Source organism: Paenibacillus pinisoli, from assembly GCF_003605435.1.
GTDB lineage: Bacteria > Bacillota > Bacilli > Paenibacillales > Paenibacillaceae > Pristimantibacillus > Pristimantibacillus pinisoli.
The window spans coordinates 1-115343 of record NZ_QXQB01000004.1; the positions used below are offsets into that span (position 1 = coordinate 1).

Annotated in this window: 92 protein-coding genes, 9 tRNA genes, 1 rRNA gene, 1 pseudogene and 1 riboswitch (1 of these 104 running past the window's edge); of the genes and pseudogenes, 81 read left to right on the forward strand and 22 right to left on the reverse strand. The window is 52.3% G+C overall.

Annotated features, from left to right (window positions below; translation table 11 throughout):
* The 8 genes from D3P09_RS17175 to D3P09_RS17210 all read left to right on the forward strand — a co-directional run.
* Nucleotides 1-127: ribosomal RNA gene (locus D3P09_RS17175) — 23S ribosomal RNA — on the forward strand; the annotation flags it as partial.
* A 136-nt stretch (nucleotides 128-263) separates the two neighbouring features.
* Nucleotides 264-339: transfer RNA gene (locus tag D3P09_RS17180), tRNA-Asn, on the forward strand.
* 6 nt (nucleotides 340-345) lie between these two features.
* Nucleotides 346-433, forward strand: a tRNA-Ser gene (locus tag D3P09_RS17185).
* A 23-nt stretch (nucleotides 434-456) separates the two neighbouring features.
* Nucleotides 457-531, forward strand: a tRNA-Glu gene (locus tag D3P09_RS17190).
* Between the two features lie 13 nt (nucleotides 532-544).
* A tRNA-Met gene (locus tag D3P09_RS17195) sits at nucleotides 545-621 on the forward strand.
* Between the two features lie 21 nt (nucleotides 622-642).
* Nucleotides 643-718, forward strand: a tRNA-Thr gene (locus D3P09_RS17200).
* A gap of 6 nt (nucleotides 719-724) precedes the next feature.
* Nucleotides 725-799, forward strand: a tRNA-Gly gene (locus tag D3P09_RS17205).
* Nucleotides 800-805: 6 nt separating this feature from the next.
* Nucleotides 806-882: transfer RNA gene (locus D3P09_RS17210), tRNA-Pro, on the forward strand.
* Nucleotides 883-1182: 300 nt separating this feature from the next.
* Here the strand turns inward: D3P09_RS17210 and D3P09_RS17215 are convergent.
* Entirely contained in the window at nucleotides 1183-1644 is a 462-nt protein-coding gene (locus tag D3P09_RS17215; protein ID WP_120112548.1) for a GreA/GreB family elongation factor, read from the reverse strand.
* 292 nt (nucleotides 1645-1936) lie between these two features.
* Here D3P09_RS17215 and pdaA point away from each other — a divergent pair, with 292 nt between their 5' ends.
* Nucleotides 1937-2701: a delta-lactam-biosynthetic de-N-acetylase gene (gene pdaA, locus D3P09_RS17220; protein ID WP_243644331.1), complete on the forward strand. Its 765-nt coding sequence runs from the start codon at nucleotides 1937-1939 to the stop codon at nucleotides 2699-2701.
* Between the two features lie 72 nt (nucleotides 2702-2773).
* Here pdaA and yhbH read toward each other — a convergent pair whose 3' ends face one another.
* Complete coding sequence (yhbH, locus tag D3P09_RS17225) at nucleotides 2774-3937, reverse strand: sporulation protein YhbH (RefSeq protein WP_120112550.1); 1164 nt, start codon at nucleotides 3935-3937, stop codon at nucleotides 2774-2776.
* 208 nt (nucleotides 3938-4145) lie between these two features.
* On the opposite strand from yhbH, the gene D3P09_RS17230 reads away from it, so the two are divergent.
* Both D3P09_RS17230 and D3P09_RS17235 read left to right on the forward strand, forming a co-directional pair.
* Nucleotides 4146-5321 (forward strand): exonuclease SbcCD subunit D, encoded by a 1176-nt coding sequence (locus tag D3P09_RS17230; protein ID WP_120112552.1) that lies wholly within the window; start codon nucleotides 4146-4148, stop codon nucleotides 5319-5321.
* Nucleotides 5318-8446 carry an AAA family ATPase gene (locus D3P09_RS17235; RefSeq protein ID WP_120112553.1) on the forward strand — a complete coding sequence of 1043 codons (3129 nt, stop codon included), beginning with the start codon at nucleotides 5318-5320 and terminating at the stop codon, nucleotides 8444-8446. The genes D3P09_RS17230 and D3P09_RS17235 overlap by 4 nt, the downstream gene beginning before the upstream one ends.
* Before the next feature lie 68 nt (nucleotides 8447-8514).
* Here D3P09_RS17235 and D3P09_RS17240 read toward each other — a convergent pair whose 3' ends face one another.
* Nucleotides 8515-9006 (reverse strand): hypothetical protein, encoded by a 492-nt coding sequence (locus tag D3P09_RS17240; protein WP_120112555.1) that lies wholly within the window; start codon nucleotides 9004-9006, stop codon nucleotides 8515-8517.
* A gap of 65 nt (nucleotides 9007-9071) precedes the next feature.
* Between D3P09_RS17240 and D3P09_RS17245 the strand changes: the two genes are divergently transcribed.
* Together D3P09_RS17245 and D3P09_RS17250 are read left to right on the forward strand one after the other, a co-directional pair.
* A complete protein-coding gene (locus D3P09_RS17245; RefSeq protein ID WP_120112556.1) occupies nucleotides 9072-9452 on the forward strand; it encodes a DUF423 domain-containing protein in 381 nt (126 codons plus the stop codon).
* Nucleotides 9453-9611: 159 nt separating this feature from the next.
* Complete coding sequence (locus D3P09_RS17250; RefSeq protein ID WP_243644278.1) at nucleotides 9612-11510, forward strand: putative bifunctional diguanylate cyclase/phosphodiesterase; 1899 nt, start codon at nucleotides 9612-9614, stop codon at nucleotides 11508-11510.
* A 69-nt stretch (nucleotides 11511-11579) separates the two neighbouring features.
* Here the strand turns inward: D3P09_RS17250 and D3P09_RS17255 are convergent, their stop codons facing one another.
* Nucleotides 11580-12059 carry a hypothetical protein gene (locus D3P09_RS17255; RefSeq protein WP_120112558.1) on the reverse strand — a complete coding sequence of 160 codons (480 nt, stop codon included), beginning with the start codon at nucleotides 12057-12059 and terminating at the stop codon, nucleotides 11580-11582.
* Between the two features lie 166 nt (nucleotides 12060-12225).
* Between D3P09_RS17255 and D3P09_RS17260 the strand changes: the two genes are divergently transcribed.
* Nucleotides 12226-12531 (forward strand): YunC family protein, encoded by a 306-nt coding sequence (locus D3P09_RS17260; protein WP_120112559.1) that lies wholly within the window; start codon nucleotides 12226-12228, stop codon nucleotides 12529-12531.
* A 50-nt stretch (nucleotides 12532-12581) separates the two neighbouring features.
* Here D3P09_RS17260 and mtnA read toward each other — a convergent pair whose 3' ends face one another.
* Both mtnA and mtnK read right to left on the reverse strand, forming a co-directional pair.
* Nucleotides 12582-13637 carry an S-methyl-5-thioribose-1-phosphate isomerase gene (gene mtnA, locus D3P09_RS17265; protein ID WP_120112561.1) on the reverse strand — a complete coding sequence of 352 codons (1056 nt, stop codon included), beginning with the start codon at nucleotides 13635-13637 and terminating at the stop codon, nucleotides 12582-12584.
* Between the two features lie 39 nt (nucleotides 13638-13676).
* Complete coding sequence (gene mtnK, locus D3P09_RS17270) at nucleotides 13677-14888, reverse strand: S-methyl-5-thioribose kinase (RefSeq protein WP_165867520.1); 1212 nt, start codon at nucleotides 14886-14888, stop codon at nucleotides 13677-13679.
* Between the two features lie 179 nt (nucleotides 14889-15067).
* Here mtnK and D3P09_RS17275 point away from each other — a divergent pair, with 179 nt between their 5' ends.
* The 6 genes from D3P09_RS17275 to sufB all read left to right on the forward strand — a co-directional run bounded on the left by D3P09_RS17275 (nucleotide 15068) and on the right by sufB (nucleotide 20945).
* Nucleotides 15068-15652: a DUF1802 family protein gene (locus tag D3P09_RS17275; RefSeq protein ID WP_120112562.1), complete on the forward strand. Its 585-nt coding sequence runs from the start codon at nucleotides 15068-15070 to the stop codon at nucleotides 15650-15652.
* Nucleotides 15653-15793: 141 nt separating this feature from the next.
* Nucleotides 15794-16573, forward strand: coding sequence for a Fe-S cluster assembly ATPase SufC (gene sufC / locus D3P09_RS17280; protein ID WP_120112564.1), 780 nt, complete (start codon nucleotides 15794-15796; stop codon nucleotides 16571-16573).
* Between the two features lie 23 nt (nucleotides 16574-16596).
* Nucleotides 16597-17904 carry a Fe-S cluster assembly protein SufD gene (gene sufD / locus D3P09_RS17285; protein WP_120112566.1) on the forward strand — a complete coding sequence of 436 codons (1308 nt, stop codon included), beginning with the start codon at nucleotides 16597-16599 and terminating at the stop codon, nucleotides 17902-17904.
* Nucleotides 17901-19127 carry a cysteine desulfurase gene (locus D3P09_RS17290; protein ID WP_120112567.1) on the forward strand — a complete coding sequence of 409 codons (1227 nt, stop codon included), beginning with the start codon at nucleotides 17901-17903 and terminating at the stop codon, nucleotides 19125-19127. The genes sufD and D3P09_RS17290 overlap by 4 nt, the downstream gene beginning before the upstream one ends.
* Nucleotides 19114-19542, forward strand: a complete 429-nt coding sequence (sufU, locus tag D3P09_RS17295; protein WP_120112569.1) for a Fe-S cluster assembly sulfur transfer protein SufU — start codon at nucleotides 19114-19116, stop codon at nucleotides 19540-19542. The genes D3P09_RS17290 and sufU overlap by 14 nt, the downstream gene beginning before the upstream one ends.
* A 5-nt stretch (nucleotides 19543-19547) precedes the next feature.
* Complete coding sequence (gene sufB, locus D3P09_RS17300; protein WP_120112570.1) at nucleotides 19548-20945, forward strand: Fe-S cluster assembly protein SufB; 1398 nt, start codon at nucleotides 19548-19550, stop codon at nucleotides 20943-20945.
* A 174-nt stretch (nucleotides 20946-21119) separates the two neighbouring features.
* Here sufB and D3P09_RS17305 read toward each other — a convergent pair whose 3' ends face one another.
* From D3P09_RS17305 to D3P09_RS17315, 3 genes are all read right to left on the reverse strand, one after another.
* On the reverse strand, nucleotides 21120-22202 hold the full coding sequence (locus D3P09_RS17305) for an HD-GYP domain-containing protein (protein WP_120112572.1): 1083 nt from the start codon (nucleotides 22200-22202) through the stop codon (nucleotides 21120-21122).
* Between the two features lie 121 nt (nucleotides 22203-22323).
* On the reverse strand, nucleotides 22324-23415 hold the full coding sequence (locus D3P09_RS17310) for a ThiF family adenylyltransferase (RefSeq protein WP_341538296.1): 1092 nt from the start codon (nucleotides 23413-23415) through the stop codon (nucleotides 22324-22326).
* Between the two features lie 14 nt (nucleotides 23416-23429).
* Nucleotides 23430-24170 carry a molybdenum cofactor biosynthesis protein gene (locus D3P09_RS17315; protein WP_120112573.1) on the reverse strand — a complete coding sequence of 247 codons (741 nt, stop codon included), beginning with the start codon at nucleotides 24168-24170 and terminating at the stop codon, nucleotides 23430-23432.
* Between the two features lie 102 nt (nucleotides 24171-24272).
* On the opposite strand from D3P09_RS17315, the gene moaA reads away from it, so the two are divergent.
* The 10 genes from moaA (at nucleotide 24273) to thiO (ending at nucleotide 36405) form a co-directional block, all read left to right on the forward strand.
* Entirely contained in the window at nucleotides 24273-25271 is a 999-nt protein-coding gene (gene moaA, locus D3P09_RS17320; protein ID WP_120112575.1) for a GTP 3',8-cyclase MoaA, read from the forward strand.
* A 47-nt stretch (nucleotides 25272-25318) separates the two neighbouring features.
* Nucleotides 25319-26758 (forward strand): bifunctional metallophosphatase/5'-nucleotidase, encoded by a 1440-nt coding sequence (locus D3P09_RS17325; RefSeq protein WP_120112576.1) that lies wholly within the window; start codon nucleotides 25319-25321, stop codon nucleotides 26756-26758.
* A gap of 152 nt (nucleotides 26759-26910) precedes the next feature.
* Nucleotides 26911-28029, forward strand: coding sequence for an HD-GYP domain-containing protein (locus D3P09_RS17330; RefSeq protein ID WP_120112578.1), 1119 nt, complete (start codon nucleotides 26911-26913; stop codon nucleotides 28027-28029).
* A gap of 137 nt (nucleotides 28030-28166) precedes the next feature.
* On the forward strand, nucleotides 28167-29324 hold the full coding sequence (gene yfkAB / locus D3P09_RS17335; protein ID WP_120112580.1) for a radical SAM/CxCxxxxC motif protein YfkAB: 1158 nt from the start codon (nucleotides 28167-28169) through the stop codon (nucleotides 29322-29324).
* 24 nt (nucleotides 29325-29348) lie between these two features.
* Entirely contained in the window at nucleotides 29349-30380 is a 1032-nt protein-coding gene (gene ytvI, locus D3P09_RS17340) for a sporulation integral membrane protein YtvI (RefSeq protein ID WP_120112582.1), read from the forward strand.
* Nucleotides 30381-30426: 46 nt separating this feature from the next.
* Nucleotides 30427-30529: riboswitch (TPP riboswitch) on the forward strand.
* A gap of 193 nt (nucleotides 30530-30722) precedes the next feature.
* Complete coding sequence (thiC, locus tag D3P09_RS17345; protein WP_207892511.1) at nucleotides 30723-32480, forward strand: phosphomethylpyrimidine synthase ThiC; 1758 nt, start codon at nucleotides 30723-30725, stop codon at nucleotides 32478-32480.
* The gene (locus D3P09_RS17350) at nucleotides 32473-33576 is read left to right on the forward strand and encodes a ThiF family adenylyltransferase (protein ID WP_120112583.1); all 1104 of its coding nucleotides are present in this window, start codon (nucleotides 32473-32475) and stop codon (nucleotides 33574-33576) included. The genes thiC and D3P09_RS17350 overlap by 8 nt, the downstream gene beginning before the upstream one ends.
* A gap of 27 nt (nucleotides 33577-33603) precedes the next feature.
* On the forward strand, nucleotides 33604-34458 hold the full coding sequence (thiE, locus tag D3P09_RS17355) for a thiamine phosphate synthase (RefSeq protein ID WP_243644280.1): 855 nt from the start codon (nucleotides 33604-33606) through the stop codon (nucleotides 34456-34458).
* A gap of 4 nt (nucleotides 34459-34462) precedes the next feature.
* Entirely contained in the window at nucleotides 34463-35287 is an 825-nt protein-coding gene (locus D3P09_RS17360; protein WP_120112585.1) for a thiazole synthase, read from the forward strand.
* Nucleotides 35287-36405, forward strand: coding sequence for a glycine oxidase ThiO (gene thiO / locus D3P09_RS17365; protein ID WP_120112586.1), 1119 nt, complete (start codon nucleotides 35287-35289; stop codon nucleotides 36403-36405). Before D3P09_RS17360 ends, thiO begins: the two co-directional genes overlap by 1 nt.
* A 182-nt stretch (nucleotides 36406-36587) precedes the next feature.
* On the opposite strand, the gene D3P09_RS17370 is transcribed toward thiO, so the two are convergent.
* Nucleotides 36588-37607 carry a ketoacyl-ACP synthase III gene (locus D3P09_RS17370; protein ID WP_120112588.1) on the reverse strand — a complete coding sequence of 340 codons (1020 nt, stop codon included), beginning with the start codon at nucleotides 37605-37607 and terminating at the stop codon, nucleotides 36588-36590.
* A gap of 168 nt (nucleotides 37608-37775) precedes the next feature.
* Here D3P09_RS17370 and D3P09_RS17375 point away from each other — a divergent pair, with 168 nt between their 5' ends.
* From D3P09_RS17375 to D3P09_RS17405, 7 genes are all read left to right on the forward strand, one after another.
* On the forward strand, nucleotides 37776-38540 hold the full coding sequence (locus tag D3P09_RS17375) for a YhcN/YlaJ family sporulation lipoprotein (RefSeq protein ID WP_120112589.1): 765 nt from the start codon (nucleotides 37776-37778) through the stop codon (nucleotides 38538-38540).
* Between the two features lie 560 nt (nucleotides 38541-39100).
* A complete protein-coding gene (locus D3P09_RS17380) occupies nucleotides 39101-39970 on the forward strand; it encodes a dTDP-4-dehydrorhamnose reductase family protein (RefSeq protein ID WP_243644282.1) in 870 nt (289 codons plus the stop codon).
* Nucleotides 39971-40285: 315 nt separating this feature from the next.
* A complete protein-coding gene (locus D3P09_RS17385) occupies nucleotides 40286-44089 on the forward strand; it encodes a glycosyltransferase family 39 protein (RefSeq protein WP_243644335.1) in 3804 nt (1267 codons plus the stop codon).
* A 27-nt stretch (nucleotides 44090-44116) separates the two neighbouring features.
* A complete protein-coding gene (locus tag D3P09_RS17390; RefSeq protein WP_120112591.1) occupies nucleotides 44117-45115 on the forward strand; it encodes a glycosyltransferase family 2 protein in 999 nt (332 codons plus the stop codon).
* Nucleotides 45108-45548 carry a GtrA family protein gene (locus D3P09_RS17395; RefSeq protein ID WP_165867482.1) on the forward strand — a complete coding sequence of 147 codons (441 nt, stop codon included), beginning with the start codon at nucleotides 45108-45110 and terminating at the stop codon, nucleotides 45546-45548. The genes D3P09_RS17390 and D3P09_RS17395 overlap by 8 nt, the downstream gene beginning before the upstream one ends.
* Complete coding sequence (locus tag D3P09_RS17400) at nucleotides 45545-46219, forward strand: class D sortase (RefSeq protein ID WP_120112594.1); 675 nt, start codon at nucleotides 45545-45547, stop codon at nucleotides 46217-46219. The genes D3P09_RS17395 and D3P09_RS17400 overlap by 4 nt, the downstream gene beginning before the upstream one ends.
* 129 nt (nucleotides 46220-46348) lie before the next feature.
* Nucleotides 46349-46573 (forward strand): helix-turn-helix domain-containing protein, encoded by a 225-nt coding sequence (locus tag D3P09_RS17405; RefSeq protein ID WP_006040330.1) that lies wholly within the window; start codon nucleotides 46349-46351, stop codon nucleotides 46571-46573.
* 155 nt (nucleotides 46574-46728) lie between these two features.
* On the opposite strand, the gene D3P09_RS17410 is transcribed toward D3P09_RS17405, so the two are convergent.
* On the reverse strand, nucleotides 46729-47124 hold the full coding sequence (locus tag D3P09_RS17410; protein WP_120112595.1) for an aspartyl protease family protein: 396 nt from the start codon (nucleotides 47122-47124) through the stop codon (nucleotides 46729-46731).
* A complete protein-coding gene (locus tag D3P09_RS17415) occupies nucleotides 47121-47381 on the reverse strand; it encodes a hypothetical protein (RefSeq protein ID WP_120112597.1) in 261 nt (86 codons plus the stop codon). The genes D3P09_RS17410 and D3P09_RS17415 overlap by 4 nt, the downstream gene beginning before the upstream one ends.
* Nucleotides 47382-47769: 388 nt before the next feature.
* Here D3P09_RS17415 and D3P09_RS17420 point away from each other — a divergent pair, with 388 nt between their 5' ends.
* The 6 genes from D3P09_RS17420 to D3P09_RS17445 all read left to right on the forward strand — a co-directional run bounded on the left by D3P09_RS17420 (nucleotide 47770) and on the right by D3P09_RS17445 (nucleotide 56753).
* Nucleotides 47770-48750, forward strand: a complete 981-nt coding sequence (locus D3P09_RS17420) for an ABC transporter permease (RefSeq protein ID WP_120112598.1) — start codon at nucleotides 47770-47772, stop codon at nucleotides 48748-48750.
* 46 nt (nucleotides 48751-48796) lie between these two features.
* Nucleotides 48797-49687, forward strand: a complete 891-nt coding sequence (locus D3P09_RS17425) for a carbohydrate ABC transporter permease (protein ID WP_120112600.1) — start codon at nucleotides 48797-48799, stop codon at nucleotides 49685-49687.
* A 71-nt stretch (nucleotides 49688-49758) separates the two neighbouring features.
* Nucleotides 49759-51447, forward strand: a complete 1689-nt coding sequence (locus D3P09_RS17430; RefSeq protein ID WP_120112601.1) for an extracellular solute-binding protein — start codon at nucleotides 49759-49761, stop codon at nucleotides 51445-51447.
* 164 nt (nucleotides 51448-51611) lie between these two features.
* Nucleotides 51612-53282: an extracellular solute-binding protein gene (locus D3P09_RS17435; RefSeq protein WP_120112603.1), complete on the forward strand. Its 1671-nt coding sequence runs from the start codon at nucleotides 51612-51614 to the stop codon at nucleotides 53280-53282.
* Nucleotides 53283-53324: 42 nt separating this feature from the next.
* The gene (locus D3P09_RS17440; RefSeq protein WP_120112604.1) at nucleotides 53325-54899 is read left to right on the forward strand and encodes a response regulator; all 1575 of its coding nucleotides are present in this window, start codon (nucleotides 53325-53327) and stop codon (nucleotides 54897-54899) included.
* Nucleotides 54900-54914: 15 nt separating this feature from the next.
* On the forward strand, nucleotides 54915-56753 hold the full coding sequence (locus D3P09_RS17445; RefSeq protein ID WP_120113319.1) for a sensor histidine kinase: 1839 nt from the start codon (nucleotides 54915-54917) through the stop codon (nucleotides 56751-56753).
* Between the two features lie 412 nt (nucleotides 56754-57165).
* Here D3P09_RS17445 and D3P09_RS17450 read toward each other — a convergent pair.
* A pseudogene (locus D3P09_RS17450) lies at nucleotides 57166-58683 on the reverse strand (catalase); the annotation flags it as partial.
* A 182-nt stretch (nucleotides 58684-58865) separates the two neighbouring features.
* Between D3P09_RS17450 and D3P09_RS17455 the strand changes: the two are divergent.
* From D3P09_RS17455 to nagZ, 9 genes are all read left to right on the forward strand, one after another.
* The gene (locus D3P09_RS17455) at nucleotides 58866-59534 is read left to right on the forward strand and encodes a tetratricopeptide repeat protein (RefSeq protein ID WP_120112607.1); all 669 of its coding nucleotides are present in this window, start codon (nucleotides 58866-58868) and stop codon (nucleotides 59532-59534) included.
* 26 nt (nucleotides 59535-59560) lie between these two features.
* Nucleotides 59561-61309 carry a sensor histidine kinase gene (locus D3P09_RS17460; RefSeq protein ID WP_120112609.1) on the forward strand — a complete coding sequence of 583 codons (1749 nt, stop codon included), beginning with the start codon at nucleotides 59561-59563 and terminating at the stop codon, nucleotides 61307-61309.
* Between the two features lie 123 nt (nucleotides 61310-61432).
* Nucleotides 61433-63022 (forward strand): SWIM zinc finger family protein, encoded by a 1590-nt coding sequence (locus D3P09_RS17465; RefSeq protein WP_120112611.1) that lies wholly within the window; start codon nucleotides 61433-61435, stop codon nucleotides 63020-63022.
* Nucleotides 63019-65898 carry a DEAD/DEAH box helicase gene (locus tag D3P09_RS17470; RefSeq protein ID WP_120112613.1) on the forward strand — a complete coding sequence of 960 codons (2880 nt, stop codon included), beginning with the start codon at nucleotides 63019-63021 and terminating at the stop codon, nucleotides 65896-65898. Before D3P09_RS17465 ends, D3P09_RS17470 begins: the two co-directional genes overlap by 4 nt.
* Nucleotides 65899-65907: 9 nt before the next feature.
* On the forward strand, nucleotides 65908-66099 hold the full coding sequence (locus tag D3P09_RS17475; protein WP_120112614.1) for a hypothetical protein: 192 nt from the start codon (nucleotides 65908-65910) through the stop codon (nucleotides 66097-66099).
* Between the two features lie 116 nt (nucleotides 66100-66215).
* A complete protein-coding gene (locus D3P09_RS17480) occupies nucleotides 66216-67580 on the forward strand; it encodes an extracellular solute-binding protein (protein ID WP_120112616.1) in 1365 nt (454 codons plus the stop codon).
* Nucleotides 67581-67594: 14 nt separating this feature from the next.
* Nucleotides 67595-69406 (forward strand): cache domain-containing sensor histidine kinase, encoded by a 1812-nt coding sequence (locus D3P09_RS17485; RefSeq protein WP_120112618.1) that lies wholly within the window; start codon nucleotides 67595-67597, stop codon nucleotides 69404-69406.
* Nucleotides 69403-71049, forward strand: a complete 1647-nt coding sequence (locus tag D3P09_RS17490; protein ID WP_120112619.1) for a response regulator transcription factor — start codon at nucleotides 69403-69405, stop codon at nucleotides 71047-71049. The genes D3P09_RS17485 and D3P09_RS17490 overlap by 4 nt, the downstream gene beginning before the upstream one ends.
* 47 nt (nucleotides 71050-71096) lie before the next feature.
* Entirely contained in the window at nucleotides 71097-72707 is a 1611-nt protein-coding gene (nagZ, locus tag D3P09_RS17495) for a beta-N-acetylhexosaminidase (protein WP_120112621.1), read from the forward strand.
* A 76-nt stretch (nucleotides 72708-72783) separates the two neighbouring features.
* Here nagZ and D3P09_RS17500 read toward each other — a convergent pair whose 3' ends face one another.
* Nucleotides 72784-73923, reverse strand: coding sequence for a YfbR-like 5'-deoxynucleotidase (locus D3P09_RS17500; RefSeq protein WP_165867483.1), 1140 nt, complete (start codon nucleotides 73921-73923; stop codon nucleotides 72784-72786).
* A gap of 102 nt (nucleotides 73924-74025) precedes the next feature.
* Between D3P09_RS17500 and D3P09_RS17505 the strand changes: the two genes are divergently transcribed.
* From D3P09_RS17505 to D3P09_RS17515, 3 genes are all read left to right on the forward strand, one after another.
* Nucleotides 74026-75009, forward strand: coding sequence for a bile acid:sodium symporter family protein (locus D3P09_RS17505; protein WP_243644285.1), 984 nt, complete (start codon nucleotides 74026-74028; stop codon nucleotides 75007-75009).
* Between the two features lie 34 nt (nucleotides 75010-75043).
* On the forward strand, nucleotides 75044-76825 hold the full coding sequence (gene pnpS, locus D3P09_RS17510; RefSeq protein WP_120112624.1) for a two-component system histidine kinase PnpS: 1782 nt from the start codon (nucleotides 75044-75046) through the stop codon (nucleotides 76823-76825).
* Nucleotides 76826-76929: 104 nt separating this feature from the next.
* On the forward strand, nucleotides 76930-77649 hold the full coding sequence (locus tag D3P09_RS17515; protein WP_120112625.1) for a response regulator transcription factor: 720 nt from the start codon (nucleotides 76930-76932) through the stop codon (nucleotides 77647-77649).
* A 35-nt stretch (nucleotides 77650-77684) separates the two neighbouring features.
* Here D3P09_RS17515 and D3P09_RS17520 read toward each other — a convergent pair whose 3' ends face one another.
* The 4 genes from D3P09_RS17520 to D3P09_RS17535 are packed head-to-tail and all read right to left on the reverse strand — an operon-like array spanning nucleotide 77685 to nucleotide 81051.
* Nucleotides 77685-78551, reverse strand: coding sequence for a helix-turn-helix domain-containing protein (locus tag D3P09_RS17520; RefSeq protein ID WP_120112627.1), 867 nt, complete (start codon nucleotides 78549-78551; stop codon nucleotides 77685-77687).
* Nucleotides 78552-78567: 16 nt separating this feature from the next.
* Nucleotides 78568-78999: a threonine/serine exporter family protein gene (locus D3P09_RS17525; protein ID WP_120112628.1), complete on the reverse strand. Its 432-nt coding sequence runs from the start codon at nucleotides 78997-78999 to the stop codon at nucleotides 78568-78570.
* A gap of 32 nt (nucleotides 79000-79031) precedes the next feature.
* On the reverse strand, nucleotides 79032-79838 hold the full coding sequence (locus tag D3P09_RS17530) for a threonine/serine exporter family protein (protein WP_243644287.1): 807 nt from the start codon (nucleotides 79836-79838) through the stop codon (nucleotides 79032-79034).
* A gap of 34 nt (nucleotides 79839-79872) precedes the next feature.
* A complete protein-coding gene (locus D3P09_RS17535) occupies nucleotides 79873-81051 on the reverse strand; it encodes a M20 family metallopeptidase (RefSeq protein ID WP_120112630.1) in 1179 nt (392 codons plus the stop codon).
* 203 nt (nucleotides 81052-81254) lie between these two features.
* On the opposite strand from D3P09_RS17535, the gene D3P09_RS17540 reads away from it, so the two are divergent.
* From D3P09_RS17540 to phoU, 3 genes are all read left to right on the forward strand, one after another.
* Entirely contained in the window at nucleotides 81255-82493 is a 1239-nt protein-coding gene (locus D3P09_RS17540; protein ID WP_120112631.1) for a methyl-accepting chemotaxis protein, read from the forward strand.
* Nucleotides 82494-82615: 122 nt separating this feature from the next.
* Nucleotides 82616-83413: a phosphate ABC transporter ATP-binding protein PstB gene (gene pstB / locus D3P09_RS17545; RefSeq protein ID WP_120112633.1), complete on the forward strand. Its 798-nt coding sequence runs from the start codon at nucleotides 82616-82618 to the stop codon at nucleotides 83411-83413.
* Between the two features lie 45 nt (nucleotides 83414-83458).
* The gene (gene phoU / locus D3P09_RS17550) at nucleotides 83459-84118 is read left to right on the forward strand and encodes a phosphate signaling complex protein PhoU (RefSeq protein ID WP_120113322.1); all 660 of its coding nucleotides are present in this window, start codon (nucleotides 83459-83461) and stop codon (nucleotides 84116-84118) included.
* Between the two features lie 456 nt (nucleotides 84119-84574).
* On the opposite strand, the gene D3P09_RS17555 is transcribed toward phoU, so the two are convergent.
* Both D3P09_RS17555 and D3P09_RS17560 read right to left on the reverse strand, forming a co-directional pair.
* On the reverse strand, nucleotides 84575-84955 hold the full coding sequence (locus D3P09_RS17555) for a hypothetical protein (protein ID WP_120112635.1): 381 nt from the start codon (nucleotides 84953-84955) through the stop codon (nucleotides 84575-84577).
* A gap of 210 nt (nucleotides 84956-85165) precedes the next feature.
* The gene (locus D3P09_RS17560; RefSeq protein WP_120112637.1) at nucleotides 85166-86065 is read right to left on the reverse strand and encodes a LysR family transcriptional regulator; all 900 of its coding nucleotides are present in this window, start codon (nucleotides 86063-86065) and stop codon (nucleotides 85166-85168) included.
* 170 nt (nucleotides 86066-86235) lie between these two features.
* On the opposite strand from D3P09_RS17560, the gene D3P09_RS17565 reads away from it, so the two are divergent.
* The 11 genes from D3P09_RS17565 to D3P09_RS17615 all read left to right on the forward strand — a co-directional run bounded on the left by D3P09_RS17565 (nucleotide 86236) and on the right by D3P09_RS17615 (nucleotide 98503).
* Entirely contained in the window at nucleotides 86236-87192 is a 957-nt protein-coding gene (locus D3P09_RS17565) for a phosphate ABC transporter substrate-binding protein (protein WP_120112639.1), read from the forward strand.
* 77 nt (nucleotides 87193-87269) lie between these two features.
* Nucleotides 87270-88175, forward strand: a complete 906-nt coding sequence (gene pstC / locus D3P09_RS17570) for a phosphate ABC transporter permease subunit PstC (RefSeq protein ID WP_120112641.1) — start codon at nucleotides 87270-87272, stop codon at nucleotides 88173-88175.
* Complete coding sequence (gene pstA, locus D3P09_RS17575; protein ID WP_120113323.1) at nucleotides 88175-89062, forward strand: phosphate ABC transporter permease PstA; 888 nt, start codon at nucleotides 88175-88177, stop codon at nucleotides 89060-89062. Before pstC ends, pstA begins: the two co-directional genes overlap by 1 nt.
* A 14-nt stretch (nucleotides 89063-89076) precedes the next feature.
* Complete coding sequence (pstB, locus tag D3P09_RS17580) at nucleotides 89077-89835, forward strand: phosphate ABC transporter ATP-binding protein PstB (protein WP_120112643.1); 759 nt, start codon at nucleotides 89077-89079, stop codon at nucleotides 89833-89835.
* Between the two features lie 244 nt (nucleotides 89836-90079).
* Entirely contained in the window at nucleotides 90080-91549 is a 1470-nt protein-coding gene (locus D3P09_RS17585) for a GGDEF domain-containing protein (RefSeq protein WP_165867484.1), read from the forward strand.
* A 26-nt stretch (nucleotides 91550-91575) separates the two neighbouring features.
* A complete protein-coding gene (locus D3P09_RS17590) occupies nucleotides 91576-92781 on the forward strand; it encodes an EAL domain-containing protein (RefSeq protein ID WP_120112647.1) in 1206 nt (401 codons plus the stop codon).
* Between the two features lie 114 nt (nucleotides 92782-92895).
* The gene (gene polA, locus D3P09_RS17595) at nucleotides 92896-95571 is read left to right on the forward strand and encodes a DNA polymerase I (protein WP_120113324.1); all 2676 of its coding nucleotides are present in this window, start codon (nucleotides 92896-92898) and stop codon (nucleotides 95569-95571) included.
* Between the two features lie 59 nt (nucleotides 95572-95630).
* Entirely contained in the window at nucleotides 95631-96482 is an 852-nt protein-coding gene (gene mutM / locus D3P09_RS17600; RefSeq protein WP_120112649.1) for a DNA-formamidopyrimidine glycosylase, read from the forward strand.
* Nucleotides 96483-96623: 141 nt separating this feature from the next.
* Entirely contained in the window at nucleotides 96624-97319 is a 696-nt protein-coding gene (gene ytaF, locus D3P09_RS17605; RefSeq protein ID WP_207892512.1) for a sporulation membrane protein YtaF, read from the forward strand.
* 15 nt (nucleotides 97320-97334) lie between these two features.
* Nucleotides 97335-97937 carry a dephospho-CoA kinase gene (coaE, locus tag D3P09_RS17610; RefSeq protein ID WP_120112661.1) on the forward strand — a complete coding sequence of 201 codons (603 nt, stop codon included), beginning with the start codon at nucleotides 97335-97337 and terminating at the stop codon, nucleotides 97935-97937.
* A gap of 11 nt (nucleotides 97938-97948) precedes the next feature.
* A complete protein-coding gene (locus D3P09_RS17615) occupies nucleotides 97949-98503 on the forward strand; it encodes a lytic transglycosylase domain-containing protein (RefSeq protein ID WP_424452454.1) in 555 nt (184 codons plus the stop codon).
* Nucleotides 98504-98599: 96 nt separating this feature from the next.
* Here D3P09_RS17615 and D3P09_RS17620 read toward each other — a convergent pair whose 3' ends face one another.
* Nucleotides 98600-98815, reverse strand: a complete 216-nt coding sequence (locus tag D3P09_RS17620) for an alpha/beta-type small acid-soluble spore protein (protein WP_120112665.1) — start codon at nucleotides 98813-98815, stop codon at nucleotides 98600-98602.
* A 144-nt stretch (nucleotides 98816-98959) separates the two neighbouring features.
* On the opposite strand from D3P09_RS17620, the gene nrdR reads away from it, so the two are divergent.
* Nucleotides 98960-99439 (forward strand): transcriptional regulator NrdR, encoded by a 480-nt coding sequence (gene nrdR / locus D3P09_RS17625; protein ID WP_119802497.1) that lies wholly within the window; start codon nucleotides 98960-98962, stop codon nucleotides 99437-99439.
* A gap of 317 nt (nucleotides 99440-99756) precedes the next feature.
* Nucleotides 99757-99832, forward strand: a tRNA-Ala gene (locus D3P09_RS17630).
* A 1322-nt stretch (nucleotides 99833-101154) separates the two neighbouring features.
* On the opposite strand, the gene D3P09_RS17640 is transcribed toward D3P09_RS17630, so the two are convergent.
* Nucleotides 101155-101790: a transcriptional regulator gene (locus D3P09_RS17640; protein WP_120112669.1), complete on the reverse strand. Its 636-nt coding sequence runs from the start codon at nucleotides 101788-101790 to the stop codon at nucleotides 101155-101157.
* Between the two features lie 620 nt (nucleotides 101791-102410).
* Here D3P09_RS17640 and D3P09_RS17645 point away from each other — a divergent pair.
* From D3P09_RS17645 to D3P09_RS17690, 10 genes are all read left to right on the forward strand, one after another.
* Nucleotides 102411-104648 (forward strand): hypothetical protein, encoded by a 2238-nt coding sequence (locus D3P09_RS17645; protein ID WP_120112671.1) that lies wholly within the window; start codon nucleotides 102411-102413, stop codon nucleotides 104646-104648.
* 20 nt (nucleotides 104649-104668) lie between these two features.
* Complete coding sequence (locus tag D3P09_RS17650) at nucleotides 104669-105838, forward strand: hypothetical protein (protein WP_120112673.1); 1170 nt, start codon at nucleotides 104669-104671, stop codon at nucleotides 105836-105838.
* A gap of 68 nt (nucleotides 105839-105906) precedes the next feature.
* Nucleotides 105907-107307, forward strand: a complete 1401-nt coding sequence (locus D3P09_RS17655; protein ID WP_120113326.1) for a glycosyltransferase family 2 protein — start codon at nucleotides 105907-105909, stop codon at nucleotides 107305-107307.
* A 32-nt stretch (nucleotides 107308-107339) separates the two neighbouring features.
* Nucleotides 107340-108143, forward strand: coding sequence for a response regulator (locus D3P09_RS17660; protein WP_120112675.1), 804 nt, complete (start codon nucleotides 107340-107342; stop codon nucleotides 108141-108143).
* Between the two features lie 30 nt (nucleotides 108144-108173).
* A complete protein-coding gene (locus tag D3P09_RS17665) occupies nucleotides 108174-109526 on the forward strand; it encodes a nucleotide sugar dehydrogenase (protein WP_120112677.1) in 1353 nt (450 codons plus the stop codon).
* A gap of 82 nt (nucleotides 109527-109608) precedes the next feature.
* Entirely contained in the window at nucleotides 109609-110433 is an 825-nt protein-coding gene (locus tag D3P09_RS17670; protein WP_120112679.1) for a hypothetical protein, read from the forward strand.
* Nucleotides 110434-110450: 17 nt separating this feature from the next.
* Nucleotides 110451-111809, forward strand: coding sequence for a phosphoglucosamine mutase (glmM, locus tag D3P09_RS17675; protein WP_120112681.1), 1359 nt, complete (start codon nucleotides 110451-110453; stop codon nucleotides 111807-111809).
* Nucleotides 111810-111880: 71 nt separating this feature from the next.
* Nucleotides 111881-111952: transfer RNA gene (locus tag D3P09_RS27745), tRNA-Ser, on the forward strand.
* A 1737-nt stretch (nucleotides 111953-113689) separates the two neighbouring features.
* Entirely contained in the window at nucleotides 113690-114814 is a 1125-nt protein-coding gene (locus D3P09_RS17685; protein ID WP_120112682.1) for an NAD(P)/FAD-dependent oxidoreductase, read from the forward strand.
* A gap of 187 nt (nucleotides 114815-115001) precedes the next feature.
* Nucleotides 115002-115343, forward strand: the 5' end (the start) of a protein-coding gene (locus tag D3P09_RS17690; RefSeq protein WP_120112684.1) for a sensor histidine kinase. 1680 nt of this gene lie beyond the right edge of the window; 342 of the gene's 2022 nt are visible here — the first part of the coding sequence; its start codon is at nucleotides 115002-115004; the stop codon falls past the right edge of the window.

Consider the following 115343-nt stretch of genomic DNA (forward strand, 5'->3'; position numbering starts at 1 on the left):
AGCCCCCCTCAAGATGAGATTTCCCAATTAGTAAGACCCCTTGAAGACGACGAGGTTGATAGGTTCGGGGTGGAAGCACAGCAATGTGTGGAGCTGACGAATACTAATCGGTCGAGGGCTTATCCTAAAGGAACCCCACAAAGTGACGATATGCTTTGAAGCGTATGCCGATTACTTTGCGTGGACCCCAAAATGCTAAAGAACATGTAAGCACTACTTTCGTATCCAGTTTTCAAGGTACAAGCCTTGTTACATATCCATATTCCCTGATAGCTCAGTTGGTAGAGCACTCGACTGTTAATCGAGTTGTCACAGGTTCGAGTCCTGTTCGGGGAGCCATTTCCTGGAGAAGTACCCAAGTGGCTCAAGGGGACCCTCTGCTAAGGGGTTAGACTGCGTAAGTGGTGCGAGGGTTCGAATCCCTCCTTCTCCGTACGACTTTTATCTACATAGTAAGGCCCGTTGGTCAAGGGGTTAAGACACCTCCCTTTCACGGAGGTAACAGGGGTTCGAATCCCCTACGGGTCACCATTTTCTTCAATGACGCGGGGTGGAGCAGCCCGGTAGCTCGTCGGGCTCATAACCCGAAGGCCGCAGGTTCAAATCCTGCCCCCGCAACCAAAATATTTTTTAAACCTACTTGCCGTTGTAGCTCAATTGGTAGAGCAACTGACTTGTAATCAGTAGGTTGGGGGTTCAAGTCCTCTCGACGGCACCATTTTTTGCGGAAGTGGCTCAGCGGTAGAGCATCGCCTTGCCAAGGCGAGGGTCGCGGGTTCGATTCCCGTCTTCCGCTCCATAATGTCGGGATGTAGCTCAGCTTGGTAGAGCACCTGGTTTGGGACCAGGGGGTCGCATGTTCAAATCGTGTCATCCCGACCACTTATTTTAATAATGAAAGTCCACTAAAGCCAGGGTATCGGGCTTTTTTTGTTTGTATAACGAAAATAACCAAATGATCAACGATTTGCAAAAGGAAGCCTCCAAGGCTTCCTTTTTTTGTAATTTTCTAAATCAGATAGCTTTCACAATCTTACAGCGAACCGTTATCGCTCGTTCAGATGAGGCCACTTCCGTGCTGGGTATGGAGACTGATCGCAAAATTTTGAGGAATCAAGAATGAAAAATGAGGGGCGGTGTGCCCCTCATTAATATTTGGTTAGTTGCTGTTTGAACTCTCCGTCAAGGAGCAGCTCTCCGTGCTTCTTCCGTTCCGTCTTCGCCGTACCATATCCGGTCGATCCGCACCTGGTAGGTATCCATGCTCGTATTCATCGAGACGAGATCACCGCATGAACGCATGAGCAGCTGCTCTGCAATGGGCGAATAGAATGAAATACGGTTAATATCGGGTTGAGCTTCTTCAGGGAATACGATGGTAAAGGATTCGCTCATGCCGTCATCCATATAGGTGACTGTGACGCCGCATCCGATCAGCACAATATCGCCCCATTCATGAGACGGCCGCTCAATAAGCCCTTCAAGCATGCGGGTATACGAAATAAGCAGCTTCTCCACTTGGGTTCGTCTGCTTCCATAATCGGGGAAATAAGCGGCGAGAAATTGATCTTTCTCATCGCGCAAGGCAATAAGCTGCTTGGTATACGTATCCTTCAGAGGCTGAAATCCAGACCTATGGTTCATAGTAGATATCACCTCCTATATGCTTGGCACGTGTATGGAAGGTTAAGCGGTTATTGATTCTCATGTCCAAATCCTCCTTGGATAGTAATAGAGGCCATCTGCGAGGGCAGAGGCCTATGTAATCAGTGTAGCAAATTAGCACAGGATTACAACCCTTTTAGGTGGAAACAGGGGAATAGTACAGGGGAATTCAGGAAATAGTAATCGCAAACACCGATGAGAGGAGAGCAAAACTTTGTTCAGGAAGAAAATCATGAATCTGTCCGCAGCGCTGGCGCTGATTGTGGCGGTAATGGCAGCCCCTGCCGACTTGGAAGCGCAGCCGGGAGTTTTTCATTTTGGATTCAAGAAAAGCGTTGACGGCAAGCTGCCTTCGATTGACGAGGAGGGCTTTAAGCCGATTATTACGAAGCATGGCGCGCTGTTTCTAGGCGATACGTCGCGCAAAGAGCTTTTTCTTACCTTCGATAACGGCTATGAGAACGGACTGACCGCCAAGATCCTGGACGTGCTGAAGGAGAAGGGGGTGCCCGCCACTTTTTTCGTCACCGGTCACTACATTAAAGACCAGCCGGAGCTGCTGAAACGGATGGCGGCGGAGGGGCATATCATCGGCAACCATTCCTGGAGCCATCCTGATATGACCACGCTATCGGAAGATGCGATCCGTATCGAGCTGGAGAAGGTGAAGGAACAGGTTCGCGAAGTGACGGGTCAGCAGGAAATGACGTATTTGAGACCGCCGAGAGGCATCTTTAGTGAAAAGGTGCTGGCTGCGAGCAAAGGCTCGGGCTACACGAGCGTCTTCTGGTCGATCGCGTACAAGGACTGGGATGTCCGGGCGCAGAAGGGCTCGGCATATGCCTTCCAGCAAGTGACGAAGCAGCTGCATCCGGGGGCAATTCTGCTGCTGCACTCCGTATCGCAAGATAACGCGGATGCGCTTGGCAGCATTATTGACGAGGCAAGGGGACAGGGCTATGAGTTCAAGAGCCTCCCTGAACTGACGCAGGCCGCTGAGCCTGCCCCATCCTCAGCGCCTGAAGTTACGCCTTAATGGATATAATCGTGCAAGCCCCCGGCGTTCAAACGCCGGGGGCTTTATGCAGTTTGGAGCGTTCATCCCCATTTATCCGGTTGCGCCTTCGCGCTTGCGGAAGAACGACTTCAGCGCGTTGTATACCTCGCCTTTTTCTTTGATCACGTAATACATGAAATGCTGAAGGTTGATATGTTTGTAAGCGGACATAAGCGTGCTGGAGCGGTTGTATTGGTTAACCTCGCCATAGCCGAACAGATTGGACCGCTTGAGCAACTCGCCGATCAGCTTCACGCAGCGCTCGTTGTCGCTGGTCAGATTGTCTCCGTCGGAGAAGTGGAACGGGTAGATATTGTATAGGCTCGGACTGAATCGGCTGTCGATGATCTCCAGCGCTTTCATGTAAGCCGAGGAGCAGATCGTTCCCCCGCTCTCGCCGCGCGTAAAAAACTCTTCCTCGCTAACTTCCTTCGCCTCCGTATGATGCGCAATGAACACGATGTCCACCTTCTCATACTGATGGCGGAGAAACCGGGTCATCCAGAAGAAGAAGCTGCGGGCTACATACTTCTCGAACGAGCCCATCGACCCCGAGGTGTCCATCATAGCCAGTATGACGGCGTTGGACTGCGGCTTCACGATCTCCTCCCAAGTCTTGTAGCGGAGATCATCCGGGCTGATGCCGTGGATGCCGGGCTGCCCGGATGTGGCATTGCGGCGCAGGTTCTCGATAATGGTCCGCTTCTTGTCGATGTTGGACATAATGCCTTTCTTCCGGATATCGTTGAAGCGAATTTCCTTCGTTTCAAGCTGATCCTTGTCCTTCTGTTTCAGAAATGGAAGCTCCAGTTCCTCGAAGAGCATCGTCTCCAGCTCCGCCAAAGAAACTTCTGCCTCAATGACATCTTCGCCCGGCTGGTCGCCGGCGCCTTCCCCTTTGCCGCCTTTTTTGGACGCTTGCGGATCTACCCCGAGTACATCGCCTACCTGGCTGTCCCCGTCGCCTTGGCCGACATGCTTGTTTTTATTGTAATTATACACAAATCGGTATTCATCCAGGCTCCGAATCGGCACTTTAATGACTTGCTTGCCGTCAGACATGACAATGCTTTCTTCGGATACGAGATCGGGCAAATTTTGCTTGATGGCCTCGCGTACTTTTTGCTGGTGGCGGGCTTGATCCTGATACCCCTTGCGGTGCAGCGACCAATCCTCGCGCGAAACAATGAAATTGCCGTTGTCAGCTGGACTCATTTTCGGAGCACCTCCCTCGTTTATTTGTTTGTTGTTAATCAATATATTCAAGTGGCGAGCGGTTATGTGAACGAATTGAGTCCAATTCTATTAATCTGTCAGACAAGCCGCGGCTGCATCCCCCCAAAAACCTAGCTAGGCAGCGCGCCATGGTGATAGAATAATAGGAAGGACCGCGGAGGAATGCCGCGGGAGAGGAAGTGATGGAATGAAACTGTTACATACGGCGGATTGGCATTTGGGCAAGCTGATTCACGGTGTTTATATGACGGAAGACCAGAGCCATGTGCTGGAGCAATTGTTGGATGCCATTCGGAATGAGAAGCCGGATGCGGTTATTATTGCGGGCGATCTGTATGATCGTGCGGTGCCGCCGACAGAGGCGGTCGAGCTGCTGGATGAGGTGCTTCGGAGAATTGTCATTGATCTGGATACGCCGGTGCTCGCGATTTCTGGCAATCACGACAGCCCTGACCGGATCAGCTTTGGCACGAGCATGATGGAGAGCAGGGGCTTGTATTTGGCCGGACAGCTGCGTGAAGACGGCGATCCCGTCGTGCTTCGCGATGAATACGGCGAGGTTCACTTTCATCTGGTCCCATATGCGGATCCTGCCCAGATCAGGCATCGCCTTGGCGATGAATCGATTCGGTCGCATGACGATGCCATGCGGGCTATTGTAGGCCAGCTGGAGCAGACAATGGACCGTTCAGCGAGACATGTGCTGATTGGACATGCTTTTGTGACGCCGTACGGCGAAACCGCCGATAATACAAGCGAATCGGAGCGGCCGCTCGCCATTGGCGGCGCGGAGCATGTGAGCGCGGCTCATTTTCGCCAGTTCCACTATGTGGCATTAGGCCATCTGCATCAGGCGCATTACGTGCTGCATGAACATATCCGTTACGCGGGTTCCCCGCTGAAATATTCGATATCGGAAGAGAAGCATCACAAGGGTTATCTGATGGTAGAGCTGGATAAGGACGGCCAAGCGGCTGTGGAGAAAAGAGAACTGACCCCCCTGCGCGACATGAGACGGGTGGAAGCAACCCTGGAGGAGCTGGAGCAGCATAAGGTGTGCGACGATTACGTCTTCGTGACGCTGTTAAGCGATCATCCCGTCCTGTACCCGATGGAGAAGGTGAGAGCCGTCTATCGCAATGCGATGCATGTAGAGAGAAGAAACAGGACGGCGGTCGCGGAGTTGGCCGTAACCGGCGAGGCTGCTCATGCTGCTGCTCCAAGGCGCAGCGAGAGCGATCCGTCAGAGCTCTTCGCCGCCTTCTATGAAGAGGTGAAGGGCATCCCGTTGACGCAGGAGAAGCGCGCGCTGTTCGAGCGGGAGTTTGGAGCGCTCCAGCAAGCGCTCGGAGGTGAAGCATGAGGCCGCTGCGGTTAATGATGAAAGCATTCGGCCCTTACCGGGACGAAGAGACCATTGATTTCACAAAGCTTGGCGATCGCAGGCTGTTCGTTATTTCCGGCAATACAGGAGCGGGGAAAACTTCGATATTTGACGCGATATGCTTTGCGCTCTACGGGACGGCGAGCGGGGAGGACCGATCCGATCCCCGAATGCTGCGCAGCCACTTCGCCGACGATGAGACGCATACAGCCGTTGAACTGGATTTCTCCGTAGGGGGAAAGCAATACCGCATATTCCGCCAAATGAAGCATCGCAAGGGCAGCAACCGTAGCGAGACTGGCGAGAAGACGGAGCTGTATGAGCTGAAGGGCGGCGAGGCCATTCCGGCTGTTGACCGGTTCATCACCACGGAAGTGAATGCGAGACTGCTCGCCGTTGTCGGCTTGACGAAGGACCAATTCAGCCAGATCGTCATGCTTCCGCAAGGAGAATTCCGCAAGCTTCTAACGTCCGATACGGACAATAAGGAGGAGATCTTGCGCCGGATATTCCGTACAGAGCTGTACGAGAAGCTGGAGGCGCGATTCCAGCAGCGCAATCGGGAGCTGCAAGACCGTCTCAAGGATGCGCGCTCATCGGCATCCGCTCTTATGCGGCAAGCGCAGGAGACGTTCCCTGCCCGCGAGGAGAGCAAGCTTGCGGATACATTCGCACAAGAGGTCTACAGCACTGCGCAAGTATGGGAGGGCTTGACCGGCGAGGCCGGTTATTATCGGGAGCAGGCCGAGCAAGCCCGTGAAGGCAAGCAGAGGCTGTCGGCGGAGATGGATGCGAAGCAAGAGCAGCTGAGAAAAGCGCAGGACATCAATGCCAAGCATGATGAGCTGGAAGCGAAGCGTGTAGAGCTGGCAGCTCTTGCAGAGCAAGAGCCTGCGATGAAGCAGCAGGAGCAGAGGCTGGAGCTTGCGAAGAAGGCGGCATTGCTGCTTCCTTATCAGGAGCAAGCCGACCAGGCCATACTGGCCAAGCGGAGCAAGCAGGAAGCGCTGGAGAATCGCAAATCGGCGCTCAACACCGCCGAAGGCGAGTGGGAGGCTGCTGGGGCGGCTCATCGCGAGGAGGCGGACCGTGAGCCTCTGCGCCGAAGCGCCGAGCGCGAGCTTCTCCGGCTTCAGGAGCTTAAGCCTGTCGTGGCCTCTTTGAGCGAGCAGCAGAAGCGGGTCGATGAATTAACCCGGCTAGAGTCACAAGCAAGAGAAACTTTGACTTTGAACGAACGAGCCATTGTGAAGCTGCGTGAGCAAAGAACACAGATTCAGACGGAGCTGAAAGCTGCGGATGCGGCTGCCGCCAAGCTCCCAGGCGAGCTGGAGAAGCTGAGAGTGGTGGAGCTGCAAGGGAAAACGATCAAGCGGCTGCTGGATGTGACGGAGGAGCATGCACGCTGGGGGCAGCTTGAGCAAGAAGGCACTCGTCAATTGGAGAGAGCATTAGCCGAGCATGAGCGGGCGGAGAGATTGTGGCTGGAGGGGCAGGCAAGCCTGCTTGCCATCCATTTGACGGCAGGCGCGCCATGTCCGGTCTGCGGAAGCACGGAGCATCCGTCCAAGGCTCATGCAGAAGGCGGCGAGCTTCCCTCGAAGGAGAAGCTGCAGCAATCGAAAGATGCGTTAACCGCGATCCAAAATGAGCTGATTGCGGCGAAAGCCCAGGCTGCCTCGACTGCCGCTTCCCACTCTGCGCTTGTAGAGGAGCTTGGAGAGCTGGGTATTGTGCTGGAGCCAAGCGGGTCTCCAGAGCAATTGCGCAGCGCTTTGCGCGACCGCCAGGGCGAGCTTCGTGTCCTATGGCGGCAGCATAAGGAAGCGGCAGATCAATGGCAAGCGGAGGCGAAGCGCGCCGAGGAAGGGAGAGAGTCGCTGGGAAAAGCGGAGGAGGAGCTTGCCCGGCTGGAGCCGGAGCGAGAGAAGCTTCAGAATTCGCTGCAGGGGCTCGCCGTGGAGCGATCCGCCGGTCAGGCTTCGCTGGATAAGGAATTGGAGCGGATTCCGGAAGAGCTGAGAAGCCCGAAAGCGCTGGAATCACGGACATTGGAGCAGGATATCGGGTTCAGACGCATGGAGCAAGCCTGGACGAATGTTCAGGAACGGCTTCAGCGGGCTTCATCTACCTTGTCGGAATGCAAGGCGCATGCCGAACAGGCCGCGAACGCGCTGGCGGAAGCGGAAGAGCAGGAGGCCCGTACAGCCAAGAGACTGGAGCGGGAATCGCAGGATGCAGGCTTCTCTTCGCTGGATGCCTACCGTTCGGCTCTTATGTCTGAGGCCGAGAGCAGTAGCATTAGCGAATCTATTGAGGCATATCGATCTGCCATTGCTGCGGTAAGAGAGAGGCTCACGGCTCTGGAGCAACTATTGGCAGAGGAGCCAAGACGCGATACTGATGAGCTGCTTGCAGCCATTGCGGCGACGAAGGAAAGCTATGAAGCTGCGGTTGGCCAGGAGAGCCGCTCCCTTCGATATGAAGAAGAGGCGGCCCGGCTTGCCGAGTCGATTAGACGTGCAGGAGAGCAGATGGCAGGGCTGGAGCAGGAGATGGAGGGCGTGCTTGATCTCTACTCCATGCTTAAGGGGGACAATGCGCTGAAAATGTCCTTCGAGCGCTATATTCTGATCGAATATCTGGACCAGATTCTGAGTATGGCGAACGCGCGGCTAAAGGAACTGTCTAATGGACAATATGAGCTTCAGCGCAGCGACAGACTGGAGACTCGGGGCAAGCAGAGCGGACTTGGGCTGGATGTCTACGACGCATATACTGGCCAGCTTCGCGATGTAAAGTCGTTGTCGGGCGGCGAGAAATTTAACGCGTCTCTGTGTCTCGCGCTTGGCATGACGGATGTCATTCAGTCGCATCAGGGCGGCATCTCGATCGAGATGATGCTGATTGATGAAGGCTTCGGCTCTCTTGACGAGGAGTCGCTGCACAAGGCGGTAGCGGCGCTTGTCGACCTGCAGAGAGCAGGCCGCATGATTGGCGTTATCTCGCACGTGGCCGAACTGAAAGAAGCGTTCCCCGCTTGCCTGGAGGTTAGCAAGTCCAGGGAAGGCTTCAGCCGGACATCCATTCTGTTGAAGCATTAAGCAGAAATAGAAGAAACCCGCTTGCCGGCCATCAGGGCAGGCGAAGCGGGTTTATAGGTGAACGGGCTTTAGACGGATGCTGCGAGCCCAAGCAAAAACATCAAGAACGAGCCGGCAGTAATAAGCGCGTTCAGCACGATGCCGATAATGCTGAATACTTTCTTGCGGTTCTTGAAGCATGCGCCGATAATGCCGAGCACAAGTCCGATAAAGGCAATGCCGATGGACAAAAATATAATAAGGCTTCCGATGACCAAGCCTTCGAATCCTGCTCCGTTGCTGTCAATGATGGTTTGCTGCAGCTCTTCCTGCGTGGCGAAGTCCGGTATAGTCGAGAAGCTGGATAAGATTAGGATAAAGGATAAGATAAAGGTGAGAAGAGCAACCAGCGCCAGGATAAATGATGCGATGCCGAGTCCGGAATGCTTCTTCACGATCGGCCCCTGGCCGTATGGAGGCGCGCCTACCGGTGCGAATCCGGTAAAGGGCTGTCCCTGTCCAGGCTGTTGTCCAGGCTGCTGCCCTTGCTGCTGTTCATGCTGATTTTGATTGTCGTTCATTCTTATGTAGTCCCCTTCCAAGAGTTTGGTAAAATTATACACAATAAAGAGAGGATTGAAAACCGATGTTTCCAAAATATTTTGTAATCGGCGCTGTGAATGCGGCGCTGGCCATTGCGCTTGGCGCCTTTGGCGCTCATGGATTGGAAGGCAAAGTAACCGATCATTATCTGGATGTATTCGAGACAGGCGTGAGGTATCATATGTACAGCGCGCTGGGGCTGATGCTGATTTCATTGCTGGACAAGGTGCTGGGCGGCAGCCGCAAGGTGATGATCGGGGGCAGGCTGATATTCGCAGGCACGATTATTTTTAGCGGAAGCCTCTATATTTTGACGTTGACAGGCTTCTCCAAGCTGGGCATGATTACGCCTATTGGAGGAGTCGCGATGATTGCGGGATGGGTCTTTGTAATCCTGGGTGCGGCAAAACAAGCGTCAAAGTGAGGAATCTTGTCACATAATCGAGCGATTTTCGACAGAAACCGATCATTTTTAGCCGCTTTTTTATAGATCGTTAGCAAATATTTCTATGCCAATTCGTCCAATTCGTTTATAATGTACCTAGCTATCACTTGACCGACTTAAGAGGAAGGAAGTTTGTGTGTGGCGAAACGAATCGAAGATTGGGCTGGGATGAAGAAGCAGCCGCGCACGCTGCTGATGCTGAACGATTCATGGGCGATCAGCGCCGTCATAGGGGCTATTGCCGCAATATGGATCATCGTATCTTTTACGGTTATATCCAGTGCGATGTACAGATGGGCCTCGCTAGCCGTAGCGGCCTCGCTGCTGGCTACAGCAGCTATCGTATTCATCAAGCGCAATTCGATGGGCAACTTCCATAAATACCATACCGCCATTGTAGAGACGCTGCTTCGTTCCGAAGCGGTCCCTCTTGCTGTGCTGAACCGCTCAGGGGAGCTGGTGGAGATGAATGAAGCATCCAGCCGCATCCTGGGCTATCAGCGTTCGGAGATGATCGGGGAGCTTATTATCCGAATGGTTGATCCTGCCAGCCGAATACAGCTGCAAGAATCGATTGAATTGGCGCTGAACGGGGAGACGACTCAGAACAATATTCAAATTACGCATCGTTCGGGTTTTCCGCTCGAGCTTCAGGTGGTCTATGCGCCAATGATTCAGGAGGGCGAAGTGATCGGAACGGTGCTGATCAGCCAGGATTTGAGCGACCGGAAGCGCAATGTGGAGCGAATTCGATACATGGCCTATTATGACGATATGACGGGCCTTCCCAATCGTACGCTCTTCCAGATGAAGCTGACGGAAAGCTTGACCCGGGCCAAGGAAGATGAGAAGATCGTCGGAATCTGCTATCTAGACCTGGATCGATTCAAACTCGTGAACGCATCCTTCGGACGGGAGTTCGGAGACATGCTCCTGATGCAGGTTGCGGAGAGGCTGAACCGAGGCCTGTCGGAGCAAGACTTCGTTGCGAGGATGGAAGGCGATGAGTTCGCGCTGCTGATTACGTCTATCCAGACCGAAGTAGAGCTGCTGGAGTATTCGAAGCGTGTATTGAAATCAATTGAAGAGCCTTATGAGCTTAAAGGCTTCCCCTTACATATTACAGCCAGCATCGGACTGGTAACGAGCCTCAATAATCAAGATGACGGGTACACGCTGTTCAAGAAGGCGGATATGGCGCTCGTCAAAGCGAAGGAGAGCGGCAAAAACGACTGTTTGCTGTATTCCGACAGCTGGAGCAATTCCTCCTTCGAACGCCTCAAGCTGCAGCATGAGATGTACCGGGCTATCCAGCGAAGCGAGTTCATTCTCCATTATCAGCCGCAATATGATCTGGACAGCGGACGCATGGTTGGCGTCGAGGCGCTGGTTCGCTGGAAGCATCCGGTTCGCGGCTTGCTTTCGCCGGGAACCTTCATTCCGTTGGCGGAAGAGAGCGGCATGATCGTTCAGATTGGCGACTGGGTGCTGGAGGAAGCATGCCGCCAGAACAAAGCATGGCAGGATGCGGGATTGCAGCCGATGCCGGTATCGGTCAATCTGTCCATCCGTCAATTTCTGCAGCATGATCTGGCAAGCCGCATTGCAGAGGTGCTGGAGAAGACAGGGCTTGAGCCCAAATATTTGGACCTGGAAATTACGGAGTCGATGACAATTGATGTCGGATTGGTATCACGCTGCCTGCTCGCGATTACGGACCTGGGCGTCGGCATTAGCGTAGACGACTTCGGGACAGGCTACAGCTCGTTCCACTATCTGAAGAATTTCCCGATTGACCGTCTGAAGATTGACCGGTCCTTCGTAAGGGATATTCAGCAGGACCCTAGCGATGCGGAGATTGTGGCTGCTATCATTGCAATGGCGCATAACTTGAATATTCAAGTGATTGCTGAGGGCGTGGAGACAGAGGAACAAATGGAGTTTCTGAAGCGGCATCAATGCGATGAGATGCAGGGATTCTATTGGAGCCCGCCAGTCTCCAGCGACAACATTGAAGAAATGCTCAAAGCAGGTTGATCATAATGAAATAAGCCCGCTGTCAAGAGAGGATGCAACGGCCTCTCTCGGCAGCGGGCTTATGTGTTGTTATCCAGCTATAAAATCTTCAATCTCATTCATTCTGAACGTATAAACCTGCTTCTCGTCGACATGATAGACCGTGATAAGGTTTTCCTGTTCATCCATATTAATGACGCGGCAAGGAATGTTCAGCTTGATTCCGAGTCCTCTATTCACAATGAGCCGGATTAAGGTATTCGATTTCATAAATGCCCGTATCGGTCCGAAGCCGTCTGATTGAGGTGGCGGAGCAACGGTTGTTTTTGCTGTTTCTTTCGTCTGTTCAGCAGCAATGGGAACAGGGGCGGATGATGAAGCTTCCGCAATTTTTTGTTCGATCAGATCTCCGAGTTGAATGCCGGAGTTGATGCGGTAATCAGCCCATCCGGCTTGGTTCAATCCTTGTAACAGCTTCTCCAGTGCGTTGGCGTGGTGGCCGTCCTCCACCATAATGTCTACATTGAAGATGAAGGTGTGTTGTTGCTTGTCCAATTGCTTTTTTGTCATATGCTTGCCTCCGCACTTGTGATGATAGTCTAACTATACCACTATTTTGGGTGGTGACAAAAGACCTATATCTGGCGTTTGACCACACTGGGTAAGATTCCCTGCATATACTGGTTGTGCGGCATCAGCGCCGCTTCAATCGGCGGGCAAAGGAGGTGGGTGCCAGTTGATCAGAATGGTTCCATTCGTGCTCGAAAACGGGGAGACCGTTCTTGGAGTGGAGGTGAAGCTGCCGAAAACTACTCTCCTCTCCCTATCGACAGACCGTGGATATATTATGTGCGGAGCACTGGACGTGTCGCTGCTGAACGACAAGCTTCGTGACCGCGAGATTATAGCAGGCCGCGCCGTAGGCGTGCGCACGCTGGAGGAGCTGATCGAAGCGCCGCTGGAATCGGTTACGCATAAAGCGGAATCGCTCGGTATCATGGCGGGCATGAAGGGGGCGGACGCTCTTCGACTCATGCTATAGGCTGGAGAATGAATAAAGCCCCAAGCTGCGGCAGCTTGGGGCTCATGTCATTAATCTTGGAACAGCTTGCGCAAATTCTCTTCGAAAGGCGCGGTAACGATGCCCTTCTCCGTAATAATTGCCGTTACATATTCATGCGGCGTAACATCGAACGCAGGATTGAATACCTTCACGCCTTGCGGAGCGGTTCGCTTGCCGAAACCTTCCGTAATCTCTTCCGCATTGCGCTCCTCAATTGGAATCTCAGCGCCTGTAGGCGTGGAGAGATCAAACGTGGAGAGCGGGCAAGCGACGTAGAACGGAATACCGTGCGCCTTGGCAAGAACAGCTACGCTGTAAGTGCCGATCTTGTTCGCAACGTCGCCGTTAGCCGCGACGCGGTCGGTGCCGACGATAACAGCGTCGACCCAACCCTTGGACATGACCATGCCAGCCATGTTGTCGCAGATGAGTGTAACATCTACGCCTGCTTGCTGCAGCTCGAATGCGGTCAGGCGAGCGCCTTGCAGCACCGGACGAGTCTCATCGGCGAATACGCGAATATTCATGCCTTGCTCCTTGGCCAGATAGAAAGGAGCAAGAGCTGTGCCGTACTTCGCAGTAGCCAAGCCGCCTGCGTTGCAATGCGTCAAGACGCCCATGTCATCCTTGAACAATCCAAGCGCATGCTCGCCGATCAGGCGGTTCGTTGCTTCGTCTTCGCTCTGAATGGCGATCGCTTCGTTCGTCAATGCTTCCTTGAGTCCGTCAACGGACAGGCCTTCGCCAGCAAAACGGTCAGCCGCAGCCTTCATCCGGTCCAGCGCCCAGAACAAGTTGACAGCTGTCGGTCTCGAAGTAGCCAAGTATTCTGCATGTTTCTTAACGTCAGCCAGCCATTCGCCCGCCGCTAACGCATCGCGGCTGCCGAGGACGACGCCGTAAGCTGCAGCGATGCCGATAGCAGGAGCGCCGCGAACCTTCAGATGTCTGATCGCTTCCCAGACATCCTCGGATGTCGTAAGCGGCAAATATACGATTTCCTCCGGCAGCAGCCGTTGGTCGAGCAAGTCAAGCTTGTCGCCTCTCCAGATGACGGATTGCAAGCCTGCGTAATTTTGAGTCATGATGTTGTATCCTCCCTGCGTAAATTGCAAAGCCCGCGGTTATCTTTGCAGTGCTGTTTCTGTAATATCAATCAGTTCTTGTATCGATTGCGCGCTGCGATTGCGGCGGATCAGCTCGGTGCCGATCGCCAGCGCTGCCCTTTGAGCCTGCTCGCGAATTTCATCGTTTGGAATCTTGTCAATGTCCGCGACATGCGCCAGCCCGACAATGCGCCGCACGATCTTGCAGCCTGCAAAGCCGATGGAATCCTGCAGCAATCTCTGCATGTAGTAATCCTGATATCCCGGAGTGGAATTAGCCAGGCGGTCTATGCCATTCTCATTCCAGAGCGCGCGGAACTTCCGGTCGAATTGAGTCCAAATATCCTCGATCGATTCAAGAAGGTATCCGCGGAAGTCCTTGCGGGCTTCGTCATCGCTCATCCAGAATTGCTGGCCTGCGTAATTGAGAATCAGATTCGCAAACAGGGCGCCTACATCAAAGCCCATCGGTCCGAAATATGCGAATTCAGGATCGATGACCTTGGTGGAAGCCGGTGTGGCAAAGATGCTTCCCGTATGCAGATCGCCGTGAAGCAGCGCCTGCGCGTTCGTCAGGAACTTGTCGCGAAGAATCGCAACTTCCAGGTGAAGCGCGCTGTCATTGCGGAGAGCTTCTGCGGCATCTTCAATTGCAGGCGGGATGTTGTTGTTGGCCGAAACCGTATAAGGATCGTCGAAAATCAGATCCTCTGTAATTTTGCAAAGCTCGGGATTGATGAAGTCCTTCACTCTAAGCTTCTTGTCCTGCTGGTTCATGCCGAGATCGGATGTATAGAATAAGGTGTTGGCCATGAACGTCGAGATATGATCTGCGAACAGCGGGTATTTGGTGCCGTTGATCAGCCCTTGTCTCATAATTATATGATCGCTTAGATCCTCCATGACGGTAAGAGACAACACCGGATCGTACTTATACACGACCGGAACCAGTCCAGGAGCCAGCTGTCCTTCCAGCATGAGCTTCTCGCTCTCGATCCGTGCGCGGTCAAGCGTCAGAGGCCAGGACTCGCCTACAACCTTGGCGTATGGCAGCGCCTGCTTCATAATCAGGCTCTTGCCGCTCGCGCTATCCGTTATATGAAAGACGAGGTTCAGGTTGCCGTCTCCAATTTCCCGGCAAGCCAAATGAGCGCCGGCAGGGAAAAAATCTTCGATGCCGCGCGCGATTTCGATTGCTTCTTGTTCATTTAAGGCATGATACGTGGTCAGCTCGTCCACCTCCGATTTCTCTATTCGTTCCATTACCATGCCTAATAGTATAATGGATATTATTTCGCCATGGAATACCTTTGGACGCCAATGATTGACTTCACGGGCTGTTTTTTTCAAAATAGAGATAGGGAAGGCGGACATCAGGAAAGAACCGCCACATGGATGGGGGAGCTGGGATGACAGAAGTTATGACACGAGAAGCCGTTGCGCTGAAGGAATGGGCTGTTTCCGTGAAGGCGCTTCATGACGGGGAGCAAATCATTGTCATGCGCAAGGGAGGCATTATTGAAGAAACGCGGGATTTTCAATTGCTGAGCCAAAGCTTCTACTTAATGCCTGCATACGAGCATCAACGCAAGGAGCTGCTCAAGGAAGCGTATCGGGACGGAATGGACGAGACGCTGAAGGAATGGTCTCCTGAGGCTGAGACGATCAAGCTGTCCGCATATGCTGTTGTGGAGCGGGACATCGAGATTACCGATCAGGAGACGCTGGACAAGCTGCGGGATATGCATATCTGGACGGATACATTCGCAGAGGAACGCCTCAAGTGGAAGAAGAAAAATCCGCTGCATGTGCTGCTGCTTCGCGTGTACAAGCTGGAAGAGCCGGTCCATGCGCCGATGAAGCCTGCTTATTCCGGATGTAAATCTTGGGTAAGAATAGAGGATGAAATCGCCGAGCCTTCGATGAAGCCTGTTCTAACGCAAGCGCAGTTCGACAAGGAAGCCGGTCGAATCCTGTCCGCGCTCGGAATATAAGAACGAATTTCCAGGGCAGAGGCGGGCGGCATGTCAACTCGTACGTTGCTTTATAACAAAAACTATATTAAAATGATTATTGAGAATCATTGAGAATCACCTAATCTACGATTAAACCAACCTTGGAGGGATCAGTATAATATGGCAACACAATTTGTCATCGACGGCCTTAAAGCCGAGATCGAAGGGAAAGAGATTCTGAAAGGCATTAACCTTGAGATTAAAGGCGGAGAAATCCATGCCATCATGGGTCCGAACGGTACGGGTAAGAGTACGCTGGCTTCGGCGCTGATGGGCCATCCGAAGTATGAAGTGACAGCTGGCAGCGCATCGCTAGACGGCGAAGACCTGCTTGAGATGGAAGTAGACGAGAGAGCGCGCGCAGGCCTGTTCCTGGCTATGCAATATCCGAGCGAGATTCCTGGCGTTACGAACTCCGACTTCCTGCGCAGCGCAATCAATGCCCGCCGCGAGGAAGGCAATGAAATCTCCCTGATCAAATTCATCCGCCAAATGGAAGGCAAGATGAAAGAATTGGAGATGAATCCGGAGTTTGCACACCGTTACTTGAACGAAGGGTTCTCCGGCGGCGAGAAGAAACGTAACGAAATTCTTCAAATGATGCTGCTTGATCCGAAAATCGTCGTGCTTGACGAGATCGACTCCGGTCTTGACATCGATGCTCTTCGCATCGTAGCGAACGGCGTGAACGCTATGCGTTCTGAAGACCGCGGCTTCCTGATCATCACTCACTATCAGCGTCTGCTTAACTATATTACTCCTGACTTCGTTCACGTTATGATGCAAGGCCGCATCGTGAAATCCGGCGGACCTGAGCTTGCTCAGCGCCTGGAGAACGAGGGCTATGACTGGGTGAAGGAAGAACTGGGCATTACTGACGAAACTGTAGGCCAGGCTTAATCGGAGAAGGGGGATTTGACGATATGAGTACACAACTAACCACTCCGACTGACCGCGTTTCCGCTGAGACGCTAGCTCGCGGGAAGGGCGAGCCGGATTGGCTGGTAGCGCTTCGCGGAGAAGCGGCCGAGCTTGCCGCTGCGCTCCCGTGGCCGAAGCCTGAGAAGGTCCGCATCGAGCGCTGGAACCTGACGGCTGTCGGCAGCTACGAGGGAGCTGGCGCTGCGGCGTCGCTGGCTGATCTGCCTGCTAATGTGCAAGAGCTGGTCGCGGAAGGTACGGAGAACCTGCTTGTACAGCACAATTCCGCTGCTGTATGGAAGCAATTGTCGGCCGAATTGGCTGCGAAAGGCGTAATTTTCACCGATCTGGAGACGGCATGCAAAGAGCATGGCGATCTCGTTCAACAATATTTGTTCCAGGCTGTGAAGAAGGATGAGGACAAGCTTACTGCCCTTCACGCTGCGCTATGGAACGGCGGCGTATTCGTGTACGTGCCGAAGAATGTGGAAGTAGAGCTGCCGCTTCAAGCAATCTTGTTCAATGACAAGGCTGAAGCAACGTTCGCACCTCATATTCTGATCGTAGCCGATGCGAACAGCCGCGTATCCTATGTCGATACAGTTGTATCCGACAAAGGCGCTGTCAAAGGCGAATTCGTGCACCCATCTATTGTTGAGGTGTTCGTGAAGCCGGGCGCGCTTGTGCGTTTCGGTTCGGTGCATTCTCTTGGCGATAGCGGCGTGGATATGACATTGCGCCGTGCCGTTGTAGAGAACGACGGACGCATCGAGTGGGTAGTCGGCGACCTCAACGACGGTCATACGATGTCCGACACGAAGTCGATCATGAAGGGCCAAGGCTCCACGTCCGACGTGAAGGTCATCAGCGTAGGCAAGAACGCCCAGCAAATGAGCTTGACGACGCAAGCAGTGCACTTCGGCAAAAGCTCCGACAGCAACATGATTACACGCGCGGTAATGAAGGATTCCGCGTCGGCAATCATCAACGGCATCACGAAGATCGAGCATGGCGCGACCAAAGCGAACGGCGTTCAGACGGAAAAGGTTCTGATGCTTAGCCCTAAGGCGCGCGGCGACGCGAACCCGATTCTGTTGATCGACGAGGATGATGTAACGGCGGGCCACGCGGCAAGCGTAGGCCAAGTCAACCCTGAGCAAGTCTACTACCTGATGTCCAGAGGAATAAGCAGGCAAGACGCTGAGCGGTTAATTATTTACGGATTCCTGGCTCCGGTCGTATCCGAAATTTCGGTCGAAGCGGTACGGACTCAGCTCCAGCGCTTGCTCGAAAGGAAGCTAGAGGGATGAATATAAATGCGATACGGGAACAATTCCCGATATTGCATCAAGAGATAAACGGGCATCCGCTCGTTTACCTGGATAGCGCGGCGTCTTCTCAGAAGCCGCGTTCCGTCATTGATGCGGTCAAACGTTACTACGAGCTGGATAATGCCAACGTCCATCGCGGCGTTCATACGCTTGGCTCCAGGGCGACGGACGCTTATGAAGGCGCCCGTGCGAAGGTTGCCGCATTTTTGAACGCGGAGACGCCGGAGCAGATTATTTTTACCAGAGGCACCACTACAGCGTTAAATCTTGTAGCATCCGGTTATGCTAGAGCCGTCTGCGGGGAAGGCGATGAAATCGTCATTACGCCGATGGAGCATCACAGCAACCTGATTCCATGGCAGCAGGTTGCCAAAGCTACAGGCGCAACGCTGAAATATATACCGCTTCAGCCTGACGGCACAATCTCGCTTGCGGATGTGGAGAAGACGATCACGCCGAATACGAAGGTTGTATCGGTCACCTACGTATCGAATGTGCTGGGTGTCGTGAATCCGATCAAGGAAATCGCGGCTATTGCCCACCGCAACGGCGCGATCATGGTCGTAGACGGGGCGCAGAGCACGCCTCATATGAGGGTTGACGTTCAGGAGCTTGGCGTAGACTTCTATGCTTTCTCAGGCCACAAGATGTGCGGTCCGACCGGCATTGGCGCCCTGTACGGCAAGAAAGATCTTCTGAACGGGATGGAGCCTATCGAGTATGGCGGCGAGATGATCGATTTCGTGGAGCTGTACGAGTCTACATGGAAGGAAATTCCGTACCGCTTCGAAGGCGGTACGCCTATGATTGCCGGAGCGGTAGGGCTCGGCGCGGCAATCGACTTCCTGGAGAGCATCGGCATGGATGAGATTGACCGTCATGAGAAGCAGCTTGCGGCATATGCTTACGATAAGCTGTCGACGATTGAAGGCATTACGATCTATGGGCCGAAGGAGAACCGTGTCGGGCTCGTTACGTTCAATCTGGACGACGTGCATCCGCATGATGTCGCCACGGTGCTGGATTCGAAGGGCATTGCTGTCAGGGCGGGCCATCATTGCTGCCAGCCGCTCATGAGATGGCTGAATGTATCGGCTACAGCCAGAGCAAGCTTTTATCTATACAATACCGAAGAGGACATCGATCGGTTAACCGACGGCCTAATTCAAACAAAGGAGTTCTTCGGTCATGCAATTGGATGATTTGTATCGCAGAGTCATAATGGACCATTATAAAAATCCTCGCAATCGCGGAACGCTTGAGGATGACGCGGTTACAATCAATCTGAACAACCCGACCTGCGGAGATCGCATCTCCTTGCAGCTGCAGGTTGTAGACGGCAAGGTTGTAGACGCGAAGTTCACAGGCGAAGGCTGCTCCATCAGCATGAGCTCCGCATCGATGATGACGGAAGCCGTGAAGGGGCAGACGTTCGAATCGGCGATTCAAATGGCGGAGAAGTTCTCTGCGCTGATGAAGGGCGATTCGGTCGAGTTTGAAGAAAACGAGGATATTGAGGCGCTGTCTGGCGTGAATAAATTTCCTGCGCGGATCAAATGCGCGACGCTTGCGTGGAACGCATTGCGCAAAGGAATCGAAAATCAAAACAAGGAGTGAGATGAATGGCTAAATCGATGCCGGAAATGGAAGAGTATAAATACGGTTTTCGCGACGAGCACAAGGCGATTTTCCAATCGGGTAAAGGTCTGACTCCGGAAATCGTCCGTACGATCTCCGAGATGAAGAACGAGCCGGAATGGATGCTTGAATTCCGCTTGAAGTCGCTTGAGCAATTCAACAAAATGCCTATGCCGCGCTGGGGCGGAGATCTGGACGATCTGGACTTCGACGATATCCAGTACTATGTTAAGCCGTCCGAGAAGCAAGGCAAGACTTGGGAAGAGGTTCCGCAAGAAATTAAGGAAACGTTCGACAAGCTGGGCATTCCTGAAGCGGAGCAGAAGTTCCTGGCGGGCGTATCGGCTCAATACGAGTCCGAGGTTGTCTACCACAGCATGCAAGAAGATCTGGAGAAGCAAGGCGTTATCTTCACAGATACTGATACTGCGCTTCGTGAGTATCCTGAGCTGATGAAAGAATATTTCGGCACAATTATCCCTCCGACGGACAACAAGTTTGCTGCGCTGAACAGCGCGGTATGGTCGGGCGGCAGCTTCATCTATGTACCGAAAGGCGTACAATGCGAGATCCCGCTGCAAGCGTACTTCCGCATCAACTCCGAGAACATGGGCCAATTCGAGCGCACGCTGATCATCGCGGACGAAGGCAGCTCCGTTCACTACGTTGAGGGCTGTACAGCTCCGATCTACAGCACGAACTCGCTGCATAGCGCGGTCGTAGAGATTCTTTGCAAAAAGGATTCCCGCGTTCGCTATACGACGATTCAGAACTGGGCGCCAAACATCTACAACCTCGTTACAAAACGTGCCGTTGCGGATGAGAATGCGCAGATGGAATGGATCGACGGCAACATCGGTTCCAAGCTGACGATGAAATACCCGGCTGTTGTACTTCGCGGCCGTGGCGCAAAAGGCATGGTTCTGTCCATTGCGGTTGCAGGCAAAGGCCAGCATCAGGACGCAGGCGCGAAAATGACGCATCTGGCCCCTGACACAAGCTCTACGATCGTATCCAAGTCGATCAGCAAGCATGGCGGCAAAGTAACGTACCGCGGCCTTGCATCGTTCGGACGCAACTCGGATGGCGCGAAAGCGAACATCAAGTGCGACACGCTTATCCTGGATAACGAGTCCACGTCGGATACCATTCCGTACAATGAAATCTTGAACGACAACATTACGCTGGAGCATGAAGCTACCGTATCCAAGGTATCTGAGGACCAGCTGTTCTACCTGATGAGCCGCGGCTTGTCGGAGGACGAAGCGACTCAAATGATCGTAATGGGCTTCATTGAGCCATTCACCAAAGAATTGCCAATGGAATACGCCGTAGAGATGAATCGTCTCATCAAGTTCGAGATGGAAGGCTCCATCGGCTAATCGATATATTGAAAAACGTGCCTGGCTGCCCAGGCACGTTTTTATTATGTCGGCACAGCTTATTGATCTGCGCTGTCTGGATCTTGCTATACCATACATAGCCGATTTGGGTATAAAATTGGAGATAGCCCTGCTCCCTAGAATGGGCGGCAGGGCTATCGTGTATGTAATGAATTAGATATAAACATGCTTGATTTCGTAGTTGCGCTCGATCGTGAGGTCGAGGAACTGGTCGCCGATCTGAACGAGAGGGCGGAAAAACTCCGTCGGATGGGTCATGACGATAATGCCCAATTCTTCCTCATCTGTCTCCTCGTTGCTGAGCTGCACATGCTTGCCGATGAAATTGGGAATCATATGCTTGATGAAGGTGTGGGTTGTGACGGGATCGAGCTGAGAGAAGCTTAGTCGATGAAGCTCTCTTAATACGAAGAGCAAATCGCGTTCCTTCTGATAGACACGTGCGGAAATCATAGCGCTATAAATATCGACAACTGCGATTATCTTCGAGACGGGATGGATTTCCTCGCCTTTCAGGCCGTGCGGGTAACCGCTTCCGTCCATTCGTTCATGATGCTGCAGAGCTCCTACGGCCAGTACGGAATCGTTAAAGGATTGCAAAATGATATCGTGACCGTATACGGTATGACGCTTCACTTCGTCGAACTCTTCCGGGGAAAGCTTGCCCGGCTTATTCAGAATAGCCTCGTCTATTTTGCATTTGCCAATGTCATGCAGGAACCCGGCTTTTCCGATCATTGCCGCTTCGGTCGCCGAATGGCCGAGCCATGAAGCCAAATAATACGAAAGCATGCCGACTTGCGCAGAGTGCTGATACGTATAGTTGTCAGACGTATTAAGCAGCAGCAACATCGACACGACGTCACGCTCAAGCTGCAGATTGTTCAGAAGGGGCTGCAGCACAGCCGTTACTTCTTTGTCGTCAACCTTGCCGGATTCTACGGCAGAGGAGAAAAACTTCTCGAAGCTTTTGACTGCGTTTTCATAGATGGGCTGCACTTTAGGGAGCCACTTCGGATTGACCGTGGACTCAATCGTTCGCCCGGAACGCGTATTCCTTTGCGTAGGTGCTGTGCGCTCTTCAATATCGACAAAGTCGATTTGATGCTGCAACAGGCGAGAAATTTCTGCATTCGTCACGATGGTTCCCTTGGAGAGCACATGCAGCCCGTAATTATTAAAGATATCGCGGCTAAGTAGGTCTCCGTCTAGCAAATCTGTTACATGAATCCTCATAGAGACACCTCTAATAATTATTGTCTATTGAATAATAGTATGTTAGCCCTATGCAGCATAATTAACTTTAATAGTAGCAATCTATTCTCGCAATGGCAATATGAGGGACTGACAAATGCAACTAAATACCTAATAATTCGGCATAAATCGACCTTGCTCTTGTCGTATCTTCGGTCCCCTGGACGATAGCGCGTCCATCCGGGAATAAAACAAAGGTCATGCCCCCTGACAGATCTAACCTGAGCAGATAGGGATTTTGATAGACGTTGCCGGCCGCAGACAGCTTGCGGGCCATCGAGCTGAGGTCAAGCCTGGCGGACTGGCCGGGCGTAAGCTGCACGGACTGGCGGCCGCATAGCGCGGTTGCAACCGTCTCGCGGTCTTGCTGGTCAAGAAACTCGTATTGCCCCATCCCGCAAGCCGGACAAGCTTCCTTCCGGGCATGGCTGATGCCGACTGGCAGCCAGGCATGATTCCATAGGTCGACTTGAAAAAGTGTGCTGTGAAGCGCTTCCCGATTGCCGGAGAGCAGCTTGATTGCCTCGGCGGCTTGTATCGAAGCGATAATATCGATTATCGGCGAGATAACGCCGGCAGAATCGCATGTATCCGTCGTGCCCGGTGCGGGCGGCTCGGGAAATAAGCATCGATAACAGGCGGTCTCATGGGGAATGACTGTCATGGTCATGCCGGTCGCGCCAACAGCTCCCCCGTAGATCCAGGGGATGCCGGACTTCAGGCTGTAATCATTGATCAGATAGCGGACGGAGAAGTTATCCGAGCCGTCCAGGATCAGATCGACGCCTTCCAGCCACTGGGATGCATTAGACGAGTTGAGGTCACCCGTAATCGGCTCCACAGTGACAGAGCTGTTGATGGCTCTCAAGTGCTCTGCGGCTGCGGCCGCCTTAGGGAGCAACCGCAGAGCATCCTGTTCGGTATAGAGCATCTGGCGCTGCAAATTGCTCCATTCTACGATGTCGCGGTCAATCAAGCGGGTATACCCAATTCCTGATCTCACCAAATGCTGGGCGAGCACGGTGCCGAGCGCGCCCATCCCGACGATTGCGATGCGGGAGTCTTGAAGCCGCTTCTGTCCTTCCAGGCCGATGCGGCTATAGCGGATTTGGCGGGAATAGCGCTCTTCCATAGTGGAGCGGCCGGTTGCCGGATGCTTGGCAGTGGTATCGGATGGTTGTATGAGGTCAGTCATGATTGCGCCTCCTGCTATTCTGGCAAAGGAACGGTCGGGTTCCAGGGCCCTTGCTGATGGCCTTTCCATTCGGAGCCATCCGCCCAGATTTCTTTCTTCCATATCGGGACGATCTGCTTCAGTCGTTCAATGGCATAGCGGCTTGCTTCATAGCAGCTCTCCCGGTGCGGGGCAGAAACGGCGATGACGACGCTGATCTCCGCGAGGCCTACTACGCCGGTACGATGGCTGATGGCGCATAGCGCCCCCGGCCAACGCTGGCCGATCTCATCGCCGATCTGGCGCATTGTAGCGACAGCCATAGGCTCATATGCCTCGTATTCCAGCCGTACGGTCTGCTGGCCTTGTGTCCACTCTCTTGTAGTGCCCACGAATACGATGGAGGCGCCATGCTCCTTCGAGATGACCTTGCGCAGCACGTCTTCAGATTGAATCGGTTCTGCTGTCACGATATAGGGCTCCATATCTTCTGCGGCTGCGCCAGCATCCTGCAGCGTATCTTGGCCGCCAGAGACAGGAGGCAGAAGCGCAAGCTCGTCCTCGGCGCGGACGATTGCTTCATCCGCCGCATAAGTGTGATTGCGGGCTACGAACGATACGGCAAGAATGGCGGCATGCTCCGGATGAGCGCTTGCCAGACGTTCCTTCAGATCTTTGGCGGTCATCTGTTCTTCCGCCAGCACAAGCGTGAGCTGGGGGGCGGCCAGACGCTCCTGCAAGCCGGCAAAAAGCTTGATTTTCCAATGAAATTCCATGTATGTAAACCTCTCGAAAGTATGATGTTCAGACCTCTCTAGAATACCATATAACGAAAAAAAATGTTATGCTTATAGGTACGATAGAAGGGAGCGAGCAGCATGGAAGCACTTAAGGACCGCTTTGGTCGAACGCACAATTATTTGCGCATCTCGGTAACGGATCGCTGCAATTTGCGCTGCGTCTACTGCATGCCGGAGGAAGGTGTGGCATTCACGGAAGCTTCCCATCTGCTTACGTACGATCAGATTGCTGAAGTCGTGGAGGCCGGAGCATCGCTGGGTATTACGAAGCTTCGGATTACGGGAGGCGAGCCGCTTGTCCGTCCGGACTTGCCTAAGCTTATAGCCAGATTGTCGGCCATTCCCGGCATTGAAGATATTGCGCTGACAACCAACGGGGTATTCCTCGCGAAGCAGGCGCAGGCGCTGAAGGAGGCGGGGCTTACCCGCGTCAATATAAGTCTAGATACGCTTGACCCCGGCAGATTCGCCTTTATCGCGAGGCGCGGCGAGCTGCGCAGAGTACTAGAGGGCATAGAAGCGGCGGCGGAGGCGGGATTCCATCCCATCAAGCTGAACTGTGTGCTGCTGAAAAATGTGAATGAAGACGAAATCGCGGAGTTTTTGCGAATGGCATACGAGAAGCCGCTTCATGTCCGGTTCATTGAATATATGCCGATCGGACATGCGGATGATAACTGGAGGAATCATTATTTGCCGCTTTCGCGCGTGCTGGACATTGCGGGCGAACGGTATACGATTGCAAGGCGTGAAGGTGTGATCGGGAACGGACCTTCGGAGGATTGGGAGATCGAAGGCGGCGCAGGCTCCTTCGGGCTTATTCATCCCATATCCGATCATTTCTGCAAGAGCTGCAACCGGCTGCGCTTGACAGCTGACGGCAATTTGAAGCCATGCCTGTATTGGATGGATGAGCTGAATGTGAAAGGCGCACTAGGCAATCATGCCGCGATGCAAGAGATGTTCGCCAAGGCAATGGATATTAAGCCGGAAAATCACGAGATGGCGGCGAAGCTTGCCGATACGGCGCTGTCGCATGTTCCGACGGAGCGGCGCATGTCACAGATCGGCGGCTAAGGTTTAGAATACGGATCAGATGGCTGCGATAGGGAGGCTGGTTAAAGTTGACGGAAGCCAATGATGCACAAGTAGTGCTTCTGCACAGCAATGATATTCATAGCCGGTTGGAGAATGCCGCCCGCATCGCCGCAATTATTGCCGACGAGCGCAGAGTAATAGGGGCAGACCGCGTCCTTGCCGTCGATATCGGCGATCACATGGATCGCATGCGCATGGAGACGGAAGGCAGCGAAGGCAGAGTGAATCTGGCGCTGCTTCAGGAGGCAGGCTATGAAGCGATTACGCTCGGCAATAACGAAGGGCTGACGTATACGGGCGCAGCCTTGCACGAATTGTACAGTTCTCCATCGCGATTTGCAGTCGTGTGCGCCAATATGGCGCTAGACAGTACGGGAGAGCGGCCGGAGTGGATGCAGCCGGCTATGATTGTGGAGAAGAATGGCCTAAGCATCGGACTGGTGGGCGCAACAGCGAACTATGCTCCGTTCTACAAGCTGCTGGGGTGGACGACGACCCCGCCGCTTGATGCGATCAGGGAACAAGTCCGTGAGCTTCGGAGCCGTTGCGACGTTATGGTCGTCATGTCTCACTTGGGCTTGCCGCTGGACCGGCAGATGGCGGAGGAAATTCCGGGCATCGATTTGATATTAGGGGGACATACCCATCACTTGCTTGAAGAGCCGATTGTAATAGGCCAGACTACGCTATGCGCTGCCGGCAAGTTCGGCGATTATGTCGGACGGGTCGAGATTCGGATTGACTCCGAGACGGGCAAGCCGGTATTCAGCGCTTGCTGTCTGCCGACTGGTGCGTATCCGGAAAGGCCGGAAGCGGAAGCAATCATTCGCACATATGGCGAGGACGCGAAGCAGCGGCTCGGCAAGGTGCTTGCGACGCTGGTTCACCCGCTGCCTGCGCGTGTGGACCGGGAATCTGCGCTTCCTAATCTGCTTGCAGCTGGTTTGCGGCGGCATGCCGATGCGGAGATTGGCATCGTGAACGCGGGGCAATTGCTTGGAGGCCTGGCGATAGGCGATGTATCGGCGGGTGAGCTGCATGCATTGTGCCCATCCCCCATTAATCCTTGCCGTATGATGATTGCCGGAGCCCATCTGCGGGAAGCGCTGGAGCAGTCGCTGCTGGACGAATATGTATTTAAGCCGATCAGAGGCTTCGGCTTCAGGGGAGAAGTGCTGGGCATGCTCGCCGTAGACGGGCTGTCCGTTACCTATGATGCCAGCCGTCCCCCTATGCAGCGGATTATTGCGATTACTGTAAATGGAGAGCCGTTCTCGGAGGAGAGGATCTATTCGGTCGGCTCCATCGACATGTTCAGCTTCCGGGCGGGTTATGAATCGCTGGCCAACGGCGAGAGCTATACGTTCTATTTGCCCGAATTTATACGGGATATTATTGCCGGCGAGCTCCTGTCCGAAAGCGCCTTGTCGAGCTGTCATCAGCTCAAATGGAGAGCGCTGGAGTAAAAATGTCGCAATAAAACGATAAATTGGCGTTTTCTGTCGAAAAAATAGGATAAAATGGTTGAAATCTTGCGCATTTTCACGTAAATTAACAATAAAAGCGGTTTACTCCGATAAATATTGTATGACGACATAAATGGGGAAGGACCGAGAAAATGCGTTTGCTACCGATTTCGCAATGTGCGCCTGGGATGAAGCTGGCCAAGAAGATTTTTTCCGAAGACGGTATTGTCCTTCTTAGCAATCATATGGAGTTGACGACACGTCTCATTGCGCGGCTTGAGCAATGCGGCGTTCAATATGTATATATTGAAGATCCTAGGACGGCGGACGTTGAACTGCCGACCCTTATTACCGAGGACACATTCCGGATGGCGATCAAGGAAATCCGCACGAACTTCCGCGAGATGATGGATCGGCCGAAGCGGCGGAAGGGCGTGACGTACCCATATATCGCCCAGCCGTTCAAGAACCTGATGAATTCCATTATGGATGACTTGTCCAACCATAAAGATGCGATGATCATGCTGATGAACATGGGGACGGTGGACCACTATTTGTTCCAGCATTCGCTGAACGTATGCGTCTATACGACGCTGCTGGGCTTGTCGAGCGGCTATTCGCGGGACGAAGTGATGATGCTCGGCATGGGAGCGCTGCTGCATGATATCGGCAAGACACAAATCTCGACGAATGTGCTGAAGAAGCCGGGCTCGCTTAACGTTGACGAGTTTGAAATGATGAAGCGGCATGCTCAGCTGGGCTATGAGCTGCTCAAGGATGAGCCGAATTTGCCGCTGCTGGTGGCGCATTGCGCATTCCAGCATCACGAGCGTCTGGACGGAAGCGGGTATCCAAGAGGCATCAAGGGCGACGAAATTCACGATTACGCGAAGTGGATCGGCCTTGTAGACTCCTATGATGCCATGACGACCAACCGGGTCTATCGCGCGCCGATGCTTCCCCACGATGCGATGGAGAGGCTGTACGCCGGTTCTGGAACGCTGTATGAGCAGCGGATGCTCCAGCTGTTCCGCGACAAGGTAGCCATTTATCCGATCGGAATCTCTGTCAAGCTTCATACGGGCGAGAGAGGCGTAGTGGTCGATCTGAACAACAGCTATCCGCACCGGCCTATCGTTCGCGTTCTGTACAATGAAGCGGGCGAAGAGCTGAAAGTTCCATACGAGGTGGATTTGTCGAAGCAGCTGACCGTTATGATTACCGGCGTAAACGACGAGGAGCAGAATGTGCCGCTTGTATCCGGCATTTGACTCATTTGGATGGGATTCGGAAGGGGCCGCAAGGCCCCTTTTTCTATTGGGGTTTTCTGATTTGCTTCCTGCACCGTCTGACATTACAATGATAGAGATATACGTTTACGAGATTAAGAAGTCAGGTGTTGAACTAGATGAACATGCTACATACGGAAAATAACCAACTTCGGGACATAGCCGCTGCTCGGCTTGCCCCTTTAACCCCCGCCAATGACCCGTGGGACCCGATTCGATCCATTCGCAAGTTCGGCAGACATCGTTTGACGAGCGTTGAGATGACGGTTACGAATTTGTGCAATATGCGCTGCGAGCATTGCGCTGTAGGCGATACGCTTGTGATGGCGGAGCCGGATAAAATCCCGCTGCAGGATATGATTCGCCGTTTGGATGAAGTGGAGCATCTGGAGACGATCAGCATTACGGGCGGCGAACCGACATTCTCGGGCAGCACTGTCAGGGACTACATGGTTCCGCTTCTGAAGTATGCCCGCAGCAGAGGCATCCGCTCGCAGATCAACTCCAATGTGACCTTGCCGTACAGCCGCTATGAGCAGCTTGCTCCTTATCTGGACGTGATGCATATCTCGTTCAATTACACGAATGCGGATGAATTCCACCAGATCGGCTTCGCGAAGGCGGGCCATAGCGTATCGCGTGATGCCGCAGCCAGGCTGTATGACCGGATGATAGACAATGCGCGCCGATTGAGCGAAGCAGGTGTGCTTGTATCCGCGGAATCCATGATCAATTACCGGACTCATGACAAAATTGACGAAATTCATCGGCTGATTGTGGAGATGGGCTGCCAGCGCCATGAAGTCCATCCGATGTATCCAAGCTCATTCGCCAAGGATCTGCCAGTCATTACGAGGGAGCAGATGCGCCGTTCGATTGAGCTTCTGCTGAGTGCGCGCAATCCCGATGTATGGATGCTGTTCGGAACGCTGCCTTTCTACCGCTGCAGCGACGACAAGGGAGAGCGCGAGCTGCTCTCGCGCCTTGCCAAGGAGCCGAACGTAACGGTGCGGAACGATCCCGACGGACGCAACCGGCTGAATGTCAATTTGTTCTCTGGAGAAGTGTTCGTAACGGATTTCTCCGATGTGCCGTCCTTTGGCAACATTGCCGATTCAAGGCTTGACGATTTATTCGATAGATGGCTTCAGCATCCGCTGGCTGAGGGCGTAAATTGCCATTGTCCGGCGGCATCGTGCTGCGGTCCCAACCTGCTTGTCAAAGATATGTACTACAAGGATGTTAATTTTCACATGAGAAGTGCCATACTTGAATAGTACTAGAGTAAGGAGGGATACGGGATGTCCATACGGGCGATTGTGCTGATTGCAGTCGGTCTGCTCTTGATTTATTTGATGTTTACGGTAGGTGCTCCGTTCCTGCTGGCGCTTGTGGTAGCTATATTCCTCGAGCCGCTGAACGGATTTTTCATGAAGCGCCTTAAGGTGAACCGGCTCGTCGCCGCTATCATATCAAGCACGCTGTTTACGGTTATATTGATCGGACTCATCGTCTTGCTGGGCATCAAGATAATAGCGGAGCTGATCGCTTTCCTGGAGAAGGTGCCGCATTACTTTGAGAATGCGAGCGAATATGTTGACCAGCTTCTGGTCGATGCAAGAGGCTTGTATCAGAACCTGCCGCCTGATGCGGTTGCGACGCTGGAAAATTACTTGATGAAGCTGACTGACACGATCACGTCAATGGTCGGCAAGCTGTCTTCGACCGTTGTCGCTTTTGCTTCTACGCTGCCGGGCATGTTTATTTTCTTTATCGTATTCCTCGTGGCCGTGTACATGTTCAGCTTCAGCCTGAACACGATGAAGGCGACGGTGCTGTCGTTCTTCGACGAGTCTTCCCGCTCGCAGGTCGATCAGGTACTGAACAATCTCAAAAAGTCGATTTTCGGGTTTCTGCGCTCGCAAATTATTTTGAGCGGCCTCACGTACATCATTTCGCTTGCGGGATTGCTTATTCTGGATGTGAAATATCCGATGGCTATCGCGCTGCTGATTATCGTCGTAGATATTTTGCCGATTCTGGGCACGGGCTCTGTGCTTGTACCGTGGGCGTCGTATCTGCTGTTGACGGGCGATTTGTATACGGGAATCGGGCTTATTGTGCTGTTCCTGTTCATTACGGTGTTCCGCCGCATTATTGAGCCGAAAATATTGGGCGATTCGGTCGGAATCGGCGCTTTGTCTGCTCTGATAAGCCTTTATGTAGGCTTCAAGCTGGTCGGCGTAATCGGCGTATTTATCGGTCCTTTGGTCGTCATTATCTACATGGCGGCAAGGCAGGCCGGATTGTTCCAGCAAAAAATCAAATTGTAACAGAGGTTGACACCCGCTAACGTTCAGCGGTATAGTGTCTAACAAGGAAATCCACTAGGGGCGCCGTGAGGCTGAGATAAAGCATTTGCTTTGGTCCCTTTGAACCTGATCTGGGTCATGCCAGCGTAGGAAAGTGGGACAATCGGCTTCACTTGCGGAAGCCGAATATAACGCGCGCGGTAACGTATGCTATGTGCCATGACAGCCTGCGCACGTCCCTTAGGGGCTGTGTGCTGCAAGATCATCGGCCTGATGTCCGCGGCAGCGTCCTCTAAACTTTCTTATATGTCTGCGTATGCCTCCAGGTGGAATTCCATTATTCCATTTAGGAGGTTTTTTGTTATGTTGACAACACCACTGCCGGGAAGCCGGAAAATCTATGTGCAGGGCTCAAGTCCAACGATCAGCGTGCCCATGCGGGAGATTGCGCTGACGCCAAGCCAAGGCCGCAACGGGGAAGAGCTGCCGAACGAGCCTGTCCTCGTCTATGATTCAAGCGGGCCTTATACGGATACTTCCTACACGGCGGATGTGCGCGCCGGATTGCCGAAGCTGCGCGAGGGCTGGATTACAGGCCGTCTTGATGTGGAGCGGTACGACGGGCGCGAGGTGCGGCCGGAGGATAATGGATTTTCGAACGAGGAGAGAGCCCGCGAAAAGGGGGCGGAGCTGTTCCCGAATTTGACGCATCGGCCTCTTCGCGCCAAGGAAGGGCGCAATGTTACCCAGCTGCATTATGCCCGCCAAGGCACCGTGACGCCGGAGATGGAATACATCGCGATCCGGGAAGGCATGTCTCCGACGTTCGTACGGGATGAGATAGCGGCAGGACGTGCCATTATTCCGGCCAATATCAATCATCCGGAGAGCGAGCCGATGATTATCGGCCGCGCGTTCCATGTCAAGATCAATGCCAATATCGGCAACTCTGCCGTCGCATCCTCAATCGAGGAAGAAGTAGAGAAGATGACGTGGGCGACCCGCTGGGGCGCCGATACGATTATGGATTTGTCCACCGGCAAAAACATACATACGACAAGGGAGTGGATCATCCGCAACTCTCCGGTGCCGGTCGGAACGGTGCCGATCTATCAAGCCCTGGAGAAGGTAAACGGCAAAGCGGAGGATCTAAGCTGGGAAGTCTTCCGGGACACGCTGATCGAGCAGGCGGAGCAGGGCGTGGATTACTTCACGATCCATGCGGGCGTGCTGCTGCGGTATATCCCGCTTACGGCGAAGCGGGTGACCGGCATTGTATCGCGCGGCGGCTCCATTATGGCGGCTTGGTGCCTGGCGCATCACAAGGAAAACTTCTTGTATACGCACTTCGATGAAATCTGCCAGATCATGAAGCAATACGATGTGTCTTTCTCCTTGGGCGACGGCCTCCGCCCCGGATCGATAGCGGATGCGAATGACGAAGCTCAATTCGCAGAGCTGGATACGCTTGGCGAGCTGACGAAGATTGCTTGGAAGCATGACGTGCAGGTGATGATCGAAGGCCCTGGCCATGTGCCGATGCATCTGATCAAGGAGAACATGACCCGCCAACTGGAAGTATGCGACGAAGCGCCATTCTATACGCTTGGTCCGCTGACGACGGATATTGCTCCTGGTTATGACCATATTACGTCTGCCATCGGCGCGGCGATGATCGGCTGGTTCGGCACGGCGATGCTTTGCTATGTTACGCCAAAGGAGCACTTGGGCTTGCCGAACAAGGAGGATGTGAAGGAAGGGGTCATCACGTACAAAATCGCGGCGCATGCGGCCGACCTGGCCAAAGGGCATCCGCGCGCGAAGGTGCGTGATGATGCTTTGTCCAAAGCGCGCTTCGAATTCCGCTGGCGCGACCAGTTCCACCTTTCGCTCGATCCGGAGCGCGCCATGGCGTACCATGATGAGACCTTGCCTGCGGAAGCGGCAAAGTCCGCGCATTTCTGCTCCATGTGCGGACCGAAGTTCTGCAGCATGCGCATTACGCAGGATATTCGGGAATACGCAGCTCAGAACGGAATGGAGACGGCGGATGCCATTGAAGCCGGCATGAAAGAGAAGGCGGATGCGTTCAAAGCGGCAGGCAGCTCCATTTATGCATAAGCAAGGAAATGACTTATGGGCGGACCGGTATGACCGGCAAATCAGGTTCGCCCCCATTGGGACGGCGGGGCAAGCAAAGCTGGCTGAGGCACAGGCGCTTATTGTAGGCTGCGGCGCGCTTGGAGCATCATTGGCCCAGCATCTGACAAGGGCGGGTGTAGGCAAGGTGAGAATCGTTGACCGCGACTTCGTGGAGCCGAGCAATCTGCAGCGGCAGGTGCTGTTCAACGAAGCGGATGCGCTGTCGATGCTCCCCAAGGCTGTCGCCGCCGCTGATAAGCTACGTGCCATTAACGGAAGCATTGAGATCGAGGCTCTTGTCATGGATGTTAATCATCATAATCTGGCAGCACCGCTAGAAGGCGCGGATATTGTGCTGGACGGTACGGATAACGCCGCGACGCGGCTGCTGCTGAGCGAAGCGTGTTTTGCGCGCGGCATTCCGTTTATATACGGAGGGGTTGCGGGCTCGCAGGGAATGAGCGCGGCGCTTGTGCCGGGCGAGACCTGCTGCCTGCGCTGCTTGATCGGCGAAGAGGCGGACGCGGAGGAAGGCCAAAACTGCGATACAGCCGGTGTCCTGTCTTCGTCCGTCGAGTTTGTCGCATCGCTGCAAGCGGTCGAAGCAGTCAAATGGTTAAGCGGGAACCGGGACGCTATCCGTAAAAGCTGGATTGCGGCAGATTTATGGACCTTCTCTGTACGCGAATCTGCACTGCCCGGGCGCTCCGCTGGATGCCCGATATGCGGAAGGGTAATTGCTAAAAGGGACATGACTTCGCATGAGCAAATGCAGGCAGGGAAGGAAAGTGAAGCCGGATCATCATCAGCTTCCTGGTGCCATACAGCAGCAGTTGCCTTATGCGGCAGAGATTCCGTGCAGGTAACGCTTCCCGTGACGTTCCAACTGGAGAAGTGGAGAGAAACGTTCGAGCGGCTGGGATATGAATATAAAGCTAATCGGTATTTGCTAAAGGTAGAGCTGCCGGAGAGTGAGAGATTGGTGCTGTTCCCGGATGGCCGCGTGCTGGTACAGGGTGTTGCCGATCCTGCAAGAGCGCTGCAGCTGTGTTCATTCTACTTGACCAGGCCTTGAAGCACAGGCCAGAGAGGGGGCAACAACGTGACAGAGAAGCCATGGAGCGACTTTGAACTATACGTCATTACCGCTTCCTCCAATCATCCCGGCAAAGACTTAGTCGAGGTGATGGAGCAGACGCTGATTGGAGGAGCGGATATTCTGCAGCTTCGGAATAAGACGGGTCCGTGGGAGAGCGTGCTGCAAGAAGCGGCAGCGCTGCGGGAGCTGACAAGGAGGTACGGTGTCCCGTTTATTGTGAACGACTACGTCGATATTGCGATTCAGGTTGATGCGGACGGCGTTCATATCGGCCAAGACGATATGCCGATTGCGGAAGCCCGGAGACTGCTCGGACCGGGCAAGCTGATCGGCGTATCGACGCACAACCTGGAGCAAGCGCTGAAGGCGGAGCGGGACGGGGCAGACTATATTGGCGTCGGACCCGTCTATCCGACAGATACGAAGCCCGGAAGAGCGGCTGTGACCACTTCTTATGTGACGGAGGCTGCAGAGCATATTCGCATTCCGTTCGTGGCGATCGGCGGCATTACGCTCGATAATGCGGATCTGGTATTGGAAGCTGGAGCCCGCCGTTTGTGCGCAGTATCCGCTATTGTGGGAAGCGAAGACCCGGCAGATGCTTGCCGCTCGTTCCTGGAGAAGATTGGCCGTTGCAAAGCAATAGAGAGAAATGCTGTAACGACGATCAAATTAAACGGCGAGAAACACCAGACTTCGGCAGGCAATCTGGAGGAGCTGGTGAGGGAGCTGGGGCAAGGCCATAAACGGATTGTTGCCGAGCTGAACGGCGTTATCGTCTCCAAAGGCATGTGGGCGGATACGGCGATCCAATCCGGTGTGGACATCGAGCTGATACAATTTGTTGGAGGGGGCTAACAGCATGTTGGCAAGTTATGATACGGCTGTCCTTCGGCTTGGAGGGAGGGAGCTTCGCTCCCGCTTTTTCCTGGGCACGGGTCGCTTTCCAAGTCCGGCAGTGATGCAGCAGGCGCTTGATGCATCGGGAGTTGAGGTGATCACCTTTGCGGTGCGGCGGGTTGATCTCGACAGCTATGAGGATGATTCGATCCTGCAGCATCTGGAGGAGAGGGGACTTCATTTTCTGCCTAATACATCAGGGGCCAGCACTGCAGAGGAAGCGGTGCGGATTGCCAGACTGGCGCGGGAGGCAGGCCTGGGCAATTGGATCAAGATTGAGATAAGCGGCAGTCCGGTGACGCTTCTGCCCGATCCGATTGAGACGTTAAAGGCAACGGAGCTATTAGCCAAAGAAGGATTTGTCGCGCTGCCTTATACGTCCGATGACCCTATTCTTTGCAAAAGGCTGGAGGAAGCGGGAGCGGCCGCAGTTATGCCTGGTGCTTCGCCTATCGGCACAGGGCTAGGCTTGCTTAATCCTTATAACCTGGGGCTGATTATCGAGGAAGCGAAGGTGCCAGTCATTGTGGATGCCGGCATCGGATCGCCGAAGGATGCCGCAGAAGCGATGGAGCTGGGCGCCTCGGCGATTCTGGCGAATACGCCGGTAGCCAAAGCTAAGGATCCTGTGAGGATGGCGCGAGCCTTCGCCATGGCAATTGAAGCCGGCAGGCTCGCCTATGAAGCGGGCAGAATACCTAAGAAGAGATACGCTTCGGCAAGCAGCGATCCGGCAGGCTCATTATTCCGGCATCCGGCTATGAGCTCCACAGGGGAGGGCTATTGATGCCGCAGTCGGTTATCATTCTTGGCGGCGGCATCATCGGCTTGTCTTGCGCCTTCGAAGCTGCGCTTAGAGGGTACGAGGTCAGCGTAGTGGAAACCGGCGCATTCGGAGGCCAAGCGTCTGGCGCGGCAGCCGGCATGCTGGCTCCCTATTCGGAGAATACGGATCAGCCGGATGCCTTCTTCCGGTTATGCCTTGATAGCTTGAGGCTGTATGAGAGCTGGAATGGCAAGGTAGAGGAACTATCCGGCATGAAGACCGATTGGGTCAGATGCGGAAGCCTGAATGTGTATCGGCATGAAGCGGATCTGCTTCCTCTGCAATCCCGAATCCGATGGCATAATGAATGGGGAGCCAGGGCAGAGCTGGTCAAGGGGGAAGCGCTGCGTAAGCTGGAGCCGGGGCTTTCGCATGATATCGCAGCTGCCCTGTACTGCCCGGAGGAGAGCCATATCTACGCGCCTAGCCTGGTTGCGGCGCTGGAGATTGCATGCCGCAGGCTCGGTGGGCAGCTGTACGGTCATGCAGGACATTTGCTTGACTTGGCGTTCAGCCAGTCTTCGGGCGTTACAGTGAGAATGTCATTACTTCCCGAGATCAATGCCGATCGGATCGTCATATGTTCAGGGGCTTGGTCAGGGGCGCTTGAGCGCTGGCTTGGCATTGCCATTCCTGTACATCCCATTCGCGGGCAAATTTGCTCTTATGAGAGCATGCCTGACGATTTGCGCCATATGGTCTTCTCCAGTCAGGCTTACTGGGTGAATAAGCCGATTGGACGAATGGTCTGTGGCGCATCCGAGGATGTGGCCGGATTCGATTCATCGGTTACGGATCGCGGCATTCAGCGGCTGATCAGGGCAAGCGAGCGCTGGCTGCCGCAGCTCGCAGGCCGGGATACCGCGCATCGGTGGGCCGGGCTTAGACCGGCCACCATGGACGGCATGCCGCTAATCGGCAGCGTCGATGGCAAGCCGGGCGCAATTATGGCGGCGGGGCACTATCGCAATGGCATTCTGCTTAGTCCGGCCACGGCGATGCTGGTCTGCGATCTGTTGGACGGCCAGGCACCAGCAGATCAGCTTGCAGCTTTTTCCCCGGGTCGATTCACGGCGTGAGCTGTATAGCGAAAGCTTTTTGTTGTCATATCGATTCCATGTACACGATGGAGCAGCATGATTCAGATGATGGGACGGATCGCCAAGATCGGCTTAGATTTCGATGTTGAGTCGCAAGTCATTTCGTCTGAGAAAATAAAAAAGGATGATCCGGCCTAGCAGGCGGGCCATCCTTTTTTGTTTTATGCCAGGTGCCAGCGCAGCACGACGCCCGCTTGCGTCAGTCCACCGCCAAAGCCATGCAGCAGAAGCGTATCGCCGGCTTTCACCCGCCCGTCTCGCACCGCATCGTCAAGCGCAAGCGGAATGGAAGCCGCAGAGGTATTGCCATATTTGGCTATGCTGGACAAAGCCTGGTCTTCACGGAATCCGACCCGCTCGCATAACGCGTCAATGATTCGCTGATTGGCATTATGCGGCACGAACCAGTCGATGTCTCCCGGCTTCAGGTCACATTGCCTCAGCAATGCGCTGATTCCTTCCGATACTTGGCTGATGGCCCAGCGATAGACCTCTCTGCCGTTCTGGACAAGCTTGCCGTGAGTCTGAATGGAGAAGTCGCCGATGGAAGGGGCAAGGTTGCTTAAATACACATGTTTGCCGCCATCACCTTCGGTATCGGAATAAGCGCCAAGAATAGCTCCCCTGCCATCCGCCGCGCGTTCCATCAGTACCGCGCCTGCGCCGTCCCCGAACAGGATGCATGTGGTACGGTCTGTGTAGTCCGTAATCTTCGTCAAAGCGTCCGCCGCAACGACAAGCACCTTTCGGTACATGCCCGACAGGAGCAGTCCGTTCGCCAACTGCAAGGCGGCAGTGAAGGCGGCACAAGCGGCTTGAATATCAATGGATCCGCATTGACGGATAGGAAACCTGGATTGTACCGATGCTGCTACGCTCGGGAATATCGTATCCGGAGTGGACGTAGCAGCGATTATATAGTCAACGTCGCTTAGATCGGAGCCATATCGTTCCACCATATTGTCAATTGCTTTTGCGATAAGATCCGTCGTGAACTCGTTCTCCGCAGCGACGCGGCGTTCCTTGATGCCGGTCCGCTGCACGATCCATTCGTCGTTCGTATCCACCATAGCGGCAAGATCGTCATTCGTCAGCCTGCGTTCAGGCACATAGGTGCCAATAGCAGTAATGACGCTGTTGGAGAGCAGGGGCTGAGCTTCGTTGGATATCGATGATGTCATGCAGAACACCTCTTTCCATAAAATTAGTACCAGATACTAATACTTGATACTAACAATATAGCCGCTATATTGCCAATTGTCAACGGGCGTATAGCCGTGAGCGGAATGACAAACGCTATAGCCAAGTCTGAATAAGGCTGATGGATTACAGGAACAGGAGGTTGGCCAATGCGGAAAACAATGATGACGCTGACGGCTGGCGTTGTGCTTGGCGCTATGCTTGGCGGCTGCGGAATGGAGTTTCAAGGCGACTTGGGCAACAAGAACATCCGCCAACACTCGATCCGTTACGATCAAAGCGGCTCGCTAATCAAGGACAAGCGCTTTGCCGATGACGGCATGAATGAGCGCAATAGGGTGAATGGAAAACCTTTGGGAAGCAATAATGTAATCGGATCTCATAAAAACTACCGTATCGAAGCAAGCCGTGCTATCGCTCATAAGTTAACCGAAATCGACGCGATTCAATCATCGTCTGTTATGCTGACCGATTATAGCGCTTATGTCGCTGTATCCTTGGACGATGGCGGATTATCGATGCAATCGCAAGCTCAATCGCATAATAGTCCGCAGCAGATCGGCCGTACCCATCTTGGCTTGTTCAGCAAGGATGGCGCAGCGGCGGGCAAACGAATGAGCAGCATGTCTACTGGAGAAGATAAGCTTACGGAAGAACTCAAGGCGCAAATCGCCACTATGGTCAAAGAATTAAGACCGAATGTCCAGCATGTGTATGTATCGGCTAATCCAGAGTTTGCGGGAAGAATGGCCGCTTATATGAAGGACGATGAGATGGGGTATCCCGTTCAAAACTACATTATGGAGTTTAATGGGCTGGTTGAGCGGGTATTCCCTGTTGTCCGCCCGGGGACTTCGGATCAAAGCATCTTGAAAACAACAAGCGTTTCGCGAAAATACAGACTCCTTGATTAACGAGTGGAGACAAAAAAGCTGACCGCCATTTAGGCAGGTCGGCTTTTTTGCGTATCTTCGAACCAATCGTCCATTCCAGCTTAGTGATTTCGTCATATAGTAATCTAGCGATTTGACAACCGGCTGGGAAGAAGGCGAGAGACGGATGATGGAACCGCAATGGAGAGAAGGCAATGACCAAAAGACAGTAGCGATTATCGAGCTCGGCTATGTCGGCTTCCGCTTGCGCTGCTTTTTGTGAAAAAAGGATTCCGTGTGCTGGGCATTGACCTGAACTCCGCTAGAATCGAAATGCTGACGCAACTCTACGAAAGGAAAACGAGGCAAAGCCAAAGTGCTGCGGCTAGACGCAGGCAACATCTAAGCGGCATGCTAGGTTCGCGACACGGGAAAGGAGAGCGGAGGAATGTGCACAAAGTCTATTGCTTTCAAAATACGATGTGATTCGACCGCCGAATTTTTCCCGCCGGCTATTGGACAAGTACGTGGCTTGCCGAAGGCCGGATTATTGCGGATATAGCTCGGATAGAGCATCACTACAACCGACAAGGGGGCTAATCGTGAAAAAAATAATCGTATTCGGCGGCAGGGGAATGGCCGGACATCTGCTGACACTATGGCTGTCCAAGGACGGGTACGACGTTATCGCTACTCAGCGCAGCGGAGCAGAAGCCGCCCCTTTTACAAGTCTTGACCTCAGGGAAGGGAAGCAGCTTGCCCGGCTGCTGAGGCGCCACAAGCCGGATGTAGTGATCAACGCGGCGGGATTACTGAATGAAGATGCAAAGCTGCGGCTGAGGGAGGCGGTCGAAATCAATAGTCTGCTCCCGCACTCGCTGGCTGATTATGGGGATGAGTTAGGCTTTCGGCTTATTCATATCAGTACGGATTGCATCTTCTCCGGCATATCAGGGCCCTATGAAGAGGCGAGAACGGCAGACGGAGCGACAGCTTATGCCAAGAGCAAAAGCTTGGGAGAAGTCATTCGGCCGAATCATCTGACGATCCGAACGTCCATCATTGGACCGGAGCTGAAGAGCGAGGGAGTCGGGTTGATGCATTGGTTTCTCCGGGAAAACGGTCCAGTGCAAGGATATAGCCGGGTATATTGGAACGGCGTGACCACGCTGGAGCTGGCGAAATTTATCAGCCGAATCATGGAGCACCCAATTGGCGGGCTGGTGCATCTGACCGGCAGGAGGAAGCTGTCAAAGCATAAGCTGCTTCAGATCATGAACGCCGCCTTTCATAAAGGAACAGTGATTACTCCTTGCGGGAAGCTGCATCACGACAAGAGCTTGTTGAACACAAGAACTGACTTCCTCTATGAGCCGCCTGACTATCCCTTTATGCTGAATGAACTCGCGCACTGGATGGCGGAACATCGCCATCTATATTCCCACTACAACCTTATGGATGGCTCGTATTAAGACATAACGTTCAACGCGACAATATCATTCACTCTTTCTTATTTGGAAAAGGGATTCTTTAGGATATAGAAGGTCGTGTCTCAGACAAAGGACTGCCTTGGGGACACGGCCTAAATCTTTTGGCTGTCACTTATTTATGTGCATCATTTCTATTCATATATTCAGCCTTATTACGGCCTGTACTAGATTGGCATCCAATCGCAACCAAAACCATGTATTTTTTGCTATTTTCATTGACCTTGAAAGTTGCATTCGATAAAGTGGTTATGTGTTTGTATAATGATAGGTAATGAATGGTTGAGGAAAGGAATCGTGATGAAGATGAGCAACGGCTTTTCCCGAATAACGGCTATCGTGCTCCTGCTCTTCATGCTGATACCCGGCATTGCGGCGAATGCAGACGGCAACCTGCTGGCGAACGGCGATTTTGAAGCAGCAGCCGGCGATATGCCGGACGGCTGGATGACGGAAGCGTGGATCGACGATAGCGGCGTAACGCAATACGGAGTCGATCGGAATGAATTTTATTCTGGGAAACAGTCTGCCTATATACATAGCAGCGGGGATAATCATGCCCGCTTGCTTCAGAGGGTGAAGGTCAAGTCCAATACGACGTACCGGATATCCGGTTATGTCAAGACAGAAGGAATCGGCAGCCAAGGCGCAGGTGTCCATCTGTATGTCGAGGGTGTAGCCGTGCATTATCCCGAATTCCGCGATACGAACGGAACTTGGGCTTATCTGGAGTTCTACGGCAAGACAGGCAAGAAGCAGAAGGAGATGCTTGTCGGGGGCAGCCTTGGCGGGTATGGAAGCATCAATTCGGGCAAGGCTTGGTTCGACGGGCTGAACGTTGAGAAAGTGTCGGGAGCGCCTGATGGCGCAGAGGTATTCTCGCTGGAGGAGACTGCTTCGGTAGCCGGGGAGTCAGAGGGCCCGCAGAAGGTATCTATCTTCAGTACGATGATTTATTCAGCCTTATTTTCTTTGCTGCTGGCGTTTGTAACCGTGAAGCTGTTCCGCGACCGGCATTGGCTGGAACAGGGCCGCGGCCGCGTGCCTGTGCTGCTGGCGGTATCATTCATTGCGGCGCTAGCGCTGCGTATCGTGCTTGCTGCAGGACATGAAGGCTATGCCAATGACATCGCCCTGTTCATGTTCTGGTCGGAACAGGCGGTACGCGAAGGACTGGCAAACTTCTATCATACGGAGATGTTTGTTGATTATCCGCCGGGCTATATCTATGTTTTGTTTGCGCTTGGCCACATCAAGAGCTGGCTTGGAATAACAGGTGACACGGCTTCGATGCTGCTGTACAAGCTTCCCGCCATTGCAGCGGATCTGGGCGCGGCAGCCGTCATCTTCCGCGCAGCGGCGAAGAAGCTGGGCCAGCCGATCGCGCTTGGGCTGTCCATGCTGTGGCTGTTCAATCCGGCGGTCATCCTGGATTCCGCCGCATGGGGGCAAGTCGATTCGATAATTGCGCTGGTGCTCTCCCTGTCGCTGCTGGGCATCTCGGAGAACCGGTTCGGCAAGGCTGCCGTCTGGTATGCGATTGCAGCCCTGATCAAGCCGCAAGCCTTCATCTTTATGCCGGTGCTGCTGCTTGCCCTGCTGGCCCGGAAGAAGTGGAAGCATGTGGCGGTTACCGCCTATTACGGCTTCGGCACGTTTATTTTGCTTGCCTTGCCTTTCTTCTGGTCGACTGGCGGGCTTAAGGCGTTGTACGAGCTTTATAGCGGTACATTGTCTTCGTATCCATATGCGACGTTGAATGCCTTTAATCTATATGCGCTGAACGGTGCCAATTGGAAGCCGCTGACGGAGAGCTGGCTATTCCTGAGCTATCAGACCTGGGGCAATTTATTTATTCTGGTTGCGGTTGCGCTAGCCGTATGGTTCAGCTTGATGGGCAAGCGCCGGGAAGGCGAGGACCGCAGCTTTTTTATCGCCATGACGCTAATCGCGGTAGTGTTCATCCTTGTCACCAAGATGCATGAGCGGTATATGTTCCCGCTTCTGCTGCTGAGCTTGTTTGCCTTTATTGGGATGAGGGACCGCAGAATGCTCCATGTGTTCTATGGATTTACCATCACGAATTTCTTCAATATGAGCTATGTGCTGGAATTCAGCAAGACGACGACCAATGTCGTCATGGACGGTGTTGTCCTGCTGGTTGCCGTCAGCAATATCGGCTTGCTGCTCTACATGCTGTATGCAGGCTATGATTATTATAAGCGGGGTCGGACGCTTGAGCTGGTGCCGGTCACCGAAGACGACAAACAAGCGAGGGATAGGGAGCTGTTGTCGGAGGCTGCCGGAGAGGCTGGAAGCGTCCGGGTTAAGCAGCGTTTGACGCGCAAGGACTGGATTTGGATGGGAGCGATAACGGCCGTCTACGCGGCAGTTGCGCTTGTCAATCTTGGTTCCATGAAGGGGCCGGAGACGCCTTGGCAGCCATCAAGCAGCACGCAAAGCTTTTATGTCGATCTGGGAGAAGAGAAGCATCTGGAGCGGATCACGACATTCGGCGGCGTCGGCACCGGCAAGTTCCGCCTGGAGTTCGGCCTTCAGCCGGACCAGTGGACGAATCCGGTAGAGGTGGACAACAACCATGTGGCGGTGTTCGCATGGCGCAGCCAGACGGTTGATCTCACCGCCCGTTATGTGAAGCTGACTGTCACAACTCCGGGCTTCTCCCTGCATGAGATGGGGATATACGAAGCAGGAAGCAAAGAGCCGCTTCAGATCGCCGCCATCAATGACGAGAAGGCGGGAGAGCCAAGACGGGGCAGCGTCGCCCAGCTGTTCGATGAGCAAGACTTGATGATATATGGGCATAATTACATGAAAGGCAGTTATTTTGACGAAATTTACCATGCCAGAACGGCATATGAGAATCTCGAAGGCATTGTGGCTTATGAGAATACCCATCCGCCGCTAGGCAAAATCATCATTGCGCTCGGCATCAAGCTGTTCGGTCTTAATCCGTTCGGATGGCGCATTGCAGGCACGGTGATCGGCATTGCTATGGTTCCTATCATCTACATGACGGCGAAGCGCCTGTTCGGACGAACGGCGTATGCAGCGCTGGCCGCCGGGCTGCTGGCGGCGGATTTCATGCATTTCTCGCAGACAAGAATAGCGACGATCGATGTGTACGGCGTATTCTTCATTATGCTGATGTTCCATTTTATGAACAAATATTTGGCGCTCAGCTTCTACCGTACGAAGCTGCTTGCGACGCTGGTGCCGCTCGGGCTGGCGGGCCTCTTCTTCGGACTAGGCGTCGCATCCAAGTGGATCGTTCTATACGGCGGCGCAGGGCTCGCTGTCATGCTGGGCATTTCGCTTTGGGACCGTTACAAGGAATATGCGGCGGCGAAGCGCATGCTCAGGCGGAAGGATGGTGCCGAGACGGCATACGATCCGGATGCGCTGAAGCGTATCGTATCGGTGTTCCCGTCTTATACGGTGCTGACGCTGGCCGCCTGCCTCATCTTCTATATCGCGATCCCTGCAGGCATCTATGCGCTCTCCTATATACCGATATTGACGGTCATGAGCGAAGGCTATACGCTGAAGTCGCTGATTGATTACCAGGTGCATATGTACAGCTATCACAGCCATCTGGTATCGTCGCATCCATTCTCCTCTTCGTGGTGGGAGTGGCCGTTCATGAAACGCCCGGTCTGGTATTATTCCGGGGGCGAGCTGGCGGCAGGAATGAAGTCGACGATTGTTGCGATGGGCAATCCGCTCATCTGGTGGACGGGCATCGCCGCGATGCTGGCGACGATTTGGATCAGCATCAAACGGCGCGACAAACACGTCTATATGTTATGGATCGCTTTTCTGGCGCAATATGTGCCTTGGATGCTCGTGCCGCGCGAGACGTTCCTGTACCATTACTTTGCGATGGTGCCGTTTGTAATCTTGAGCATTGTTTATTTGTTCCAGCTGGCGGAGGAGAGAAATCCGAGGATCAGGAAGGCTCGCAACGGCTTTGCCATTGCTGCGGCCCTATTGTTTGTTATGTTTTATCCTGCGCTGTCAGGCCTCACTGTGCCGAAATGGTACATCGATCTGCTGCGCTGGTTCCCTAGCTGGGTATTTTAATTTGGAGAATAGATGAGGAGCATCGTCATGGAGAACAAGGTCAAGTATAGCGTTATTGTGCCAATGTACAATGAAGAAGAAGTGATCGAGCATACGTATGGCAAGCTGAAGGAAGTGATGGACCGGGCGGACGGCGGTTATGAGCTGATCTTCGTTAATGACGGCAGCAAGGACCGCTCTGTGGAGCTGGTGAAATCGTTCAGCGTGAAGGATCCTAACGTAAGGCTGATTGATTTCTCGCGCAACTTCGGGCACCAGATCGCGATTACGGCCGGCATGGATTATGCGAAAGGCGATGCGGTTGTTGTCATTGATGCGGATTTGCAGGACCCGCCAGAGGTCATTTTGGATATGATCGCCAAGTGGAAGGAAGGCTATGAGGTCGTATACGGCCGCAGGCTGAAGCGCAAGGGAGAGACGATCTTCAAGAAGCTGACTGCGCTTGCCTTCTACAGGCTGCTGCGCAGCATGACCAATGTCGACATTCCGCTGGATACGGGAGATTTCCGGCTCATTGACCGCAAGGTATGCGATGTGCTGCGCGGCCTCAAGGAGAAGAACCGTTTTGTCCGCGGCTTGATCAGCTGGATCGGCTTTAAGCAGACAAGCGTCGAGTATGTGCGCGAAGAGCGCTTCGCCGGAGAAACGAAATATCCGCTGAAAAAAATGATCAGCTTTGCGCTGGACGGCATTACGAGCTTCTCCTACAAGCCGCTGAAAATCGCAACCTATCTCGGCTTCTTCCTTTCGCTAGGCAGCTTCATCTACCTGCTTGTCGTGCTGTACCAGCGCCTGTTCACGGACACGACTGAGACGGGATGGACAACCATCGTTGCCTTGAATCTGCTGTTCAACGGCATTATCTTGCTCTTGCTGGGCGTTATCGGCGAGTATATCGGACGTATCTACGATGAGTCCAAGAACCGCCCGCTCTATATTGTCAGAGAGTTTCAAGGCTATACAGAGCCGAAGGCCGAAGAAGAGAGCGCCAAAGACAACCCGGAGCGTGCAAAGCAGTATGTCTGATCAGGCCGGCAATCGTTCCATCAAGCAATTCGTATCGTTCGCCGTAATCGGCGGACTGAATACGCTCATCGATATGGCTGTATTCACACTGCTGATTGTGGCGCACACTCATTATTCCATTGCGCAGGTTGCGGCCTATGCGGCGGGCATGCTGAATAGTTATATCATGAACAGTGTTTTTACATTTCGAAGCGAGACGGCGGAAAGCGGCAAGCGCGGAGGAGCGAAGAGGATGCTGCGGTTCGTTGTCTGGAATCTGTGCATGCTGGGCGTATCCCTGCTGCTTCTCATTGCCGCGGCGGAATGGCTTGGCCTGCATGAGCTGATCGGCAAGGCCATTGTGACGCTGCTGGTTGTCGCTTTGAACTTCTACGGAAGCAAGAGGTGGGTATTTGCCGGGCGCAAGCCGGTGGAGACGGGAGGCATGTCATGAAGCGGCTGCTATCATATGGACTTATTGTTATCGGTCTTCTTATTATTGTATACCCGAAGGCCAGCGCGTGGCTCGATGACAGGCAGCAAGAGAAGCTGATGGCGCAGTGGGCAGAGACGATGGAAGACGAGCAGGCGCGGCAGGAGGCGCTTGACCAGTATGACCGTCTCTCGGCCTTGTTCGCCGAGGCGGAGTCTGATGGGGACGATGCCAGCCCTGCGCCCGATGTTGTGCCAGAGCCAACAGAGACGGCTGCTCCATCCAAGGAGCAACCCAAGCTCGATGCGATTGCAACCATTCGGATTCCCAGCATCAAGGTGAACCTGCCGGTTCTGGAGGGCGCCACGCAAAAAAATATGAAATACGCCGCGGCGCATCTGACGGAGACAGCCCCTATTGGCGAGGTTGGCAATGCGGCGATCGCCGCGCACCGCATGAGAGCAAAGGGGAAGCTGTTCAACCGCCTCAATGAGGTGAAGGAAGGCGACAAGATTATCGTCGAGACCAAAGGCGAGACGTATACCTACGTGGTGACAGGAACTTCAATCGTGGAGCCGACGGACGTATCCGTTCTCAATTACAATAAGACGGACCGGAGATTGACGCTTATTACGTGCGATCCTGTCGTCAATCCGACGCACCGGCTCATCGTGCATGCCGAATTGGCATAACCTTAAGTTCTGATGCGCCCATTTTACTCATAGACAGCACCATCGCTACCCCCCCTTCATATGATAATTTGACTGTATCCCTTGCCCTTGTTATACCATAAAAACCCGAGCAAGGAGGGGTGACAAATCTTGAAGGGAAGCGACCATAAGAGCAAGTTTTTACTGACACATCGTGAACGAGAGGTATTCGAGCTGTTGGTGCAGGACAAAACAACACGAGATATCGCGCAGCAATTATTCATCAGCGAGAAGACCGTCCGCAACCATATTTCGAATGTCATGCAAAAGTTGAACGTCAAAGGTCGTTCGCAAGCGGTTGTCGAGCTGATTAAGCTTGGGGAGTTACAAATCTAACATATCAAGGTCTCTCCATTCTCGTTTGTCAGGGCTTATGCCCTTTCTACATGCTTAACTATAGGATTGTTTTGGAGACAGCATAGCGATATGCTGTCTTATTTTTTGCGTACTTGAGAACATATCGGATTGGAGATGTGATTGCTGAAGGAGTTTTAATATAACTGGGGAAAATGAACTTGCATGGTATGAAAGTCAACTTTACATTTGGTTTGAATCATAAAATCAATGCCCAATATTCCGTCAAAACCGTAGGGTTCCAGTATGGATCCCAATTGGATAGGAAAATCATTTAAAGCAAATAGCTCAATTTGTAGTTCGGGAATAATCTGTTCATAACAAATCTCGCTTGTTCCACCTACACCATACATACGTTTGGCTCTGCCATTTACGAAATCAATAAAAATACCGATTTCGGCAAGCGCATCGGTATCAAACACAGTAGCTGCGCATCCTGTATCAAATAAAACATTCCGCAGTATGATTGTTCGATTATTATGAGTTAAAGTCAAAGAGATAATGGGGAGACCATGCTGGAGCTCAATCTTCATGTGCGTTGCCGTACCCCCGAAAAAAACTCTTCCACAACCTCTACGTCTCTTCGGCTAGTGTGGAACACGTAAAGTTCACGAGATGGATGAAGCTTGTGCAAATGCTTATAACCGTCCCATGCTTCTTGCGGATTATCATAGTCTTGAATAACAGCCATGTCCTCTAGCTGGCGCAAACGGTTATTGGAGCTTGCCTTGATGGCCTCAACCAAAACAAAACGACCGGGATGCAACTCGGTAATCTCTTCCCATTTCATTGGCTTCACCTCGCTTGCTTGTACTACATTTAGTATAACATAATCGCATGCAGTAGAAGGGATGTCATTTAGCTTTCATCGATTTTAATGGATTGTTTTGGAGACAGCATAGCGATATGCTGTCTTTTTTTGTGTTTTTTTGGCCGAATTTAATCGAATTCACGACTTTGATAACAAGCCGTTTCCCGCCATCTTGTCTTTCTAACAATTTCCATAACTAGTGGCAGGCGACCTTGATTTTTTATCATTTTTCAAAAAAAAAGTAACTTCTGGAGTGCAAACAATCGTGCTCCTCTTATATCGTTTCGCTTCCAGGGCGGCGGTAGAATGTACATAAGCCGGAAGGAAGCAATCGCCCTTCCACCACTACATTCCAGAGGAGGATACTATGTCGGAGACAACGACGAACAAGCCATACCCATCGTCTTCGCCAGGGCTGAAACCGGTGAAAAAGACCAATCCTTTCCGCCGCTTTTGGAAGCAGATCGATGTGCAGCTTATGGTTCTGCCCGGGATATTGCTTGTGTTTGTTTTTTCTTACATCCCTATGTACGGCATATTAACAGCGTTCATGGACTACGACATCTTTACTGCACACCGAATATTTGAGAATCCATGGGTAGGCTTCAAGCACTTCAAAGCGTTCTTCGACGCTCCGAACTTCATGACGCTCATACGGAATACGATTGTGATCAGTTTGCTGAAATTTTTTATCGGCTTTCCGGCGCCAATCGTGTTGGCTTTAATGCTGAATGAAGTTCGCCATATGGTGTTCAAGCGGGTAGTTCAGACGATTACGTATCTGCCCCATTTTATGTCTTGGGTTATCGTAGGCGGCTTGGTTATGTCGCTTCTCTCCACAGACAACGGCAGCGTTAATATTCTTCTAAAGGGAATCGGGGCGATTGAAGAGCCTATTAACTTCCTTTCGATAAAAGAGTACTTCTGGACCATTCTGATCTCAACGAACGTGTGGAAAGAAGTCGGATTTGCCTCCATCGTATACCTGGCCGCGATAGCCGGTGTCGACCCGAATCTGTATGAAGCGGCGGATATCGACGGAGCGAGCAAGTTCAAGCAAATTTATCTCATTACGATTCCAACGATTATGCCGGTTATATTAATCTTTATGATTTTGGCTATCGGAAGTCTGCTTAACGCAGGATTTGAGGATATTTTGATCCTGGCTGAGAATCCGCTGCTTAGGCCGGTATCAGATGTTATTGATGTGTATGTCTATCGGATTGGTCTGCAGAACTTCAAGTATTCTTTTGCCGCAGCGATTGGCCTGTTCAAAGCTGTCATCAGCATTATGCTGCTGACGATCGCTAACTACTTGGCGCGAAAAGCGGGAAGCAGCCTATGGTAATTTCGGAGCATGCCGGATCAATGCGGGAGGTTGAAGGACAGTGAGAATGAAGCGTATCGCTCCAAGCGATCAAGTGATACTGGTTGTGATTTATATTTTCTTGATTTTGTTAACGATTTCGACGCTATACCCCTTTTGGAATGCGCTGGTTGTTTCGTTTAATGCCGGCATCGATACGGCCAAAGGCGGTGTGACGGTATGGCCAAGAGTGTTCACGCTGGAAAACTACAAGACGGTCATGAACGACAGCAAATTGCTGAATGCCTTTATGATCTCCATTTATAGAACAGTAGTTGGCACCGTGTCTGCGATATTCTGTACAGCTTTGCTGGCCTACGGAATGACCAGATCGTACCTGATGGGACGAAAGTTTTATATGATCTTTTTCATCTTCACCATGTACTTCGGCGGCGGATTGATTCCGACGTATCTGGTTATCCGCTCCCTTGGGCTTATGGATAATTTCCTGGTATTCATTATTCCTGCGCTTATCAGCGTGTGGAACATGATTATATTCCGTACTTTCTTTAAAGGTTTGCCCGCCGGTCTTGAGGAATCGGCGCAAATTGACGGCTGCAGCACATGGGGAATCTTTTTCAGAATCATATTGCCGCTGTCGGGTCCTGTCATTGCCACGCTGGGATTGTTTACCGCCATTGCACACTGGAACGACTGGTTTGTGCCAAGCATCTATATTTCCAATGTGGACCTGCTTCCGGTTCAAACGATACTGAGGCGGCTGCTTAACGCCAACATTGTGGATTTGGCAGGCGTGGATTCAGGCACCGTAGCAAGAATTCAAGGGATGCAGCAAATTACGAGCAAGTCGCTTACGACGGCAACCATGATGGTGGTTACGCTTCCGATCATTGCGGTGTATCCATTTGTCCAAAAGTATTTTGTAAAAGGCGTATTGATTGGTTCCCTGAAAGAGTAGCGGGTTATGAACCATGGTTTAGGGCGAAGTCGCTTTGAACATATAACATTTATTGAGAGGGGCAACTGCAAATGATGAAAAAGAAGTCGCTGCTATTGATCGTATCTGCGGTCTTGCTGTTCAGCACGATGCTGGCAGCTTGCAGCAACTCCGGTTCGAACACGGAGAAACCGTCGCCTACCGCGCCGGCATCCAACAATCCTGGCAACAATGGAGGGGGAACAGAGGAGCCGAAAGGAGATGCATGGGAATTTGGCTCTGAGCCGCTGTCGTTCTCATTGTACTACCATTACAACTGGGCTGACTTCTTGGGAATGGATGAATATCCGGCAACCAAATGGCTGAAAGAGAACAAGCAGCTGGATATTAAAGCGATCCAAGCCAATGGCAGCGCCAACGATGTCATGGCTACGATGATTGTCGGCAACAAGCTTCCAGATGTGATCTGGATGGATCGTTTCCACCAAGACTTTGACCGTTTGTACCAAGCGGGACAGCTCGTGCCGCTTGACGATTACCTGGAGAAATATCCGAACCTTCTGAAGTGGGCGGGCAAGGAGAAGCTGGATTTGCTTCGTTCCCCTGACGGCAAGCTGTACAAATTCCCGAACTGGTATACAGATAAATCTACCAATACAGCAGGTTATGCCATCAACAAAAAGATCCACAGAGAAATGGGCTCCCCTACGCTTGAGACGATCGACGACTTGTATAAATATCTTGTAGATGTAAAAGCGAAATACGGAGACCAGGTTATCCCGTTTGAGCCAGACCGCGCAGTAGACGGCCAAGGCGTGGGCGTTCTCTACACGGCATTTAAAGAAGGCGCATTGTACGATTCCGTGGGCAGACAGCTGATTGGCGTTCCTAATGGCGATAAGCTGACTTCTTTGTTCACAGATCCTGCTTTCCGCGAATCGCAGAAGTTTGTATCCAAGCTGTACCGTGAAAAGCTGATGACTCAAGACGCATTCACGCAGACGGATGAGATGGTCACAGAGAAGCTTTTGGCCAATCGCGTAGCTGTATATGCAAGCTCCAACGTTACGCAAAAAACGAATTTGGCGCATTCCGAAATTATTAAAGAGAATCCGGATGACGGTTATTTTGTAATCTGGCCGTTCCATAAAGCGGGTCTGGATAAAAACAAAATTTATCCGGGCGGATACGATAAACTGGGCTGGAACGTTGCCGTTATTACGAAAAATGCCAAAGATCCGGAAAAAATCTTTGCATTCCTGGATTGGTTCACAGGTCCGGACGGCATGAACCTGCAATTCTTCGGACCAGAGGGCAAGAACTGGAAAGGCTACGACGGGGAAGGCTCGCCGATCTTCACCGATCAGTTCGATCCGGTTGAGGTAGCGGACATTCAAACGAAAAACACTTGGATTCAAATTGTAGGCAATACATCGTATATTGATCCTGCGAAGATGAAGATGGAAGAAAGGCTGCCTGAGAAGGACCGCAACTGGCAAGCTAAGTATCAAAGCGAAATCACATGGCCGACAGGCATTGATATTACTGAATTCAAGGACTTGACGCCTCCGACCGACAGCGAGGAAGCGAATATCCAGACGCTGATGACTGAACTGCTTACGCAAGTGCTGGCAGAGTCCTCGCAAGCCAAGTCTGACAGCGATGTCGATAAAATTCTCGATAAAGCGGAAGCAGATGCGAAGAAGTCCGGGTATGAGCGATTGCTGGAATGGCGCACAGAGCAATGGCAAGCAAAACGTAAAATTCTGGGACTTAGCTAATCCCGCATAGCAGATCCAAGCATCCCAACAGGTTCGGCAGAACCTGCTGGGATGTCTGTGCATTCTTTTATATTCATCTTTTCTATATATTGTTAGTGGTGATTTTGGTATCATTAGACTAATCAAAATCGAAATTACCATTCTTTCAAGGGGGCGCAAGGTCAGTGAACAAGAAGAGAGAGATGTTCATGCGACTTCTGCTTACAGCTTTGGCGTTAGGATTGATGTGGGGCTGCAGCAATTCCGGGACTAAGGTTAACGAATCGGAGAAGAATGAACCTGCGCCAATCGACGACAGCGGGCTGTATGAAAACGGCTTGTACATCCTGGGCAAGGAAAGGCTGGATATTACGTTCTACGGCCATTACAGCTATTATTCCATGCCGGTATGGGGGGCGGATCCCGCATCCAGGTGGATCAGGGATCAATTCAATATCCATATTACGCCTATCAGCTCGGACGGAAAGGCAAGGTATAAGCTGCAGAAGATGATTGCCGGCAATAACTTGCCGGATATCGTGTGGGGCGATCGGGATTATGACCTGGAGCAGATGCGGGAGGCAGGCATGCTTGTGCCGCTGGATGAGTATATCGAGAAATATCCGAACCTGAAGCAATGGGCTGGGGAGAAAGTGCTGGAATTGCTCCGTTCTCCCGACGGGAAAATCTATTATTTCCCCAACTATTATACAAGCCAGCCTTACGGCAATGCGGGATATGTCATTAACAAAAAGATATACCGCGAGCTGGGATTCCCGCCGCTGGATACGACGGAGGATTTGTATCAATATCTGCTTATGGTGAAGGAGCATTATCCGAACGTTATTCCGTTTGAGACGGGGCAGACGATGGAAGGGCATGGCATTGACCAGCTGTTCTCGGCTTTCAAGGAAAATAATCTGGGCTTTACCAGACTTTATGCTGTAACGGAAGGCGACCGGATGACGTCTATCTATAAGGATCCGGCATTCCGGGAGTCGGCCGTATATGTGGCGAAGCTGATGCGGGAAGGCCTGATTGCCGGAGATGCGATGACCCAGACGGAGGATCAGGTGACCGAGAAGCTGGTGCAGGGCAGAGCGGCCGTCTATGCGAGCGCGAATCCGATGATTAACGGCATGGTGGGAGATGCCGCGCTGCGCAAGATCAATCCTGATGACGGATATATGTTCATCGAGCCGATCTACAAGCAGGGGCTGGACCGGTCCAAGATCTACCCGGGCACTTACAATCTCTTGGGCTGGAATGTGGCGACTATAACGACCAGCGCGAGAAACCCGGAAGCGATCTTCGCTATGCTGGACTGGATGACGGGGCCGGAAGGCTCGGCTGTCCAGATGTGGGGACCACCAGGGCCGGAAGGGTACTGGAATGGCTTTAGGGAAGACGGCATTACGCCTAACTTCACGGCCCGTTACGGGACCGATCAGAAGGAACTGGCGGAGATCCAGGCGATTTCGGGCGACATGATATGGGTAGGCAATACCGTTTATCTAGATAAAACCAAAAGCGAATACGAGCAGACCTTGCCGGAGGAGCAGCGGAACTGGTCGTCGTATTGGCAGCAAAATATTACGTGGAAATCGCAAGGCGATGCGACGGAATTCATCAATGTGCAGCCGCCGCCGAATTCGGAGGAAGGCAAAGTGATGAACAAGCTCAAGGAAATATGGCTTGATGCGCGCAGGGATGCGTTTTTCGGCAAAACCGACGAGGAAGTGCTGTCCATATTGGACGATGCGCATCGAGCTTCCGTCGAAGCGGGGTTTGACCAGTATTTGAGTTACATCACGAAGAGATGGCAAGATAATTTGAAAGTTCTGAATAACGAATAGCAACTTACATTCAGCATTGATGCTTCATGGGGGGAAGAGACGATGTACAATGTGCTGTTGGTGGATGATGAAGAACTGGATTTGGAAGGAATGAAGCAATTTATTCCTTGGACGGAGCTGGGCATGGAGGTCAAGGGTTCTGTCAACAATGCGCTGTCCGCCTGCGAGGTGCTGGATCAGCATGCCATTGATATACTCGTAAGTGATGTGAATATGCCCTATATGTCGGGCCTTGAGCTGGCCCGTATCGCCCTGCAGCGGAAGCCTAATATCCGCATCATCTTCGTAAGCGGATTTCAGGAATTCAGTTATGTGCAGCAAGCCTTGTCGCTCAAAGCTTACAATTATGTGCTGAAGCCGATGGACGACAACGAGCTGATCGCTTCGCTTATGAAGGTGAAGCGCGATCTGGACGAGGATATTAAGCACCGGGAAGTCGAGGAAGCGTATCAGAATATGATTCCCATCGCCAAAAGCGACCTACTGCTGCGGCTCTTCGAAGGGGAGGATCCGTCGGACCGCGACTTCATGTCGAAATTGACGAAGACGCATGAGCTGCATCGCATGAAGTGGCCGGTGCGGGTAGCGGTGATGGAGCTGGATCTGCTCTCCAGAACGGACGATAATGACCGCTCTAGGCTGGAAGTGTCCAGAGTGTTCCTGAAGCAGCTTCATGAAGCGGTTAGCGCCGGGGGGATTATTCCCTATTGCAAGCTGAATACCCAGCGGATCGCATTGCTGCTGGAGGCTGACGGGATTGAAGCCAAGATTGCGAAGCTGCTCGATTCGGCCCAGCGCCGTCTGAACTTAACAGTCACGACAGGGCTCGGCGCGCCGGTGCATGTGCCGGAGAGGCTTCATGAATCGTATGCTCAAGCTATTCAGGCTGTTGAAGGCAAGATGTTCCTCGGGAAAGGCGCCATTATCAATTACGAGGAAGTGAGCGCGGAGCCGGGCATGCTCGATTCGCGCATGCTGGACGCCCATATGAACGCTTTGATGAAAGCGGTTAAAGAATATGAACTGGTTCAAATCTATGATGAGTTCGAAGGATTGTTCCGGTCATTGACGAGCCTTCGCTCCAAGTTTACGGTCCATAACTTGACGAACTATATTATATGGAAGCTGGATCAGCATCTAAGCGCGATGAATGAGGATCTGTTCGAGCTGCTGGGCATCGATATCCGCAACCTGGATATCTTGCTCCAGTTCGAGACGGTTAACGATATCCGCAGATGGCTGCTTTACCGAGTATTCGAAATTTCGGAGAAGCTGCATCAGAAGAACAGCACGAAGGACAGCAAGTTTATCCGCAACGTTATGAAGACGATCAAGGACAGAATGAGCGAAAACATCACGCTGAAGGATATTGCGCAGCATTTTTCCTTTTCGCCAAGCTATCTGGGCTTTCTGATCAAGGAAAAGTCGGGTCATACGTTCAATGAGCTGCTCGTTCAGCTGCGCATGGAGCGTGCGTGCGAGCTGCTTAAGACGCCGGGCATGAAAATTTATGAGATTGCGGATCAGGTAGGCTATCGCTATCTGCCGTATTTCAGCAGGCAATTCAAAGAGAAGTTCGGCATGACGCCGTTAGAATACCGCAAAAGAGAGCAGTAGCTTATGGAGGGAAAGATGAAATCGGCCTGGGAGAAGCGAAAACGCCTGGGATATATGCCAATCGGCTATAAGCTCATGCTCTCATATCTTGTATTTATTATTATTCTCATTACGGTGAACGGCTACATCTCTCACACGATGTATGATAAATCCATGCGGAATCAAACCAGTGCGAACATAAAAAATACACTGGTTCAAATTCGGGATAATGTGTCGTATAAAACAGACGATATTATCCGAATATCATCTACCTTGTATGAGGACGATAGTTTTATAGATAGTTTGCGGATCGAGCCCACTGATAAAAGGGAAATTAATGAGCGCTACGATAAGGTGCTGAGGCCGAAGCTCGAGAGCGCGTCCAAATCAATCGGATTAAATTTAAGAATGTTTGTCTACTACAACAATTCGACCATTGATGAAGTGTATGTCAACTATAATAAACCGGAGGCGCAATATCAGGAAAAGGTCATTAACCTGCTCAAATATAACCGGATCGTTCACCAGCCATGGTATTATTCTTTTCCTAATGAAGAATACGGTGTAACGATGCAATGGAAGCAAGTAGAGGACGACCGGGGGGACGACCGTATATCCATGATTCGCCGGATTATGGATTTGTCCGTACCGACCAAGATGAAGGAAGTCGGCATGATGAGGTTCAGCGTGCTGATTGAGGAGTTATTCGAGAGCGTCTACTTCCGCAATCTAGGGGAAGGGGCTGTCTTGCTCGTGAAAGACAGGACGGGGAAAATCATTTATGCCTCCAATCAGCAGCTGCATGATGCGAAGGAGGCGAGCGAACGCGCCCCCATCACTTTGGCTTCTATGGCGAAGGCGCATCCTCCGGGCGAGTTTCTAACGCTGCAAGAATACATGCCCAAGCAGGGGTGGACAATTGTCGCGTATGTGCCGCTGACGATCATCAAGCAGGAGGCCGAGCGCGTCCGTACATATATTTTGTTGATCTGCCTTCTCTGCTTCGTCTTGTTTACATTTACAGGCATCTTTATGTCCCGGTACTTCTCCAAGCGGATTACGAAGTTTGTCTCCGTCCTGAACGCGTTCCGCGAGGGCGACTTGCACAAGAGGATCTCATATCGGGGGAAGGACGAATTCTCGCAAATTGCTACGGCGCTTAACGGAATGGGCGAGGATGTAGAGGCGCTTATCAATAAAGTGTATTTGACCCAGCTGCAAAAGAAGGAAGCGGAGCTCGAGATGCTGCAGACGCAGATCAATCCGCATTTTCTATACAACACGCTGTCGTCTATCAACCGGCTGGCCAAGTTCGGGGAGAATGAGAAGCTGCAGAAGATGGTCGTGGAGCTGGCGAAGTTCTACCGGCTGACGCTGAATTCCGGCAGAACGCTTATTCCGGTCTCCTCTGAGGTGGAGCAGGTCAACGCCTATCTGGATATTCAGAAGGTGAAGTATGGACGCAGGCTTGAGGTTACGTTCGATGTGGACGTCAACGTATGGCAATTCGAGACGATCAAGCTGATTCTTCAGCCATTCGTAGAGAATGTGCTGAAGCACGCGTGGAGCGGCGACCGGATTCATATCCGTATCGTGGCCAAGCTGGATGGCGGCGACATTCTGTACCGGGTGATCGATGACGGGATGGGTGTGCGGCAGGAGCGGATTGCGGAGATTATGAGCGCTTCGAACGAAAGCGAGACGGGCTTCGGCATCCGCAATATACATCAGCGCGTTCAGCTGCAATACGGCGAGCAATACGGGGTGTCGATCTTCAGCCTGAGAGGCGCAGGGACCTCCGTCAATATTCGAATTCCTGCCCGAAAGCGAAAGCTGTTCCTGGAGGACTTGGAGGACGATCAAGGGAGCGGCTAAGATGATTGCCGTAATGCCATGGCCAAAAACAAACTGCGCAAGACTTATCCTTCCGATTGCTGTTGTAACCAGATTCCTTCTGAACAACGAGGCTAAGGGGGGGAATCCGGTTACAAAGGCTTCTCCAGGATAAGTCTTGCTCCGTTTGATCCGGCCTGGTCAAAGGGCTCTGCAGCAACTTAGAATACACATGAAAGGGCAGTGCGGGAATCCTGAAGTGCACCCCCTAAAGTATTCATCGGTTTACACCATGGGTGTTTTCCAATGTCTACTTTAAGGGGTGCACTTCATCCCCCAGCACTGCCTTTTTTAAACCTTAATACCCGTCAGTGGAGTGCCCGAGTTCCGCCGACAATTCCATGCCTTCATTGGCGGGATGGGTGCCCACATGGTCTCCGGGCCCTCCCGCCGTCTTCAAGCCTTCCGCTACACGTCTGCCGTAATCGGCATCCGCTTCCGTGAAGTGACGAACCATCGTCTCCTGAATATAGGCGGTGCAAGTGCTGAGCGCATCCACCAGGTTGGAGATCAGCTCATCCTGCTCCCAAGCTTCCAGGCTGCGATAGGTATCGCCCGCCTGCTTGAAGTTGTTTTGGCGGTCAATGGGCTGGCGGGTCAGCTTGTCGTTGTACGGAGGCTCATGCGGCTCGCCCGGCCGGTCCGCTTCCGCCAGTCCGCCCAGGGAAGACGGCTCGTAGTTGACGTGAGGGTTTTGTCCCGGCGCCACATCGACGTAGAAGGCCATCTGCCCGTCTCGCTGGTTGGTCGCTACCCGCTTTTTGGGAGCGTTGATCGGAAGCTGCAAGTAGTTGCTGCCCACCCGATAACGCTGTGTATCCGAATAGGAGAAGGTACGGCCTTGAAGCATTTTGTCATCGGAGAAGTCGAGTCCGTCCACTAACACGCCCGTGCCGAAGGCGGCTTGCTCGACCTCGGCAAAGTAGTTCTCCGGATTGCGGTTCAGCACCATCTTGCCGACAGGCAGCATCGGGAATTGCTCAGCATCCCATAGCTTGGTGTCGTCGAGCGGGTCGAAGTCCAGTTCCGGGTGCTCGTCATCGCTCATCCACTGCACCCGAAGCTCCCACTCGGGATATTCGCCGCGCTCGATGGCTTCATACAGGTCCTGAGTCGCATGGTTGAAGTTTTTGGCCTGAATTTCCTCGGCCTCCTTCTGCGTCAGATTGCGGATGCCCTGCAGCGGCTCCCAATGATATTTCACAATAACGGCGTTGCCTTCGGCATTGACCCACTTGTATGTATTGACGCCGGAGCCTTGCATCTGGCGGTAGTTCGCAGGAATGCCCCATGGAGAGAACAGGAATGTAATCATATGCGTCGCTTCGGGCGATTGCGAGACGAAGTCGAAGAAGCGCTCCATGCTTTGCACGTTCGTCACAGGATCGGGCTTGAACGCATGCACCATATCCGGAAACTTCATCGCATCGCGGATAAAGAAGATTTTCAGGTTGTTGCCGACAAGATCCCAGTTGCCGTCCTCAGTATAGAACTTCGTAGCGAAGCCGCGCGGATCGCGGAGCGTCTCCGGCGAGTGTCCGCCATGAATAACAGACGAGAAGCGTACGAATACCGGCGTGCGCTTGCCCGCCTCCTGGAACAGCTTGGCGCGGGTATATTTGGCGATCGGTTCATCTCCCAGCTTGCCGTAGGCCTCGAAGTAGCCGTGCGCGCCAGCGCCGCGTCCGTGCACGACGCGCTCCGGCACGCGCTCGCGGTCGAAATGCGATATTTTCTCGATGAAATGGTAGTTTTCCAGAGTAGACGGACCGCGGTTGCCGACCGTACGGATGTTTTGATTGTCTGTGATGGGATGGCCTTGGCGGTCCGTCAACGTTTCTTTCGTCTCGCCGGGCGCGGGCTCCCCGCTGGCAGCGCCGGAAGCCGGCCTGCCGTCATTGTGCGCAGTCATAGGATCTCTTTCCACCTTCACATTAATTTGGAAATCGCTCCAGCGTATTATGGGCCAGGGGTGTTTTTTTTATGCGATGAACCTAGGGAGAAATTCGTATGAAAGGGACTCATGACAACTCTGTTTATGATATGATTGGACTATATGCCATTTCATAAATATTGGGTATTGTGGAGGATGACATGCTTAAATTTACATTTTTATTCCTTTGGCTAAGCTGGTTGCTCGGCAATCCAATAGTCGCTGTTATAATATTGCTGCTCATTCTATATGCGCTGGACCGCAGATTCGTTGGCCTTATGCCAAGCTTGTGGAAGCCGTTCAAGCGAAGGAGCCGCATCGCGAAGCTGAAGCAGCATATCGCTTCATCTCCAAGCGACGTTTCTTCCAAGCATGAGCTGGCGCGTCTGCTGATTGAGGGCAAGAAGTTCAAGGAAGCCTCTGCCGTGCTGGAGCCGCTGCAAGGGGCGCTCTCGGAATCAGCCGAATATTGGGATGATCTCGGACATTCTTATTTGCAGCAGGGTGATTCGGAGAAGGGCGAGGCCTATACCGAGCATGCTCTGAAGCTGAATCCCAAGGTCAAGTATGGCGCTCCATACTTGCGGCTGGCGGCTGCTCGTATGAGACATAATCCGGAGCAGGCATTAAAGGATTTGGAGGATTTCCAGAGCATTCATTCTTCTTCATGCGAAGCCTACGACAAGCTGGCGACGATCTATAAGGAAATGGGCCGGACCGGGGATTCCAAGCTGGCGGCCCAGGAAGGACTTCGCTTGTATAAAGCCTTGCCGCGATACAGGAAGCGCTCCGAGCGTAGGTGGGCGGTGCGATTGCTGCTCAAAAAATGATCAGATAAAGGGGCAAGAGTGGACAGATGCAGCGCAATGTATGGCTTATGGCAATCAGCGTGATCGCCGCGTTGATCCTAATAAACAATACGGTCTATTACTTCTTGACGAAAAAAACGCTGGAAGACGGTCATAAGCAAGAGATGCTGCGGCTCGCAAAGCAAATTGAGCAGTCTGTGGAGCAGGCGCGCAAGGGTGCGGAGTTCTATGAGGAGCAAATTGCCAGAGAGCTGAGAACGGCGTCGATCGCAGCCCAATATGCGCTTGATCCGGATATCGAGAAAGTAACCAATGAGCAGCTTCAAGAGCTTAGCGAGAAGCTGGATATCGCCCATATCAGCTTGCTGAAGCGAACCGACGACGACATTGTGCTGTACCAATCCTCTGATCCTACACAGCCGGGAACAAGCACGAAGAAGTGGAAGCCGTGGCATGAGATCTTCCAGCAGCTGTTCAACCAGGAAGACTTGGCGGGCGACTGGCTGGGCCAGAGGATGACGAATTTCTGGAGCGGTCCGTTCGAGACCTCCTCTACCGACAAGAAGAAAATATACAAGTGGGGCTATTATTATGATGGGACGACAAATTACATTATCGATCCATACGTAGACTTCAAGAGCAGCCAGGAAATGTACATGCAGATTGCCGGTGTGGACCGGCTGCTTACGGATTTGGTAGAAAAGGATGATTCGCTTCTGGAGATTGCGGTATTCAATCCGCGCACATTCCCGGAGGGCATCCAATCGGCAGATAGCGAGGGCGAGCTGAAGGAGCATGTCGTGCAGCGTTCCCTCTTGTTCGGCAAGTATGGGATAAAGTCGGACAGTGATGCGCAATCCGTTCAAGAGGCCTATCATTCCAATAAGATAGTGACCTATATGGACAGGATCGACGGACGCCATGTCTATAAAATGTTCATTCCTGTATCGATGAGCGACCGCGAGATGAGCGTCGTGGACGAGCAGGGCAATCCGCTCAAGAACTACGTCCTTGCCATCAACTCGGATTACGGCATTATTCAGGAAAAGTTGAATGAGCAGTTTCTGAACCTGGGACTTATTATTACAATGCTTACGCTGGCAAGCTTGATCATAGCGGCTATTGCCATGAGATATGCCAAGCAGTCCAGGGACAAAGCGGTAGCTGTTACCCAGGAGACATACGCCGAGGAGATCAACAGCCTATTTCATTCCATACGCGCGCAGCGGCATGATTTTATTAATCATGTGCAGACGATTCATTCCTTGGCTGAACTGAACAAGCATAAGGAACTGATCGCCTATACGAAAGAGCTGACCGGCGAAATCAAGGTGATGAACGATATTATCAATATCGGGAACCCCGCTATTGCGGCTCTTATTCGCTCCAAGATCTCGCAGGCGGAAGGATACAGAATCAACTTCCAGTGCCGGTTCAACGGGCTCAGGCTGCAAGGCATGGGCGGCAAGACGCTTGATATGAATCGGATACTGGGCAATCTGATCGATAATGCATTCGACGAAGTGCTGAAGTATGAAGAGGCTAAACGAAATATTCTGCTTGAAGGCGACCAAACGGAGCATTATCTTGAATTCCGGGTAACCAACACATGCGATGAAGCAGAGGATCGGGCACTGAAGCCTTTATTCGAGGCAGGCTATTCCACGAAGCAGGATCAGCATCAGGGATTGGGACTTGCGATCGTCAAAGGGATCGCAGAGCGTTACAAAGGGGAGCTTATGGTCATTGCAGAGAGTCGGGACCAGCTTGCTTTTATCGTTCGACTTCCGTTATAAAGAGGGACTTGTTAAGATGTGAAATAAGCGTCATTCGACGGAAGGCAGTCGTCGTTATGGCGTTTTTTCTGTTATAATGGAAAGAATGCATTGTACGGGAAAGAAAGCGGGTGAAGAACTCCTATGCGCCTCGACGAGAAGCTGCACGCTGCCTTCGAGCAGCAGCTTGGCAACCATGTATCCGGCACAATCATTAAGCGTGGATGGAGTTATTATAAGGACGGTCATGTCCAGAACGCGCAGGAAACCGTTCATGATACCTTGACGGGAATTGTACGGGGGACCGATCTTTATGCTGTTGTCATGGATGCGGAGCATTTTGGCTACAGCACATGCACTTGCCCATTTGATGGTTACTGCAAGCATATGGTTGCCGTTTATTTTCAATATTGCGCGGATGCCCTTGGAGGCGAACCGGCTGCGGAGCAGTCTTATTTCCGCCTGCTTGGGTTGGTGCCGGCCAGCACACTGGCCAAAAGGGGGAATTCCGAAGAATCTCGCGGCGAAGAGATTAGCGATTTGGGAGAGGAAGGGAGCGCTCTTGAATGGCTGACTTGGATGGAAGGGGAATATGGTGAGACGTGGAGAAAATGCCGGCACTCCCTCCATGCGCTGCAGCCTGTCCTCTCCGGACTGAAGGGCTTGTCCAAGGATTGGGACACGAAGCGCCGGCGTCTGCATTGGTCTGCCGCCATCATGTTCGTGCTGGAGCAGGCAGAGCGGGCGATTAATACAGTAGACAGCTTCAGCCGGTATTATCACGAGATGTCGTTTCTGAGAATGGCGGAGCCGTGGATCGAGCATCTGCATACGCTGGCCGGAGAACTGGAGCCGGCTTCGATGAGCGATGCGGAGCGGGCGTGGTGCGACGAATTGATAGGCCGCATGAAGGCGCGAGCGCTCCTTATGGAACGCCAGCTGTTCGAGTGGGGCTATATCTATCTGTCATTCTGCGAGAAACTGTCTGCCGATCCAATCTGGCACAAGCGGGAGCTGGATTCGCTGCTCTCAGAGCTCGGCATGCCGCATGCGGGCGAACGCAATGATTCGTTCTTGCATGCTGCGATAGGCATGCTGTATTTTTTGCGGAATGAAGACGAGAAATCCTTGCATTATTTCGCCCAAGGCGCGTTCGAGCGTATTCAGAAGCTCATCTATCCTTGTGTTGCCCAGCGCATGGAAGAAGGCTCGTGGGAGTCGGCAGAAAGCTGGATGGCATTCCTCTATGAACGGGTGTACCAGAACCGGAACGCCCGCAACATTGGACCCTTCATGGCGCTGTGCCGCCGTGCGGACACAGACCGTCCGGAGCTTCCGCTCTGGAACGATTATATGACGGAGCTGCTTCCGTATTCCTACACGGAGCTGTCGGAGCACTGGCTGAATCTGCAGCGGTACGAGGATTGGGCCGATTTGCAAATGTTCCTGGGCGTAAAAGCGGAGGAGATCGATGCCGCCGCTATGCGGGAAGTCGCGAAGGCGGCGCCGCAAGTTCTGCTGCCGTTGTATCACCAGTCCGTCGACAGCGCTATTGCCTCACGGAACAGGCAAGGCTACCGCCTTGCCGTCAAGCAGCTCAAGAAGCTGGAGAAGCTGTACAAATCGACCAAGGAATCGGCGAAATGGGACGGTTATCTGGCGGAGCTTGTCTCCAAAAACCAGCGGCTGCGCGCGTTGCAGGAAGAGCTGTGGAAAGGGAAGATCATCACATGAGAACGCTGACGAACCCGAGAGAATGGACCATAGACGGAGCTTGGCATGGCGAGCAGGGCGAAGCCGGTATCCGATTGTCGGGTATCGAACGCAAGGATATGGCTGACGGCAAGCTGAGGGCGCTGCTATTCGGGTGGCACAAGGCATCGTGGTATGGGGCGGAGGTCGAGGAGCTGCGTTTAGGCGCGGATCTGTATTTGAGGCTAAGCCCTCTTCTGGCCATCGATTATTTGTCCGCTCCGGCGCCAGTGCGTCTGATGCGGATCATCTGGACCCCTCGATTGGCGGTATTGATGCGAATCGCAAGCATGTTAAGGGAAGCTCTGCTTAGCGGCTGGTATGAGCCGGATTGGGCCAATTGGTCGGAGGAACGCAGAGCATGGAGCCTGGCGATACCGGATGAGCGGGAGGAACTGGCAGGGCTATGGGAAGGGCTGCTCCAGCAGGCGGCCGAGCACGGGGACGCCGATGTCCATCGCTGGCTTGGCGATGCCATTGAAGAAATTATTGAGGGTGACGAGGAAGCCGGCAAGCATTGGCGCTCGATTGCAGCCTCAGCAGGCGAAGGTGTCTTGAGGCGGAAGGGCGCCGACGAATCGGAATGGCTTGTTGCCATTGGATTCAAGAAGGATATGCTGCCGTTCCGGGTGGCGCTGCAGCTGGCGGAGCCTGCGGAGGGCAGAAGCTGGCGCTTGCTGCCCGCGCTTCAAAGCCGTGAGGGCGGAGACTGGATGCAGCTGGAAGCCGACGCTCCCGGTACGGGTGCCGCTCCTGCCCTGCCGGAAGAGTGGGAGCCCTTCCTGGCGCCGAAGCTGGAGAAGGAGGAAGCGAAGTGGGCTGCAGTGCTGGCGCATCTGGAAGAGCGTCCGGGTGCCATCAGGAAGACGCTTGCCGAGCAAGAGGCATGGTCGTTCCTGGAGCATGACAGCATCGCGCTGCTGGAGGCGGGCGTCCCGGTGCTGCTGCCTGCATGGTGGGAGGCAGTGCGCTCCAGGAAGCTGCGCCTGCGGGCGAAGCTGAAGTCTTCTGTCGGCTCTGCTGCGCAATCGCTGTTCGGACTGGATCAGATTGTTCAATTCGATTGGAAGCTGGCGCTTGGCGACGTGCAATTGACCGAAGGCGAATTCCTTCGCATGGCGGAGGAGAACAAGCGGCTGTTCCAGGTGGGCAATGAGTGGGTCCATCTGGATCCGCAGGATGTGGCGGAAATCCGCCAATGGATGAAGCGCGTCGGCAAGCGCAGCGGCTTGACCTTCCGCGATGTGCTGGAGATGCACTTGCGCGGAGGCGCCGAGCTGGACCTGGGCGCCGAGGATACGCATAGCCTAAGGGCTGAGGTAGAGCTGAACGAGCATTTGACTGCCTGGCTGGAGCAGCTGCAGCATGTTAGCAAGCTGCCGCTAGTCGATCCTCCGTCCTGGTTCAGAGGGGAGCTGCGGCCGTATCAGCAGCAAGGGGTTTCTTGGCTCCTCTTCTTAAGAAGGTTCGGTTTTGGAGGTATTCTAGCCGACGATATGGGTCTTGGCAAAACAATTCAGTTCATGGCATATTTGGCCGCGGTGAAGGAGCGGGAAGACGGCGCGAACGGCCCGTCGCTGCTCATCTGCCCGACATCCGTGATCGGCAACTGGGAGAAGGAGATCGCGCGGTTCGCGCCAAGCCTGCGGACGGTTCTTCATTATGGCGGTAAGCGGCCGAAGGGAGAGGAACTGGAGGAAGCTGTACGCGACGCGGATCTGGTGATTACCTCCTATTCGCTGGCGCAGCTGGACGAGGAGGAACTGGCGCGGGTGCACTGGAACGCGCTATGTCTGGACGAAGCGCAGAACATCAAGAATGTCTATACGAAGCAGTCGGGAGCGATCAGGAGACTGAAGTCCCGCCACCGGATCGCGCTTACGGGCACGCCGATGGAGAATCGGTTGACGGAGCTATGGTCGATCTATGACTTCGTCAATCCGGGTTATCTCGGCAGCCTGCACGATTTCCGGCGGGCGGTGGTCGCGCCGATCGAGCGTTCAAGGGACAAGGAGATGATCGACGGCTTGCAGCGGTGGGTGAAGCCATTCATGCTGCGGCGCGTCAAGAAGGACCCGCTTATTCAGCTTTCATTGCCCGATAAGATTGAATCGAAGAGTTATATGACGCTGACTACCGAGCAGGGAACGCTGTATGAGAACATCGTATCCGACCTGATGGAGAAGCTGGATAAGCTCGATGCGATGCAGCGGCGCGGGCTGATCTTGTCTAGCTTGACCAAGCTGAAGCAGCTGTGCGATCATCCTTCGCTGCTGCTGAAGGAGGCGGACGATGCCGCATGGGATGTTGAACGTTCGGGCAAGATGGCCCGCTTGCTGGAGATGTGCGAGGAGATCGCGGCAGAGGGCGAGCGCTGCTTGATCTTTACGCAATATGTAGAGATGGGCGAACGCATTCAGAAGATGCTGCAGGAAGGACTCGGCATGCCTGTTCCTTATCTCCATGGAGGAGTGCCCAAGGTGAAGCGCGATGAGATGATTGCAGGATTCCAGTCGGAAGAAGAGCCGCGCTGCGCATTCGTGCTGTCCCTCAAAGCAGGAGGCACCGGACTTAACTTGACGGCGGCCAACCATGTGTTCCACTTCGACCGCTGGTGGAATCCCGCAGTCGAGAATCAGGCGACGGACAGGGCGTTCCGGATCGGCCAGACGAAGCAGGTCCAGGTGCATAAGTTCATTACGCTCGGTACGCTAGAAGAGAAGATCGATGAGATGATCGACAGCAAGCAAGCGCTGAGTGAACAAGTCGTCAGCGGATCGGAGAACTGGATTACCGAACTCAGCACGGATGAGCTGAGAGAGCTGTTCGCGCTTCGCGAGGGCTGGCTGAAAGGGTGATAGGGTCTAATGGCAGGAGAAGAGTTGCAGGATAGAATCAATCGTCTTAATCTGGACGGCAGGAAGAAAGAGCGGACGGAATCTGCCGGGAGCGAGGCCGGCGGCCGGCAGCCGCTTGATCCGGGGCCGGTTCATGCGAATGAGCAGTGGCGGTCTCTCTATGCAAGAGTGAGAGAGGTCACGGAAGCGCTTCGGCGGTGACAATAGAATTATATCCCTAATTGTCGTTTTTTTTAGCCTTATTCCTGCTTTGAGAGTAAGGCTATAATAATAGTATGATCGGGGAACATGTATCTCTGCGAGGAGGCTTTCCTACGTTGAAGAAAAGCTATATTCTAATTGCTGTTCTTCTTGCATTCATGACGAGCACTGCAGCCTGCGGCGTGAACAAGCCCAAGGATTCCCATGATCAGGAAGATACTTTCCGTGAAGTGACGTTGTCGCTTCGGCATACGCAGATTAAGGAAACAAGCAAGACCCGCCTTAGACTGCTTGAGGATGTTGTCGCCAAGACGATGGCCGAGAACAAGGGCGTTACGATCAAGATGGAAGGCATCGAGGAGATCGTCAATCGCGACACGAAGCTGAAGCAGGAGATGGCCGCCGGCAATCCGCCTGACATCTTCGAAGTATTCGGCGGCGCCGATCTGAAGCTGTATGTCAAGGCGAACCGGATGCTGGACTTGACGCCAATACTGGAGGAGCTTGATCTAATGGACAAGTTCCAGAGCCTTGAGGAATTCACCATTGACGGCAGGGTGTACGGCGTTCCGTACGGCGGGTATAGCGAAGGGCTGTTCTATAATAAAAAAATATTCGAAAGCCTGGGTCTAGATATTCCGAAAACATGGGATGAGCTGATGGAGACGGCTGAGATCATCAAGGATGCGGGTTATGTGCCATTCGGCCTTGCCGCCAAGGATGCCTGGATGACCGGCATGATGTGGAATACGATTATGGAGAGATATGTTGGCATTGACGCCTTCAACAAGCTGGTCACGGGCGAGACCAAGTGGACGGACCCGCAGTTTGTCAAAGGCTTCGAGGCTTACGCCGAGATCGTGAACAAGGATTACTTCACGAAGGGCGCTCTCGGGCTGCTGACGCCAGCGCAAGGCTCGCAGCTGCTGCGCGGGCAGGCGGCCATGGTGTTCACGGGCACATGGGATGCCGTCCACTTCACGAGCCAGGATGCCGGAGGTCTGCAGGGGCAGCTCGGCTTCTTCTCCTTCCCGGAAATTCCGGGCGGGCTTGGCGACCAGCATTCGATTAATGCTTCGTATTCCAACGGGTTCGGGTTCTCTTCGACACTGTCGAAGGATCAGATGGAGATCGTAAAGAAATTCATAGCCAACTTCTTTAATGAAGGGGTGCAGAAGCGTGCGCTCAAAGAAGACAAACTGCTGCCTTCGATGAAGATATCGGATCTCTCCGATATCGATCCGCTTATGAATGAGGTGCTTACCGTCATGAACAACGCCTCCAGCTCGTGGCCCGCGTTCGATGCGATCGTGCAGCCTGTTGTCACAGCCGAGATTGGTGTGCGGCTGCAAGAGCTTCTTGGCGGGCTCAGCACTCCCGAGGAAGTGGCCGCCAATATACAAGCCGCCCAGGACAAGGCGAATGCCGCTCAAGTGAAGTCTGCCGGACTCGGTACTCCCCCGGCGTGGGACAGCAAATAGGGGGCAACTCTTACATGAATCTTAGACCAAAGCTGATGCTGGCCTTTATCTCGCTCATCATTATTCCGATGATTGGCCTCGGCATCTTCTCTTTCGTGAATTCGGAGTCGCTGCTGGAGAAGAAGTACAGCGAGCAATCCGAGATAACCCTGAAGGCGATCGGGGGCAACATATCGTATTTCTTCCGGGAGCTGGACCAATTGTCCAACGGCAACGTTATCAGCTCCGAGGTACAGGATCCGCTGCGGCTGAGCGAGCTGCCGATGGACGATCCCAGCACGCTTATCCGCTTCACCCAGGCAGAGAAGGAGATGAGCCGGATCCTGTTCCAGCATCCGGCAGTCAGCTATGTGGTCATGTACGCGAAGAATGGCATGATGTTCCGCTCTTACCGTAATGATCCCACGACATTCAAGCCGATCTCCTTCAGCGAATTGCAGCGCCATTCGCTCTATGACGATGTCATCCGGCTGGGGGGCAAGCCGCTTTGGATCGGACCGCATGAGCAGCGCGATCTGACCGGCGTCAACCCGCCGCTGTTCACGATGATGAGAGTCGTCAAGGATTTGGAGTCCTTCAACGATCTGGGCATTATGGTTACACAGTTCAAGACGGAAGAAGTCATTGCCATGCTGAAGGCGTTCCAGAATCCGGACGCCGACTCGCCCGGGACGCGCTACTTCATTCTGAACAGCCGCGGACTGGTCATGCTGGACAGCAATAAGAAATATGACGGACACAGCATCGACAACTACACCAATTCCATGCCGCAGTTGACCGAGACGTATGAAAGCTCGCGGATGAAGTTCGACGGCGTAGACAGCCTTGTATCCTCCTTCCAGCTTGACCGGAACGGATGGGTCCTGCTGTCGGTGCAGCCGTGGAACTCGCTGACGAACGAGAATATCCGATTCGTGCAATGGATCGGAATGATTACGGTGCTTGGCCTGCTGTCGGCGGTGCTGTTCAACGTATTCTTCGTGAACCGGGTTGCCAAATCGATTATAAAAGTCGTTCGCAAGATGAGGCTCGTCGAGCAGGGCTTGCTGGATATCCGCGTTTCCGCCCAGGGCAAAGACGAAACGGTGCTGCTGGCCAACAGCTTCAACAGCATGGTAGAGCGGATCGGGGATTTGCTCAGCGAGGTTAGAAGGGAGCAGGAGCGCAAGCAGCATGCGGAGATGATGCTCATGCAGGCTCAGATCAAGCCGCATTTTCTGTTCAATACGCTGGAGTCGATTAACGCGCTTGCCGCGCAGAATGAAGGCGGCAAAATTATGCTGATGGTCCGGCGTCTGAGCAATCTGCTTCGGACAAGCATGCATCATTCGGAGGAAATCGGCGTTAAGCAAGAAGTGGAGCATGTCCGCAGTTATCTGGAAATTCAGAAATACCGGTTCGAGGAGCTGTTCTCCTACGAGCTTAACGTGCCGGAGGAAGCTTTTGAATATACCATTCTGAAGCTGTCGCTGCAGCCGCTTGTGGAAAACAGCATTCAGCACGGGTTCGAAGGCTATGAGGATGGACAGGGACTTATCTCTATTAATGTTGCGGTTGAGCCGCACCACATTATCATAATGGTTTGCGATAACGGCACCGGCATGAGCTATGATGTGCTTCAGAAGCTGTCGGACGGCTACAATCCTTCGCGCAAGTCGCATGACGAGGCGGAGATGGGCGAGCGCAGGGGACTTGGCATCCGCAATGTTGCGGATCGCCTGCGCATCCATTACGGAGCGGGCTATGGCATGATGATTTGCAGCTCCGAGGGGCACGGCACGACGATCCGGATAATTATTCCGAAGAGCAGGGGTGAGGGACTATGATAGGCAAAGTGCTCCTAGTCGATGATGAAGCGCATATTACAAGAAATTTGGAAAAAGTCATACCATGGGAGATGCTTGGCCTCACCGTGGCAGGCGTAGCGAAGAACGGCGTAGAAGCTCTGCAGCAGATGGAGCAGGAGGCAATCAATTTGCTTCTGTGCGACATTCGGATGCCGGTCATGGATGGCCTGGAGCTTGTCCGGCAAGTCCGGGAGCGGGAGATTCCATGCGATATCATTATGCTGTCGGGCTATCAGGATTTCGCATATACGCGAGCGGCCATTCAGTACGGGGTGAACGATTATGTGCTGAAGCCGATCCCATACGATGAATTGACGGGCGTTATCGCGCGTGTCATGTCTAATCAGCGGAACAAGCAGAAGCAGCTTTTTGAGGAGCAGCAGAAGCTCGGCCGCATGATAGACCTTGCCAGCGAGAAGATTTTGTATGATATTATAATGGACTATACCGACTTCTCGGGAAGCCACTGGCTATTCTCCGGCGACGAGCAGCAGCTTCGGCTGCAGCAATTCGTCATGATCGTGCTTGATCTCGACGTCAGCTCGGAGAAAACGAAGGACTGGCGCGACTGGTCGGATAAGGAACGCAAGCTGTGGAACTTTGCCGTATGCAATGTTCTGCGGGAGAAGCTGCAAAGCAACGGGCTTCACCATGCCGTTATTCAGACCAGAGACGGCGAATGGTGCGTGCTCATCGAGTCCGACAAGGAGATGGCGTTCGATACGGCTGTCATTCGCGCATGGGCGGAGATGCTCTTGACTGCGGTGCGCAACCATATCAAGCTGTCGCTTAACGCCGGCATCTACCGGCATTTCGTGCGGGTAGAGGAGCTGTCGGACGCGTTCAAGCTAGTCCAGATGGGAATGCAGCTTACGCCCGCAGCCAATCTGATTACGTATTACCCGCTGGAGCAGGAGCGTTCCGCAGGAGCCGATCAGGCATTCTGGGTGACGGCAGAGAAGCTGATCAGCGCTGTCAAGCGGGGAGACGCCGCGTCAGTCGGCTCGGAGGCGGAGAATATCTCCCAGCAGCTGATGCTGCTGAACGAGAGCAACAGCTCGAGAGTCAAGCCGCTGCTTCATTTTTTTGTCCTTCATTTGATGAGGGAGATGAAAGAGATGGCGGTCTTCACCCGCGAGCAGGAAGAGCTGCTCTGGCGAAGGCTGGATCTCCGGTTCGGAATCAAGGATTTGCTTTCCTTTATTCAGCAGGTTACATGCGCGGTATCCGAGCGCTCTATGGATAAGAAGAAGCAGTCCGAAAATTCCATGGCGGAAGCCAAAATCTTTTTGGACCGAAACCTTTACCGGGATATCAGCGTAGAAGAAGCCGCTACACATGTTGGTCTAAGCACGTCTTACTTTAGCCTGCTGTTCAAGCAGACTTACGGGGAGACATTCATTGAATATGTGACCAGACAACGGATGGAGCGCGCCAAGAGCTTGCTGGCGGAATCACAGAAGAGCGTCGCTCAGATTGCGAAGGAGGTCGGCTATGCGGAACGCAGGTATTTCACGAAAGTATTCATGAAGTATACGGGCGACAATCCGACCGACTACCGGAGCAAATTCCAGTCGCAAGGAAAAGACTTCGTGGCAGATGCAGAGGAAGAAAGCAGCTAACTAACACACAACACACAACGCAAGGAACATGTGGGAGGATGAATGGAATGGCACTTTATGGGGATTGGAAAAACTGGGATTTGAAGCAAAAGATCGGGCAGCTGTTCGTTTTCGGCTTTAACGGATTCGAGCCTACGGAAGAGATCAAAGGGCTGATCGAGTCTTACGGCATCGGCGGCACGATCTACTTCACGCGCAACGTCGAGAGCGCGCAGCAAGTGCACGGCCTGTCCGTGAAGCTGCAGAAGATCGCGAAGGATGCCGGCAAGCCGCCGATCTTTATCGCGATTGACCAAGAGGGCGGCATGGTAGCCCGTCTGGTTGACGGCGTAACGCTGATGCCGGGCAACATGGCGCTTGGCGCAACCGGCCAAGAGGAAGCAGCCGAAGAGACTGCCCGCATTTGCGGCGAAGAGCTGAGAAAGCTCGGTATTACGATGAACTACGCGCCGTGCATCGACGTGAACAACAATCCGGACAATCCGGTTATTAACGTCAGATCGTACAGCGACCGTTCGGATGTGGTATCGAGACTTGGCGTAGCTGCGGTGAAAGGCTATCAATCTGCTGGCGTAGCCGCTACGGTGAAGCACTTCCCGGGCCATGGCGACACTTCTGTCGACTCCCACCATGCGCTGCCGGTTCTGCCGCACAGCCGCGAGCGTCTGGACGCGATCGAGCTGCTGCCGTTCCAAGCGGCGATTGAAGCGGGTACAGACTGCATCATGACTGCTCATGTATGCTTGCCTGCATTGGAGCCAAGCGGAGTGCCTTCGACGCTGTCTGAGAACGTGCTGACCGGCCTGCTGCGCAAGGAGCTGGGCTATGATGGCGTAGTTGTAACGGACTGTCTGGAGATGAGCGCAATCGACGAATTCTACGGACCGGCGCAAGGCGCTGTGAAGGCGATCAAAGCGGGCGCTGACATGGTTCTGGTCTCGCACCGTATCGAGAAGCAGGTAGCGGCGCTGGAAGCGGTAGCAGCGGCTGTCGAGAGCGGAGAGCTGTCCATGGAGCGTATCGATGAAGCGGTCGCTCGCGTGCTGAAGCTGAAGGAGAAGCGTCAACTGGAGCAGGCGATCGAGCCTTGGGACAGCGTGAAGGATGAGATCGGCACGGCTTCGAACAAAGCTGTTGCTGCCAAGTGGAGCGAATCCTCCGTAACGCTGGTGAAGAACGAAGGCGCATCGCTTCCTTTGAAGCGCGACGTACAGACGCTGGTATTGTGGCCGGATATCGTGCCGGTATCGGTAGCCGACGAGATGCTGTCCGGGGACGGAACGCTGGGCGATTTCCTGAAGCATTACGGCGCTAATGTGGTAGAGCGCAAGATGAACAGCGGAGACGCGCTGCAAGGTCTTGATGAGTTCGAGCAGATCGTAGTTGTGACTTACGATGCATCGAAGCATCCGCTGGAGAAGGACGTAGCCCGCGAGGCGGTCCAATTGGCAGGCGACCGCGTTGTTGCGGTATCGGTGCGCAATCCGCTTGACCTGCTGCTGTATCCGGAAGTGAAGAGCTACCTTGCCGTGTACGAATGCAGACCGCTTGCGCTGTCTTCCGCAGCGAAAGTGCTGCTGGGCGATCTGAAGGCGGCAGGCACATTGCCGCTGGAAATTTCCCCGGCCTATCCGTTCGGCTGGAGCGCACAGCAATAATTCATCATTTTATACAAGAAGACGTGCGAATGCTTGCTGCATTCGCACGTCTTTTTTGCCGTCTATAGAACTTCTCTCACCGGACAAAATGATCATAGGTCAAGTCGTGTAAAATATACGCGAGGAAAAAGATCACGCATGGATTCTCGTAGTGATGCTGGATATGAATGAGCTGCTGATAATATTTGTCGCCGTAATGGGGGTTATTGCGCATCTCCAGATTGCTCTTGATCAGCGCGTCGATCTTGTCCGCGATATCCACCAGCTCGCCCTCGTAGCTTTCATCCTTGGCATCGACGAGGAAGTCGGTCAGCTCCTGGTGGAGGAATGCCGGCAGCTGCGCGACCATCTCCTTCGCCACTTCCTTTTCATACTGCTCGAAGGCTTGCCGGATGGCGGGCGATGATTTCTTGATCGGCGAGGCGACATCGCCGCTGACCCCCTCAACCACATCGTGCAGGAGCGACTTGCCGAGAAGACGGTACAGATCGATATCCTTGCGGTCGAACCGCTCTGCCTCCAGCAGGCCGTTGAACAGGGACATCGCGGCGACCCGGAACGAATGCGTGGCGTCGTTGTCGGGCACCAGGTTGAAGCTGCCGCCCCAGCGTTCGATCAGATCAAGGTTCAGGATGTGGTCCAGATACTGTCGGATGCCTGCGTCCTGTTCCGATTGCTCCAGCAGCCACTTAATCGAACGGCAGGGAGATTGAAGCAAATCCGCTCTTAGCTCCTCATATTTCTCCTTGAACAGAGCGCTGGAATCCCGTTCGTACTCCCGCTTGCAGAATAGCATGGCATCGAAGGAATCGATGCCCCTTACAAGCTGTCCGATGTAGGTGTCGTCTTCGGCATCTACAATATAGTCGTAGAAGCGGGGCTGAAGCGACTTGGACAGACGCGACACAATATCCTTGCTGACCTCCGTCTCCAGCGTCTGGATGTGCCCGGCGACATGCCTGTCTTTTTTGGTCACATATTTGATGGAGCCGGTAACCGTCTCGTTAAGGTCATGAAGCAGCGCTCTCGCTGTCAGCTGCAGCTTATTGACGGGATTGCCGAAGAGCTGCTCCTCCGCAATGCCTGCAAGCACGGCGATTGAAGCGCAGCGAAAGCTGTGGCTGGCGGCATTGTCCTTGTAGCGCGGCGAAAATTCCTTCCATCTGGATACATATTGCATGCCGATTATGGCACTGACAAAACGGCTGTTGTTCATGGCGCACCCCTCGCTAATCATCGTTTGAAGTGTATGAACCCTATACTGTCTATGCTATTATAAAGCTTAAACATATAGAGAGACTAGAGAGAAGATTGAGGGATGGACATGCGAGAGCGGGGACTTGCGTTTAACCGTTTTTTTGAAAAGTGGATGTTTCTGATTATTCCAGGTTCGCTAGTGCTTGGATTTATATTTGCCGATGCGCTAAGCCCGATGGTTCAGGCTGTGCCTTATTTGTTCGCGTTCGTGACGCTGACGATGGCACTGGGCTGCGGCCTCTCCGAGCTTGGCGGCGTCCTGAAGAAGCCAGGCATTATGGGGCTTACTTTGATGCTAGCCCATCTGGTGTCGCCTCTGGCGGCATACTGGGGCGGCACAGCGCTGTTCGGCGCTGATTCGCCTTATGTGGTCGGACTTGTGCTCTTTACGATTATTCCGCTTGGCGTATCCACCGTGCTGTGGGTCAGCATGTCCGGCGGCAGCGTTCCGCTGGTGCTGGCGCTCGTCGTGCTGGATTCGCTGCTAAGCCCGCTTGTGGTGCCTGCCGCCATTCACCTCTTCTTCGGAACGACAGCACATATAGACGCAGGTCCGATTATGCTGGACCTCGTCATCTTGATTGTAGTGCCGACTGTCATCGGTGTTGCGCTGAACGAATGGTCGAAGGGCAAGATTCAGGGGCGGACGAAGCCGTATACGGCGCCCCTGTCGAAGCTGTGCTTTGTCGGTGTGGTATCCTTGAATGCGGCGGCGATCTCGCCGTATGTCGATCAGTTGAAGCAGGATATGCTTGTGCTTGTGCCTGCTGTCATTGCACTAGTCGGGTTATGTTATGCATTTGGCTTCCTGGGGACGTCATTCCTGCGCAACAGCGAGCTGCAGATCACGGTCTCGTATGCGACGGGAATGCGCAATATCTCGCTTGGCATTGTGCTTGCGCTGGGTTACTTCAGTCCGCTGGCAGCCGTGCCTGTCGTATTGTCCATTCTGGTGCAGCAGCCGCTGGCGACCGTACATCATTACGTTTTACAAAAACTTAATAAAGATAAGACTGGCGCAAGCGGCAGTGCGCATGTAGGATAAACGATGGATAGCCGAATGAGAAGGAGCCAATAAGATGAACAGCTTTCGTGCGAGACTAACGTTCATCATGATATCGATGATCGCCATATCCGTCTTTGCGGCGGGCATGCTCATGATGAAGACATTCAAAGAAAATCATATTAATGCGCTGGAAGACAACATGGTGCGGCAGATGAAGGTCATTGCGGCCAAGATGGATTGGCATAAAGGCGAAGATTTGGGGTCCATGACATCCTACTATACGGCGGAAGCGAATGAGCTGAAGACTTATACGGATGCCAGGGTTACGTTTATCCGCAGCGACGGGGTGGTCGTCGGCGATTCGGATTATGATGCCTCCAAGATGGACAACCATCTGGACCGCGAAGAAGTGGTAGATGCATTCAAGAAGGGGACAGGCCGTGCCGTCCGTCCCAGCGAGACGATGCATCAAAACATGATCTATGTGGCGATTCCGGTCGAAATCAAAGCAGGCCAGGAGCCGTACGTGCTTCGTCTGGCGATGAGCCTGCAGGAGGTCGATCAGAGCATAAGCAGGCTCACGATGGTGCTGATTGGCGGCTTGCTTATCCTCTTCGTGATTGCCGCATTGATCAGCTATCAGATTGCGCAAAGCTTGACGGGGCCGCTGGAGCAGATCACGAAGGTTGCAAAACGAATTAAAAATATGGATTACCGCGCGCGCGTAAAGGTAAGAAAGCATGACGAGATTGGCGAGCTGGGAACGGCGATTAATGCCATGGCGGACAGTCTGCAGGTGCAGATGACGCGCATTAAGCAAAATGAAAGCCAGCTGGAAAGCGTTCTTGCGAACATGATTAACGGCGTCGTGATGATTGATGCAAAAGGGCAGATTCTGCTCATGAACCGCCGGGCGGAGGAAGTGCTAGGCTTCTCGGCCAGGGATCTGGTCGGACGGCATTTCATGGAGGCGAAGCAGCAATACGAGCTGGCGCAAATTATTCAGGAGGCGCTCGATACGCGCAGGCATCTGCGCGAAGAGATTACGTTCTACTTCCCGGAAGAAAGGCTGCTGGAGCTCAATCTCGTGCCGATCAGCCAGAGCGGGCCAGGCGAATTCGGCGGCGTGCTGCTGGTGCTGCAGGACGTATCCGCGATCCGCAGACTGGAGCGGATGAGAAGCGAGTTTGTGGCGAACGTATCGCATGAGCTGAAGACGCCGGTCGCAGCGGTGAAGGGATTTGCCGAGACGCTGCTTGGGGGCGCGGTGAAGGACGAGGAGACGGCAAAGTCGTTCCTCCAGATCATCTTCGACGAGAGCGAGCGGCTTAACCGCTTGATCGGAGACATTCTGGAGCTGTCGAAGATCGAGTCGCGCCGGGTACCGCTGTATTTCTCCCCTGTGGAGCTGGAGAGCTTCGTAGCCAAGACGTTTACCCTGCTGGAGCCGGTTGCGAAGCGCAAAAATATTGAGCTCAGCCACACCATTGAGCCGGGTCTGTACGTAGAGGCGGACGAGGACCGTCTGCGCCAGATTATGATGAATTTGCTCTCCAACGGCATTAACTATACGGCTGAAGGCGGACGCGTGAGCGTATCCGTGCTTGCATCCGATCAGGACCATATTCGGATTCAGATATCGGATACGGGCATCGGCATTCCGAAGAAGGATCTGCCGCGCATCTTCGAGCGCTTCTACCGCGTCGACAAAGCCAGATCGCGGAGCTCGGGCGGAACAGGGCTTGGCTTGTCTATCGTTAAGCATCTGGTGGAGCTGCATAAAGGAACGCTGTCCGTGACAAGCACGGTCGGGGTCGGCACCACATTTACGATAGAATTGCCAGTGGTTCAATAAAAAGGTTTACCTATTCTTTATGAAACCATGGTAAACTAAGGATGATTCATCTTGATACGGGAGACAGGGCGCCCTTGCCCAGGATCCCAAGGTTGGAGGTCATTATGTCGCATAAAGTGCTAGTTATTGAAGACGAACCGACGCTCGCTAGACTGCTGTCGTACAACTTGACGCAAGAAGGGTACGAGACGACAGTGATCGACCATGGCGGCGAAGGCTTGCAGACGGCGCTGCAGCGGAGTTTCGATCTTATTATTCTTGATATTATGCTGCCTGGCTTGAACGGCTTCGAAGTGCTCAACCGGCTCCGGCAGAACGGAGTGCGTACGCCCGTCATTATTCTGACCGCGCGCAACGCGGAGGAAGAGGTCGTGCAGGGGCTGAAGCATGGCGCAGATGATTATATTACGAAGCCGTTCGGCGTAGCGGAGCTGCTCGCGCGCGTGTCGGCCGTACTCAGAAGGACGCAGCAGGATGACGCCCCGCCGGTGGCGACCAATGAGAAAGTCATAACGGTAGGCGAATTGTCGATCTACCCGGAGAAGTACGAGGTTATCGTAGGCGGAGAGCCGATTCCGCTTAGACCGAAGGAATTCGAAGTGCTGCTCTATCTGGTGCAGCGCCCGGGCATGGTCATTACCCGCGACGATCTGATGAATGTCGTCTGGGGCTTCGACTACATCGGCGGACAGCGCACGGTTGACGTTCATGTCAGCTCGCTGCGCAAGAAGCTCGAGCTCGGACAGCAATCTGTCCAGATCGAATCAATACGCGGCGTTGGCTACAAGCTGGTCATGCCGAAAAAGCTCGCAAACCCTAAATGATTAGGGATGCGAGCTTTTTTATGCCTGTATGAAAGTTATGGCCGCTGCCATGTAAGCATCTTGCGCTGGAATTGCTTAGGCGAGCAATCGTTGTATTTCTTGAACATCTTGTAGAAATGCGCCATATTCGGCATGCCGATCTTCTCGCCGACCTCGGAGATGCTGAGGTCCTTGGTCAGCAGAATGCGTTCTGCCCATTTCACTTTCCGGTAATTGACATATTCGGTGAAGGACAGGCCGATCGTTTTTTTGAAATACTTGACGAAATAGTAATAGCTCATATTGGCGATTTTGCAGACCTCTTCGACTTGAATGCGGTCGTTCAGATGGTTCTCCACATAATCAAGCACCGGCTTCAGCCTGATCTTCTCGAAATTGTCTTGCTCGACGAGCATTTTGCGCGTGTCGCCTCTCAGCAGCAATAGCAGAATCTGCTTGATCAGAATGCTGACGGCCAGCTCATAGCCGGTGTCCTTGCGCTTTACTTCCTCCAGGATTCCCTCAATGCACGCAGCAGTCCGCTTCTTGAGTTCCTCGTTCTCGCGGAAGATATAGTTCGCTTTGCTAAGTGGCGTATGCGTCTCCGAGAAATACCGCATATAAGGAATGGAGCTATGGTCGAAGAACTGCTCCAGATCGAACTGGAGCACGATGTAGTCCAGCACTTTGCTGCTCCGGTCGCGGTGCAGCTCAGAATCGCCGATAATAATTACTTCTCCGGGTTCGAGGTGATAGCTGTCCTCTTCCAGATAGACGTCAAGCTGGCCCTCCATAATGAGCAGCAGCTCAAGCTGCTTATGATAATGCCAATTCGTAAATCCGCCTTCATCCCGAAGCGTACGGAATATTCGAATGGACAACAGCGGATTCTCGTATACGACTTTTTCGTTGATTGCCTCCATTGCTTCGGGCCCTCCCTCAACGTTCTGATCTGCGAATAATTTGATTAATCACTTCAGAGAATACAAGTCCGATCGCGATGGCGCCGGATATCATGAAGGCTTTTACCGCCAGCTGCACAGCGGTGTCATATTGGTCCTCGACCACATGGCGCATGGCATCGTAGGCGAGCCCGCCAGGCACCAGCGGGATAATGCCGGATACGCTGAATAAGATGATGGGCGTCTTGTTCAGCTTGGAGAACCACTGGCTGAGCACCGTCACCAGAAAAGCGGCAATGAGCGTGGCGGGTATCGCATCCAGATTCAGCTCAATTCCGATAATGTAGACGATCCAGCCGGCCATGCCGACAGCGCCGCAATGAGGCAGCAGCCGCAACGGGACGTTGAAGACGAAGCCGAAGGCGGCGGATGCGATAAAGCTGGTTAAGATTTGGGCAACGAAGTACATGAGCTCTTAGCTCCCCCTGCGCGTGTTCTATATTAATTAAAGGTCAAGACAGTTGCGATGCCGGCACCGATGGCGAATGCGGTCAAGAAGGCTTCCGCGCCCTTCGACAGCCCGGATACGAGATGGCCGGCCATGAGGTCCCGGACGGCATTCGTAATATGAAGGCCGGGAACAAGAGGCATGACCGATCCGATTATGATCTTGTCCAGATCGACCCCAAGGCCGAAGTGGACGACAAGCGACGCAGCCGCCCCGATCATAATCGCTGTCAGAAATTCCGCAAAAAATTTGATTGGCACAAAGTGATGGATAATTAGGAAAAATAAAAAACCGAACCCGCCGATCAGCGCCACCGGCAGGAAATCCAGCCAGCTGCCCTGGAACATGATGAGGAAGCAGCCGCTCGCGATCGAAGCGGCAAGCACCTTGTACACATTCCGGTAAGCATTCGGCGTGCGGTCGATATCCTCCAGCAAGCGGAAGGCTTCCTCTACAGGCAGACTGCCGCCGCTGATTCGTCTGGAGATATCGTTCACCATCGATACTTTCATCAGATTGTTATTGCGCTCCGAGATGCGATACAGACGGGTGACATGCGACGCCCCGTCGATCGCGAAGATAAGGCCCGTCGGCGTAACGAAGCTGTGCGAGCTTTCAATGCCGTACGCGGCCGCGATGCGAACCATCGTATCTTCGACGCGATACGTTTCTCCTCCGTTCTGGAGGATGATTTTGCCTGCGAGCAGACAGGTTTGGGTAATAAGATCGATTTGGGATTTGGGTATCCCCGCATTCAAGCTCTTGTTCTCGATTGGAATCGGATTGTCCGACATCGTCATATCATTCCTCTTATAGGTGTTCGGCCCTGGTCTGCTATGGCCTCGAGGTCTGCGCCTGGAATTCTGCGCGGATCCGCTCCAGCAGCTCGGGACTCGATGCTACATCATAAGCGGTTCCGGCCAGCATCTTCGCGCCAAAAATCATGCCGTCCAGCGCGCGTTCGTTCATGGCCGCATCGCGGAACGCTTCCGTATGCAGCAAGTACCTCTCATCAACGACTTTCACATACGGGTGAATCGCCGGACAGCGTACGGATACATTGCCAAGATCCAGCGAGCCGTTGTCCTTGCCGGATTCGATCTCCTCCGGAGCGATTCCTGCCTCCATGAGATTCGCGTTGAATTGGCTGGACAACGTCTCGTTCGTCAGCAGCTCGTCGTACGAAAATTCATAGTTGCTCATCGTAAGCGTCGTGCCTGTCGCCAGCGCCGCCGCTTCTGCGATGCGCTTCACTTTCTCTGTCAGCTCATTCGTATACACGCGATTGGCCGAGCGTACATAGAACTTGGCAGAGGCGTAATCCGGAATAATGTTCGGAGCCTTCCCGCCATTGTCGATAATGCCGTGGATGCGGGCATGGCTCCTTGTCTGCTGGCGAAGCGCATTCACATTGTGGAACAGCGACAGCACGGCATCCAGCGCGTTCACGCCTTCATACGGGCTTGCTGCGGCATGGGCAGCAACGCCTGCATATTCGAATTGGATGGCGTCGAGCGCAAGCGATTCGCCGGAACGCTCGAAGGAATGGTAGGGATGCGCCATAAGAGCGATGTCGCAATCGTCGAACAAGCCTGCCTCCGCCATCGGCACTTTGGCGCCCTTCGTCTCCTCGGCCGGCGTTCCGTATACCCGAATCTTGCCGCCAAGCCCGTCGATGACGGACTTCAGTCCGACTGCCGCGACCATGCTCATGGAGCAGATCAAATGATGCCCGCATGCATGGCCGATCTCAGGCAGGGCGTCATATTCGCATAGGAAGGCGATTGTAGGCCCTTGCTTCCCGGAATCATATTCGCCGATGAAGGCGGTCGGAATGCCCAGCGTTCCCCGCTCAACTGCAAATCCTTGCCGCTCCAGCTCCTCCGTCAGCAATCCGGAAGCAAAAAACTCCTCATGACCCAGCTCCGGCCGGCTGCCGATCGCGCGGGAAATGGCGCGGAATGTCTCCGCATGCTGCTCTATCGTTTCCATAACGGTGTGTTTGGTTGTCATCATGTTTTCCTCCAATGGTTGCGTGTTTCCTGTACAGCCTATTTCTTTGATACCTAGTTTATCATACTGCCTTCATAACCGATATGCCTGCAATTATTTCGGAAAAGTATGACATTTAACATTGCGTTAACATCTCCATTAAACCGGGATGATGCTAAGGTCCTATAGTGTACCCAGAGAAGATAGGACAGGAGAGTGAATCCATGACAATCGAATTACTGGATCAACGAGCCCAGCGTGCAGGCACTGGTGAGGCAGAAGCCGCACCAATATCCCCCCCTATCAAGAAGCCTAATGGTGAGAAGGCGCCTGAGAGCGTTCCTGCGAAAAAAACGGAGATGATTCGCGCAGCCATGCCTGAGGTGCGGCTGGAGTCATTCCTTCAGGAAGCGCCGATTGCCGATGAATCGTACACATGCAGGCAGGTCATGGGGATCTTTAAGCAGAATCCCGCTGCGGAGTGCGTCGTTGTATGCGGATTGGACGGTACTGTGAAAGGCCTTATGATGAGGAACAGGTTCTTTTTGAAGCTGGGAAGCCGCTACAGCGCGGATTTGTATTATGAGAAATCGATTGTCGTCCTGATGGATTCCGCGCCTCTTATTGTGGAGTCGGGCATTGCGCCGCAAACGATTATAGATCAAGCGCTGAGCCGCGATGAGAGCGTATTGTATGATTGCGTCATTGTATCGAAGCACGGGCGGTTCACCGGCATATTGACCGTGGGCCATATGCTAGGCTTGTCCAGAAAGCTGCAGCAGCAGTCGGTGCAAAGCCAGCTTCGCGTCATTGAATCGGTCGAGCGGCGGATGAAGGACATTCAGGCCGCGATTGAAAGCGTGCGCCAATCGACCTCGCAAGGAGAGGCGTTGTCGGCGGATATGGTGGATTTGACCTTAAGCGGCAAGACCGCGCTGGACAGCGTTACCCATACCTTCGGCAATATGTCGGATGCTTCGCGGCTGCAAGAGCAGAAGATGACAGAACTGCAGACGGAAGCGGGCTCGATCAGCAAAGTGTCGGGATTGATCAAGGAGCTTGCGGATCAGAGCAACCTGCTGGCGCTTAACGCTTCGATCGAGGCGGCAAGGGCGGGCGAGCATGGGCGCGGGTTCGCGGTTGTCGCCGGCGAAGTGATGAATCTCGCCAATCAGACCAAGAGATCGGCGCTGGAGATTACGACGCTGACGAAGGCCATTCTGGACGCTATCGGACACACAGCGAGCCTGGCCCAAGCGGGACGCAATGAGACGGTTGCGAGCGAGCGGCAGGTGAAGGCGGCAGAGGATGCATTCGGCTCTCTGTTCCAGGTTGCGGCGAGGAACCGGGACAGCGCGAAGCAGATCGAATTTTTGACCGAACAGGCTTACCGCCAGGCGGAGCAGGTATCGGAGGAGCTTGACCAATTGCGCAGCGCGACATTTAACACTACGTTAACATAATGGAAACATGCGATTTACATTGCAAAAGTATGATAGAGAACGAACTAGAATCGCTTTTTACGCATAATGGCTGTTCAAGATAAAGCTAGCTGCTTGCACGCGATAAGCCAGCTGCTTCGCAAATGCCCTGGCATCATGCGAATCGACCGAAGGGGGATTACGGCTTGAAAACATTAATTGACATCAATCGTCTCAACTTATACTATACCCAGTTTCATGCGCTGAAGGACGTCTCGCTTACGATACCGGAGAAGGCGATTACGGCTTTCATCGGTCCGTCCGGCTGCGGGAAGTCGACGCTGCTTCGTACGCTGAACCGGATGAACGACATGATTCCGGGCACGCGCATTGAAGGCGAGCTGCTTATTAACGGGAAGGATATCTATTCTTCCGAGGTGGAAGTGGAGACGTTGAGAAGAAAGATCGGCATGGTGTTTCAGCAGCCTAATCCATTCCCGAAATCGATCTACGATAACGTCGCATACGGACCGCGTCTTCACGGCAAGACGACCAAGAAAGAGCTGGATGAGATTGTAGAGACAAGCTTGAAATCGGCTGCGCTGTGGAATGAGGTCAAGGACAATCTGAAGCGGTCGGCGCTGGGGCTGTCCGGCGGGCAGCAGCAGCGACTATGCATCGCACGCGCCATTGCGGTGAATCCAGATATTCTGCTGATGGATGAAGCGACCTCCGCGCTTGACCCGATCTCGACGCTGAAGATTGAGGAGCTGGCTCAAGAGCTGAAGGACAAATATACGATTGTGATGGTTACGCACAATATGCATCAGGCGGCCAGGGTATCGAATCAGACGGTCTTTTTCTTAAATGGCGAGGTCGTAGAGTATGCGGAGACGGAGAAGCTGTTCTCGAACCCGATAGACCAGCGCACCGAGGATTACATTACGGGACGGTTCGGCTAAGCGAGTAACCATCAATGGACGATTGGGGAGGCAGGCACGATTATGATGACGGTGAGAAAAGAATTTGACCAGGGGCTGGAGAAGCTTCATCAATTGATTATCGAGATGGGGAGCTTTGTTGAGCAGGCTCTTGCGGATTCGATGGAAGCGCTGAAGACGATCGACGTTGCGCGCGCTAAGGAAATGATTGCGAATGATCCTAAGCTTAATCAAATGGAAGATCAAATTATGGAGATCGGCTCCAAGCTGATCGCCACCCAGCAGCCGGTTGCCAAGGACCTGCGCCGCATTCTGGCTGCATTCCGCATCGCGAGCGATCTTGAGCGTATGGGCGACCTGGCGGTGGACGTCGCGAAGGTTGTGCTCAGACTAGAAGGCCAAGAGCTGATCAAGCCGCTGATCGATCTGCCGCGCATGGCTGAGGTCGTTGGGCAAATGACTTACGAGTCGATCCAATCTTTCGTTCAGGAGAATGTGGATCTCGCCTACAAGATGTCGAAGGACGACGATCAGGTCGATGCTTTGTACGGTCAAATCACACGCGAGCTTTACTCGCTTATGATGGAGAACCCGCGCAACATTACGCAGTCCTCACTGCTCAGCTTTGTAGGACGTTACTTGGAGAGGTTCGGCGACCATGCAACCAATATCGGCGAAAGCGTCGTTTACCTCGTAACGGGCTCGCGTCCTGACCTCAATGTGTAATTCGATTGAACCTGCAATTATATAACGCATAATCATAAGATGGCGGTGCAAGGAAGAGATTCCTTCATTGCCGTCTTTTTCGTTATGACCAAGCGTGGATGCCAGCCGGTCAGAAGAGTTGGAATGACTCAGAAGAGGAAGCAACGGGCCAAAGCAAAGATGCCTCTCGGGCCGGAACGATCTGCAATCGTGCAGGAAGGGCCGGTCCCAAAGGGCATCATAAGCATAACGTTTGGTTACTGGAATGCAGCCGAGTAATGCGAGCATGCGTATAGATGCCTGCTTGGAAGGTCACTTTGTACGTCCCTTGCGGCAGATTATGCAGCACGGTATAGGAGCCTGTGACTAGTCTCATACGAATTACGCTGTGCATGATAGCCGCTTACACGAATAGGGAAATTAGCGCTTGCTAGTGCGGGAATTATTCCGAGAAGCATGTTTGATGATGATTTATGGTTACTGAAATACTGCCGAGAAATAGGAGTTGATTGTCCAAATATTACCTACTTGGAAAGTGATCTTGTACGTTCCATATGGAAGATTGTCGAGCACGACATAAGAGCCTTGATTTTGGCTGTACAGCACATCTCCGTTAGGAGCTTGAATCGTTAATGTCCACATTGCCGGTACATAAGCTTCCGGAATCGGATGATTTGCTTCTCCTATTGCGCCTACCACGAGCTTGCCGGAGCCAGTGACGAGTTCATAGAATCCATAGGCAGGAGGCGTCAGCGGATACCTCGTACCTGCATTAACTTGAAGCACAGGAAGCAGAGCCATCAATATAGCGGAGAAGATCATAATGGTTATTGCTTTTTTTCTCAATCTCATCATCATTACACAACCCTTCTTCTTAAAATGATATGAATCGTATGGGCATGCAAGCCTCTCTAGTACTCGATTCCCCCTTCAACGAGAATTAAATCGCTTACATAGAACCATTTTAAGAGAATTAGCACATTTTGTAAATATTGGATATGAAAAGAATAAACGTTTTCTATTACTGATTGGTGGAGCTGTGAAAGAATCATGCCAAATTTCTGCCGATTAAGCTGCAGATTCTGGCGTCAGCAAACGCATGATGGAAACGATCAGCTCTTGATCCCAATAGTGGCGGGACCAGCTCGCATACAATTTCCACGCGGGAACATCGCCCCATAGCGCCGATACGGCATAGCGGCCGTCACGCGGAACAAGGCATTCGGGCAGCAGAGCGAGCGCTTCGCCATCGGCAAGATGATTCAGGACAAGCTCGACGGAGCCGTAGGAAACGCCAGTGTGGAAATAGTGGATTTCGCTTTGGCTCCATTTTGCGATACATTGCTGTACCGATACGTCTCCGAGCTCCACCATTTCTGCCGCACTCTTCAAGATGTCGGCGGACAGGGCAACGTCCGCTGCTGCCGCCAATAGGGGATGCGCGGCTGCGCCGACGAGCTTCAAGGCTCCGCTGCTTACCTCTTGGTGGCGATAGTTGCTGCTTTCGCCGTGGATACGATCTTCCCCGCACAAGACCAGATCGACCGTACCTTGCTCCAGCTTATGGAACAGCTCCTCGCGCTCATGGACGGCTACAGAGATGTTGGCGATCTCCCGCAGCGGCTGAAGCTGCCGCAAAGCGCCGGAACTCGCCATATAGGCGGCGGCGCTGTTGGTGCAGCCGATCACGAATCGCTTGCGCTTGCTCTCATGCATGACGGACAGGCGGGTCATGGCTTCATCATATAACGCTGTAATTTGCAGCGCGTAGTTCAACAGCATCTTGCCGCTAGGCGTAAGCAGCACTTTGCCGGTCCGGGATTCGAACAGCTTGACGCTCCATTCCTCCTCCATTTTTTTCATATGAAAGCTGATGGTAGGCTGCTTGAGGTCAAGAGCATTGGCAACGGCGGTGATCTGTTTGTACCGATCTATGTAGACGATTAACTTCATTTTTAACAAACTCATAAGATGCCTCCACGATCATTAGTTTTATCAATATTATAAGAGAAAACATAGATGGATTCTATAATATTTAATTGTTAATTTTACAAACAGAAAACATTAGGTTAATAGCGCCGCTCTACAATAAGTCTTGTAAACAAAACCAAACAGGTAGTGAGAGGGGAAACTAGGAAATGAAGAAGACGGTCATGTTGATTATGGCATTGGTATTGACATTTACGCTCGCAGCATGCGGACAAAGCTCGAACAAGGGAGGTAACGCAAGCACGCCTCCTGCGACGAATAACGCAGGCAACGCATCCACAGAGCCGTCTGGCGAGCCAACTCCTGAAACAAAGCTGGAAGGTTCGATTCTGGCAACAGGTTCCTCGGCGCTTCAACCGCTTGTTGACCAAGCATCCAAAGCGTTCATGGACGCTAACAGCGGCGTAACGATCCAAGTTCAAGGCGGCGGCAGCGGCACTGGCCTGACGCAAGTATCCGAAGGCCAAGCGGACATCGGCAACTCCGACGTCTATGCAGAAGAGAAGCTTGACGCTGACAAAGCTGCTGAGCTGGTTGACCATCAAGTAGCTGTAGTTGCAATGGCAGCTGTTGTTAACCCTAAAGTGAACGTGGATACACTGACAAAACAACAACTGATTGATATCTTCACTGGCAAAGTAACGAACTGGAAAGAGCTTGGCGGCGACGACCAAAAAATCGTAATCGTTAACCGTCCAGCAAGCTCCGGCACTCGCGCTACTTTTGAGAAATATGCACTTGGCACAAAAACAGACGACCTGCAAGGCTCCATCCAAGAGGATTCCTCCGGTACTGTTCGTAAAATTATCGGCGAAACACCAGGCGCTATCGGATATCTTGCCCTGTCTTACCTGGATGATTCCATCAAGACTCTTGCATATGACGGCGTAGCGGCTAACGAAGAAAACGTAGCAAACGGCACTTATCCGGTATGGGCTTACGAGCACATGTACACGAAAGGCGAGCCTAACGAAGTGGTTAAAGCTTTCCTGGACTACATGCTGACTGACGAAGTGCAAGACGGCGCAGTGGTTGAGCTTGGCTACATCCCTGCGAAAAACATGCAAGTTGTGCGTGATATCGAAGGCAACATCACAAAAAAATAAGATAGCTTCCTATCCTAAAAGCACGAAAGAGGCGGACAACCGATCTGCCTCTTTCAAGCTCTGTAGAGGAGATCCATATGGCCCAAACTACCGATAAAAAAATATCAGCCAACAATCATTTTGCAGAGGAATGGGTTGGACGCATCTATACGACTCTCTGTGTTCTGGTTCTCGTCACGACGATTGTTGCGATGGTGTACTTTGTAGCTTCCAGAGGTCTCAGCACCTTTTTTAAAAATGATGTAAATGTACTCGAATTGTTAACAGGCCTGAAGTGGAGTCCTGAGGGACAGCCGCCTGCCTTCGGCGCGTTGCCGTTCATCTTCGGTTCCTTCAGCACGTCTATTCTTGCCGCGTTGCTCGCGGCGCCGCTCAGCTTCTGCGCAGCGGTATTCATGATTGAGATTACTCCGAAGTTCGGGCGCAAATATTTGCAGCCTGTAATTGAATTGCTTGCGGGCATTCCTTCCGTAGTATACGGCTTTATCGGACTTAGCGTTATCGTGCCTTTCTTCAGGGATGTATTCCCCGGGCAAGGTGTCGGCATCGCCGCAGGCGCGCTTGTCCTGTCTATTATGATCCTACCAACGATGACTACAGTTGCCACGGATGCCTTGGCGTCTCTGCCTTCCGGCCTTAAGGAAGGATCGTATGCGCTTGGCGCTACCCGCTGGCAAACGATATATCGGGTTGTGCTGCCGACGACGCTGCCTTCATTGTTGACCGGCGTCGTGCTTGGCCTGGCCAGAGCGTTCGGCGAGGCTCTCGCCGTACAGATGGTTATCGGCAACGCGCCGTTCATCCCGCGCAGCCTGTTCGAATCCGCTTCGACGCTGACAAGCGCAATCACGCTCAGCATGGGCAACACGGTCAGCGGATCGGCGCATAACAATGCTCTTTGGTCCTTGGCGCTCATCTTGATGCTTATGACCTTTGTCTTCGTCTTTATCGTACGCTGGCTGGAAAAGAGGTCGAAATTATGATGAAACCCAAAACAGTAGACAAGATCGCCACTGCCGTCATTATCGGCGTAGCGGGTTTGATCGTGCTTGTGCTGGCCGGCTTGCTCGGCTTTATCATGGTGCGCGGCCTCGGGCATCTCAGCTTTGACTTCCTGACATCGCCTCCGCAGTCCATTCGCGCAGGCGGGGGCATCGGTCCCCAATTGTTCAACTCCTTGTTCTTGCTTGTATTAACGATGATCATTACGGTACCGCTTGGCATCGGCGCAGGCATCTATATGAGCGAATATGCGAAAGCGAACAAATTTACGGACTTTATCCGTCTCGTCGTGGAAGTCCTGTCTTCCTTCCCTTCGATCGTAGTTGGCCTGTTCGGCCTTCTAATGCTGGTCAACTACTTTGGTCTTGGCTTCTCGCTAATGGCAGGCGCCCTGGCGCTGACGATCTTCAACCTGCCGCTGATGGTGCGGATTACGGAGCAGGGTCTGAAGAGCGTGCCGCGCGAGCAGAAGGAAGCGGCTCTGGCGCTTGGCCTTACGAAGTGGAAGACGATCACGTCGATCATGCTGCCGATCGCGCTCCCGATCATCGTATCCGGCACGATCCTTGCCGCCGGCCGCGTATTCGGCGAAGCGGCTGCGCTGCTCTTCACAGCGGGCATGAGCTCGCCGCGGCTAGACTTCACGGATTGGAACCCGCTTAGCCCGGTGTCTCCGCTCAATCCGTTCCGTCCTGCCGAGACGCTTGCCGTCCATATCTGGAAGATCAATTCCGAAGGCCTCGCTCCTGATGCGACGGAAATCGCCGCAGGCGCATCCGCCGTGCTTGTCATTACTGTACTGCTGTTCAACCTTGTGGCAAGGTGGCTTGGCCGATTCATGTACCGCAAGTTTACCGCTACGAAATAGGAGGCAACTGGCATATGGCTGACAAAGGGATATCCGTAAAGGATTTGAGCGTATATTACGGCGACAACAAAGCCGTCAAGAATGTAACGATAGACTTCAACAACAAGGATGTCACGGCGCTGATCGGCCCGTCCGGCTGCGGGAAGTCGACCTTCCTGCGCACGCTTAACCGGATGAACGATCTGATTCCGAACGCGCGCATGACGGGCGAGATCTGGATCGGCGACGAGGATATTAACCATCCGAAGACGGATGTCGTCCTTCTGCGCCGCCGCATCGGCATGGTCTGGCAGCGTCCGAATCCGTTCCACAAATCGATCTACGAGAATATCGCGTTTGGTCCGCGTTATCATGGCTTGAAGAACAAGAGCCAGCTGGACGATCTCGTCGAGGAGTCGCTGCGCAAGGCGGCGCTGTGGGAGGAGACGAAGGACAGACTGCATACCTCCGCGCTCAAGCTGTCGGGCGGACAGCAGCAGCGCCTGTGCATCGCGCGTTCCATCGCGGTAAAGCCCGACATTATTCTGATGGATGAGCCGGCTTCGGCGCTCGACCCGGTATCAACCTCCAAGGTCGAGGAGCTCATCTCCGAGCTGAAGCAGGATTATTGTATTGTCATCGTCACGCATAACATGCATCAAGCGGCGCGCATATCCTCCAAAACCGCTTTCTTCCTCTCCGGCGAGCTGGTGGAGTATGACAATACGGAGACGATGTTCACCAATCCGGTGAAAAAGGAAACAAGCGACTATATCTCGGGACGTTTCGGTTAAGCCATATTTCTTCGGCAAGTGGGCCATTACTTGAAGGCAATTTCCAGTCTGCGGCAAGCAGGCGGGAGGTTGTCTTTTTTTGTGCCGAGGGACAGGAGTGACGGAGAACTAGGTGAAAAGTCGCGGTTTCCCCTATATTTTTACGCGCCCCTAACAATTGTATAGATCAATGTTCACAAAAATCCGGTATGGTGGGAGTAAGGAAACATTACGATTCATCATTTCTGGCATCGAGGGGATTCGCATGGGCGAGATCGGCTTGGGATTGCTGCATCAAGGAATGATTCAGTCCATTCGGAAGCAATGGAGCGCAGGCTGCGGCGTAGCCGTCCTGTACATGCATGCCGAGGCTCCGGAGGACGACTCCTCGGCCATGATAGAGAGCTGGCAGGATGAAGCGAAACGGGTGTTCTGGAAGATGCGGCTGGAGCATGACTATTATTTTTTGCTGCGGATGCTGCCTGAGGAGGATTGGAGTCCGCATGGGGCAAGTCAATGGACAAGCCTGCTGCGCGAGCGTATCGGCGCAGCAGGCATGCGCAGCGGAGGTGTGGCGGTCGCCGCTGGCGCAGGGCTGCGGATCGGGCTGTGCGCGGTAGAGCCTGCTCAGGAGACTCGCACGGAAGCGTCTGTCTTCCGTTCGATTCAGACGGCGAGGGAACATGCTGACACTGAATCATGGGACACGGATAGGGCGCAAGCTCAGACTGTATCGGCTTTAAGGAGAGCCGTGCGGGAAGGGAACCCGGTTCTTGCGCGGCCTGGCGTGCAGACCATTGGGACGCTTGCGTCTCCTATTGCAGCCATCGCATCCTATGCGCATGTATCAGAGGCGTCTTACTTGTTCGATACCGATGCGCAAGTGCCAGGCATTGTCGTAGTGAGGGACGGGGAGCCGGCAGGGCTCTTGATGAGAGAGAAGCTGCATCAAATGCTGGCCGGCCAATACGGCCTTCCGTTGTACTGGAACCGGTCGGTAGAGCGCATTATGGACAATCAGCCGCTTATTGTGGATGAGGGCATGGCGGTAGAGCGCGTCTCCCAGCTTGCCATGGAGAGGAGCCACTACCGGCTCTACGATGTGGTCATTATTACACGCAACGGCCAGCTTATGGGAGCGGCTTCTGTCCGGGCCATATTGGAGTGCATGACGGCTCTTCGGACAGAGGAGGCCAGGTCGGCCAATCCGCTTACGGGATTGCCGGGCAACAGCGGCATCCAGTCCGAGCTGGCGAGACGGATTGGCGGGCAACGTCCGTTCGCCATGGTGTACGCGGATATGGATTTTTTCAAATGGTTCAATGATTTCTTCGGGTTTGGACTTGGCGATGAGCTGATACGCTACTTGGCCGAGTTGATGGAGAGCGTCTTGCGCTCGATGGGCGGTTCAGACGTATTCATCGGACATATCGGCGGCGACGATTTTATTGCTCTTGTAGATCCTAATAAGGCAGAGGCGGCTTGCAGCGAGCTGATCGGCTTGTTCGACCGGGGCATTCGCCGGTTCTATGGCGGTGAAGAGGTGACTTCGGTAACGGACAGGAGCGGCAATATGGTCGAGCAAGCAGGCGTATCGCTGTCGCTGTCGGTGCTCGTATGGGAGGGAGAGGCCCCGGTCAGTCCGGCCCTTATCTCCAAGCAAGCCGCAAGACTGAAGAAAAGCGCCAAGTCGATAAAAGGCAGCATATGTGTGATGGAGCACCTAACGGAATAGCAGCATAGAGAGGATACGAATCGACGGTGAACATACAGCAGAATAGGACTGGTGCAGAGCACGCTGCGGCCATTCCAGAAGGCTCCGAATTTGCGGGCTTGATCTATCTGTCATGGCAGAATCCGGGCAATAGGCCCGGTACGGAGGCTCCTTGCAGCTTGCGGGAGCAATGGCGAAGGATGGCGGAGCAAGTATTGCCGGGCTCCTTGCAGGAGATGGCGCTTAAGATGGAGTGGTGCTGGCAGCATGATGATTTATTTCTCAGGGCATGGCTTAAGGGCAAGGAGCAGGCGCGTTGGGAGAGCTTGCTGGAGCAGCATGCCTTGCTCTCAGCCCGTGAGCTGGAGCAGCTCATAAGTGCGGGAACGGGCAGTCAAGGCATAGTAAATGCCGGAGTTGCAGTGCTGGAGTGCCGAGGCGGCACTGGCGACGCGGAATCCATCTGGTATGAAGCGGCAAAACGGGCAATTGTCCAGGCCCGCCAAGATGGAGATTCGAATCGCCATCTTCAGCGCAGAGCATTGCGCGGCATCTTGGCCGAGCGGGCGATTTACCCCGTCTATCAGCCCATTGTCGCGCTTGGCGGCGAAGCCGTCGTATTCGGCTACGAAGCTTTGACCCGTCTTCAAGACAACAGCGTATTCCGCGGCCCGATGGAGCTGTTCCGCTTCGCGGGGGAGGAAGGCGCGGTCTATTCGCTGGACCGGATTGCGCGAGAGCGGGCGATCGACGGCTGCCTGAAGCTTGCGCCCAACCAGAAGCTGTTCATTAATGTGATGGCGCAAATTATGGAGGATCCGTCTTTCTCCCCGGGAAGGACGCTCAGCTTCCTCCGGCGCCATCACCTGCAGCCGAATCAGGTCGTCTTCGAGATTACGGAACGAAGCTCGATCGAGGATTATCCGGCTGTGAAGAAGGCGCTGCAGCATTACCGCAATCAAGGCTACCAGATTGCGATCGACGATGTGGGAGCCGGGTATTCCTCCTTGCAGTCGATCGTGGAGCTGCGGCCCGATTACTTGAAGGTTGACCGTTCTATTATCCATCACATTCATCAGGACGACGTGAAGGCGCATATTCTACATACGCTTCAAGAGGTAGGCGCGAAGCTTGGCGTTCCGCTTATTGCCGAGGGCATCGAACAGGAAGAGGAGCTTGCGGCTTTGCTTAGGATGGGCATCCCCTATGCGCAAGGCTATCATCTGGGTAGGCCGGGACCGTTCCCGTCATAATTTAAGGGCTTTTTCCAAGCTTGCCGGACCTGCGATGCTTGGGAAGAGCCCATTTTGTGGTATGATAGGAAGTAGGATGTTTAGCTTTGGAGAAACGGGGTGCTTCTTCTTTTTATGGATAAATGGATGTTGATTGACGGAAATAGCATTGCATACCGCGCGTTCTTCGCTATGCCGCCGCTGACCAATTCGGCCGGCCAGCATACGAACGCGATTTTTGGCTTTACGACGATGCTGCTGAAGCTGCTTGAGGAGCATAAGCCGACGCATGTGCTGGTCGCATTCGACGCGGGCAAGGTGACGTTCCGCCACGAAGGCTACAGCGAATACAAGGGCGGCCGGCAGAAGACGCCGCCGGAGCTGTCGGAGCAATTCCCGGTATTGAAGGATCTGATCGCTTCCTTCGGAATCTCCCAGTTCGAGCTCGACGGCTACGAGGCCGATGATATTATCGGCACGCTGACGAAGCAGGCGGATGAGCGCGGCGTGAAGACGGTCGTCGTGACCGGCGACAAAGATATGCTGCAGCTGTCCTCGGACGGCGTTACTGTCGCCGTGACGCGCAAGGGCGTCAGCGAAGTGGAGCTGTATACCCCGGAGTCGATTCAGGAGAAATACGGCCTTGCGCCGCTGCAGATTATTGATCTGAAGGGGCTTATGGGCGATACGTCCGATAACATTCCAGGCGTGCCTGGCGTTGGCGAGAAGACGGCGCTCAAGCTGCTGCATGAATATGCCTCGGTGGAGAATGTGCTTGGCAATCTGGACAAGCTCAAGGGCAAGCTGAAGGAAAACCTGGAGAATCACCAGGACGATGCGATCATGAGCAAAAAACTGGCGACGATCTTCCGCGAGGTTCCGCTGGAGCGGGATACAGAAGAGCTGCGCTGGAGCGGCTACGACAATGATAAGCTAGGCGAGGCGTTCCGCAAGCTGGAGTTCAAGTCGCTGATCGAGAAGCTGTCGCTCAGCTCGGACAGCGGCGCAACGGAATCCGAAGCGAAGGCTGCGCTGGCAGAGCTCAATATTACCGTTGTGGCAGAGGGTGATTCCGGCGAGCTGGAGCGTCTGGTGAAGGCGCTGCTGGCTTCGGACAAGCATGGTCTCTATATCGAGGCGATCGGCGAGAACCCGCATCATGCGGACCTGCTTGGCCTCTCTGTAGCTACGGAGGATGAAGTGTTCGTTCTCTCTATGGAGACGGTGAAGGGCTCGGGCGCAGAGGGCTTCCGCGAGTGGCTGGCGGATGAAGGCAAGCCGAAGTTCGGCTTCGATACGCATAAGGCGGAGCTGGCGCTGCGCTGGAACGGGCTTGCGCTTGGCGGCGCGGCATTCGATGTCCAGCTCGCCGCGTATCTGCTCGATCCGACGGACAGCGCGCTGTCCCTAAGCGCGATCCATGACCGCCAAGGACTGAGCGGCGTACCGTCCGACGAATCCGTCTATGGCAAAGGCGCCAAGTTCAAGGTGCCGGACGCGGAGGCGCTTCACCGCCATCTGGCGCTGAAGGCGGATGCGGTCAGAAGGCTTGTGCCGATTATGACCGAAGAGCTGAAGAGTCGAGGTATGAGCAAGCTGTATTTTGATCTGGAGCATCCGCTCTCCCGCGTGCTTGCGGGCATGGAGCATCAAGGCATCAAGGTGGAGAAGGGCGTGCTGGAGGACCTGGGCAAGGATCTGGAGTCGCAGCTCTCCCGCATCATGAGCGAGATCTACACGCTTGCAGGCACGGAGTTTAATATCAACTCGCCGAAGCAGCTGGGCGAGATTCTGTTCGAGAAGCTGGGCCTGCCTGCGAAAAAGAAAACAAAAACCGGCTACTCCACCGATGCGGAAGTCTTGGAGGAGCTTGCTCCTTACCATGACATCATTCCGCTTATCCTGCATTTCCGCCAGCTCTCGAAGCTGCAATCCACGTACGTGGAAGGCTTGCTGAAGGAGGTCCGCGAGGAGACGGGCAAGGTGCATACCTATTACCGCCAGACGATCGCGGCGACCGGGCGACTGAGCAGCCAGTTCCCGAATCTGCAGAACATTCCGATCAGGTTGGAGGAAGGCCGCCAGATCCGCAAGGCATTCGTGCCGTCGGAGCCAGGCTGGACGATTCTTGCTGCCGACTACTCGCAGATCGAGCTGCGCGTGCTCGCCCATATCTCCGATGACGAGAACCTGAAGGAAGCGTTCATCCATGATATGGACATTCATACGAAGACGGCGATGGATGTATTCGGCGTAACGGCTGAGCAAGTGGACAGCAATATGCGCCGCTCCGCGAAAGCCGTCAACTTCGGCATCGTATACGGCATCAGCGACTTCGGCTTGTCTCAGAACCTGGGCATTACGCGCAAGGATGCAGCCCAGTTCATCGAGCAGTATTTCAGCGTATTCAAGGGCGTGCGGGCTTATATGGACAATATCAAGGCCCAGGCGAAGCGCGACGGCTATGTGACGACGCTGCTGGACCGCCGCCGTTACTTGCCGGAGATCAAGGCATCGAACTTCAATCTTCGCTCGTTCGCCGAGCGGACGGCGATGAATACGCCGATTCAAGGCACAGCCGCCGACATTATCAAGCTGGCGATGGTGCAGATGGACGAAGCGCTGCGCGAGCGCGGCCTGAAGAGCCGCATGCTGCTGCAGGTGCATGACGAATTGATATTCGAGGTGCCGCCGGATGAGCTGGAGCTGATGAAGTCGCTGCTGCCGGAAGTGATGTCGAATGCGCTCGCGCTGTCTGTGCCGCTCAAGGCGGACGTCAGCTTCGGAGATAATTGGTATGAGGCGAAGTAAGCCCCATATAAGGCGCGCCAGGCTTGAATGAAGTATAATGGTTGTTGAGGTGAGGAGACATGCCTGAACTGCCAGAGGTAGAGACGGTTAGACGAACATTATTGGAGCTTGTCGCGGGCAAACGGATCAAGTCCGTCACCGTGAAGCTGCCGCGTATTATACAAAGGCCGGCCGATCCGGGGCAATTCTCGGACGCGCTTGCCGGCCATACGATTCAAACGGTAGAGCGCAGAGGGAAGTTCCTCCGCATTGTGCTGGACGGACTGGTGCTGGTATCGCATCTGAGGATGGAAGGACGCTACGGCGTATACAAGGCGGATGAGCCGGTAGAGCTTCATACGCATGTAATCTTCCACTTCGATGATGGAACCGATCTCCGCTACAAGGATGTACGCCAATTCGGCACGATGCATATCTTCAAGACGGGCGAGGAGCTGGAGCTGCCGCCGCTGAACAAGCTTGGCATCGAGCCGCTGGACGATGCTTTTACAGTGAATGTGCTGAAGAGCAAGCTGGAGAAGCGCACGACCAAGATCAAGCCGCTGCTGCTTAATCAAGAGCTGATCGTCGGACTTGGCAATATCTATGTGGATGAGTCGCTGTATCTGGCGCGCATTCATCCGGAGCGGTCGCCTGGTAGCCTGACTGGAGCGGAATGGAAGAGGCTGCATGAGGCGATTCGCTCCACCCTTGCGCGGGCGATAGATGCCGGCGGCTCGTCCATCAAGTCTTATGTGAATGGACAGGGTGAGATGGGCATGTTCCAGCATCAATTCCATGTGTACGGCAGGAAGAATGAGCCTTGCAATACATGCGGCAAGCCGCTTCACAAGTTTGTGGTCGGCGGCAGAGGCACGCATATCTGCACGAAGTGCCAGCCGATGAAGGAAGCTAAGCCGGCTAAGCCATAATCCAATTTGCCGCTATCTGTGCACCGAGGCAGAACCCCCGCATATGATGATGTTACGAACGATAGGCGGATGCCCTGTCGCAGGCCCCTCGGGAGATGAGCCGTGTAACAGCCATCCGCTCATGCGGGGAGGAGCTTTACGTTGATTGCACATTTGATATCGCTGGTCGTGCTTGCTTTTGCCGTTAGCTTGGATGGATTTGGCGTCGGCGTGACCTATGGCCTCAGGAAAATCCGCATCCCTTTTCTGTCGGTGTTCATTATCGCATGCTGCTCCGGATTTATCATTTGGCTCTCTATGCAGGCTGGAGGATGGATCGGCAAGTATATCTCTGAATCAGCCGCGTCGCTTATTGGCGCATCTATCTTGATCGCAATCGGATGCTGGGCGCTCATCCAGCTGGTGCGGGGCAAAAGCAACGACGACCCTGATTCGGCGGCAGATGGCAAAGGAACGGGAAGCGAACCCGCCAGAATTGCAGCCGCCGCAGAGACGGCCCAAGTGCTGAAGCTGGAGCTGAAGCGTCTGGGGCTGGTGATCCAGATCTTGCGCACGCCGCAGGCAGCGGACGTCGACCGGTCGGGCACGATCTCGTCTTCTGAAGCCGTCATGCTGGGCGTTGCCCTGTCGCTGGATGCGTTCGGCGCAGGTCTTGGCGCTGCGCTGCTGGGGCTTCCGACGCTTCTGACGCCGCTGGTCATTGCGGCCGCGGGCGCGCTGTTCCTGGTCGCGGGCACGCGGATCGGCATGCGGTTCGCGGCAAGGAAAGGCATGCATGTGCTGTCGTATGTGCCGGGCATATTATTGATTATGATAGGCATTATGAAGCTGTTATAAATGGAGGTGGTCGCAATGATCATTGGTTTGACCGGCGGAATCGCCAGCGGCAAGAGCACCGTCGGGCGCATGCTCGTCGAGCTTGGCGCAAGGCTTGTGGATGCCGATACGGTCGCACGCGAGATCGTGCGGCCCGGAGAGCCGGCGCTTGAGGCGATCGCCTCTCTCTTCGGACAAGCTGTCCTTCAGCCGGATGGCACGCTGGACCGGACTGCTCTGGGCAATATCGTCTTTAAGGATCCTGACCTGCTGGCCAAGCTGGAGGCCATCACGCATCCGGCTGTACGGAAGCGAATGTGGGACCAGATACATACGTATGCAGAAGCGGAGCCTAATGGACTGATCATAGGAGATGTGCCGCTTCTGTATGAGACGAAGCAAGCCGAGCTGTATGAAGGCATACTAGTAGTCTACGTGCCTCCAGAGCTGCAGGTTGAGCGGCTGATGAAGCGCAATGGGATGGACGAGGAGGAAGCGAGACGCCGGGTTTCTTTGCAGATGGATATCGAAGAGAAGCGCAAGAGGGCGGATTGGGTAATTGACAATAGCGGGACGGCCGAAGAGACGCAGGTTCAGGTTCAAGCGTTGTGGAATCGTCTAGTCAGGACGCCGGGATGAAGAGAGTGCGGATGAAGAAACGGTACGCTCTTGTATTGGTACTAGGTCTACTCGCCATCTTGTTCTTGAAATCTGATTGGTTAGCAGAATGGATGTATCCGATTTATTATAAGGAAGATATACGGGCAAGCGCATCGAATTACGATCTTGAGCCTCATCTGATCGCAGCCATCATACGTGCAGAATCCAATTATGTCACGGGCCGCGAGTCTAAGAAGGGCGCTTTGGGATTAATGCAGATTATGCCGGACACGGCTCATTGGGTCGTGGAGAGGGCGGGATTCGCCAAGGTGGATGATGACATTTTGCGTCACCGGGCGGATGTAAGTATTGAAGTGGGGGCTTGGTATCTCAATTCCCTGCATGCGCAATTCGAGCAAAATCCAGTGGCAGCCGTAGCCGCATACAATGCCGGTCCTGGCAATGTGCGCAAGTGGCTGGATGGCGGAAGCTGGGACGGGAGCATGAATAGTGTAGGCGACATCCCGTTCGGCGAGACGCGGCACTATGTACAACGGGTCTTTTACTATTATAATAAGTACAAGGATTTGTATCCCCGTTTCTAGGACGCATATGACCATTGAACGTTAAGGAAGCCTTGGAGAGCCCATCTCTTCTGGACAAGCTGCTCCAAGACTTTCGTTATTCATACAGATGAATCATTATTTTGTGCCGGCTAGGGATTGTTCAGCAATTTGAACCAGGCGACGGGTGATGGAACCCCCGATGGAGCCTGCGTCTCTCGTTGCCATGTTGCCATAGTAGCCGTCTTGTGGGATCGCGATACCCAGCTCTTGTGCAACTTCATATTTCAGTTGGTCCAGAGCTGCTGTCGCTTGCGGTACTACCAATTGGTTGCTGCTGCGGGATGCGCTCATTGATGTTCACCTCCTTGCGGTTGGTAACTGTATTATGCGCGATATTCCAAAGTTCATTACAGGAAACGAATGGGATTTCATGGATTGAGTTAACGTGTAAGGATGTATTCTGATGAAACAGTAAGTTGAAGGGAGGATATCACTATGAAATGTCCGTATTGCGACTATGCGGGAACCAAGGTATTGGACTCTCGTCCAGCCAACGAAAACAAGTCTATCCGCCGCCGCAGGGAGTGCGAGAAGTGCAACCGCCGCTTCACGACGTTCGAGATGATTGAAGAAACACCGCTAATCGTCATCAAAAAAGACGGCAGCCGCGAGGAATTCAGCCGGGACAAAATTCTTCGCGGCCTCATCCGCGCATGCGAGAAGCGCCCCGTGCCAGTCGAGCGCCTGGAAGTGATCGTCTCCGAGGTGGAGAAGGAGCTTCGCACGACAGCACATGCAGAGGTCGACAGCAGCGAGATCGGCGGCATCGTCATGAGCCAGCTCTATCCGGTCGACGAAGTAGCCTACGTCCGCTTCGCATCTGTCTATCGCCAATTCAAGGACATCGACATGTTCATGAAGGAGCTCAACAGCCTGCTGCATAAGCATCCGCTTAATGGCGGGGATAAGGGTTAGCGCGTGGAATAAAAGCAAATATAGAGCGGGGGAGCGTTGGTCTCCCCTGCTTCTTTTGTTGAACGAGGTAGAGAAATTGAGAAGGCGTATGAGGTAGATCGACATAGTGCCTGCATTATTTATTGAGAAGGCGTGTGAGGCGGATCGAGCATGGTGCCTGCATTATTTATTGAGAAGGCGTGTGAGGCGGATTGAGCATGGTGCCTGCATTATTTATTAAGAAGGAGTATAAGCGGAGCGGGCATGATGCCTGCCAAAAGGCAATTGACATCGCTTTCCTCCCATGGTATGATCTATCTTGTCGCTAATTTAATCACGGGGCCATAGCTCAGCTGGGAGAGCGCATCGCTGGCAGCGATGAGGTCAGGGGTTCGATCCCCCTTGGCTCCACCAAACACAAACTTCAACACGCCAAGTAACGGCGTGTTTTTTTGTGTTTGATGGAGCCCTTCACGAGGGCGAACCCCGGGATTCAGTTCGCGTGCAGGAAGTGATAGGGATGCTTCGAAGAAGAGGCTTCCAACGGACGAGCACGGCGTCCCAATTCACCGCTAAAGACGTGCGCTGGGAGATTCGGACCGTGTCATCGTCAGGTTGGCTTCGTCAGCATACAATCAGGATTTGGATATTCCATGAAGATACAACGAGGCAATAAGCTGAGGCATATCCTCTTAGGCCAATAGGCACTATAATTGCCACAAGCTCCAACCTAACGGAACAGAACGATCTTATTACGAAGAACAAGACCCAAATTAAAATGTAACGGAACTCAGCGGCGCTATTTGAGCAATTTGAGGCGAAAAACAAGGCATTTGCATCAATAACGCAGTTGAGTGCCGTTAGAATTTATTTTCGACTAATTTGGCCCAAATAAGGCTTCTTAGTTCCGTTAGCCCGATGCAAGCATCGCAAACATTCGCCAACATCCAAGGATCGCAAACTTTCGCCAACTTCCAAGCATCGCAAACTTTCGCCAACATCCAAGCTTCGCAAACTTTCGCCAACATCCAAGCTTCGCAAACTTTCGCCAACATCCAAGCATCGCAAATTCTCTTCAACATTAAGCTGATAAGTCCAATATCTAAAAATTTAGCCGGCTAGTATCAAATGGTGGAAGCCCGAAGGAGGTGGTTGGCAGCTTTCAAGCAACACCGCCTCTCACGATGGGAGATTCGCAAGGGGCGAGTTCAGTTCGTGCGGACAAATGAATCAATGTGCTCCCTTGAATCTGCATATCGGAGAAGCAGTCGTCCCAATCCACCGCTAAAAATCGTGCACTGGGAGATTCGCACCATGTCACAGTCGAGTTGGCTTCGTCAGCATACAATCAGGATTCGGAGATCCCATGACGATACAGAGAGGCAGTAATCCAAGAAGTATCTCTTCTTTCAGCTAAGCTCCATTGATGCCATAAACTCCAACGTAACGGAACAGCACGATCTTATTACTATGTACAAGGGCCAAAGTGAAACTTAACGGAACAGAATGATCTTATTAAGATGAACAAGAGCAAAATTAAAATGTAACGGAACTCAGTGCCGCTATTTGAGCATTTTGAGGTGATAAACGTAAAAATTTGCATCACTAACGCTTTTGAGTTCCGTTAAAATTTATTCTCGGCTATGTTGGCCTACATAAGGCTTCCTAGTTCCGTTAGCCCCATGCAAGCATTACAAACTCTCGCTAACATACAAATTTCGTAAATTCTCGCCAATTTACAGGCATCGCAAACTCTCGCCAACATTAAGCTGATAAGTCCGATACCTTATGTTTCCGCCTGCCACTACTAAATGATTGGCATCTACCAGTTTACGTAATACACTTCGAGCATATCGGTCTGTGACCCGAAGATGTACAGCAAGTTCATTCGGCGTAAAAGGTCTGAGTTGTCTGCGTGCATATCGAACCGCTTCTGCTTCCATGCAATTCAGCCGGGCATCCAACTCGAATGACAGAAACTTTCCAATGAACGATAAAATCAGTTGCTTGCAAAATTCCGGTTCTTCACGAATTGACAAGTACGCAATCGGCAAGAAGACCCAATCATCGAGAGACAATAAACTTTGTCTGCGGCAAAGATCTCTAAACCTTCGTGTATCCAAATCACGGGCATGCGACCGGTAATCTTGAATTTCAATATCTCCTTTCATATTTCCCGGTAAGAAAGCCAAATCGAGATACCTGTATCCGTGATTGAAATCACGAACCTCCCATTCGGGATATAAATAATCGAAGTTACCGACTACTGGATACCAAATGGAACGCAACATTTCCACCGTCCCGTGGCTTAATCCTTTTTGCAACAATTCGCGTCTTCGGTGATTCTTTTCATGCTCGATCTGATTCTGCATCCATAACTCATACTTTGTCTTAAAGATATACTGCCCCTCCTTATCACTTGAAAAATAAAAAAGCCGCTTCGATACATTTTAAGTATCAAAGCGGCATGTGCTTCATGTCCGTTGGTCCGAGTATAGCATTGAAGTCTGTTGTGATTCAAGGTGCATGCAAGAAGGTGTATTGAATTGATAACTTTTCTAAATACTCTGTTGACCAAGTATGCGATAGATTGCACCACTGGTAGATCATCTGAATGCGAATTATTTGTTATCTGATGATGATCGATTCTGGGAAAAAATTGATTTGGAGCCACATTTACCAAGTCCCAACCCCTAGGTAGAACCCATCCATAAATCCCAGATTAACTATCTATTTATGAGATTTTGATATCTGTTATCCTGACTTTCATAATCCCAAGAACAGCCTGCATTCGCAGGCTGTTCTTTCTGTTTTGCAATGAATAATTATTAGAGTTCTAAAAATTTATTAATGTCGTATAGGCCCAGATTTTATTGAGCGGGCTTGTCGCCTTATGCTACAGTATTGAGGCGCAGCAAGCGGCTTCAAGCCGACCGATCGTATATATGAATGCTTAACATATGACTAGAATACAGACATGAGGAAGAGGGCAATGAAAAAGTTATTCAAAAGTGGTTTTTTCAAAATAGGACTTGTTTTTATAATCGCGGGAGGAGCTGTCGCTTATTGGTTGATGCCGCCTGTGGCAAAGGTAGAAAGCACCGAAATCGGTAAAGGATATAAGGTGAAATTTAAAACGAACGGAACTCAAATTGAACAATTTCAAAACCAGTCATGGAATCCCTATTTTGCCAAAGGGGTCAATATGGGAGCAGCTGTTCCAGGACATTTCCCCGGCGAGCTTGAGATTTCGAGGGATGACTATATGAGATGGTTTGAAATGATTCAAGATATGGGCGCCAACGTCATTCGCGTGTACACCATTCTAAAACCGGAGTTTTACGAAGCTTTGGTCCGGTACAATGAGAAGCATCAGGATAATCCGCTCTTTTTCATTCAAGGGGTATGGAGTCCAGAAGAACAATTAATTGCAGGCCAAAACGCCTTTGACCCGAAAGTAAAACAGAAGTTTGAAAAGGAGGTTCGAGAGGCAGTAGAAGCGGTGTACGGAAATATCGAGCTTGAAGCTGAGGCGCATTCCGGAAAAGCCAGCGGCAATTATGTGTTTAATGCAGGGCCCTATCTCATGGGATGGATCGTCGGCACAGAATGGGATCCTATGATGGTGGATAAAACGAATAAGAACAATTCGGGTGCAGCTGATTATAAGGGAGAACATTTTCAAAGCAAATCTGATGCTAGTCCCTTCGAAAAATGGTTGGCCGAGATGGTCGACATAACAGCCACAACAGAAGCTAAGCACGGATGGCAGCATCCGATCGCATTCTCGAATTGGGTGACTACCGACCCGCTTGAGCATCCAGGTGAGCCATTAATTACTGAAGATATGGTCAGTGTGGATCCGTCGCATATCGAAGCCGTAGATTGGGATGCCGGTTATTTTGCCTCCTATCACGTTTACCCGTATTACCCTGATTTCTTTACCTTCGACAAATCGTTTCAAACGATGAAAAATGATAAAGGTGAAGTGGATAGCTACAAAACCTATCTTCACAAGCTGAAGGAATACCATAATGATATGCCGGTTATGATTACGGAATTTGGAGTTCCCGCCTCACAAGGCATTGCCCATACAGGCATGCTGGGGCGCAATCAGGGAGGACACGACGACAAAACACAAGGGGAAATGGATGCGGATATGTTCCGGCAAATCCATCAGGAGGGATACTCCGGCGCGATCTTGTTTACATGGCAGGACGAGTGGTTTAAGAAAACCTGGAACACGTTAAACTACGACATTCCTGACCGGCGGGCTTATTGGTATAACACGCTCACGAATGAATCGCATTTTGGAATACTCGGTATGTATCCAAGTAAAGATGATGTGATTCACATTGACGGGGATTCATCAGACTGGGACAAGCTCGATGATGGGGATAAGACTAAGCTAGATATGCAAATGAAAGGTTTTAATGAGATATGGGCTACGCATGATGAAGGATATTTATATCTCTTGGCCAAGTTAACTGAACCTTTAGATTTAACAGAAAATTCCGTCTATTTAGGATTCGACACATTAAAGGGTGGCAACCGCCATGCACCGCAGCTCCAAGAAAAGACGCTGGATGAAGGATTGGAAACCTTAATCGAACTCGGAAACAAGGATAAAGGGCAAATGATGATAGCCTCCAATTATGACTTCCATACCCGAATCTATGGCAAGCTGTCGAAAATATTAGCTTACGATCCAAAACATTTTCAAGACGATAGCGGACTCTTTAACCCATGGAAATTGGTCGTCAATTATTTGCTCGAATATCCGGATTCCCGTGTCGATCATCCCTTCGGCGATATCGAAGTAGGAAACTTGCTGAGAGGAACTAGCAATCCGCAAGATCCGAACTATAATTCGAAGGCAATGTGGCAGGCAAAAGGCAATATATTGGAGATTCGTATTCCATGGATGCTGCTAGGATTCAGTGATCCAAGCTCACTCAGCGCCATTAGTTACAAAGATACGGGAACGAAACAATTCGAATCCGAGAAAGTCGAGGGCGTTCGCATTGTTCCATGGATCGTCCGCAACGATTCGAAGGAAGTTATCGGCCTCGAAGGCAACAATCCCTATCCGATATCGAAACTTCCGCTTTACACCTGGAAAAGATGGGAAGATATCGACGTCAAATATGTGGAACGCCCAAAACAAAGTTATTCGATTATGCAAAAAGCGATGCGTGAAGTGAACCAACCGGTATCCGAGCATAAATAAAGGAAGGAAGGATTTTATTTGTGTATATCAACTTCGAAGTTGCAGTCAAATTTTTGTATGTTCTTATTATTTTGAATGTTGTATTCGTCGCCGCGGTTTATGCCATAAAAATCAAAAGGTTGAGAAGAACCAGAATAGAACGCAGGTTTGAGGTCAAATTCAAAGATTATTTTACCTATGTCCTGGTCAATATCGAAGGAAAAGAACCGCTGCAGGCACCGCCGTTTTCTTTGAACAAAGTAGAACAAGAAATATTGCAGGAACGCTTGAATGATATGATCGAAAATTTTACCGGAACACCTCGCGAAAAAGGTAAGGAGCTGTGCCAACGCTTGGGACTGGTGCACTATCATCTGGATCGTTTGAAAAAAGGCTCTTATGCTGTGAAAATCGATGCGGCGTATCATTTAGGCTGTATGAGAGTGCAGGAAGCTGTTCCGGATTTACTCCAGCTTCTCGCAACGCATAAGCTGAATTCTTCCCTCTTTGTCATCGCCCGGTCGATTGCGAAATGCGCTCGCAATGAACAGGATGTGAAGGAAATGGTAAAGCTCCTTCTGAGCCATAACAAAGGATTTTATGATTTGCTTGTAGACATGATTAAGGAAGCGGATATCGAACATGGGGCGCTGTTTGCTGAATTCATTCAACGGGATAGCAATGAGTATATCCTAATCGGACTGTGCGGATTGAGAGACTATACCGAGCCGACGGTAGCATCGGCTGTCTATCGTCTCATCGATTCCGAGGACAGAATGATTCAATCTATGGCCGTGGAAATCTATTTCAAATCAGTACACTTTATACCTAGAAACGTCGTTCAAAAGCTGCTTCAGCATCCGCTGGATGAACTGCGTGTCCTTACGATTGGGGCGATCGCCGATCAGAAGCTGGTTACGTATATCGATGTCATGAAAAACGCATTATTGGATGAAAGCAAGCGAGTATCCGCTGCCAGTGCGAAAGGGTTATTGCTTCTTGGAGAAGAAGGCATAGCCACATTATGCGGAGTCACTGCAGAAGTAAGAGGGTCAGAGCAAGGGGAATACCTCCAAATGCTTATTGAGGAAGAACTCAAATTTCTTTCGGTACAGCTCCATGACCTTGTTAAACTAACACGATATAATTCGCTCGCCTACCATTACGAAAAAACGCTAGGCAAGAACAAACGAATCTATCGTGTTGTATAGCTTATAGGTTTAGGAGGGAACAAAGCATGAGGCTTCTGGAATATTATTTACAACAAGCAATGGACTTCTTGCGCGACTTTTTATTGGGATACGGCTACTTTGCCATGTATTATGGACTCATTATAACGTTCATTTATTTCCTAATCTTCGGTTTGTCGATTCGTCATACTTACCCTCTGCAAAGAGGGATAAAATACAATCGCGTACGAAAGCTATCAGGTTCTGAACACGTACCGCCGGTGTCCATATTAGTTCCGGCATATAACGAAGAATTAATGATTAAGGAAAATGTGCGAAATTTATTGGCTTTGAATTATCCGGAATATGAGGTCATCGTCGTTAATGACGGCTCAAAAGACGATACAGCCAAAATTATGATCGATGAGTTTCAACTAAAAGAAATCAAGCCTTATGTTGCAAAACATATTAAAACCAACATGGTCAGAGGTTACTATCACAATCCTGAATATCCAAACTTGTATTTCATCGATAAGGAAAATGGGGGGAAAGCGGACTCCTTGAATGCAGGGATTAACCTTTCTCACTATGGTTTGATTTCTACGATTGATGCGGATTCACTTTTGGAAAAAGATGCTCTGACAAGAATCGCCAGAGTATATATGGAAAACCCCGAAGATACGGTAGCGGTCGGCGGAAATGTTCGAATCGTTAACAGTTGTACGGTAGAAGACGGGATGGTCAAAAACATCAGATTTCCCAAAAAAATGTGGCCTGCCCTCCAGAACGTTGAGTATATCAAAGCTTTCTTAGGCGGCCGGATCGGCTGGAGCTCCATTAACGGATTAATTATTGTATCCGGCGCCTTCGGCGTTTTTCAGAAGGATAAAGTGATAGCTATAGGCGGGTACCGCGGCGGATACCCTGGGGAAGATATGAACATCGTCATCAAGCTGCATCGTTATTGCTTGAAGAACAATATACCTTATCACGTCGGTTTTTGTCCGGATGCTGTTTGTTGGACACAAGCACCGGATACGTACCGGATTTTAAGCAGCCAGCGAATGCGCTGGGGGCGCGGTAACTTAAAAAACATGATCGAGGAAGGAATCCATATGATCTTCCGCCCCCGTTATAAATTGTTCGGATGGTTAACAATTCCTTATAACATCCTATTTGAAACCTTAAATCCTTATATCCGTCTGAGCGGGCTAATCGCCATGATCGGTTATTGGCTGCTTAATATGGCGGATTGGAAAACAGTCGTTGTGTTTATGCTGGTGAACTTTTTCTCCTGCTTCATTCTTAGCCTTGGCGCTTTATTTATCGAGGAAAAAGCTTTTAGCCGTTATCCTAAACTGAGTGATCTCAATAAAATGATGCTTTACTCTTTCCTTATGTTTCTCGGTTATCGTCAAGTTGGCGTTCTATGGAGATTCATGGGACACATCGACTTCTTCCGCAACAATAATTCGTGGGGAACGATGGTTAGAACCAATTTCAACAAATAATATCAAGTATATAGATAAAAGGAGTGGAGAATGTGGCCATTGTCATTCGAAACAACATTCAGGAAATTACGCTGCAGCTTTTACAATTCGTTCATTTGGCAACCAAGAAGAGCGCTTCGTGCGGAGTCATTTTGGCTCCTTGCAAGAATATGAACCCCAAAACACTCGAACAGGCAAAATTACTTATGAGCAACAACGATGCCTCTCTTTCGGTCCAATTTTTCTATGACGATCCTAATCAGGTGCTGTGTGCGGTTTTGGACAATGGAACCATGGGCAATACCCATTACGCGTCTCTGGTGCTAAAAGATTTTCTCCAAGATCAGCATCTGCTGCAAGGGCAATTGATTGTATCCAGCTTTCCGGAGAGCGGGAACCCGACCAAGTCTACGATCGAGAAATTCATGCTACAAGCGATTCGGAGCAAAGGGAAGGAAGGAAACATTCACTTCTTTACGGGGGCCAATGCTGCCGCATCCGTTCTTATAGTCGATACGGACGATATTATACGTGAATTTATCAAGACCCGGCTGGAGTTAAAGGGGTATCGCGTACATGAGGCCAAAGATGGACAAGAAGCTTACCATGTATTCGTTCGAGAATTGCCGGGCCTCGTCATTACCGAATTGAATTTGCCTATCATCGATGGATATCAACTCATCCGCAAGATTCAAGCTACTAACTCGTATGAAGGCGAGGTTATCGTTCTGACAGACAAGCAGCTCACGGAAAACATGAGTCGTGCTTATGAGTCAGGAGCTGCCGACTACGTGACAAAACCTCTTTCGATCTCTGAATTAGAATGGAAAATTAAGAGATTGACTAAAAACAATTAAAATTGTGAATTCGAGAGGAGCGGATACGATATGAATTACAACCATTTAAAAGAAAAACTGCAAAGTAAAACGGCGAAGGTAGGCGTCATTGGTCTAGGGTATGTAGGATTGCCATTAACGATGGAAATGGTGAAAGGCGGCTTTACCGTCTATGGGATTGATTTGGATAACCGTAAGGTAGAGTCCCTTCTTGATGGGGAGTCCTATATTCAAGATGTGCCAAATTCTATGGTGGCCGATGCCGTGGGCAGCGGGAAATTTGTGCCAACGAACCGATTCGAAACGATTCGGGAATTGGATACGATCAGCATTTGCGTGCCGACTCCGCTCAGCGAACACCAAGATCCAGACACCTCCTTTATCGTGAGCGTTGTGAATGAGATCAAGAAGTATATCCAAAAAGGAACCTTGATCGTCCTAGAAAGCACGACGTATCCCGGAACGACCGAAGAATTAATTGAATATGAGCTTGAGGCTCTGGGATTAACGGCAGGCCGGGATTTCTTCCTATGCTTCTCGCCGGAACGCGTGGACCCGGGTAATCCCAATTACAATACGTACAATACGCCCAAGGTCATTGGCGGAACTACCGAGAAATGCAAAGAACTAGGCGTCATGCTTTACAACAACGTGGTCAAAACTGTCGTTCCGGTTTCTTCTCCGAAAGTAGCGGAGATGTCAAAGCTGCTTGAAAATACGTTTCGCAGCGTCAATATCGCTTTCGTCAACGAATTGGCCATGATGTGCGATCGAATGGCCATTGACGTGTGGGAAGTTATTCAAGCTGCTTCTACGAAGCCGTTCGGATTCATGTCCTTTTATCCGGGGCCGGGAATCGGCGGTCACTGCATTCCGCTGGATCCGATGTATTTGTCTTGGAAAGCAAAAGAATTCCGTTTCTATAGCAAGTTTATCGAATTGGCCCAATCTATTAACGATAATATGCCAGAATATGTGCTCAACAAAACGGCTCAAGTCTTAAATGTATATGCGAAATCAATCCGCAACTCGAGAGTGCTGCTATTAGGTATGTCCTATAAGCCGGATATCGACGATCTGCGTGAATCTCCCGGCTTGGAAATCTATGAATTGTTCAAAAAAAGCGGAGCGAAAGTCGAGTATTACGATCCGTATGCAACTACGTTCAAAGACGAGCAAGGTCACGTCGTTCAGACGGTAAAATACGACCCAGATGCATTCTCCCAATACGATTGCTTGGTGTTGATTACCAATCATCGAAGCTTCAGCTATCATGAGTTAGCCGAAATTGGAGTTCCGATCATTGATACACGTAATGCCTTTGCAGATATCGAGTCGGATAACATTCATAAGCTGGGAACCGGAATGAATCAAAAAGCTGCGAAAGTTCCTGTTGGTGCTTAAGCTCGTAACTCGAAGAAAGATGCCATTATTTAAAATTATCCTGATTACCTTGCTACCCTGCATGGTGATCGGGGCGGTTCTTATGCTGAAATGGGGATCCGAAAAGCCGCCTGTTAAGGCAACCTGGGTATGGGATACAATGGCTTTGATGAAGGACAAAAACGAAATGCTCGCCTTTGCCGAAGAGCAAGGAGTGAATGTAATCTACCTGCATGTCGACCGCAAAGCCAGAGACTTTGAACCTTATCGAGCCTTCATCGAAGAAGCTCACGGATTAGGGATTGAAGTCGAAGCGTTAGGAGGAGATCCAGCCTGGGGATTAACCGAATATCAACAGGATATTGAATCCTTTATTGGATGGATTAAAGACTATCAGCTTGCTGCAGGTGAACGAGCCGCATTTGACGGCATCCACGTGGACATTGAACCTTATCTGTTGAAGGAATGGAAGCAGGATCGTGACGATATCGTACGCCAATGGATGGGGAATGTGGAGTTTTTGGTTAAAAAAGCAAAGAAAGACACGTCCTTGCGGGTATCGGCCGATCTTCCTTTTTGGATTCATAAGATTCCTGCCAGCGATAGCGAGAGCGTCGGTTCCTGGATGATCGATCAGCTCGACGGTGTGGTGCTCATGAATTACCGGAATTTCGCGATCGGAGAGAACGGCATTATTGCCAATGCTCTGCCGATGATTAAAGAAGGAACTCGAGCAGGGAAACCTGTAATTATAGGTCTGGAAATGGCTCCTTCTGATGAAGGGGAGCATATTTCTTTTTATGAAAGTGGCACCTCCAGCATGCATCGGCAAATGCAGTTGAGCCATATGGTCATGCGGTGGCATACCGGATATCAAGGCTTTTCCATCCATGACTACAAAAGGTGGAGAGAAGCCGCGAAATCGTAAGGAAAGGAAAGATACGTATGGGTAAATATTTTGGAACAGATGGGGTACGAGGAGTAGCAAACAGTAAGTTGACTCCTGAGCTGGTATTTCGATTAGGCCGGTCAGGCGGATATGTGCTGACTCGGAGCAAGCAAGGGAAGCGACCTAAAATTGTAATTGGACGGGATACCCGCATTTCAGGAGAAATGCTGGAAGCTGCTCTTATTGCAGGCTTGTTGTCAATCGGTGCAGATGTTGTACGTTTAGGGATTATCTCTACGCCAGGCGTAGCGTACTTGACGAAAACAAGGGGAGCGGATGCTGGGGTGATGATTTCCGCTTCTCATAACCCTGTGGAGGATAACGGGATTAAATTTTTTGGAGGAGACGGATTTAAGCTATCGGATGAAATGGAAGCGGAGATTGAAGCGCTCCTTGATTCGGATGAAGATCGGATTCCACGTCCAATTGGCGGCGATGTGGGCAGGGTGCAGGATGATCTCGAAGGCGGACAAGCCTATATTTCTTATTTAAAGTCTACGGTTAAAAATCGGTTCGATGGGCTTAAAGTGGTATTGGATTGTGCCAATGGGGCAGCTTCGATGCTCGCTCCGCAGCTTTTCCGCGATTTGGGTGCCGACACGGTTGTCCTGGCGCATCAACCGGACGGGTTAAATATTAACAAAGAATGCGGCTCTACGCACCCTGAAGCGGTTCAACAGGCTGTTTTGGAACATCAGGCCAATTTAGGCCTTTCCTTTGACGGAGATGCGGACCGGCTCATTGCCGTCGATGAGAAGGGAACGATCGTTGATGGGGACCACATCCTCTTCATTCTGGCCGGATTCATGAAGAAGCAACATCGTTTGAATAACAATACGGTGGTCTCTACTGTGATGAGCAACCTGGGCTTCTATAAGGCGATGGAGAAAAATGGAATAGAGGCTAAACAAACCAAAGTCGGAGATCGCTATGTATTGGAGGAAATGGTACAAGGCGGATATAGCCTGGGCGGGGAACAGTCGGGCCATATTGTGATGCTGGACTATAATACGACTGGAGACGGCATGTTGTGTGCGATCCAGTTAATGGATGTGCTGGTGTCCGAATCCGAGTCTCTAAGCGGGCTTGCTGAGTGCATGACCAAGTACCCGCAGCTTCTGGTGAATGTTCAAGTAGAGGACAAGTCGATGCTGGCAGGGAATCAAAAGATCGAAGAAGCCATCAAATCAGTAGAGCATAAGATGGGCGGGAACGGAAGAGTGCTAGTTCGCCCTTCAGGCACAGAATCGATTGTTCGAGTTATGGCAGAGGGTCCGAATGAGCAAGAGCTTTCCAGCTTTGTAGGTCTAATTGTCGATGTTGTTAAGGAAGAATTGGCATACAATCTTGTTTAATCGAATGGGGCGAAATTTCGGAATGCGGTCCTCAGAAACCTAGTCAGAACAAAGCTTCCGCGGTTTTAATCGGACTACATCGGACAACCATTCCATCGCTGGCAGCGATGAGGTCAGGGGTTCGATCCCCCTAGGCTCCACCATAATAAACAATTTAACCACATCCATTGGATGTGGTTTTCTGTTTATTATGGTGGTAGCCCATAGGGGGCGAACCCCGGGGTTCAGTCCGCGTGGACGGAGTGGATGAAAAGTCATCCTGTATAACTTCGAACGGAGGAGCACGGCGTCTGAATCTACCGCTAAAAGTCCTCGTCGATTCGGCTTCGTCAGCAGATTCGGACATCCCATGATGATACAAAGAGGCAATAAGCCAAGAAGTATCCTCCTAGGCTCCACAAACTCCTCAAATTCCAACGTAACGGAACAGAACGATCTTATTATGATAAACAAGAGCCACGTTAAAATGTAACGGAACTCAGCGGCACTATTTAAGCAATTTGAGGCGAGAAACAAGAAATTAGCATCAATAACGCATTTGAGTTCCGTTAGAATTAATTTTCGACTACTTTGGCCCAAATAAGGCTTCTTAGTTCCGTTAGCCCGATGCAAGCATCGCAAACTTTCGCCATCATCCAAGCTACGCAAATTCTCGCCAACATTAAGCTGATAAGTCCGATACCTTATGTTTCCGCCTGCCACTACTAAATGATTGGCATCTACCAGATTACGTAATACACTTCGAGCATATCGATCTGTAACCCGAAGATGTACAGCAAGTTCATTCGGCGTAAAAGGTTTGAGTAATCTGCGCGCATATCTAACCGTTTCTGCTTCCAAGCAATTCAACCGGGCATCCACCTCGAACGACAGAAACTTTCCAATGAACGATAAGATCAGCTGCTTGCAAAATTCGGGTTCTTCCCGAATCGACAAGTACGCAATCGGCAAGAAGACCCAGTCATCGAGAGACAATAAACTTTGTCTGCGGCACAGATCTTTAAACCTTCGTGTGTCCAAATCTCGGGCATGCGACCGGTAATCTTGAACTTCAATATCTCCTTTCATATTTCCCGGTAAAAAAGCCAAATCGAGATACCTGTACCCGTTATTGAAATCACGAACTTCCCATTCGGGATGTAAATAGTCGAAGTTGCCGACAACTGGATACCAAATGGAACGCAGCATTTCCACCGTCCCGTGGCTTAATCCTTTTTGCAACCATTCGCGTCTTCGGTGATTCTTTTCCTGCTCGATCTGAATCTGCATCCACTGCTCATACTGTTTCTTAAATATATACTTGCCCCTCCTTATCACTTGAAAAATAAAAAAGCCGCTTCGATACATTTTAAGTATCAAAGCGGCATGTGCTTCATGTCCGTTGCTTCGAGTATAGCATTGAAGTCTCTACTGATTCAAGGCGTATGAATTAAGGAGTAATGAATTGAATGAATTAATCTTGCTAATATTCTCTGATCAAATTCGCGATAGATTGCATCGCTTGTAGCGATGTGACCAGAGTTCGCTCGTACGCAGATTTAAGCTTCGAATGGAAACTTAGCTTCTGAATCTACCGCTAAAATCGCGGACTAGAGTAGCTTCTGAATCTAACGCAAATTCTTCGTCGAGTTGGTTTCGTAAGCCATATCAGAAATCGGACATTTCAAAGTTGGATTTTTGTTCTGCCCAACAATATGCTAATTACACAATTAGATTACTCATTGACCATCTTAAGTACATGGAATTAATTTTAGTATTGGTGATCCTGTCTAGACTGAGGTTATTAGTTATTATTTGCTATAATAAAAATAGGAAAGTTCAAAAAAGTGTGAAATTCGTATATTAAGCTTAATCAATACACGGCAGAAAGGATTTCAGAAATGAAAAAGGTTATTGTAATCGGCGCAGGAATTTTAGGGGCTTCAGCGGCATACCAGCTAAGTAAGTTAGGTGCTGAAGTTATCATAATAGATCGTAAAGATGCAGGACAAGCAACGGATGCAGCAGCGGGAATTATTTGTCCATGGTTGTCGCAACGCCGGAATAAAGCATGGTATCGTCTTGCGAAAGCGGGAGCAAGCTTCTATCCGTCACTTATTCAGGAGTTGGAGGAAGCGGGAAATGCAGGGACTGGTTATGCGAAGGTGGGCGCGATATGTATTCATGATGACTTAAATAAACTGCTCGCAATCAAAGAAAGAGCGGAACTTCGCAGGGAGGACGCCCCTGAAATAGGCGAACTTACGCTGCTGACGGATCGTGAAGCGCAAGAGAAGTTTCCATTATTGTCGGAAGGTTATCATGCTCTGCATGTATCGGGTGCGGCAAGAGTGGATGGACGCCAATTGCGTGAAGCGTTATTAAGAGCTGCACAGCGTAATGGAGCGCAAATGATCGAGGGGGACGCTATTCTAGAGCATGATCATCATGAAATTAGCCATGTTAGAGTTGGACAACAGACATTCAGGGCTGATGAGGTGATGGTGTGCGCAGGTGCCTGGTCCAATGCACTGCTTCATCCGCTTGGGATAATGGTCAATGTGCGTTATCAAAAGGCGCAGATCATGCACTTGCATTATACCGGGCAAGAGAACACTGAGCAATGGCCTGTTGTCATGCCGCCAACCGATCAATATTTACTTGCATTTGCTGATCAGAATATCGTGATAGGCGCTACTCATGAAAATGATGTTGCTGGATACGATACTTCTGTAACCGCAGGCGGAATGCAAGAATTATTAAATAAAGGTCTTCAAACAGCTGCCGGTCTTGCGGATTGCAGCCTGAATGAGATAAGAGTAGGATTCCGTCCATTTACTGCGGATTTTCTTCCGGTGCTAGGAAGGGTTCCTGGATGGAAGAAACTCATTGTTGCTAATGGGCTCGGTTCATCCGGATTAACGATGGGACCCTTTCTGGGAGAGCAGCTAGCCAAGTTAGCGATGAATCAACAGGCAGCTATTCCGCTAGAAGACTATGCGGTAGAGAAAGCCATAAGCGAGTAACGGAGGTTGCTTAGATTTTCGCTTAGCATATAAGAAGCAAAACTCGCCTTAGCATTGGCGAGTTTTCTTTTTGTTCCCCAATCATCTTGAATGACTCCGCTCATTAAGAACATCTATACGAATGCCTTGAACAACGATAGACTGTAGGGAATCAAGATGCATAAGTAAAAGGGAGCGAGTGGGCCGCATGAATCACACGAATGTACGGATAAGATGGTTAACGCTTATTGCGTTAGTTGCGGCAGGATTTGTTCTTCCGTTTATTCCCGTTGGGATGGCCTCTCCTATCCAGCCAGCAGCGCCTGCAAAAGTCGTATGGGACGCCTATTATTATGGGAATTTGCCGGAAGAGCAGGTTCCCGTCCAGTGGCACTCTTTAGCATCTGAAGATTACCGCGATAATGCTACAGGTTTTGGACAAGATTTGTGGCTGAAGGGCGAATTGCCGACTGGGATAAGGCCATCCGGGGAGCTGCTTATCTATTATTATATGGTTGATGATTTTGAAATCGCTTTGTTCGCAGGGAAC

Coding starts and splice junctions, on each gene's coding strand:
- D3P09_RS17215 (WP_120112548.1), bottom strand. CDS start 1,644: ATGAACCATAGGTCTGGATTTCAGCCTCTGAAGGATACGTATACCAAG.
- pdaA (WP_243644331.1), top strand. CDS start 1,937: ATGGCAGCCCCTGCCGACTTGGAAGCGCAGCCGGGAGTTTTTCATTTT.
- yhbH (WP_120112550.1), bottom strand. CDS start 3,937: ATGAGTCCAGCTGACAACGGCAATTTCATTGTTTCGCGCGAGGATTGG.
- D3P09_RS17230 (WP_120112552.1), top strand. CDS start 4,146: ATGAAACTGTTACATACGGCGGATTGGCATTTGGGCAAGCTGATTCAC.
- D3P09_RS17235 (WP_120112553.1), top strand. CDS start 5,318: ATGAGGCCGCTGCGGTTAATGATGAAAGCATTCGGCCCTTACCGGGAC.
- D3P09_RS17240 (WP_120112555.1), bottom strand. CDS start 9,006: ATGAACGACAATCAAAATCAGCATGAACAGCAGCAAGGGCAGCAGCCT.
- D3P09_RS17245 (WP_120112556.1), top strand. CDS start 9,072: ATGTTTCCAAAATATTTTGTAATCGGCGCTGTGAATGCGGCGCTGGCC.
- D3P09_RS17255 (WP_120112558.1), bottom strand. CDS start 12,059: ATGACAAAAAAGCAATTGGACAAGCAACAACACACCTTCATCTTCAAT.
- mtnA (WP_120112561.1), bottom strand. CDS start 13,637: ATGACTCAAAATTACGCAGGCTTGCAATCCGTCATCTGGAGAGGCGAC.
- D3P09_RS17275 (WP_120112562.1), top strand. CDS start 15,068: ATGACAGAAGTTATGACACGAGAAGCCGTTGCGCTGAAGGAATGGGCT.
- sufC (WP_120112564.1), top strand. CDS start 15,794: ATGGCAACACAATTTGTCATCGACGGCCTTAAAGCCGAGATCGAAGGG.
- sufD (WP_120112566.1), top strand. CDS start 16,597: ATGAGTACACAACTAACCACTCCGACTGACCGCGTTTCCGCTGAGACG.
- D3P09_RS17290 (WP_120112567.1), top strand. CDS start 17,901: ATGAATATAAATGCGATACGGGAACAATTCCCGATATTGCATCAAGAG.
- sufU (WP_120112569.1), top strand. CDS start 19,114: ATGCAATTGGATGATTTGTATCGCAGAGTCATAATGGACCATTATAAA.
- sufB (WP_120112570.1), top strand. CDS start 19,548: ATGGCTAAATCGATGCCGGAAATGGAAGAGTATAAATACGGTTTTCGC.
- D3P09_RS17305 (WP_120112572.1), bottom strand. CDS start 22,202: ATGAGGATTCATGTAACAGATTTGCTAGACGGAGACCTACTTAGCCGC.
- D3P09_RS17310 (WP_341538296.1), bottom strand. CDS start 23,415: ATGACTGACCTCATACAACCATCCGATACCACTGCCAAGCATCCGGCA.
- D3P09_RS17315 (WP_120112573.1), bottom strand. CDS start 24,170: ATGGAATTTCATTGGAAAATCAAGCTTTTTGCCGGCTTGCAGGAGCGT.
- moaA (WP_120112575.1), top strand. CDS start 24,273: ATGGAAGCACTTAAGGACCGCTTTGGTCGAACGCACAATTATTTGCGC.
- D3P09_RS17330 (WP_120112578.1), top strand. CDS start 26,911: ATGCGTTTGCTACCGATTTCGCAATGTGCGCCTGGGATGAAGCTGGCC.
- yfkAB (WP_120112580.1), top strand. CDS start 28,167: ATGAACATGCTACATACGGAAAATAACCAACTTCGGGACATAGCCGCT.
- ytvI (WP_120112582.1), top strand. CDS start 29,349: ATGTCCATACGGGCGATTGTGCTGATTGCAGTCGGTCTGCTCTTGATT.
- thiC (WP_207892511.1), top strand. CDS start 30,723: ATGTTGACAACACCACTGCCGGGAAGCCGGAAAATCTATGTGCAGGGC.
- D3P09_RS17350 (WP_120112583.1), top strand. CDS start 32,473: ATGCATAAGCAAGGAAATGACTTATGGGCGGACCGGTATGACCGGCAA.
- D3P09_RS17360 (WP_120112585.1), top strand. CDS start 34,463: ATGTTGGCAAGTTATGATACGGCTGTCCTTCGGCTTGGAGGGAGGGAG.
- thiO (WP_120112586.1), top strand. CDS start 35,287: ATGCCGCAGTCGGTTATCATTCTTGGCGGCGGCATCATCGGCTTGTCT.
- D3P09_RS17370 (WP_120112588.1), bottom strand. CDS start 37,607: ATGACATCATCGATATCCAACGAAGCTCAGCCCCTGCTCTCCAACAGC.
- D3P09_RS17375 (WP_120112589.1), top strand. CDS start 37,776: ATGCGGAAAACAATGATGACGCTGACGGCTGGCGTTGTGCTTGGCGCT.
- D3P09_RS17385 (WP_243644335.1), top strand. CDS start 40,286: ATGAAGATGAGCAACGGCTTTTCCCGAATAACGGCTATCGTGCTCCTG.
- D3P09_RS17390 (WP_120112591.1), top strand. CDS start 44,117: ATGGAGAACAAGGTCAAGTATAGCGTTATTGTGCCAATGTACAATGAA.
- D3P09_RS17395 (WP_165867482.1), top strand. CDS start 45,108: ATGTCTGATCAGGCCGGCAATCGTTCCATCAAGCAATTCGTATCGTTC.
- D3P09_RS17400 (WP_120112594.1), top strand. CDS start 45,545: ATGAAGCGGCTGCTATCATATGGACTTATTGTTATCGGTCTTCTTATT.
- D3P09_RS17410 (WP_120112595.1), bottom strand. CDS start 47,124: ATGAAGATTGAGCTCCAGCATGGTCTCCCCATTATCTCTTTGACTTTA.
- D3P09_RS17415 (WP_120112597.1), bottom strand. CDS start 47,381: ATGAAATGGGAAGAGATTACCGAGTTGCATCCCGGTCGTTTTGTTTTG.
- D3P09_RS17420 (WP_120112598.1), top strand. CDS start 47,770: ATGTCGGAGACAACGACGAACAAGCCATACCCATCGTCTTCGCCAGGG.
- D3P09_RS17425 (WP_120112600.1), top strand. CDS start 48,797: ATGAAGCGTATCGCTCCAAGCGATCAAGTGATACTGGTTGTGATTTAT.
- D3P09_RS17430 (WP_120112601.1), top strand. CDS start 49,759: ATGATGAAAAAGAAGTCGCTGCTATTGATCGTATCTGCGGTCTTGCTG.
- D3P09_RS17440 (WP_120112604.1), top strand. CDS start 53,325: ATGTACAATGTGCTGTTGGTGGATGATGAAGAACTGGATTTGGAAGGA.
- D3P09_RS17445 (WP_120113319.1), top strand. CDS start 54,915: ATGAAATCGGCCTGGGAGAAGCGAAAACGCCTGGGATATATGCCAATC.
- D3P09_RS17455 (WP_120112607.1), top strand. CDS start 58,866: ATGCTTAAATTTACATTTTTATTCCTTTGGCTAAGCTGGTTGCTCGGC.
- D3P09_RS17460 (WP_120112609.1), top strand. CDS start 59,561: ATGCAGCGCAATGTATGGCTTATGGCAATCAGCGTGATCGCCGCGTTG.
- D3P09_RS17465 (WP_120112611.1), top strand. CDS start 61,433: ATGCGCCTCGACGAGAAGCTGCACGCTGCCTTCGAGCAGCAGCTTGGC.
- D3P09_RS17470 (WP_120112613.1), top strand. CDS start 63,019: ATGAGAACGCTGACGAACCCGAGAGAATGGACCATAGACGGAGCTTGG.
- D3P09_RS17475 (WP_120112614.1), top strand. CDS start 65,908: ATGGCAGGAGAAGAGTTGCAGGATAGAATCAATCGTCTTAATCTGGAC.
- D3P09_RS17485 (WP_120112618.1), top strand. CDS start 67,595: ATGAATCTTAGACCAAAGCTGATGCTGGCCTTTATCTCGCTCATCATT.
- D3P09_RS17490 (WP_120112619.1), top strand. CDS start 69,403: ATGATAGGCAAAGTGCTCCTAGTCGATGATGAAGCGCATATTACAAGA.
- nagZ (WP_120112621.1), top strand. CDS start 71,097: ATGGCACTTTATGGGGATTGGAAAAACTGGGATTTGAAGCAAAAGATC.
- D3P09_RS17500 (WP_165867483.1), bottom strand. CDS start 73,923: ATGAACAACAGCCGTTTTGTCAGTGCCATAATCGGCATGCAATATGTA.
- D3P09_RS17505 (WP_243644285.1), top strand. CDS start 74,026: ATGGACATGCGAGAGCGGGGACTTGCGTTTAACCGTTTTTTTGAAAAG.
- pnpS (WP_120112624.1), top strand. CDS start 75,044: ATGAACAGCTTTCGTGCGAGACTAACGTTCATCATGATATCGATGATC.
- D3P09_RS17515 (WP_120112625.1), top strand. CDS start 76,930: ATGTCGCATAAAGTGCTAGTTATTGAAGACGAACCGACGCTCGCTAGA.
- D3P09_RS17520 (WP_120112627.1), bottom strand. CDS start 78,551: ATGGAGGCAATCAACGAAAAAGTCGTATACGAGAATCCGCTGTTGTCC.
- D3P09_RS17525 (WP_120112628.1), bottom strand. CDS start 78,999: ATGTACTTCGTTGCCCAAATCTTAACCAGCTTTATCGCATCCGCCGCC.
- D3P09_RS17530 (WP_243644287.1), bottom strand. CDS start 79,838: ATGACGATGTCGGACAATCCGATTCCAATCGAGAACAAGAGCTTGAAT.
- D3P09_RS17535 (WP_120112630.1), bottom strand. CDS start 81,051: ATGACAACCAAACACACCGTTATGGAAACGATAGAGCAGCATGCGGAG.
- D3P09_RS17540 (WP_120112631.1), top strand. CDS start 81,255: ATGACAATCGAATTACTGGATCAACGAGCCCAGCGTGCAGGCACTGGT.
- pstB (WP_120112633.1), top strand. CDS start 82,616: ATGCCCTGGCATCATGCGAATCGACCGAAGGGGGATTACGGCTTGAAA.
- phoU (WP_120113322.1), top strand. CDS start 83,459: ATGACGGTGAGAAAAGAATTTGACCAGGGGCTGGAGAAGCTTCATCAA.
- D3P09_RS17555 (WP_120112635.1), bottom strand. CDS start 84,955: ATGATGATGAGATTGAGAAAAAAAGCAATAACCATTATGATCTTCTCC.
- D3P09_RS17560 (WP_120112637.1), bottom strand. CDS start 86,065: ATGAGTTTGTTAAAAATGAAGTTAATCGTCTACATAGATCGGTACAAA.
- D3P09_RS17565 (WP_120112639.1), top strand. CDS start 86,236: ATGAAGAAGACGGTCATGTTGATTATGGCATTGGTATTGACATTTACG.
- pstC (WP_120112641.1), top strand. CDS start 87,270: ATGGCCCAAACTACCGATAAAAAAATATCAGCCAACAATCATTTTGCA.
- pstA (WP_120113323.1), top strand. CDS start 88,175: ATGAAACCCAAAACAGTAGACAAGATCGCCACTGCCGTCATTATCGGC.
- pstB (WP_120112643.1), top strand. CDS start 89,077: ATGGCTGACAAAGGGATATCCGTAAAGGATTTGAGCGTATATTACGGC.
- D3P09_RS17585 (WP_165867484.1), top strand. CDS start 90,080: ATGGGCGAGATCGGCTTGGGATTGCTGCATCAAGGAATGATTCAGTCC.
- polA (WP_120113324.1), top strand. CDS start 92,896: ATGGATAAATGGATGTTGATTGACGGAAATAGCATTGCATACCGCGCG.
- mutM (WP_120112649.1), top strand. CDS start 95,631: ATGCCTGAACTGCCAGAGGTAGAGACGGTTAGACGAACATTATTGGAG.
- coaE (WP_120112661.1), top strand. CDS start 97,335: ATGATCATTGGTTTGACCGGCGGAATCGCCAGCGGCAAGAGCACCGTC.
- D3P09_RS17615 (WP_424452454.1), top strand. CDS start 97,949: ATGAAGAAACGGTACGCTCTTGTATTGGTACTAGGTCTACTCGCCATC.
- D3P09_RS17620 (WP_120112665.1), bottom strand. CDS start 98,815: ATGAGCGCATCCCGCAGCAGCAACCAATTGGTAGTACCGCAAGCGACA.
- nrdR (WP_119802497.1), top strand. CDS start 98,960: ATGAAATGTCCGTATTGCGACTATGCGGGAACCAAGGTATTGGACTCT.
- D3P09_RS17640 (WP_120112669.1), bottom strand. CDS start 101,790: ATGCAGAATCAGATCGAGCATGAAAAGAATCACCGAAGACGCGAATTG.
- D3P09_RS17645 (WP_120112671.1), top strand. CDS start 102,411: ATGAAAAAGTTATTCAAAAGTGGTTTTTTCAAAATAGGACTTGTTTTT.
- D3P09_RS17665 (WP_120112677.1), top strand. CDS start 108,174: ATGAATTACAACCATTTAAAAGAAAAACTGCAAAGTAAAACGGCGAAG.
- D3P09_RS17670 (WP_120112679.1), top strand. CDS start 109,609: ATGCTGAAATGGGGATCCGAAAAGCCGCCTGTTAAGGCAACCTGGGTA.
- glmM (WP_120112681.1), top strand. CDS start 110,451: ATGGGTAAATATTTTGGAACAGATGGGGTACGAGGAGTAGCAAACAGT.
- D3P09_RS17685 (WP_120112682.1), top strand. CDS start 113,690: ATGAAAAAGGTTATTGTAATCGGCGCAGGAATTTTAGGGGCTTCAGCG.